This window comes from Catellatospora sp. NPDC049111 (genome assembly GCF_040648615.1).
GTDB classification, from domain to species: domain Bacteria; phylum Actinomycetota; class Actinomycetes; order Mycobacteriales; family Micromonosporaceae; genus Catellatospora; species Catellatospora aurea.
Map to the genome: position 1 here is coordinate 1 of NZ_JBEZEB010000031.1, position 92,916 is coordinate 92,916.

The window sequence follows — 92,916 nt, forward strand, 5'->3', positions numbered from 1 at the left end:
CACGCGGCAACGACCAGCGGCGCGCTGCGGTCGCCGCGTGCGGCGTCCGACACGTGATCACGGAGTGGCAGCGGCGGCTGGCTAGCAGGCTCGCGGTCAGGGCCAGCGCGAGGGTGAGCGGCTGCAGGTGGCGCACCTGTTCATGCTCGCAACGCAGCTGCACCGGAAATGTGCGTTTGGCGGTAACCGCCCGGTTGAAACCCGATATTGGAAAGATGAGCGGCGTGAGCGAGCGCAGCACCCATGTGGTCGTCATCGGCGGCGGGTTCGCCGGCGTCGCGTGCGCCAGGACCCTGACCGGCCAGCCCGACATCCGGGTGACCCTGCTGGACCGCAACGGCTACCACCAGTTCCAGCCGCTGCTGTACCAGGTCGCGACCGCCGAACTCGACCCCGCCGACGTGTCCTACGACCTCGCGGAGATGTTCGCCGACCACGACAACGTGCAGGTCCGCACCGCCGACGTCATCGCCGTCGACCCGCAGACCCACACCGTGTCGCTGGCCGACGGCGACACCGTCGCCGGCGACGTGCTGGTGCTGGCCGCGGGCGCGCAGGCCAACTTCTTCGGCGTGCCCGGCGCCGCCCAGCACACGTTCCCGCTGTACACCCTCGATGACGCCCTCCGGCTGCGCGAACGGCTGCGGTCGGTCTACCAGGAGGCGGCCGCCGAAGGACCGGCCAGCGCCGGCGAGATCACGTTCGTGGTCGTCGGGGGCGGCCCGACCGGTGTGGAGACGGCCGGGGCGCTGGCCGAACTCGTCGGCACGATCCTGCCCCGCCAGTTCGAGAAGCTCGCGCTGATCCGATCCCGGGTCGTGCTCGTCGACCACGGCCACGCCGTGCTGGGCCCGTTCGGCCCGGACGCGCAGGCCTACGCCGCGCAGCAGCTGCAACGCCGGGGCGTACGGCTGCGCCTGGGCGTCACCGCGACCGAGGTCGCCCCCGACCACGTCATCCTCGACGACGGCACCACCGTGCCGACAAGGGCCGTCATCTGGGGCGGCGGCGTGTCCGCGGCACCGCTGGTCGGCGAGTGCGGCATGGCCACCGGCCGCGGCGGGCGCATCGACGTACGCCCCGATCTGACCGTCGACGGCTACCCGGGTGTCTACGCCGCCGGTGACGCCGCGAACATCCCCGGCGCCGACGGGCTGCCGCTGCCGCAGCTCGCGTCGGTGGCGCAGCAGGCCGGCCGGGTCGTCGGGTTCAACATCATCGCCGAGGCGAACGGGCGGCCACGCAGCGCGTTCGCGTACCACGACAAGGGCATCATGGCGATGATCGGCCGGGACGCGGCCGTCGCCGAACTCGGCGCCCGCCACCACGAGCTGCACGGCAGGATCGCGTTCGCGGCATGGCTGGGCATCCACGCGTACCTGATGGCCGACGCGAAAGCCGAGACCAACGCCTTCATCACCTGGGCCGAGGAGTTCTACCTGCACCCCGGCCACTGCCCGGAGCGGCTGCTCGTCCCGCCCGTCACCGCATCTGCCGCCAGGAGCGCGTCATGACCTCACCCGCCACACCCGCGCCCGCCGACGTGTTCGTCATCTTCGGCATCACCGGCGACCTGGCCAAGGTGATGACGTTCCGGTCGCTGTACCGGCTGGACCGCCGCGGCCTGCTCGACTGCCCGATCATCGGCGTCGCCGGGCAGGACTGGACCGTCGAGCAGCTGCGCGACCACGCCCGCGAGTGCATCGCCGGCACCGGCGAACCCGTCGACGACGCGGTGTTCGCGCGGTTCGCGGCGCGGCTGTCGTACGTGTCGGGCGACTTCACCGACGCCGGCCTGTACCAGCGGGTCGCCGCGGCGGTCGGCGACGCCAAGGCCCCGGTGTCGTACCTGGAGATCCCGCCGTCGCTGTTCGCGGCCGTCGTCAAGGGCCTGTCCGAGGCCGGGCTGGTGCGCGGCGGGCGGGTCGTGGTCGAGAAGCCGTTCGGCCACGACCTGGCCTCGGCCCGGGAACTGGCCGACCAGCTGCACCAGTACCTCGACGAGTCGCAGCTGTTCCGCATCGACCATTTCCTCGGCAAGATGGGCACCGAGGAGCTGGTTTACCTGCGGTTCGCCAACACGATGCTGGAACCGGTGTGGAACCGCTCCTACGTCGACAGCGTGCAGATCACCATGGCCGAGAGCTTCGGCGTGGCCGACCGCGGCCACTTCTACGACCCGGTCGGCGCGCTGCGCGACGTCGTCGTCAACCACCTCATGCAGGTCCTGGCCGGCGGGGCGATGGAGCCACCGGCCGGACGGCGTCCCGACGCGGTCAAGAACGCCAGCAACGCGCTGTGGAGCGCCGTGCTCGACGCCGACCCAGCGAACTACGTGCGCGGCCAGTACGACGGCTACTCCGCCATCGACGGCGTGAAGCCCGGCTCGACGACCGAGACGTACGCCGCCCTGAAACTGGAGATCGACAACTGGCGCTGGTCCGGGGTGCCGTTCTTCATCCGCACCGGCAAGTGCCTGCCGGTGACCCAGACCGAGTTCCGGGTCGTGTTCAAGCGCCCGCCGCGCCTGGGCCTGCCCGCGCTGGCCGGGAAGATCCCCGAACCGGACCAGTTCGTCATCAAGCTCGACCCGACCACCGGGGCACGGCTGCGCTTGGACGCCCGCCGCGCCGATGCCGACGGGCCCGAGCCGATCACCCTGGACATGGAGTTCGCGGCTGAGGGCGGCGAAGGCCCTACGCCGTACGAGGTGCTGCTGCACGCCGCGCTGCTCGGCGACGCGAACCGGTTCACCCGCCAGGACGGCGTCGAGGAGTGCTGGCGTATTTTGCAGCCCCTGCTGGACAAGCCGTCGCCGATCGAACCCTACGCCCCTGGCAGCTGGGGCCCGGCCGGGGCGGACAAGCTCGTCGAAGGCCACGGCTGGCGCGGCCCGTGGATCGTCGACACGGACCCGCCCGGAAAGATGCCATGACCGCCCATGCCGGACCCGGTGTCGTCTCCTCGGCCGCCCCGTCGCCGTTCCCGCCGATCGAGGAGTACGCCTACCTGTCCGACTGCCACACCGGCGCGCTGGTGGCCCCCGACGGATCCGTCGACTGGCTGTGCGTGCCCCGCTTCGACTCGCCCAGCATCTTCGCCAGCCTGCTGGACCGCGAGAGCGGCATGTTCAAGTTCGGCCCGTACGGCATCGACCACCCCACCGCCCGCCACTACGTGCCCGGCACCAACGTGCTGGAGACCGCGTGGCGCACCAAGACCGGCTGGCTCGTCGTCCGCGACGCGCTCGTGCTCGGCCCCGCCGCACCCGACGACACCGTCAACCCGCACACCCGCCCACCGGTCGACGTCGACGCCACCCACATCCTGGTCCGCACCGCCGAGGTCGTCGCCGGCACCGTCGCCCTGCAGCTCATCTGCGAACCGGTGTTCGACTATGGGCGCGAACCCGCGACCTGGCAGCTGCTCGACGGCGGACGCCGCACCGCCGACGCGACCGGCGCCGGCCTGACCGTACGCCTGGCTACCGACCTGACCCTCGGCGTCGAAGGCGGCCGCGTCCGCGCCCGGCACACCCTGCAGGCCGGACAGCGCGCCTTCTGTGCCCTGTCCTGGGCCGACGGCCTGCTCACCCCCGCCGACCCCGATCAGGCCCGCGCCGCGATCGAGCAGACGTGCGAATTCTGGCGGCTGTGGCTGGCCCAGGCCCGCATCCCCGACCACCGGTGGCGCGACCCGCTGCAACGGTCCGCGCTGGCGATCAAGGGTCTCACCTACGTGCCGACCGGCGCGACCGTCGCCGCCGCCACCACCTCGCTGCCCGAGACTCCCGGCGGGTCGCGCAACTGGGACTACCGCTACACGTGGATGCGCGACAGCACCTTCACGCTGCGGGCCCTGCACCTGCTGAACCTCGACTGGGAGGCCGAGGAGTTCATGCAGTTCATCGCCGACGTGGAACCCACCGAGGACGGCTCCCTGCAGATCATGTACGGCATCGACGGCCGCCGCGAGCTGCCCGAGACCTCCGTCGACGAGCTGTCCGGCTACAACGGCGCCAGACCGGTGCGCGTCGGCAACGCCGCCTACCGGCAGCGGCAGAACGACGTCTACGGGGCCGTGCTCGACGCGATCCTGCTGCACAGCCGCCGCAGCCAGCGCCTGCCCCGTCGGCTGTGGCCGCTGGTCGTGTCGCAGGCCGACTGTGCCACGAAGGCCTGGACCGAACCCGACCAGGGCATCTGGGAGGCCCGCGGCGACCCGCAGCACTACGTGTCCAGCAAGCTCATGTGCTGGGTGGCGCTGGACCGCGCCGCGAAGCTCGCCGTGCTGCGCGGCGACGGCGAACGCGCCGCCGACTGGGCGCGGACCGCCGAGCAGATCCGCGCCGACATCCTCGCCAACGGCGTCACCGCCGACGGCGTCCTGCGCCAGCACTACGGCACCGACGCCCTCGACGCCTCCACCCTGCTCGCCGCCGTGTTCCGGTTCCTGCCCGGCGACGACCCCCGCCTGAAGGCGACCGTCGACGCCATCGCCACCGGGCTCACCGACAACGGATTCGTGCTGCGCTACCGCACCGACCAGACCGACGACGGGCAGACCGGCCGCGAAGGCACCTTTCTGATCTGCTCGTTCTGGCTGGTGTCCGCCCTGGCCATCGTCGGCGACCTGCAAAAAGCCCGGGACCTGATGGAACGGCTGCTGCGGGTGCGCTCGCCGCTGGGCCTGTACGCCGAGGAGTTCGACGCCCAGACCGGCAGGCACCTGGGCAACTTCCCCCAAGCCTTCTCACACCTGGCGCTCATCGGAGCCGCCGGGATGATCATTCTCGCGGAGCGGTTGGGAGAACTCTGATGGACGCATACGACGTGATCATCATCGGTACCGGCGCCGGCGGCGGCACCCTGGCCCGTTACCTCGCGCCGTCCGGCAAGCGCGTCCTGCTGCTCGAACGCGGCGACTGGCTGCCCCGCGAGCCGGAGAACTGGGACACCGCCGAAGTCTTCATCGACAACCGGTACATCTCCAAGGACACCTGGTACGACAAGCACGGCAACGGGTTCCAGCCGCAGGTCCACTACTACGTCGGCGGCGCGACCAAGCTCTACGGCGCGGCCCTGTACCGGCTGCGCCGCGAGGACTTCGGGCAGCTCAAGCACCACGACGGCATCTCCCCGGCCTGGCCCGTCTCCTACGAGGAGATGGAGCCGTATTACACGATGGCCGAGCAGCTGTACGAGGTGCACGGCAACCGCGGCGAGGACCCCACCGAACCCTTCGCGTCCGGGCCCTACCCGTACCCGGCCCTGCACCACGAGCCGCGCATCCAGCAGCTGTCCGACGACCTCGCGGCCGCCGGCTACCACCCGTTCCACGCCCCGGTCGGGGTGCGGCTCAACGAGCAGAACATGCCCTACAGCATCTGCGTGCGCTGCCAGCACTGCGACGGCTTCCCGTGCCCGCTGCACGCCAAGTCCGACGCCGAGACCCTGGCCGTGCGGCCCGCGCTGCAGGCGCCCAACGTCACCCTGCTCACCCACGCCCACGCCGTACGCCTGGAGACCAACCTCGCCGGCACCGCCGTCACCCAGGTCGTCGTGGACCACGAAGGCCACGAGGAGCGCTACGCCGCCGACATCGTCGTGGTGTCGGCAGGCGCGGCCAACTCCGCGAAGCTGCTGCTGATGTCGGCCAGCGACCTGCACCCGCACGGCCTGGCGAACTCGTCCGACCAGGTCGGGCGCAACTACATGTACCACCTGTCGCAGGCCGTGCTCGCCCTGTCGCGCGAACCCAACGAGACCAGGTTCCAGAAGACCCTGGGCCTCAACGACTTCTACTTCCGCGGCCCCGACTTCGACTACCCCATGGGCAACATCCAGATGATCGGCAAGTCCGAGCCCGACATGTACCGCGGCGAGAAGCCGCTGGCCACCAAACTCGCCCCGAGCTGGGCGCTGGCCGACGTCGCCCGGCACGCCGTCGACTTCTGGCTGTCCACCGAGGACCTGCCCCGGCCCGACAACCGGGTGACCGTCAGCCGCGACGGCCACATCACGCTCGACTACACCCCGAGCAACCCCACCGCCGCCAAACGGCTCTACCACCAGCTCAAGTCGATGCTGTCCACCATGCAGCTGCACGAGGATCACCTCGTGCACCGCTTCGCCTACATGAAGTCCGACATCCCGATCGCGGGCGTCGCGCACCAGGCCGGGACCTGCCGTTTCGGCACCGACCCGGCCACCAGCGTGCTCGACGCGCACTGCAAGGCCCACGAACTCGACAACCTGTACGTCGTCGACACCAGCTTCTTCCCCAGCATCGGCGCGGTCAACCCGGCCCTGACCGCCATGGCCAACGCCCTGCGTGTCGGCGAGCACATCGCCGGCCGCCTCGGCGTCAGCTACGCCGCACCCGCCACCACGGCCCCGGGAGCCCCGCGGTGACCGACCCCACCGCGGACTACTTTCACAGCCTCGGCGAGCACGGCCGCTACCCGCTGCTGCGCGCCACCTCCGGCACCATCCGCTTCGACCTGACCGGCGACGGCCACGCCGAGCACTGGCGCGTCGCCATCGACAAAGGCCACATCGAGGTCAGCCGCGGCGGCGAACACGCCGACTGCGTCGTGCACGTCGCCAAGAACCTGTTCGACGGCATGGTCACCGGCCAGGTCAACACGATGGCCGCGGTGCTGCGCGGCCAGATCGACGTGGAAGGCGAGCTGCACCTCATCGTCATGCTGCAACGGCTGTTCCCCGGGCGGCCACCGCTGCCCGCACCGGCGACCCGGAGGCACCAGAAATGACCACCACCGGCTCTGTCAGCACCCTCGACGGCAACACGTTCGTCGTCAGCGACACCGCCGGCGACATCGACGCCTCACCCACCGAACCCAACGGCCTGTTCTCCTGGGACACCCGCTACCTGTCCCGCTGGGTGCTCACCCTGGACGGGCACCGCCTCAACCCGCTGTCCACCGACGACCTGCACTACTTCGAGACCCGGTTCTTCCTCGTGCCCGGCACCGGCACCGTCTACGTCGACGCGACCCTGTCGATCATCCGCCGCCGCGAGGTCGTCGACGGCTTCCGCGAGGAACTCACCATCCTCAACCACAGCGCCACCCCCGTCACGCTGAGCCTGCGCCTGGACGCCGCCGCCGACTTCGCCGACCTGTTCGAGGTCAAGGACCACCTCAAGAAGAAGGGCAAGTACTACACCCGCATCGACGGCAACCTGCTGCTGCTCGGCTACGAACGCCAGACCTACCGCCGCGAGACCCTCATCAACACCGCCGTCTCCACCCACGTCGACGCCCACGGCCAGCCCACCGACGCCCCCGCCGCCGCCATCGACGAACACGGCATCACCTACACCGTGCACCTCGGCGGGCACAGCAGCTGGACCACCGACCTGCACGTGCGCTGCTCACTGTGGGGCTGGGCCGCCAACCAGCGCGTCACCGCCCGCACCGAGACCGGGCACACCCGCAAGGACATGGAGGAGGACCTCGACGAGTGGATCGCCGGAGCGCCGAAACTCGAATGCGACTGGGAGCCGCTCAAGCACACGTACCGGCGCAGCCTCACCGACCTGGCCGCCCTGCGCTTCGCGCCCATGACCTCCGGCGAACGCACCCTGCCCGCCGCGGGCCTGCCCTGGTTCATGACCATGTTCGGCCGCGACAGCATCCTCACCAGTCTGCAGGCCCTGCCCTACGCGCCGTCGCTGGCCGCCACGACACTGGCCGAACTCGGCGCCCGCCAGGGCAGCCGTATCGACGACTTCCGCGACGAAGACCCCGGCAAGATCCTCCACGAGATGCGGTACGGCGAGCTCACCGCCTTCGAGGAGCGGCCCCACTCCCCCTACTACGGCTCCGCCGACAGCACCGCGCTGTTCCTCATCCTGCTCGACGAGTACGAGCGCTGGAGCGGCGACACCAAACTCGTCCGCGACCTGGAATTCGAGGCCCGCGCCGCCCTCAACTGGATCGACCAGTACGCCGACCTGCGCGGCGACGGCTACGTCTGGTACCAGACCCGCAACCCCGACACCGGCCTGGAGAACCAGTGCTGGAAGGACTCCTGGGACTCCATCTCCTACTCCGACGGCCGCCTGCCCGGCTTCCCCCGCGCCACCTGCGAACTGCAGGGCTACGCCTACGACGCCAAGAAACGCGCCGCCCGCCTGGCCCGCACCGTCTGGCACGACCCCACCCTCGCCGACGCCCTCGACGAGCAGGCCGCCGACCTCAAACGCCGCTTCAACCGCGACTTCTGGATCGAGGACCGCAAGTACTACGCGCTCGCCCTCGACGCCGACGGCAGCCAGGTCGACACCCTGTCCTCCAACATCGGCCACCTGCTCTGGTCCGGCATCGTCGAACGCCGCCGCGCCCACCACATCGTCGAGCACCTGCTCGGACCCCGCCTCTACTCCGGCTGGGGCATCCGCACCCTGGCCGAGGGCGAGGAACGCTACAACCCCGTCGGCTACCACGTCGGCACCGTCTGGCCGTTCGACAACTCGTTCATCGCCTGGGGGCTGCGCCGCTACGGCTACAAGAACGAAGCCGCCCGCGTCGCCGCCGGCATCCTCGACGCCGCCGAGTTCTTCAACGGCCGCCTGCCCGAGGCCTTCTGCGGCTACGACCGCGCCGTCACCAAGTACCCCGTCCCGTATCCCACCGCGTGCAGCCCGCAAGCCTGGTCCACCGGCACTCCGCTGCTGCTGCTCGGCACCATGCTCGGTCTGCAGGCCGTCGACGAGCACCTCGTCGTCGACCCCGCCCTGCCCGTCGGCATCGGCCATCTCGCGCTGCTCGACGTGCCCGGCCGCTGGGGGCACCGCGACGCCTACGGCCGCGGCCGCGTCCAGGTCCGCGCCGACGACCGGCTGCGCAAACTCCGGCCCCAGCTGTCGACCCTGCAGACCCTCGTCAACCGGCGCGAATCCTGATGGCCACCCGCACCCAGACCACCGTCGTCGACGTCGCGGGGGTCGTCCAGGGCATCGTCCTGGTCACCATCCCCGCCGCCAGCACCATCCTCACCGACCCGGCCCATTACGGCCTGTCCAGCGCCCAGTACGGCGTGATGTTCGCCCCGCAGGTCGTCGCCGCCATCGCCGCCGCGCTTGCCGGCGCGGGCCTGGCCCGCCGCCACGGCACCCACGCCGTCTACCTGGCCGGGCTGGCCTGCTCCCTGGTCTCCATGGTGCTGCTACTTGCCAGCGCAGCCGTCATGCACCAGCAGAATCTCGCCTACCCGCTGCTGCTGGCCGCTACCGCGTTCCTCGGCGCGGGATTCGGCCTGGCCGTACCCGCGCTCAACTCCCTGGCCGCCGCGTTCCACCCCGGGGCCGTGGACCGGGCCGTGCTGATCCTCAACGCGCTGCTCGGACTCGGCACCGCGCTCGCGCCCGTGTTCGTCGCCCTCTTCGTCGGGCTCGGCTTCTGGTGGGGCCTGCCGGTGCTGTCCACCCTGCTGCTCGTCGGCCTGATCGCGGTCAGCCTCCGGCTGCCCATGCACACCGGCGCGCGCGCCGCCGCCACCGCCGCTCGCGGGCGCATCCCGGCCCGGTTCTGGCTCTACGCAGCCTTCGCGCTGCTGTACGGCATCTGCGAGACCATCAACGGCAACTGGGCCCAGCTCGACATGACCAGCAGCGTCGGGGCCGGCGCCACGACCGCCGCGCTCGCGCTCACCGCGTTCTGGGCCATGGTCACCCTCGGGAGGCTGCTGTTCGCCGCGATCACCCGGTGGCTGCCCGCCCGCGCCACCTTCCACCTGCTGCCGTTCGCCTTGGCCGGGGTCTTCGGCATCATCGCCACCCTGCCCCGCGGCCATGACGTCCAGGGCGTGCTCGCCTTCGGCGCGGCCGGGCTCTGCTGCTCCGCCCTGCTCCCGCTCACCATCAGCTTCGGCCAGGGCGAACTCACCGGTTTCACCACCGCCGTCGCCGGCGGCGTCATCGCCGCCTACCAGCTCGGTTACGGCATCGCCGCGTTCGGCGCAGGCCCGCTCGTCAACGCAGGCACCCCGTTGTCGCACCTGTACGGCATCGCCGTGTTCGTCGCGCTCGCCATGGGCCTGCTGTCCTTCGCCGTCGCCCACCGCCGACCATCGCCACCGGCCCTGCACCCCGCGCCGGCACCGGCGCACACCGCAAGCTGACCTGCCACGACCGGCCGACGCGGCTACGCCGCGCTCGCTCCGCGCTGCGGCACACCCCGGCCGCCCAGGGACTCCGACAACTCCGCCAGGGAACCCACCACCGGCCCCGGCCACACCCTCGACCGGTCCACGAACTCCACCGTACGCACCACCGACAGGCCGACCGCCGCCGCACCCGCGAGCTCGCCGTCCGCGCCGTCGCCGACGAAGACGCAGTCCTGCGGCGCGACCCCGAGTCTGTCCACGGCCGCCAGGTAGATGCCCGGCTCCGGCTTGGCGACCCCGACCACGCACGAGAACACCGCCACGTCGAACCGGCGCGCCAGCCCGCAGCTCGACCACGCCTCGGCGACCTCCGCGGTCGCGTTGCTGACCAGGCCCAGGCGCCATCCCGCCGCCCGCAGCCCGTCCAGCGTCACCAGGGTGCTCGACGGGGCCGAGTTCAGCAGCCACGAGGCCAGTTCCAGCCGCAGCGCGGCCGCGCGCCGCACCTGGTCCGGCGACGGCTTGCCGCCGAGCCGCCGGGCCAGCCGGCGTACCGTCTCCTCCGCCGACCAGCGCACCAGCCGCTCGCGCCAGGAGTCGTGATACGCGTAGACCATCGCGGTCGGATCCACGCCGACGATCTCGCCCATCCTGGCCACGACCCGGTCCCGCTGCGCGTCCGCGCCGTCGAGCAGCGTGTGGAAAAGGTCGAACAGAATGGTCCCGGGCACGGCCGAAGGCTACCAGCCCGACCGGCGAGCTCACCCAGCGTCATCACCGCCGCCACCAGGCGGGACACGGCCGGATCGCGCGGGCAGGTCCCCGGCTCCGCTGCGGTCGCCAGTCCAGGACCACCTGAAACAAGGGCAAATCGCCCACGTCCCGCGTGTCGGTCGGGCGAAGCCCGACGTCGTGAGCCGCGGTCGACGACGGGCAGCGGTCACCAGGGGCGGCGCAGTGTCAGCGACTGGAACGTGTACTCGCCGACGGCGACCGTGTGGAAATCCTCGACCTCGAAGGACGTCCGCGCGAAGGCCAGCAGGGCGTCGTCGGTGCGCCAGGCGAAGAAGCGCTGCGGCTCGTGCCGGTCGGCCACCAGCACGCCCTCGTGGTGCAGCCCGCCCCAGACGCCCAGGAAGAACAGACCGCCGGGCACCAGGACGCGGCGGATGTTGTCCAGCACGGCGGGCAGATCGGTGTCGGGCACGTGCAGCAGGCAGTTCAGCGCGTACACGGCATCGACGGACGCGTCCGGCAGGCCCAGGTCGAGGAAGTCGGCCACCCGGGCGTCCACGCCCTTGGCACGGCACCGGGCCACCATCTCGGGTGACAGGTCCACGGCGACGACCTCGAGTCCGGCGTCCATGAAGTGCCGGCTGTCCTGACCGGTTCCCGCTCCGAGTTCGAGCAGGGTGCGCCGCTGCTCGGCGTGCAGCCGGTCGGCGAACGCGGCCCGCTCGGCGACCTTCCAGGGCTCCTTGTCGTGGGTGTCGCGCTCGGCGGCGCCGCCGTTGTAAGCCTGTCGCAGGTCGGCGAGCACGTCGCCGTACCGGATGCTCATGGATCTCCCCCGCTGTCCGAATGCGGTTCAGCGTAGGGGCGCGCGGCCGGTGGTGCCGCCGCTACGCGCGCTGCGCATCCTAGGAGGCTGGTCCCCTGCCGTGTTCGACCGCCAGCGGCTACGCTGCGCAGTTGATGTCCACACCGCACTCCGAAGAGACGACCCGGCCCTGCGCGTACTGCGGCAAGCCGGTCACGCAACGTGCCGCCGCCGGGCGGCCGTTCCGCTACTGCCGTGACAACGACGGCGCCTGCCAGGCCGCCGCCCGTAACAGCCGGCTGCGCCACCGCAACTCCCCCGGCCTCGCCGGGCAGGTCGCCAAGGCGTACGAGGTCGTCGAGAAGCTCGAACAGGTCGCCGAGACGCTCGTCGAGGCGCTCGAGGCGGAGCTGTCCCCCACCGGTGTGGAGCGCCGGCTCGCCGAGGTCCGCGCCGAGGCCGCGCAGCAGGTCGCGGGTGCGCACACCGAACGCGACGAGGCCCGCCGCGACGCCGAACTCGCCGTACGCGCCGCCCGCGAGGCGACCGAGGCCGCCACCCGTGCCAAAGCCGACGCCGAACTCGCCGTACGCGAGGCCGCCGAACACGCCGAGACCAGCGTCCGCGAGGCCCGCGAGGCCGCCGAGGCTGCGGTGGCAGCAGCCGAGGCACGGGTCACCGAGCAGCGTGAACTCGCCGAACAGGCTGCGGCGGCCGCCGCCGAGTCCGCTCGCGTCACGGCTGCGGCGTTCGCTGAGCGTGACACCGCCCGGCGCGAGCACTCCGCCGCGGAGGCGCTGCGTGCCGAGGCCTACCGCGACCGCGACGCCACCCGGGCGGCCGCCGACCAGGTGCAGGCCGCGTTCGACCTGGCCCGCGCGGCCGCGGAGGAGGCCGGGCGGGAAGCCGAGGCGTCGAAGGCCGAACTGGTCCGAGCGCAGCAGCAGGCCGCGGCTGCCCAGGCCGAGACCGCTGCGGTACGGCAGGAGCAGGCGCAGCAGGTGACGGCGCTGCAGTCGGAGCTGGCCGCGGCACGGACGGCGGCCGCGACGACGGAGGCCGCCCGATCCGCGGCGGAGATCCTGGCGCAGCAGCGGCAGACCGACGTGACCGTGCTGACGGTGCAGCGCGATGCGGCCGTGGCCGAGGCGGCGGCACTGCGCGCCCGGGTCGACGAGCTGACCGGCCAGGTCGGACAGCTGGCGGGCACGCTCACCCAGCTCACCGCGAAACTGACCGTCCCCGCCCAGGCCTCGCCGACCGCCTGACGGACCCCCGGCTGCGGGTGGCTGCGACCGGTCGGGCCTCCTGCTGTCGGAGGAGGGGCGGCCGGTGGCAGGAGGGCGGTGCGGCCTCGCGGCAGGAGTCGCGGCGACGCCGTTTCCGCGAGCGTCGGGGGTATGAACCCTCTCTCGCGCACCACCTCCGGCCTGCGTACGGCGCTGCACGGCAGCCGTGCCCTCGCCTGGCTGGCCGCCCTGATGACGGCGCTGCTCGTGGTCGCCGTCGTCGGCCTGGTCGTCGACGGCCGCACCATCGGCGGCCAACCGGTGTGGCTGAAACCGGCCAAGTTCGCCGTCTCGTTCACGGTGTACGGGCTGACCCTGGCCTGGCTCATCGGCCACCTGCGGCGGGGCCGTCGGGTCGCCCGCTGGGCGGCGTACGTCATCGTGGTCACGGGCGTGCTGGAGGTCGGAATCATCGTGTTCCAGGCCGCGCGCGGCCGGGCCAGCCACTACAACGAGGCCACTGCGCTGGACGAGGCGCTGTGGCAGATCATGGGCCCGACCATCATGGTGCTGTGGATGGCGACCGTCGTGCTGACGGTGCTGCTGTGGCGCGACGGCATGCCGGACCGGGCGAGCACCTGGGCCGTCCGGCTGGGCATGGTCCTGCTGCTGCTCGGGCCGCTGCAGGGGTTCACGATGGTGGTGCCGACGGCCGAGCAGCTCGCACTCGACGAGCAGGGCGTGGGCACGCTGATGGGCGCACATGCGGTCGGGGTCAGCGATGGCGGCCCGGGTATGCCGCTGACGGGCTGGAGCACCACGGGCGGCGACCTGCGGATCGGGCACTTCGTCGGCATGCACGGGCTGCAGGCGTTGCTGCTGTTCGCGATGGTGTTGGCGGCGCTGGTCGCGGATGTGGGGCGGCGTGCCCGGCTGGTGGTCGTGTTCGCGCTCGCCTATGCCGGTCTGCTCGTGCTGGTGACCTGGCAGGCGCTGCGCGGCCAGCCGCTGTTCGCGCCGGACGCGCTGACGCTGGCGGCGGCGGGCGGTCTGCTCGCGGCCGCGGTGTTCGGAGCGGTCTTCGCGTGGCGGTCGCCGCGGCCGGTGTCCGGTTAGGATGGCGGCCATGCTGTGGGTGGGGCGGCTGTTCGAGGAGCGGTACACGGCGGTCCGCCTCACCCTCGTGGTCCTCAGCGGCGTCGGCTACCTGACGCTGACGCCTGAGGGCCGATCGGTGAGCACCGTCGACCTGATTCTCGCGATCGGCGTGCTGGCGTTCGCGTATGTCGGTGTGCGGTGGCCGTTCGCCTCGGTCGTCTGGGTGTCCCTCGTGCTGGGCCTTGGCTCCGTCGTCGGTGGCGACAACGACACCGTGCCGACGATAGGTCTGGCCTGGGCGGTTTTCGAGCTGGGCGCGCGCTGTGGCGGCTGGCGGGTGTGGACTGGCCTCGGGCTCGGACTGGCCGGTCACATCGCTTCCGATCTCGGCGAGTTCCTCGACGGCCCGCAGATCGTCGCGTACGGCGCGGCCGCCGCGGTGGCCGCGCCACTGCTGCTGGGCATGCACGTGCGGGCGCTGGGCGAGCTGAACCGCCAGGCCGCCACCCGTGCCGCGCAGGAGCAGACCCGGGTGCGCGCCGACGAGCGCACCAGCATCGCCCGCGAGCTGCACGATCTGGTGGCGCATCACGTCGCCTCGATCGTGCTGCGGGTGGCGGTCGCCCGCGATGTGCTGCCGCTGGACGATCCGCGGGTTCGCCGGGTGCTCGACGACGTGCACGCGACCGGTTCGAGCGCGCTGGCCGACCTGCGCAAGCTGGTCACGGTTCTGCGCGATCCGGGTACGGCGCAGCAGGTGCTGTTCGTGGATCCGGAGGGTCTGCCGGTGGCGCTGCGGGCCGCGGTGGAGCGCAGCGCCGGCATCGGCCTGAACGTGCAGGCCGACATCGACCCGGAGGTGGTCCGACTGGACGCGCGGACGGCGCTGGCACTGCTGCGCCTGACCCAGGAAGGTCTGGCGAACGTGGCCCGGCACGCGGGAACGGCGGCGCGGGCGCGGCTGTCCATCCGGCTCGGCGGCGAGCTGGTCGCGTTCGAGTTGCGCGACTTCGGCGGCACGGTGGCGCCGGGGCAGGCCGGTGGCGGGCACGGGCTGGTGGGCCTGCGGGAGCGGGTCGAGGTGCTCGGCGGCAGGTTGCAGGCCGGTCCGGCGGACGCGGGTTGGCTGCTGCGCGCGTCGCTGCCGGCGTCGGGGGCGGCCGCGTGATCCGGGTGCTGCTCGTGGACGACCAGCAGCTGGTGCGGGCGGGGCTGCGGATGCTGTGCGAGTCGGTGCCGGACATGCAGGTCGTGGGCGAGGCGGCGGACGGCGCTGCCGCGGTGCGGCTGGCCGAGCAGCTGCATCCCGACGTGGTGCTGATGGACCTGCGGATGCCGGGCGTCGACGGCACCGCGGCGACGGCGCGCATCCTGGCCCGGCGGCCGTCGGCGCGGGTGCTGGTGCTGACGACGTTCGACGACGACGAGCACCTGTATCCGGCGCTGGCGGCCGGAGCGTGCGGGTTCCTGGTCAAGGATGCGAGCCCGGACGAACTGCTGGACGGGGTGCGGCGTGCGGCGGCGGGTGACAGCCCGTTCAGCCCGGCGGTGCTGCGCCGCCTGGTCGAGCAGGCGGTGCGCCGTCGGCAGGCGCCGGTCGTGGCACCCGACCTGCCGGGTGTCACCGAACGCGAGCGCGAGGTGCTGGCCCTGGTCGGTCAGGGCCTGTCCAACCCGGAGATCGCGGCGCGCCTGCACCTGGGGGTGACGACGGTCAAGACGCACGTGGCCAACCTGATGACCAAGACCGGCAGCGCCAACCGGGTGCAGCTGGCCGTGCACGCCGCGAACGCGGGATCACGGTAGGCGGCGCTGGTCGAGGGCGTGGACGAGGCGGTCGGTGAACGCGGCGAAGGTGTCGAGTTCGGCCGGTGAGAGGGCGGCGAACCAGCCGGCGACCGCGGCGTGGTCGCCGTCGTCGCGGGCGGCCCAGTAGGCCCGGCTGGCCTCCGTGACCGCGAGCAGTCTGCGGCGGCCGTCGGCCGGGTCGTCGCGTACCTCCAGCAGGCCTTTGCGTTGCAGGGCCTGGACGAGCTGGGCGACGTTCTGGTGGGTGCTGCCCAAACCTGCGGCGGCCTGTTTCAGTGAGGGCGTGCCGAGCGCGCCGACCAGGGTCAGCAGTGCGGCCTGCTGGGTGGTCAGCCCGTCGGCGCGCAGCCGCTCGTCCATCAGGTATCGCAGCCGTTGGGCCAGGTAGAGAGTGGTGCGGAAGGCGCGCACGGGCGCGGTGAGGTCGTCGTCGAGGAACGGGGACTTGTCGCGTGTGGACATGCGCAATATATTACCCAACTATGGCCGAGGAACACCAGATCGTGCTGATGCCGCACTGCGGCTACCTCTCCGAGACCTCCCGGATGATCGAGATCCACCGGGCGCTGGCGCGACGCGGCGCGAGCGTGCGCATGGCCACCCACGGCGGCACCTACGAGACGCTGCTGCGCGAGGCTGGCATCGACTACGACATCGTCGGACCGCACATGAGCCCGGCGCGCTCGGCGGAGGTCGTCGCGAACGCCACCGGGCTGGGCGACCGGCGGCAGAGCATCTATCCCGACGACGAGCTGGAGACCTACGTGCGCGCCGAAGGGGCGTACTGGCGCGAGCACGGGGTGCGCACGGTCGTCACCGGATACACGCTGACCACGATGCTGTCCACCCGCCTGGCCGGCGCGGCGCTGGTCACCGAGCACGCCTGCTGCTGGGTGCCGCCCGCGTTCGAACGCGGCCTGGTGCCCGCGCCGACCTGGCGGTCCACCCGGCGCCTGCCCGGCTGGGCGGGCCGGGTGATCGCCAACCGGATCCTGCCCCGCACCCGCTTCTACTGCGACGGCTTCAACCGCGTCGCGGCTCGTCTCGGCGTCGAGGGCGTGCCCAGCCTCGGCGCACTGGTGCTGGGCGATCTGGCCCTGGTGCCCGAGGTCCCGGAGGTGTTCGGGGTGCCCGCCGCGGAGCTGGAGGCGTGGCGTCCGCGCGGACGCCGGCTGCGGCCGTCGACCCGGCTGCGCTACAGCGGGCCGCTGTTCGCCCACCTCGACGTGCCGCTGCCTGAGCACGTGGCCGAGTTCCTCGACCAGCCCGGCCCGACCGTGTACGTCGCGGTCACCTCGACCTCGCCGCGCTTCGTCCGGGGCGTCGTGCAGGCCCTGCGGCCGCTCGGGGTGCGGCTGCTCGTCGCGGGCACGGTGCACGATCTCGGCGACCTCGCCGACGAGCGGACCTGCGTCGGCGGCGTGCTGCCCAGCCATCTGGTGATGCCCCGGGTCGACCTCGCCGTCACCGCGGGCGGGCAGGGCAGCGTGCAGACCGCGATGGCCTGCGGCACGCCGCTGCTCGGCATCCCCCTGCACGCCGAGCAGGACCTCAACGTCGCGCTGGTCCAGGCACTCGGTGCGGCGACGGCGATCTCACCGCACCTGGCCGGCACGCCGCAGTCGGCCCGTGTCGCCGCACGTATGCTGGCCGACCCGTCGTATCGGGCGGCTGCCCAGCGCATCCGCGACGTGTACGCCACCGTGGACGGTCCCGGCAACGCCGCCGACGCGGTAATGGAACTGACCGCACGACGCTCGGCGGTCTAGGTTCCCGACATGACCGTCATCAGGAATCTCGCCCTCGCCGTGCCCCGCCGCGGCGACGACCTGCTCGTCTTCCGAGGCCACGACCACACCGACGGCCGCACCTTCTACCGTCCGCTCGGCGGCGGCATCGAATTCGGCGAGACCGCCGAGCAGGCGCTGCACCGGGAGATGCGCGAGGAACTGGCCGTCGAGCTGACCGGGGTGCGGCTGCTCGGCGTGCTGGAGAACCTGTTCCACGCGTTCGACCGGTACGGCCACGAGATCGTGTTCGTGTTCGCGTGCGACCTCGCCGACCGCACGCTGTACGAGCGCGACCATGTCGGGCAGATCCTCGACGATCCCGGCACGCCCGTTATGTGGCAGGCGCTGAGCAGCTTCGACGACACGACGCCGCTCTACCCGGCCGGCCTTTCCGACCTGCTCGCGAAGTGAACGGGGGCGCGCGGCGGCGGCGCCGGTCCCGTCAGGTGGTGCACACCACGTGGCGGGACCGGTCAGCCGCGCGGCAGCGTCGCGTCCATGGCGTGTACGAATTGGTCGACGTACCCGGCGAACTCGGCCTGCGCCATGGCGCGACCCGGCGCGAAGCGTGTCGCCAGCAGGAGATACTGACCGAAACGCGCCCGGTACATCCAGTAATGGCAGCCGTCGCCCCGCTCGACGACGCACCATCCCTCCTGCTCGTCTGCTCCGGCACGGACGCCAAGATCGGCTGAACGCGGTGAGGACTCGAAATCCTCGGCTGCCGCGGCGGTGGGGTCACCGAGGAGAAAGGTCCCGGCAGCCGCGTAGGCCGAGGAGAACCGGGCGACCTCGATGCTGACGCTGTCGTCCCCGTCCTCCCAGCTGACCCGTGCGTCCCCGCCGGCGAACACCACCGGTTCCGGCGACGATCGACGCCAACGCCCGGACGACATGTGCGAGCCGACCGCGACCGCCTCGACGAGCTCGGCGGCAGCCATCGTCTCCCGTGCCGATCCACCGGTTTGGTACACGCATCCACCGATGATGCCGACCAGCACGACCACGCAGGTGAGCACGACGGCTCGACGACGCCGGGAGGCCCGTCCCCTGATCCCGCTCGTCACCGACGATGCCCCTGGACCAGGCGCATCGTGTTCGCCCGGCAGACCGGCCGACGACATACGAACCCTCCCCATGATCGACCATGGGACGTTAGGGGTTCGGCCGCTGACCGGGCAAGCGCGTGCACACGGGTTCTCCACGATCGGGACCCGGGACGCTCGGCGCGCCTGCCCGCCGACCTCGCCTAGTCGAGCAGCCAGTTACGCAGTTGCGCGCCGTACGGCGTCAGCACGACCAGGGCCGTCGCCGCGGACAGCACCGTGCCGGTGAGCAGCCGCGCCGCCGCGCCCCGGGTCAGGTTGCCCCGCTGGCCGGCGAAATGGACGAACCCGATCAGCGCGCCGATGAAGCCCAGCACGACGATCAGCGAGGTCATGACGATCCAGCGGCAGATCTCGACGAGCCAGGCCAGCGGGTTCCAGGCCGAGTCCGGGCCCAGGGGCGGGTTCCAGTCCTTCGGGTCGCCGTAGCGCTCCAGCCCCGGGTCGGCCAGACCGGCCCAGTCGCCGGTGCCGGCCGCCGCCGCGAGCAGCAGTGACCCCGCCCCGAGCAGGAGAATCGCGACTACCGAGTACTGGAACCACACGATGAGGTGCCGCCCCTGCCGGGTCGGCTCGGGCTCCGTCGACTGCACGTCCATCCGCGCGAGGCTACGCCACCGGCCGCGCCCGTGCTGCCCGTGCCCCGGCACCGCGACCGACCCGTCAGTCGAAGTCGAAAATCGAGTTCTTGTCGTAGAAGTGCAGGATGTAGCGGCAGTTCTTGCAGATCAGCAGGGTCATCCGGTGCGAGGTGAAGCCCCACCGGCTGTCCAGGCGTCCCAGCTCCTGCTGGAAGTCACTACCCTTGCACAGCGGGCAGCGCAGCACGGGGATCTCGGAGGTCGTCATGGACCGGCACGATAGCCAGCACCGTCCAGCGGCCGGGTGCCGCCCCGGCGGGAACCACCGGCCGGATCGGACGGTCCAAGGCCCCATGACCCGTGCCCGTACCGCACTCGTCCTGGCCGCCGTCCTGGTCCTGGCCTCCTGCTCGGCCAGTCCGGCCCCGCCGTCGCCGGTCGGGTCGCCCGAGAGCGCATCGCAGTCGCCGGTCGGGCAGCGCGCGGGCACGGCGGCGGGCTGGCGGGAGCTGCCGGGCTCGCCGCTGAGCCCACGCGCCCTGGCCCTCGGGCTGTGGACGGGCCAGGAGGCGCTGCTGATCGGCGGCATCGACGAGCCCTGCCCACCGGGCGCGGACTGCGTGGGCGACCGCAGCCCGCTGCTGGCCGCGGCGGCGGTGAACCCGGACACCGGCCGCTGGCGGGTGCTGGCCGAACCGCCGGTGGCGCTGCTCTGGATGCAGGGCGCTGTCGTCGGCGGCGTCGCGTACATCCAGGGACACACCGTCGGCGACGGGATCGCGATGCTGGTGTACGACATCGCGGCCGACCGGTGGTCGCGCGGTTCGCTGCCCACCGCGCCCGGGCTGACCCTGGTGCGGGGCGGTGACCTGCTGTTCGCGGCGCGGGGCAGCGAGGAGACGGAACCGGGCCCTGACTATGTCTACCGGCCGGCCGAGCGCACCTGGACTGAGCTGCCCGCCGACCCGCTCGGCGCGGGCTTCGACCGGGCGATGGCGTGGACCGGCCGTGAACTGGTGCTGTTCGACCACAAGATCGTGCCGAACCCGGGCGCGGACGGGCCTTCGGTGACCCGCGCGGCAGCGTTCGACCCGGCGAGCGGCAGGTGGCGGCGGCTGCCCGACTCGTCAATGCTGGGCACCGGCCCGTGGTTGGCCGAGGGCGGCAAGCTGATCGCACCGGCGCTCGGCGGCGCGGACGGCGGCCAGGTCGGCAACTGGGGCCGCACGTACCCGTACGGCGGTGTGCTCGATCCGGTCGCCGGAACCTGGTCGGCGCTGCCCGGTGCTCCGGGCGCGGGGCCGGGCGGTGGGCACGGCAGCGCCTTCGGAGCGGTGTCGGCGGTGTACGCCGAGCGGCCCGGCCCGGTCCTGAACGCCGCCACCGGGCAGTGGGGCGCGATCCCGCCGCTGCCGCAGGCCGAGGTCAGCGACAGCACGGTCGTCGCGGCGGGCAACCGGATGCTCGTGTTCGGGGGTGCCCGCTGGCCCGAGGGCCGCAAGGCCGAACTGAGCGCGCGAACCTGGCTCTGGACGCCCCGGAGCTAACCGGCCAGTGCCTTGACCAGACTCGCGGTGTCGGTGATCTCGTTGGCGACGGTGGGCCCGTTGATCTCGTGGGCGGCGTGCATCGCCTCGAAGCTGAACGCCGCTGTCGCGTCGCGGACCAGCGTGATGTGGTAGCCGGCTTCCATGCCGAAGCGGGCCGTGGACTCGACGCACGTGTTGGCGATCAGGCCGATCAGGATCAGCTTGCTGACGCCGTGCTGCTTGAGCTGGACGTCCAGGTCGGTGTTGGCGAAGCCGCTCTGCGCCCAGTGCTCGTGCAGGATGACGTCACCGGTCTGCGGTTCGAAGTCGGGGTGCCACTGCCCGCCCCAGGTGCCCTTGGCGAACAGCTGGATCCCGGCCGCGCGCAGCAGGTACGGCGTGGCGTTCTTCCACTGCTCGTAGTCGCCGGGCCGCCAGCGCCGGTGCCGGGAGTAGAAGATCTGGATTCCGGCGGCCCGTGCCGCGGACATGAGCTGCCGCATGTTGTCGATCAGCCCGACCGCCTCGGCGACCTCCTTGAGTTGCGGCCACCGCTTGCCGCCCTCGCTGATGAAGTCGTTGTACGGGTCGGTGATGATCAGCCCGGTCGTTGCCGCGTCATAAGTGGCCATGCTCTCCCCCGAAAGCGCAGACCACCCGAGCGTACGCCGCCGCGCCGCCGCGTACGCCTGGTTCGTGGGCAGGTCAGCCGTGGTCGGGAACGGCCGCGATCGGGAACGGCGCGTCGCGCAGCAGGCTGGTCAGCAGAGGCCAGGCCGCGTCGCGTCGCCGGGCCGGTGTGCGCACGACGGCGAGGCCCGCCCGGGCGCTGTTCAGGCCGCCCCGGCCCTGGTGGCGTATCTCGACCGCCGGGTGGCGGTCCGCGGCCCGCACGACCGCCTCGGCGAACCCGCCGGTGGCCGGGCCGACGTCGCAGGCGAGCACGGGCACGCCCCGGGCCGACGCCTGCGCCATCGCGAACTCGGCGGCATCGCCCGGCGCGTCGACGCCCACGAGCAGCACGGCCGCGTCAGGCGCGGCGGTCTTGGCGGGCACGCTGAGCACCGGGCAGCCGGCTCTGCCCGCGAGCCGTGCAGTCGCGCCGGGACCGGTCGTGTCCCGGCCGGTCACCAGCATGGTCGCGGCCGGGGCCTCGCGCAGCAGTGCCCGCTGCAGCGAGCGTCCGGTGCCGTACAGGGTGACGTCGGTGTCCGGATGGTCGTGGCGCAGCTGCGCGACGGCCGCGCGGGCCGGTCCGGCGGCGGGTTCCTCGTCGTCGAAGGCGGCGGGCGGGCAGACACCCATCGCGAGGTGACTGGTCCACACGGGTATCGGCCGCGTGACGAGCACCCGCAGCCCCGTGTGGTGCGTGGCGGCCTGTTCGGCGGCCAGGCCGAGCGCGGCCAGGCCGGCGTTGCCGGTCTCGTATCCGGCGATCACCGGCCCGGCCCGCTGTGTGATGTCGGCGTCCCGGTCGTGTGGCGCTGTCATGGTGGCCCCTTTCGGCAGATGAGCCCTCCACGCTGCCCACCTGGGATTTCGGGCGGATCAACGGCCGGGAAAGGGTGGGCTAAGCCCGGTCACGCCCGGCACACGGGCCACGCCCGTGCCACGGGTCAGCCCATGGTGCGCTGGCCGTCGATGGTCTCGCGGATGATGTCGGCGTGCCCGGCGTGCTGGGACGTCTCGGCGATCAGGTGCAGCGCGACGCGGCGCACCGACCAGGCCGCGCCGGGCTCGAACCAGGGTGCCTCGGGCAGCGGGTGGGCGGTGTCGAGGTCGAGGGTGGTGAGCAGCTCGTCGGTGTGCCGGGCCACCTCCTCGTACGACTTGAGCAGGCTCTCGACCGTCTCACCGGCGGTCATCCTGAACCCGTCGGCCCAGTCGACCTCGCCACCGTCGCCCGCGCCCATGCCGGACGCGCCGCCGACCGCGAAGTTCATCCACTGCTTCTCGGTCGCGGTCACGTGCTTGATCAGCCCGCCGACGCTGAGCGCGCTGACGGTCGGGGTGGCGGCGGCCTGCTCGTCGCTGAGGCCCTGCGCGGTGTAGCGCAGGAAGTGGCGGTGCTTGCCGAGCGTCTGGAGCAGGTCGGCGCGCTCCCCGGTGACGGTCTTGGCGGATTCGGACATGAAACGACCCCCATCATTCGGTTGATACAACCTCACCCTATGGGCCGGGCCAGACAAACCCAGCGCGGTCGGTAATCCGAACGGGTGGCATTGTCACCATGCATGGACGGGATGCGCTCATGTTGCGGATCATGCTGGCGCAGCTGCGCCGCCGCGCGGCCCGGCTGTTCGCCGAGGAGTGATGTCCTGATTGCTGTGGGTAGAGGGGGTTTCGCACCGGCCGAGACCCCGCTACCCTCCTCCGAATGACTGTCTCGGTACGACGTTTGGCCGTACTCGTACACGCCCTTTTGGTTATCCCGCTGGTCGCGGTGTTCGTGGTGGTCGGCTCCGGGCAGCCCGGCGGTGTCACCACCGTGCTGCTGAGCATCCCGGTCCTGCTCGGCGGCGCGCCGTGGAGCATCCTCACCGCCCAGTTCACCGAGCACGCGTCACCGGGGGTTGCGAACAGCTCCCGGTTTTATCGACGGACGTAGTCAATTGTCGTCACGTGTGGTGCCGGTTTGAGGTCGAGGTGGGGTGGGTGACCGCTGCGGGTTCGGCCGCTGAATGTGGGGATGTAGCGACATGTATTGTCGGTATGTGGTGCTTCGCCTGTTGCCTGCCTGCGTTTGGCGGTCTTCACGTGGTGGGCGGGTTGTCGGGTGCGGGGGCCGGTGGGCGTGAAACGGTTCGAGCCGCGGGCTGGTTTCGTGGTGCAGGCGTACCGGTTCGCCCTGGACCCGAACGTGGGTCAGCAGGCCGCGTTGCGTTCGCATTGCGGTGCGGCGCGTGCGGCCTACAACTGGGCGGTGTCTTGGGTGACCGCGACGTGGTGGCAGCGCAGGGCCGAGCAGTCCTACGGCATCGCCGGGGAGCAGTTGACGCCATGGCGGCCCGACTCGCTGCCTGCGCTGCGGAAGGCGTTCAACGAGGTCAAGCACACCGATCCGCGGTTTGCCGGCTGGTGGGCCGACAATTCGAAGGAGTCCTACAGCACCGGGCTTGCCAACGCAGCGGCAGCGTTCGACAACTACCGCAAGTCGAAGCGGGGTGTGCGTGCGGGCCGCCGGATGGGCAGGCCGAGGCGCAAGTCCAAGCGTGGGGCGAGGTTGTCGTGCCGGTTCACCACCGGCGCGATCCGTGTGGAGGCGGACCGCAGGCATGTGACCCTGCCGCGGCTGGGCACGATCCGCACCCACGAGAACACCCGCAAACTCCAGCGCCGCCTCGCCGCGGGCACCGCCCGGATCCTGTCGGCGACCGTCACGTTCGCGCGTGGGCGGTGGTTCGTGTCGTTCCAGGTCGAGGTGATCCGCGACGCGCGCACCCCGACCCGACATCCGGACACCGTCGTCGGCGTCGACCTCGGCGTCAAACACCTGGCGGTGCTCGCCGACCACACCGGCAGGATCAGATATGTGCCCAACCCCGGGCACTACGACAACGCCCTGGCGAGGCTGCGTCGGCTGTCGCGGCGGGTGTCACGCCGCCGGGGACCGGACCGGCGTACCGGGCGTGCTGCGTCGCGGCGGTGGGGCAAGGCCGACGCCGAACGCAACCGGGTCCACCACCGGGTCGCGAACCTGCGCACCGACGCCCTGCACAAACTCACCACCGAGATCCGGGCCGAGCACCATACGGTGGTGGTCGAGGATCTCAACGTCGCCGGGATGCTGGCCAACCGGCGGCTGGCGCGCAAGGTCGCCGACGCCGGGTTCGGGCAGATCCGACGCCAGATCGAATACAAAGGCCAGTGGTCTGGCGGGGTGACGGTGAAAGCGAACCGCTGGTACCCGTCGTCGAAGATTTGCTCGGAGTGCGGTGCGGTGAAAGACAAGCTGCCGCTGCACGTCCGGGTGTTCGCCTGCGAGCAGTGCCCCCTGGTGATGGACCGTGACGCTAATGCGGCCCGTAACCTCGCCGCCTTGGCGGCGGCAGTCAAGGCTGGTACCGGAGTGGCCGGAGACCAGGACGCGATAGCGTCGAACCCCCGTGGAGCCGACCGTCAGACCCGCGCCACCACCCGACCGCGCAAGCGGCCGGGTGGGCGGGCAGGTGGCAAAATCCCGCACCAGCGGACAGAAACGGGGATCTTCGCCGAACCGAAGCGGTGACGCTCCGGTGAGGCAGGAACCTTTCCAACCGAAAGGCCGGGGTTGCTGATATCCGACTATGGAATCAGCAACGGTGTTCGAGTTCCTCGTCGCGTTCCCTGCGGTGCTCAACCTCGCCCTGCACGTCGGCATCGGCGAATACCTCGCCCGCAGACGCGCTGCCGTCGCCGCCTGATCCCGCACCGGGCCGGTCGGGCTCGCCCCCGACCGGCCCGGCCAAGACGGCTGAGCTGGTCGAAGGCTGGTGACCCAGCGGGGCTCTATGATGCCGCGGTGTCCGATCTGACGTCCGGCGCGGGCTGGGCCCCGCCGCAGCCACCGGCCTGCGACTGCGTGGAGCACGTCGAGGACGTCCTCGACGTCGTCATCGCGAGCAGGTATCCCGATCCACCGTCGATGACCGTGCGGGAGTTGATCGCCACCGGCGACTTTTCGGTGAAACCGATGAGCGAGCGGTGGCTGGGCGGCCATGACGAGGGCCCGCTGCACTGGAACCTGTGGGCCGGCGACGAGGCGCGCAGTCTGTACGACGACGACGCGCCGCTGCGGCTCGACAACTCCATCATGGAACGGCCCGGTATCGAGCGGGTCGAGTGGGTGGATCGCGAGATCCTGCTGATCGGCGCGCCGCGGCTGTGCGCGGACGGGGTGCTGGCAGCGGCGGCCCGCGCCCTGGAGGATCCGCGCGTGCGCTGAGCGGCGGCGCTTGACTAATCGGGCTGTTTCGATGACTCTGTCGGGAGAGCGCTCTCCAGCAGGTCCCGCCGACCCGTGGCCGTCCCCCACACCCGGCAGGGCCTGTCCCGTCCCGTCTCCATCAGGAGCAGCCCATGTCGCTCAGACCCACCCTCCGGCTGCCGTGGCGCAGCCGCGCGGGCCTGGCGGCGGCCGTCGCCGTCGCGCTCGCACTGCTCGCACAGTCCCTGACCGGCGTGCCCGCCCAGGCCGCCGGTCCGCTGATCTCCCAAGGCAAACCGGTGCTCGCTTCCTCGGTCGAGGGCGCGGGCACGCCCGCCGCCGCGGCCGTCGACGGCGATCCCGGCACCCGCTGGTCCAGCCAGTTCAGCGACCCGCAGTGGATCCGCGTCGACCTGGGCGCGACCGCCGCGATCGACCAGGTGCGGCTCGCCTGGGAGGCGGCGTACGCGACCACCTTCCAGATCCAGGTGTCGCCCGACGGCAGCACCTGGACGAACATCTACTCGACCACCACCGGCACCGGCGGCACGCAGACGCTCGCGGTCACCGGCACCGGCCGCTACGTGCGCGTGTACGGCACGGTCCGCGCCAACGGCTACGGCTACTCGCTGTGGGAGTTCCAGGTGTTCGGCACCATCGGCGGCCAGCCCAGCCCGAGCCCGAGCACCAGCCCCAGTCCCCCGCCCAACCCGGGCGGCGCCCCGATCTCGGAGTTCAAGAAGGTCGAGGCGTCGTCGTACGAGGGCGGCAACGCCCCCGCCGCCGCGCTCGACGGCCGCACCACCACCCGCTGGTCCAGCCAGTTCAGCGACCCGCAGTGGATCCGGATCGACTTCGGCGGCACGGCGACGATCTCGCGGGTCGTGCTCCACTGGGAGTCGGCGTTCGCCCGCGGCTACCGGATGGAGACGTCCAACGACGCGGCCACCTGGACCACGATCCACTCGACCACCACCGGCAACGGCGGCACCGAGACCCTGAACATCAGCGGCAGCGGCCGCTACCTGCGCCTCTACGGCACCGCACGGGCCACCGGCTACGGCTACTCGCTGTGGGAGCTGCAGGTGTTCGGCACCCTGAACACGTCGGCCACCACTCCGCCGCTGCTGTCCGGCCCGACCCGTCCGCCGGCGACCACCGGCCAGTTCGCACTGACCGGCCCCGCCGACGCGGCGATGGTCACCACCACCCGCCGTCCGGCGCTGAGCTGGAACGCTGTCGGCGGCGCGGCCCGCTACCAGGTCTGGATCAACATCAGCCGCACCGACTACGACTTCACCCAGCCCGGCAACCTCATCGACCTGTACACCAAGGTCGCCGAACCCACCGGCACCACCTACACGCCCACCTGGGACCTGCCGGACCGGTGGACCTACAAGTGGTATGTCGTGGCCGTGAACAGCTCCGGCGGCACGGTCCAGGTCTCCAACATCCGCCGGTTCAGCGTGTACCTGCCGGTGCTGGAGAACGTCGCCGACGGTGTCAACGTGCTCAACGGCAGTCGCGACCTGAACAAGAACGGCACGATCGAGCCGTACGAGGACTGGCGGCAGCCGGTCGAGACGCGGGTCAACGACCTCCTCGGGCGCATGACGCTGGAGGAGAAGGCGTACCAGATGTTCTACAACGCCCAGACCTTCAACAGGTCGGGCTGGCACTTCGGCCCGGCGGAAGGGCCGGACCTGCACAACTTCCTGACCTCGTCGGCGGCGACCCGGCTGGGCATCCCGTTCGTGTCGGCCGGTGACACCATCCACGGCTACAAGACCACCTACCCGACGCAGAGCGCGCTGGCCGCGACCAGGAACTACCCGCTGGCGTACCAGCTCGGCGACATGCAGCGGCGCGAGCAGCTGGAGGTCGGCACCCGGGGCGTGCTCGGGCCGCTGGCCGAGGTCGGCACGAAGGTGCTCTACCCGCGCATCCAGGAGGGCAACGGCGAGAACGCCGACGTCGCCGCCGCGCAGGTGCGGGCCCTGGTGGCCGGGCTGCAGGGCGGCCCGGAGCTGAACCCGGCGTCGGTGCTGGCCACCGTCAAGCACTGGCCGGGCGAGGGCGCGGGCGGCGAGGCGCTGATCGTGTACGACGCGGTCACGATCAAGTACCACATGATCCCGTTCCGGGCGGCGATGGAGGCCGGCGCGGTCAACATCATGCCGGGGTACGCGGGCAGCTCGCTGCTCGACCCGGGCGGCCCGGGAGCCGGTGACAGCGCGCCGATCCTGGCGTACCTGCGCAACAACCTCGGCTTCACCGGTCTGATCACGACCGACTGGCTGCCCTCGGGCTCCTGGGTCGGCGCGGCCAAGGCCGGTTCGGACGTGATGGGCGGGGCCGACCCGGGGGCTCCGGGCTACTCCATCGCCACGTTCACGGCCGGGGTCCCGGCGGCGCGCATCGACGACGCGGTGCGGCGCATCCTGCGGCTGAAGTTCCAGCTCGGCGTGTTCGAGGCGCCGTACGGAGACCCGGTCAACGGGCCGTACCGGATGCACCAGCCGTCCTACACCGCGCTGGCCAACCAGGCCTCGCGGGAGGCGATGACGCTGCTGAAGAACAACGGTGTGCTGCCGCTGCGGCTCAACGCGGGCGACAACATCGTGGTCGCCGGTCCTCGGGCCACCGACGCGCTCGCCTGCTGCATCTGGACCAGCTACTTCCACCAGGAGTACGGGTCGAAGAACATCATCGACGCGATCCGGGCCAGGGCCGCGACGGCCGGGGTGAACGTGTACCAGGACACCGGTCCCGCGCCGAAGGTGGCGGTCGTCGCCGTCGGCGAGGGCTCCTACACCCACGGCACGAACTGGGTGAAGGAGCAGCCGTACCTGCCCGCCGACCAGCTCGCGGTCATCCAGAACTTCCGCAACCAGAACATCCCGGTCGTGGTCGTGCTGGTGATGCCGAGGCCCTACGTCATCACCGAGTGGGACGGGCTGGCCGGGGCGACGGTGGTCACCTACCGCGGCGGCGAGGAGATGGGCCCGGCGCTGGCGTCGCTGCTGTTCGGCGACTACGCGCCGAGCGGGAAACTGCCGTGGCAGCTGCCCCGGGCGTTGACCGACGTGCTGCGGCCCGGTGGCAGCGACGTGCTCGCCGACGCCACCGAGGCGTGGGACCTGCCGTACGACCTGGGCGCGACGACGGCCCAGCGCAACGAGATCCGGGCCCGGATCGACGCGGGGCAGACGGTGCCGACGACGTACGGCAACCCGCTCTACCCGTACGGAGCCGGTAGAACCGGCTGGTGACAGTCTGATCCGGACGGTCGTCCCGTGACACGGGGCGGCCGTCCGGCCGTGTGCGCCCCCGGATCGGGCGAGAGTGAATCGGCCGCACGGCCGGGGTTCGGGACCGTCGCACGCGGTGTGCGATCAGGGCGGAAACGGCGTTGCTACAACGGGTCGCGACTTCACGTGAACACCCCGTCGCGCCCCGTTCACCGCGGGACGCGAGCACCACCGCCACCCCCACAGCGTCCTCTCCCGAGCGGGTGCCATGAACGAATCCGACCCCCGACCACCCCGCAACCCAGGCCTGCGCAACAAGATCTTCGCCGTTCTCGCGTCGCTGGTGGCGCTGTGGGCGTTCGCGGCGTACGTCACCGTGGGTCAGGGGCTCAGCCTGGTCTGGCTGGCCGCGCTGGAGCAGCAGGTCGCCAAGCCGACCGAGGCGCTCATCGCGGCGATCCAGGAAGAGCGCCGCGAGTCGGTCACGTTCGCCGCGTCGGGCACCGCCGGTGACCGCGACGCGCTGGCCGCCGCGCGGATCGGCACCGACCAGGCCGAGCGCCGGCTGCGCACCGCGTTGGAGGGCACGATCGCGCAGTGGTCGACCAGCGAGGCCAGCGACGCGCGGCTGGCGGACCTGCTCGCCGCGCTCGAAGGCCTGCCCGAGCGGCGCGACGAGCTGGACCGGGGCGGTCTGGACCGGGTGCGGGCCAGCGCCTACTTCACCGGCCTGGCGCAGCTCGGCTTCGACGTGTACGGCACGTACACGGCCTGGGACGACTCGGAGGTCATCTTCCACACCTCGACGCTGGTGCTGCTGACCCACTCCCAGGAGATGATCTCTCGGGAGGACGCGGTGCTGTCCGGCGTCATCGGCGAGAACCGCTTCACCGAGGCGGACCGGGCGGCGTTCACGGAGCTGGTCGGGGCGCAGAAGTACCTGTCGACGCAGGTCGCCGAGCGGCTGCCGCAGCCGGACAAGGGGCAGTACACGCGGCTGCTGAACAGTCCCGCGATGCTGGCGCTGCAGACGCTGGAGAACGAGGTGATGCGGGCCCCACCGGGCGCGGCTCCGCTGGCCGACGCGACGGCGTGGCGGGCCGCGGTCACCGGCGCGATCGACGCGGTGCGCACGCTGGTGCTCGACCTGGCCGACGCGACGGTGGTCCGGTTCCGCCCGGCGGCGGTCGGCATCATCGTGCAGCTGGTGCTGGCCGCCGGGCTCGGGCTCATCGCCGTGGTGCTGTCGATCCGGTTCACGATCAGGTCGCTGCGCTCTTTGCAGGCACAGCTGGCGCAGCTGCGCGCGGCGGCGCTGGATCTGGCGCACGTGCGGCTGCCACGGGTGGTGGAGCGACTGCGGGTCGGCGAGGACGTCGACGTGGGCAGGGCCGCGCCGCCGCTGGCCTTCGGCGACGACGACATCGGGCAGGTGGGCCGGGCGTTCGACGTGGTGCAGCAGACCGCGATCCAGGCCACCGTCGACCAGGCCGAGCTGCGCCGCGGCGTACGCGACGTGTTCCTGAGCCTGGCGCACCGCATCCAGACGCTGGTGCACCGCCAGCTGAAGCTGATCGACCTCATGGAACGGCAGGCCGCCACGGACGAGGAACTGGCCAAGCTGTTCCAGATCGACCATCTGGCCACCCGGATGCGGCGCAACGCGGAGAACCTGGTGGTGCTGTCCGGTGTGCCGGCCAGCCGCACCTACCGCACGGCGGTGCCCATGGTGGACGTGCTACGCGGCGCGCTGGCCGAGGTCGAGGACTACCCGCGGGTGCGGCTGCGAGCCGCGGAGCCGGCCGCGCTCGCGGGTCACGCCGCGGGTGACGTCATCCACCTGCTGGCGGAGCTGATGGAGAACGCGGTGACGTTCTCCCCGCCGAGCACAGACGTCGACGTGATCGGCCGGGCCGTGCCCGGCGGATACCTGGTGGAGATCAGCGACCGCGGCCTGGGCATGACCGACCTGGACCTGCAGGACGCGAACCGGCAGCTGGCCGATCCGCCGGAGTTCCAGCTGGCCGGGGCGGCGCGGCTGGGTTTCTACGTCGTCGGCCGGCTGGCACGGCGGCACCAGGTCGCGGTGCAGTTGCGTCGCTCGGCCCACGACGGGATCACCGCCGCCGTGGTGATCCCGGCCGAGCTGATCGCCCGGACCGCGCCCGAGGTCGGCGACCGGCCCCGCGAGCGGCTGCTGGCCACCGTCGCGGCCGCGGCCGCGCTCAACCCGAACGGCCGCCGCGCGGCCGGGCCAGCCGCCGGGACCCGTCCCGCGACGGGCGGAGCGCAGACCGCCGGCGAGGACAAACTGACCCCCGCCGGGTTGCCCTGGCGGGAGAAACGGCCCAAGCGGGTCGTGCCGCGCCCGCGTGACCTGGCCGAGGCCGAGCAGGCCCGCAACGACGGCCCCGCCTACCCGAACGGCCGCGAGCCGCGGGAGGTCGGCCGGTTCCTGGCGGCGTACGCCGACGGGGCGCGGCAGGGGCGCGAGCAAGCCGAACTGACCGGACCGTCCCCGACCGCAGCACATCCGGAAGGACTCCCATCGTGACGGAGAAGACCGCAGCGACCGTCGACCTCGCCTGGCTCGTGGACGACCTCGTCCACCGGGTCGTCGAGGCCAGGTACGCCATCATCCTGTCCACGGACGGGCTGCTCATCGCCACCTCGGCGGGGCTGGCCAAGGCCGACGCCGAGCACCTGGCGGCGGCCGCGGCCGGGCTGAGCAGCCTCGCGCGAGGCGCGGGGCGGCACTTCGGCGACAGCGTGGTGCGCCGCACCATGATCGAATTCGGGACGGGGTACCTGTTCGTCACGTCGGCGGGCAACGGCGCGTGCCTGGCCGTGGTGTGCGGCAGCGACATCGACGTGGGTGTGGCCGCGTACGAGATGGAGATGCTGGTGGTCCGGGTGGGCCAGTACATCACCACGCCCGTGCGCCAGCCCGCCGCGGCGCAGGGGTGACCTGATGGAGGCGCCACAGGAGCAGTGGCCCGACGCCGTGCCCGTGGTCCGGCCGTACGCGATGACGTCCGGCCGGACCACCCCGGTGCGCGGCGCGTTCGACCTCATCTCGATCGTGCTGGCCACCCGGCCGCCCGAACGCGACGACGGTCTGCACCCGGAGTCCGCGCAGATCATCCGGCACAGCCAGGAGCCCGTGTCCGTCGCCGAACTCGCCGCCGAGCTGGACCTGCCCGCCGGCACGGTCATGGTGCTGCTCGGCGACCTGCTGGCGCAGCGGCTCATCGTCACCCGTTCCCCTACCCCGGCCCGCGGTGTGGCGAGCCGACCTGTGATCGAGGCGGTCATCCATGGACTCAGTACGCTCTGACGCGGTGCCGGTCGTGCTGCCGACCGCGGTCAAGATCCTGATCGCGGGGCACTTCGGGGTCGGCAAGACCACGATGGTCGGCGCGGTCAGCGAGATCCGGCCGCTGCGCACCGAGGAGATGCTCACCGACGCCGGGATCGGCGTCGACGACCTGTCCGGGGTGGAGGCGAAGACCCACACCACCGTGGCGATGGACTTCGGGCGCATCACGATCAGCCGCGACCTGGTGCTGTACCTGTTCGGCACGCCGGGGCAGGACCGGTTCTCGTTCCTGTGGGACGAGCTGGCCGCCGGCGCGATCGGCGCGGTGGTGCTGGCCGACACCCGCCGGCTGAAGGAGAGCTTCGCCTGCATCGACTACTTCGAGGAGCGGGAGACGCCGTTCGTGGTGGCGGTGAACTGTTTCGACGGCGGCGATCGCTTCACCCCGGCGGACGTGCAGCTGGCGCTGAACCTCGACCCGGGAACGCCCGTGCTGCTGTGCGACGCCCGCGACCGCACCTCGTCCCGTGCGGTGCTGGTCGCCCTGCTCCAGCACGTGCTGTCGCTGCCGGTCTGAGCGAAGCGGGCTGCGCGGCAGGCGCTGTGCTCGTACGATCCGTGCCCATGCGCGCACAACGGATCTTCGGCATGGTCGGGGTGCTGGTCACCAGCATCCTGGTCGCGTACGGCGTCTACCAGACCTGGCCCGGGCGGCAGGTGCCGTCGGCCTCGGTGACCGCCCGTCCGTCGTTCGCCGAGCCGAGCGATCCCGGGCATCTGCGTGTCCGGCGGGAGCTGTGCCCCGCCATCGACCGGCCGGAGGTGCTGTCGGTCCTGGAGGACCCGCCGCACGCGCGGGGCACCGGCACGTCGTACGGCAGCGAACCGGACTACCTGCTGTGCCACGTGACCTTGGAGCATGCCGTGCTCCGGATCGAGACCGGCCCCACCCTCAGGATCGCGGGAATGCTGGCGATCAGTCCGGACGCGGTGCCGCTGACGGTGCTCGGCCGCCCGGCGTACTTCGAGGTCAGCCGATCCCGGCTCCATGTCGCGACGCTGGCCGTGGCCTGGCGCAGGGAGGACACCGGCGGGCACGCCACCATCGAAGTCATCACCACCGACCAGCCCGCCGCCGGCCAGGCCACCCTGGTCCGGCTCGCCGAACTGGCCCTGCCGCACGTGCCGGGCTGGCCCGCCTGAGCCGGCCGGGTGCCGGCGAGGTCAGGCGAACAGGGCGCTGACCGACTCGCCGTTGTGGATGCGGCGCACCGCCTCGGCCAGCGCCGGGGCGACCGAGAGCACCTTGAGTTTCGGCACGCGCTTGTCGGCCGCGATCGGCACGGTGTTGGTGCAGACGATCTCCAGGACGCCGTCCTGCTCGCTGAGGCGCTTGAGGGCGTTGTCGGTGAACAGGCCGTGGGTGCAGGCCAGCCGGATCGAGCGCACGTTGAGGCCGCGCAGGTGCTCCATCAGCTCGATCACGGTGCTGCCCTTGGCGATCTCGTCGTCGAGGACGATGACGTGCTTGTCGGCCACGTCGCCGATGACCGCGCTGATCTGCACCCGGTCGTCGCTGAAGCGCTGCTTCGCGCCCGCCGCCACGGGCGTGCCGAGCAGCCGGGCGAACGCCGCGGCCTCCTTGGCGTTGCCGAGGTCGGGTGAGACGACGACGGTGTCGGCCAGGTCGTACTGCTGGAAGTAGGTCGCCAGCTCGCGCAGCGCGTGCAGGTGGTCGACCGGCATGCTGAAGAAGCCGTGCATCTGCGGCGAGTGCAGCGTCATCGCCAGCACCCGGTCCGCGCCCGCGGTGCGCAGCAGGTCGGCGACCAGCCGCCCGCCGATGGAGATGCGCGGGGCGTCCTTCTTGTCCGAGCGGGCGTACGCGTAGTGCGGCATCACCACGGTGATCCGCCCGGCCGACGCGCCCCGGGCCGCGTCGAGCATCAGCAGCAGCTCGACCAGGTGCTCCTGCACCGGCGGCACCAGCGGCTGCACCAGGTAGACGTCCCGGTCGCGGCAGTTCGCGCCGAGCTGGACCTCGAGGCAGTCGTTGGCGAACCGCGACACCCGCACCGGATGCAAGGGCACCCCGAGGTGGGCGCAGATCTCTGCCGCGAGTTCGGGATGGGCACTACCGCTGAACACCGCGATGTCACGCACGCCGGAATGGTAACCAGCACCGGGCGGTCAACGGGGGCCAGGCCCGCCGCGCGCGGCGACGTCGTCCGATCGGGAATCCGACGCCCGCCTCGACTAGGGTCGAGCCGCGAGCGATGGAGGGGCGGCACGGATGGATCCGCAGGCGGAACTGCGCCGGGTGCTGGAGGGCCCGCTGCCCGGCGAGGTGAGCAAGGAGTTCCTGCAGCGGTTCACCTTCACCGCCGGCGACCCCCGTTCGGTGATCGCGCTGGCCCGTGACGTGCTCGCGACCGTCCTGGACGCCGGCCCGGTCTGGCCGGACCTCGCGCAGTGGCGCGACCGGCTGCCTGACCGCTTTGTGGCCGCGTGCGCCCCGGAGCGGGATGCGGCAGCCGCGCACGAGGACGCGGCCCGGCGGGGCGCGATGACGGCGGACGAACAGCGCGAGCACGCGGTCACCGACGCGTGGGAGCTGTCCGGTTGGCTGCACTGGTTCGACCCCGACGGGAATGGCGAGTCGCGGGGCTGGCAATGGTGGGACGCCGGACTAGTCGGGCCTGCCGGAGGCTGGGTCGACGTCCAGGTCGAGGGCCATCCATTCGCTTCGGGTTCACTGGAGTGGCTGCTGCGCGCCGCCGGAGCCCGCGACATCGACAGCTAGTCTGCTCGGTTATCCCGCTTACCGAGCAACCGACGCAGTGCGTCGCAATATCCGCAGAGCTGTCACTCGGAAGGGTGACTTGCTCGACTCGTCAACGGGGTTCTGGGGCGCGCAAGCTGGGAAGACTCCCTGCCGTCCTTCATCCCGACCGAAGATGAGCCTGCCGTGCTTGCGCGGCCGCTTGATACCTTTATCGCAGCTAGTGGCTCGTCCCACGGGGTTGGCCGTGTAATCCACTGATTCTGGCGATCGGTGCGGCAGGCTTTGCTGCGACTGTTTCTCAGGTTGCAGAGGTGGCTATGGCTCGTCCGCCGGAAGTGTTCGTACGCCCGATCACGATGGCCGAGGGACAACGGCTGCAGCGGATCGGCCGCACCGCCAAGGACCCGGTCAAGCTGCGCCGGTCGATCGTGGTGCTGATGTCGGCCCAGGGCCAGCCCGCGGCCGACATCGCCCACCTGATGCGGGTCAGCGCGGACTACGTCCGCGGCGTGATCCACGCGTTCAACGAGCGGGGGTTCGACGCGCTCGACCCAAAATGGGCTGGGGGCCCACCGAAGAAGATCAGTGACGTCGTCCGCGCGAAGATCGTCACGATCGCCTGGTGCGACCCCCGGTTCCTCAAACTGCCGTTCTCCACCTGGTCGCTGTCCAAGCTGCGCCAGCATGTGATCGACACCGGCCTGGTCGGGCAGGTCAGCCGTGAAACGCTGCGGCGGATCCTGCACGAGGGCGGGGTGTCCTGGCAGGCCACCAAGACCTGGAAGTCGTCCAACGACCCCGACTTCCAGGCCAAACTCCGCCGCATCCTCGACCTCTACGACCGGCCGCCCGCCGACGGGCGGGTGGTCTGCGTCGACGAGTTCGGGCCGCTCAACCTCCAGCCGCGGGCCGGGAAGGTCTGGCGGCCGGCCTGCCGGACCCGCCGGCTGCGCGCGACCTACACCCGCACCGAAGGAGTACGGCACATGCTGGCCGCCCTCGACCTGGCCAGCGGGAAGATGTTCTACCGGATCAAGAACCGCAAACGCGCCCGCGAGTTCCTCGGCCTGCTCAAAGCGCTGCGCGCCCGATGGCCCGGCGAGAAGCTCTACCTGATCTGCGACAACTTCTCCACCCACAAGCACGCCACCGTGAAGGCGTGGTGCGCGGCCAACCAGGTCGAACTGGTCTTCCTGCCGACCTACGCCTCATGGTTGAACTGGATCGAGTGCGAGTTCGCGGCACTGCGCTACTTCGCTCTCAACGGCACCGACCATCAGTCGCACGCCGAGCAGGACGCCGCGATCGGCGCCTATATCCGATGGCGCAACCATCGCGCCAAACCCAAGACCAACTTCGCACCCGGCTCACGCATTCGCGAGCCGGGTTACACCATCAAGGCCGCGTGACGGGGCACTAGTTAGAAGGACCCTTACCTCACAGGTAAGGGTCCTTCTTGTATCTGGAGGGAGGTGGAACATGAACAGCTCATTGCTCGGCTACCTCGCACGAGAGGTAGTGCGGACAGTCCGGGATGCTTTGGCGAGTACCGACCGGACTGTCCGCCTCTGCGTGCTGCTGATGACCGTGGTCATCGCAGTCACCATGCTGCTCTGGGCACAGCACACCTTTAGATAGGTGGCCTGCCAGTCAGCCGACACTCAGCTTAGCGCTGCTCGCCTCGCCAATCACGGGACGAGCGGCGCTAAGTGCCGCTTGGGCAACGCGGGAGTCGGAACATCTGCCGGAATGAGCTGCCGGCGGAAGTGGCACCTCGTCGAGTTTACAGAAGTGCACGAGTTGCCTCGCACATACGTTCGACAGGCTTGGTAGGGCGGTAACGCCAACCTCGTACACCTTGGTCCGCTAGATTATGTGAGTCCGATTTATGTACAAATACCGGGCGTGCACGCGGCGTGTCCGCAGGTAGGCGGCCCACGTCCCGCGCAGGAGCGCACGCGCCGGCAGACAGCGGATGTGGAGCTGTGCCATGGCCAAGGCAGTGGGTATCGACCTGGGAACCACGAACTCGGTGATCGCGGTGTTCGAGGGCGGCCAGCCGACCGTGATCCAGAACGCGGAGGGCGCGCGTACGACGCCGTCGGTGGTCGCGTTCACCGACGCGGGTGAGCGCCTGGTCGGGCAACTGGCCCGCAGACAGGCGATCCTGAACCCGAAAGGCACCATCTACTCCGCGAAACGGTTCATCGGGCGGCACTTCGACGAGATCAGCCAGGAGGCCAAGGCGGTCGCGTTCGACGTCGTGCCCGGCCCCGACGGCCTCGTGCGCTTCGACGTCAAGGGCAAGATGTACTCCCCCGAGGAGATCAGTGCCCAGGTGCTGCGCAAACTCGTCGACGACGCGTCGAAGTTCCTCGGTGAGAAGGTCACCCAGGCCGTCATCACGGTGCCCGCGTACTTCAACGACGCCCAGCGCACCGCGACCAAGGACGCCGGGCGCATCGCCGGGCTCGACGTGCTGCGCATCATCAACGAGCCGACCGCGGCCGCGCTGGCGTACGGCCTGGACAAGAAGGGCCACGAGACGGTCTTGGTGTTCGACCTGGGCGGCGGCACCTTCGACGTGAGCATCCTCGACGTCGGCGACGGTGTCGTCGAGGTTCGCGCCACCGCCGGCGACTCGCATCTCGGCGGCGACGACTTCGACCGGCGGCTGGTCGACCACCTGGCCGACGAGTTCAAGAACGAGAACGGCATCGACCTGCGCAGCGACCCGCAGGCCCTGCAACGGCTGTTCGAGGCCGCAGAGAAGGCCAAGGTCGAGCTGTCGTCGGTCACCCAGACGCAGGTCAGCCTGCCGTTCGTCACTGCCGACGCGTCCGGGCCGAAGCACCTGACCACGACGATCACCCGGTCGAAGTTCGAGGACCTGACCAAGGACCTGGTGCAGCGCTGCCTGGGCCCGGTCGAGCAGGCCATGGGCGACGCGAAGGTCACCGCCAACGACCTCGACGAGGTCATCCTCGTCGGCGGGTCCACCCGCATCCCGGCCGTCCAGGCCCTCGTACGCCGACTGACCGGGGGCAAGGACCCGAATATGAGCGTCAACCCCGACGAGGTCGTGGCGATGGGCGCGGCGATCCAGGCGGGCGTGCTCACCGGTGAGGGGCCCGACGTGCTGCTGCTTGACGTGATCCCGCTGTCGCTGGGCCTGGAGACCCTGGGCGGACGGATGACCAAGGTGATCGAGCGCAACACCACGATCCCCGCGCGGCGCTCCGAGACGTTCTCCACGGCCGAGGACAACCAGCCCGCCGTGGACATCCACGTCCTGCAGGGCGAGCGCGAGCTGGCCGCCGACAACCGCACGCTGGGCAAGTTCCGGCTGGAGAACATCCGGCCCGCGCCGCGCAACGTGCCGCAGATCGACGTCACCTTCGACGTCGACGCCAACGGCATCCTCAACGTCTCCGCCAAGGACAAGGAGACCAACGCCGAGCAGGCCATCACCATCACCGACAGCGGCAACCTCGACCGGTCCGACGTCGAGCGCATGGTCGCCGACGCCGAGGCCCACCGCGACGAGGACACCCGCACCCGCCAGCTCATCGACACCCGAAACGAGCTGGAATCGCTGACGTACCAGGTCGAGCAGCGGCTGGGCGAGCTGGGCGAGTCCGCACCCGCGCACGAGAGGGCCCGCGCGGAGCTGCTCGTCAGCGACGCCCGCCAGGCCATCAAGGAGGAGGCGCCGATCGACCGGCTGCGTTCGCTGATCGGCGACCTGCAGCAGCTCGCGCAGGGTCTGATGGCCCGGCCCAGCGCACCGCCGCCCGGCGACGCCGGACAGGGCGGACCGGCCGGACCGGCCGCGGGCGCGCGCACCGGCCAGGGCCAGGGCGACGACGACGTCATCGACGCCGAGTTCTCGCCGAGCTGAGGGCCGCGATGGCACACCACCCGCACAGCGGCACCGGCCGGCAGGCCGACACCGAACCGGAGGGCGAGGCGGTGCACGAGCACGTGCCCCGGCACGGCCTCGACCCGCCGGGCCCGGTCGCGATGGAATCCGACGAGGTCGCGGTGCACGATGGCCACGCCGGGGAGCCGTCGGCCGAGGCCCCGGACGTCGAGGCGCCGACCCCGAGCGGGCCGTCGGCGGTGGAGCTGGAGGGCCGGTTGCGGCGGGCGCTGGCCGACCTCGACAACATGCGCAAGCGGTACGAGCGCCAGCTCGCCGCCGAACGCGAGGCCGAACGGGTCCGTACGGCCGCGGTGTTCCTGCCCGTCATCGACAACCTGGACCTGGCCCTGGCGCACGCCGACAGCGACCCGGCCGCGGTCGTCGACGGCGTCCGGGCGGTCCGCGATCAGGCGGTGAACACGCTGTCCACGCTCGGCTTCCCGCGCCGTGAGGACACCGGGGTGCCGTTCGACCCGGTGTGGCACGAGGCGGTCAGTGTCGTCCCGAACACCGGCGAGCCCGACGGCACGGTGCTGCAGGTGATCCGGCCCGGCTACGGCCAGGTGGACAAGCAGCTGCGCCCGGCCACGGTCGTCGTCGCCGGCAACACCCAGGGGTGAGCCGTGGCCCGTGACTTCTACGACGTGCTCGGGGTGGCCCGCGGCGCGTCCGCGGACGAGATCCAGCAGGCGTTTCGCAAGCTGGCCCGCAAGTACCACCCCGACGTCAACAAGAGCCCGGACGCCGAGGAGAAGTTCAAGGAGATCAACGAGGCGTACCACGTGCTGCACGATCCGAAGCAGCGCGCCCGCTACGACCGCTTCGGCGAGGACTTCCGCAAGGTCCCCGAGGGCTACGAGGAGATGGCCGGCGCGGGAGCGGGCGGTTTCCGGGGTCGCGGGGCGGGCCGAGGCGGTTTCCCGGGCGGCGGGTTCCGGGGCGGGGACGGCGGCGAGCCGTTCTCGTGGTCGTACGAGGGCGGCGACGTCGACCTGGAGGACCTGCTCGGCGGCATGTTCCGCGGCGGCGGGCGGGCGGGGCGCGGCGCGGGCCCGATCCCGGGCGCGGACCAGGAGGCCGAGCTGCCGCTGTCGGTCGAGGACGCCTACCAGGGCGGCAAGCGGACCATCACGCTGTCCAGCGCACAGGGCCCGCGCAGCTACGACGTGAACATCCCGGCCGGGGTCACCGACGGCCAGCGCATCCGGCTGGCCGGGCAGGGCGGGCAGGGCCGCGGCAACGCCCCGGCCGGTGACCTGTACCTGGTGGTGCGCCTGGAACCGCACCACCGCTACCGGGTCGACGGCCGCCACATCCACGTGGCGCTGCCGGTGAGCCCGTCCGAGGCGGCGCTCGGCGCGACCGTGCCGCTGGTGACACCGGGCGGGGAGACCAAGGTGACGGTGCCGCCGGGCACCTCCAGCGGCAAGCGGCTGCGCCTGCGCGGGCAGGGCATGCCGCACCACCGCGGCGAGCACGGCGACCTGTACGCCGAGGTGCGCATCGTCGTACCGCGCAGCCTGAGCGACCGCGAACGCGAGCTGTACGAACAGCTGGCCGAGGCGTCCACGTTCGACCCGAGGAGCTCCCGGTGAAGGTGTACGCGCTCGCCGTCCCGACCCGGCTCAGCCTGGACCGCTTCGCCCGCCAGGCCGGCCTGCACCCGGTGCTGGTGCAGCGGTACGTCGCGCTGGGCCTGGTCGACGCCGACCGTGACGCGGTCGGCGGCCTGTGGTTCCGGCCCACCGAGCTGCACCGGGTGGCGCGGGTGCAGCGACTGCACGCCGACCTGTCCCTGAACTACACCGCGATCGGCCTGGTCATGGACCTGCTCGACCGCGTCGACGAGCTGCAGACCGCACTGCGAAGGAGCGAGCGCCGTGGACATGAACAAGCTGACGCAGAAGTCGCAGGAGGCGCTGCATGACGCGCAGACGATCGCGCTGCGGCTGGGCCAGACCGAGGTCGACGGCGAGCACCTGCTGCTGGCGCTGCTGGACCAGCCCGACGGGATCGTGCCGCGGCTGATCACCCAGACCGGGGCGGACCCGGCCCGGCTGCGCGGCGAGGTCGAGCAGGATCTGCAGCGTCGGCCGAAGGTCAGCGGGCCGGGCGCGCAGCCCGGTCAGGTGTTCGTCACCCAGCGCCTGTCGCGGCTGCTGGACACCGCCGAACGGGAGGCCAAGCGGCTCAAGGACGAGTACGTGTCCACCGAGCACCTGCTGCTGGCCCTTGCCGACGAGGGCTCGGCTACGGCCGCGGGGCGGCGGCTCAAGGAGAACGGCGTCACCCGGGAGGCGTTCCTGGCGGCGCTGACCCAGATCCGCGGCAACCAGCGGGTCACCTCGGCGATGCCCGAGGTCACCTACGAGGCGCTGGAGAAGTACGGGCAGGACCTGGTCGCCGACGCCCGAGCGAACCGCCTCGACCCGGTCATCGGCCGCGACGCCGAGATCCGCCGCGTGATCCAGATCCTGTCCCGCAAGACCAAGAACAACCCGGTGCTGATCGGCGACCCGGGTGTCGGCAAGACCGCGATCGTGGAGGGCCTGGCGCAGCGCATCGTGCGCGGTGACGTGCCCGAGGGGCTGCGCGACAAGACCGTGTTCGCGCTGGACATGGGGGCGCTGATCGCCGGGGCCAAGTACCGGGGCGAGTTCGAGGAGCGGCTCAAGGCCGTGCTCAACGAGGTCCGCGCGGCCGAGGGCCGCATCCTGCTGTTCGTCGACGAGCTGCACACCGTCGTCGGGGCGGGCGGCGGCGCGGAGGGCGCGATGGACGCGGGCAACATGCTCAAGCCGATGCTGGCCCGCGGCGAGCTGCACATGATCGGCGCGACGACCGTCGACGAGTACCGCAAGCACATCGAGAAGGACGCCGCGCTGGCCCGGCGCTTCCAGCAGGTGCTGGTGGACGAGCCGTCGGTCGAGGACACCATCTCCATCCTGCGCGGGCTGCGCGAGCGCCTGGAGGTGTTCCACGGCGTGAAGATCCAGGACTCGGCGCTGGTGGCGGCGGCAACGCTGTCGCACCGGTACATCACCGACCGGTTCCTGCCGGACAAGGCGATCGACCTGGTGGACGAGGCGTGCGCGCGGCTGCGCACCGAGATCGACTCGATGCCCGCGGAGCTGGACGAGATCACCCGCCGGGTCATGCGACTGGAGATCGAAGAAGCGGCGCTGTCGAAGGAGACCGACCCGGCCGGGCTGGCCCGCCTCGACCAGCTCCGGCGCGAACTGGCCGACCTGCGCGCCGAGGCCGACGCCAAACACGCCCAGTGGGAGAGCGAGCGCCAGGCCATCCGCCGGGTCCAGGACCTGCGCGAGGAGCTGGAGCGACTGCGCCACGAGGCCGAGGAGGCCGAGCGTGCGTACGACCTCAACCGGGCCGCCGAGCTGCGCTACGGGCGCATCGCCGACCTCGAACGACGGCTTGAGGCCGAGGAGCAGAAGCTCGCCGACCGGCAGCAGGGCCAGCCCGGCCTGCTGCGCGAGACCGTGACCGAGGACGAGATCGCCGAGATCGTGTCCGCGTGGACCGGCATCCCGGTGTCGCGGCTGCAGGAGGGCGAACGCCAGAAACTGCTGCGCCTCGACGAGATCCTGCACGAACGGGTCATCGGCCAGGACGAGGCCGTCCAGGTCGTCGCCGACGCCATCATCCGCGCCCGGTCCGGTATCAAGGACCCGCGCCGCCCGATCGGGTCGTTCATCTTCCTGGGCCCCACCGGCGTCGGCAAGACCGAGCTGGCCAAGGCCCTCGCCGCGGCGCTGTTCGACTCCGAGGACAACATCGTGCGCCTGGACATGAGCGAGTACCAGGAACGGCACACCGTCAGCCGGCTGGTCGGCGCGCCGCCCGGGTACGTCGGCTACGAGGAAGGCGGACAGCTCACCGAGGCGGTGCGGCGCAAGCCGTACTCGGTGGTGCTGTTCGACGAGATCGAGAAGGCGCACACCGACGTGTTCAACACGCTGCTGCAGGTCCTCGACGACGGCCGGATCACCGACTCGCAGGGCCGCACCGTCGACTTCCGCAACACCGTCATCATCATGACCTCCAACATCGGCGCGGAGTACCTGCTCGAAGGGTCCGATGCCGACATCTCCGAGCAGGCCCGCGCGAAGGTGCTGGCCGAGCTGCGCGGGCACTTCCGGCCCGAGTTCCTCAACCGGGTCGACGACATCGTGCTGTTCCACCGGCTGACGCTGCCGCAGATCGAGAAGATCGTCGACCTGCAGTTCGAGGACCTGCGCCAGCGGCTCGGCGAACGCCGGATCACCCTGGATTTGACCTCCGACGCCCGCAAACTCATCGCCGAGCACGGCTTCGACCCGGTGTACGGGGCGCGGCCGCTGCGTCGATACATCGCCCACGAAGTCGAGACCCGGATCGGACGTGCGATCATCGCCGGTGACCTCCGCGAGGACGCCGTGATCCACGTCGGGGTCCGCGACGGCGAATTGGCGGTAACCTTCGACGCGGCAACGGCTCCGCAGATGGCGGAGGCGGGCACGGGAACGGGAGTTTGACGATGGCACAGGCACCGCAGCAGGACACCAGGGCCGACCTGGTCACCTGCCCGCACTGCGGCAAGCGCAACCGGCTGCGGGCCGCCGCGGCCGGACTGGCCCGGTGCGGCAGCTGCCGCGGCATGCTGCCGTGGCTGACCGACGCCACCGACGACGACTTCGACGCCGTGGTGGTGCAGTCGTCGCTGCCGGTGCTGCTGGACCTGTGGGCGCCGTGGTGCGGGCCGTGCCGCATGGTCGCGCCCGGCGTGGAGCGGGCCGCGCTGGAGTACGCGGGCCGGCTGAAGGTCGTCAAGGTCAATGTGGACGTCTCGCCGGAGACGGCGATGCGCTACCGGGCCCAGTCGATCCCGCTGCTGCTCATGCTTAAGGGCGGCGAGGTGACGGCGCGGCAGCTCGGCGCGATCCCGCCGGGCCCGCTGCTGCAGTGGGTGGAGAGCGCGCTGCCACCGGCGAAGTGACCTCGCCACCGCCTTGCCTGCGGTGCCTACGCTGCGGCGATGCAGCCGTCTGAGCCGACCCCGACACCCCTGGGCCCGTGGACCCGGGAAAAGCGCCAGTGGACGGTTCTGTTCTGCTGGGGTCTGCTGGTGGGCAGCTCGACTCTGCTGTGGCGCGTCGCCAGGCAGGCGGCCACTGCGTCGAACGTGGACGTCGCCGAGGCCGCTTGGTACATGGTGTGTTTCCTGACCATGGCCTACGCGGGCTTTCACGGCCTGCTGGCGACCCTGCGCGGCGGCACCTGGCTGCACGGCTCGGTGCTGACCGTGCGAGGAGCGTTCCTCACCCGCTCCGTGGACCTCGCCGCAGCGACAGTTCGCGGCGAGATCGACGACCCTGCGGACGCGGGACGGATATCCCTGGTCGCCCACGACGCCGCGACTGGCCACCGGGTCTCGCTGAACCTGGGCAGCGCCAACCGGATCGAATTCACGACGCAGGAGCTGGACGCCCTCGCCGACGCGATCGACACCGCACGCAGCGGGCCGCCGGCGGACGAGGAGATCCTCCGGGTCGCCGCCCGGCTGCGCCTGTTCTACCGCCGCCCGTACCCGGTGGGCCGCTACCTCTGGGAGGATCCGCCCATCCCGCCGCTGCGTCGACTGGCAGAGGTTGACGAAATCGATTTCACGGACGATGCTGACCGACCATGAGCGTGGGTGTGGCGATCGCCACGCCCGGCAGTCGATCGCGGTGCTCGACTCGGGACGCCACTGCGCTTGCGCGGTCCCGATGGCGATGTCCCTTGCCGACGTCGAGGCGGTCCGCGCCGCCGCCCACGCCTCGGGGCGGGTGTACATGATGATGGAGACCTCCGTGTACGCCCGTGAGTACCACGCCGTCGAGGAACTCCACCGCAGCGGCGAATTGGGCACGGTCACGTTCTACCGGGGCTTCCACATCCAGAACCTCGACGGCTTCGCCCACTACTGGCAGGGCTACCCGCCGATGGCGTACGTGACGCACGCGCTGTCGCCGATCCTGGCGCTGCTCGACACGAGTGTGGCCAGCGTGCACTGCCTGGGTTCGGGGCGGCTCACCGGCGAACGCGAGGGCGCGTTCGGCAATCCGTACCCGCTGGAGACCGGGCTGTTCCGGTTGCGCGGCCACGACGCCGTCGCCGAGATTTCGCGGGTGCGCCGTCACCTCTTCTGCCGCACTGAACGAGGCGGCGCGGCCGCGCCGGTGATGAGCACCGGACTGCGACCACGCCGCCAATGCCGACCCGCGTCGGCTCAGACGACCTAGCGGGACAGCCAGTCGGTGACGATGGCGTCGACCTGTGCGGCGTGCGCGGTCTGCGGGGCGGCCTCGATGCCGGGCTCCTCGGCCAGGGCGTGGCCCATGCCGGGGATCGCGACCAGCGACGAGCCCTCCGGCAGTGCCGCCCACAACCGCTGCGCCGGGTCGCGGAAGCCGTCCCGGTCGTCCTCGTCGCCGACCACCATCAGCACCGGGCGCTCGATCTCCGCCGCGCGGGCGACGAAGTCGAGCCGGTCGGCCGCGGCACGGCTCTCGTCGGTCCACTGGTAGGGCATGCCGAACATCCGGGAATTCGCGTCCACCAGCGCCGACAACTGGACAGCGGGGCTGACCAGCGCCACCCGGTCCACCTCCACGGCCGTCTCGGTCAGCAGCCGCAGGGCCGTCATCGAGCCGATGGAACCGCCCAGCAGGCTGAGCGGACCGCGCGTGTCCAGCAGCGAGCGCAGTTCGGCCAGCGCGGGCGGGAATTCCGCCACCGCCTGCCGGGTCAGCGGCTCGAACAGGTTCAGCACCGCGTCCTCCATGACGAGCTTCATCAGCTCGTCGGGGCCGCCGGGCAGCATCCGGTCGCCGGTCATCGGCAGGCCCAGATACACCCGCCAGGCGTTCAGGCCGGACAGGGGCAGGGCCGCGGCCATGGCGATCTCGCTGCGCGGCGGGTCGAGCAGGTGCCAGGCCACGACCAGCGGGGTGTCGGGGGTCGGGTCGGCGGGCGGCAGGGCGATGTACGGCACTCCGGCCGCGTTTCCTCTGAGCGTCATGCCGACCAGTCAAGCCCGCCCGAGTGGGCGGCGTCGAACAACCATGCCGACCGATTGGACAACCGTTGGTTGTCGGACCAGGCTGTGCCCCGTGGATCTCGAACTCGCTCAGGTGCGGGCGTTCGTGCGCGCCGCCGACGAGCTGCACTTCGGACGGGCCGCCGCCGCGCTCTACCTGACCCAGCAGGCGCTGTCCAAACGTGTCCGCCGGCTGGAGGAGACGTTGGGGGCGGCCCTGTTCACGCGCGGGCGCGGGCCGGTCGAGTTGACCGTGGCCGGGGCGAGGTTCCTGCCGTACGCCCGGGAGCTGCTGGCGCTGGGCGCGGCGGCGGCCCGGTCGGTGCGCGGCGAGCAGCTGCCGCTGAAGGTGGACGTGTGGGGTCCGGTGCACCGGCCGCTGAGCCTGCTCGGCGAGCTGGTGTCGGCGTACCCGGACCTGCTGTTGGAGCTGAGCATGCGGCGCAGCCTCGGTTCGGCGCTGGACGCCGTCGCGAGCGGTGACCTCGACGTCGCCTGGGGCCGGGCGCACGACCTCGGCCGGCCGTGGCCCGACGGGGTGCGGCGGCGGCTGGTGTGCCTGGAACCGATCGCGGTCGGGGTGCTCGCCGGGCATCCGCTCGCCGACATGGCCTCGGTCGGGGCTGCCGAGCTGCGCGAGCACGGGCTGTGGATCCCGTTTGACGACCGGCCGCCGGAGCTGACCGGGCTGCTGCGCGCGTACGCCGCGGCGCTGGACGTGCCGATCACGGGGACCGCGCTCAACCTGGGGGTCGAGCACACGATCGCCGAGTTGCGGCGGCATCCGCACCGGGTCACGCCGCTGGGCGCGTGGTGGCAGCTGCCCGCCGACGTGGTGCGCCTCCCGCTGCGGCCGACACCGTATCTGCCGTGGTCGGTGGTGTGGCGCGCGGACAACACGCATCCGCTGCTCCCCCGGCTGCTCGCCCTGCTGCCGGGCCGGCACACGATCCGGTTCGACCCGGCCCGGGACTGGCTGCCCGAACCCGACCGCGCCGACCTGGCGCGCACGGCGCCGCGATAGCTGCCTTATACAGATTGACTGTATATACAGACCGTCTATATTGCTCGCATGACGATGCAGGAACCGACGTTCTTCATCCTGACCGCGCTCGTGCGGTCGCCATTGCACGGATACGGCGTCATGCAGGCCGTCGAGCAGCTGTCCGATGGGCGGGTCACGCTCAAGGCCGGCACGCTCTACGCAGCCCTGGACCGGCTCACCACGGCCGGGCTGGTCGCCGTCGAGCGCGAGGAGGCCGTGGCCGGACGTCTGCGCCGCTACTACGTGCTGTCCGACGACGGCCGTGCGGCGCTGGAGGCCGCGGTCGAGCGGATGCGGTCGGATGCGACCGTCGCCGCCGCGCGCCTGCGGGAGGCGTTCGGCTTCGTCGTGGGGGTGCGGCATGCCTGACCAGTCCGAACTCGAACGCTCCTACCGCCGCCTGCTGCTCGCCTACCCCCGGTTCTACCGCGACGAACGCGGGCTGGAGATCCTCACCACCCTGCTGGACGCGGCCAAGCCGGGACAGGTCAGGGCCACCCTCGGCGAGGCGACCCACCTGATCCTGTCCGGACTCCGGTTCCGCCTGGTGCCCCCAGGTGTCGCCGGCAGGATCGCAGCCGGTGTGGTGGCGCTGTGGACCGCGGCCGTGCTCGGCGGGGCCGGCGCGTACGTCGCCTGGGACTCGTCGTCGGCGACTCCGGCCGCGATCGACGACACCCAGGTAGCCGTGCTCGCCAACGCGCTGGTCGGCCAGCCGCCCGCCTGGGTCCATCACGGCGACGACGGACTGCTCGACATCGCGTACAGCCACAAGGCGTCGGCGGGGTTCCAGACGCTCGGGGTCGAGGATCTGCCCGGGGTGCGACCCATGCCGTCGGGCCACACCCGCATCTACGAGCAGGTCGACCCGGCCCGTGGCGTCCTCGACGCCGCCCACCGGCGCCTGCAGGCGGACGGATGGCAGACCGGAGCCGTCACCAGGCCGGAGGTCTGCGGCTGCGGCACGTTCTGGGCAAGCCGCGACGGCCTGCTGCTGCGGATGGCAGATCACCCCGCAACCGAGCAGCAGAAGATCGTCCTCGTGGACTTCTACCCGATCGAGCCGGACGGCGTGCTCGACGGCATGATCGTCGGCTTCGTCCTAGGGCTGATCCTGGCCTGGCCGACGGTCACCTGGCTGGCACACCGCTACGCGCGGACCCCGCGCGGAGACCAGATGCTTTTCCTGCTCTTCGCCGCGCCGGCCCTCTACGCCTGCCTGGCCAACACCGTCGACAACGTGCTGAGCATGGTGCCGGACCCGGACACCGACAGTGTGCTGCTCGCCATCGACCTGATGTACCCGCTGGCCAACCAGGTCACCAACCCGCTCGCCGTGAGCGTGATCGCGGTCGGCCTCGCCGCCTGCGCCGGCATCGTCGTCTTCACGCCGTGGCAGCGCAGGCACCCCGAGACGGACCCGGCACCCGACGCCACGGCGCTCACCGAGAGCTGAGCCGAACCCGGTGGCCGCCCACGTCCAGGGCGGCCACCGGGCCTCGGTGACTCAGCGGTTGCGGTCACCCGCCGATCAGCGCGGCGAGCAGACGGGCACGAACGCCGTCCGGGTCGGGACGGCCGGGGTACCAGGTGCAGGCGATGTCGATCGCGGCCACCCGCCCGGTGTCGAGCACTCGGCGCGCCGCGGCGAGCACCGCGTCGGCGCTGGGTCCGCCGGGAACCGGGAAGCGCAGGTCCGGCAGCTCGGCGGAGTCGATGACGTCGAGGTCGAGGTGCAGGACAAGCGGGCCGGGCGGCAGCGTCGCCGCGTCGAGTTCCTCGACGCCGCAGCGGCGTACGGCAGCGGTGGCGAGGTAGTCGGCCTCCGGCGGGTCCAGGTCGCGGGCGTCGACGAGCAGTGCCCGGTCCTCGGCCAGCGGTTGCAGCCCGAGCCGCTGCGAGATCAGCTCGGGCCGGTAGCCGACGAGGATCCGCAGCGGCATGCCGCCGACGTAGCCCGACGCGGTCGTCTCCAGGGTCTGCACGTCGCCGTGTGCGTCGAACCAGACGATGGCCGCGTCCACGCCCGCCTGCTGCAGGCCCGCCATGGTGCCCAGCGACACGGTGCAGTCCCCGGACACCACGACCGGGGTCTCGCCCGTCTGCGCGCAGTGGGCGACCTGCCAGGCCACCGGCTCGTAGAGGTGGCCGAGCCGGGCCCAGACGTCCCCGTCGGGCAGTTGCGCTTCCACCGTCCGAACGGCATGGCCGGACGGCAGCGGGAAGTCGTGATCGGGCAGTCGTTCGTCGAGGTGGTACGGCACGAAGATGATCGTCACGTGGCCACGTTACCGAACACCGCCACGAACGGGCCGGGGCCGAACCCGCGGTCCCGAACCGCGCGCCTGCCGTCGAGCGGGTCAACGGATCCCCATCTCAAGCAGAGCCGCCGAACAGGCGGTCGAGGTGGTACGTGAGGATCGCGAGCGCGGCGTCGCCGTCGCGCTGTCCGCCGAGCACGCTGGAGCCGAGGCCGTTGGTCAGCGCCAGCAGCCCCGCGGCGGCGGTCGGGGCGTCGAGGCCGGGATCGACCTGTCCTGCCTGCTGGGCGGTGCGCAGGTGCCCGGCCAGGAATCGTTCCAGCAGGTCGGGATAGGTCGCACCGTGCTCGGCGGCGAGCGCGGGCTCGGCCAGCACCAGGGTGTAGTACGCGGCGTAGGTCCTGGTCAGCCGGCGGCTCTCGTCGTCGGTCGGCAGGATGGCGGTGAGGGTGCCGTAGACGAGGCTGCGCGGGGTCGGCGGCATGCCCAGGGCGCGGATGTGCGCCTCCACCCGTGCGGAGAGCTGCTCGCCGAGGTAGCCGAGCGCGCCGAGCAGCAGTTCCTGCTTGGTGTGGAAGTAGTACTGGACCAGGCGCAGCGATACGCCCGCCTCGGTGGCCACCTCGCGCATGCTCGCCGCCTGCAGGCCCCGGGTGCTCGCGATGCGCAGCAAGGCCTCGCCGATCTGTCGGCGGCGCAGGTCGTGGTCCACGCGCTTGGGCACGGTGCTCCATCCGGTCGCACGGTCGTGTCGGGTCGATCACGTCGGCCTATCATGCAACACCCCGTTGATGATACGGTCGTATCACAAAAAGCGGCGATCGGAGACACCCATGACCGAGGCACGGCTCAGCGCGTTCACCGGGGACAAGGCGCGCGCCAGGTTCCTCGCGGCCTACGGGCGGGTCTTCGACACGGTCTGGCCCGCCGATCACCGACGCCTCGATGTGCCCACCTCGTTCGGCACCACCCGCGTCTACCGCGCCGGACGGCCCGACGGTGTCCCGTTCGTGCTGCTCCCGGGTGCGGGCGGCAACGCGCTGGGATGGCACCGGCATGTGGCACGCTGGGGCCAGGCACGCCCGGTCATCGCGATCGACCCTGTCGGCGAGCCCGGCTGCTCCACGCAGGACACACCCGTCACGGACGGCCGCGACCTGGCCCGCTGGCTCGACGAGGTGCTCGCCGGCCTGGACGTCGAGCGCGCGCATCTCGTCGGATGCTCGTACGGCGGCTGGGTCGCCCTGCAGCACGAGCTGCACGCGCCGGGCCGGGCCGCCTCGATCACGCTGCTGGACCCGGCGGGGTTCGGCCGGATCACCAAACGGTTCATCCTCTGGGTGGTCCTGGGCGGGCTGGCCGGGCTCACGCCCCGACCGCTGCGCCGCCGCGCTGCACGCTGGCTGCGCAACGCCACCCTGCTCGACGACGACCTCATGGGACTGGCGCTGGCCTCGACCGGCTTCCGGCGGCGGCTGCCCGTCCCGCCCCCGCTGACCGACGACGAGCTGCGCCAGATCACCATCCCCACCCTGGCCCTGCTCGGCGAGCGCAGCCAGATGTACGACGCTGCCCAGGTGGCGTCGCGCATCGAGGCGCTGATGCCGGCCGCTCGCGCCGAGGTCGTCGCCGACGCGGGGCACGACCTGCAGGTGCACAGCCCGGACCTGGTCACCGACCGGGCGGCCGAGTTCGCGGCCGAGACCTCGACCCGGGCAGCCGCCGACGGTCCCTCAGAACCGGCCTGACGTTCTCCCCCGCCGGCGCGAGCCGGTCGGCGGGCCGCCATGCCGGGCAACCTCAGCCGAGGACGGCCACCAGCCGCTCGCCGTCCGGCCAGGGGCCGTGGCCGCTGGCCGTCTCGACGTGGCCGACGTCACCCGCGTCGTACAGCTCCGCGCCCCAGGCGGCGGCGTACTGCTCGAACTGCGGGAACGTCGTGTACGGGTCGGTGCGGCTGGCCACCAGGACGGCACGGAACGGCAGCCGCTCACGGGGAACCGCGATGGATACGAAGTCGTTCACCTCACCCGGGCCCGGTGTCCATGCGGGGTCGAGGTACGGCGGCGTCACCAGCAGCGCGGCCTGTACCGGACCCGTGTGGCGGGCCGCCCACACGACCGTGGTGATGCACCCGGCGCTGTGCGCGATCAGCACGGCGGGCTCGTCGTCGGCCAGCACCGCCTCGTGCAGCGCGGCCACCCGCTCCTCCAGGGTGAACGGCGGCCCCGGCGGGTAGGGCGCCCACCGATACTCGGGATGCGCGTCGGCCCAGCGGCGTTGCCAGTGCTCCGGAAGGGGGACGCCGCGCCCCGGCACCAGCAGATGTCGCGTCATCGGCCGAGGGTAACCGTCCCGGCCCGGTCTCGCCGGACCGGAAGCCGACCGGCTCCGGCGGCATCTGGCCGGATCTGCCGGCACTCCCCCGGCCGACCAGGCCTGACCAGCGGCGAAGGCGATCACGAAACCGGCCGGCGCGGGCGTGAAACCGCGGCGAAGGCGTGGTGGAACCGGCCCGGCGGATGCTGTCTCCTGACCGGCCGACGCCGGTCGCGAGGGAGCGATGATGAAGCACATTCCCGCGGTACACGCGGAGGGCCTGGTGAAGTCGTTCGGTGACTTCCGTGCCGTCGACGGGGTCGACCTGCACGTCGACCAGGGTGAGATCTACGGCGTGCTGGGCCCCAACGGCGCCGGCAAGACCACCATGCTCAAGATGCTGGCCACGCTGCTGCCCATCGACGGCGGCCGGGCGGAGATCTTCGGCGTGGACGTGCGCCGCGATCCGCACCGCACCAGGCAGCTGCTCGGCGTCACCGGGCAGTACGCGTCGGTGGACGAGAACCTGACCGCCAACGAGAACCTGTGGCTGTTCGGCCGGCTGCAGGGGGTGTCCAGCCGCACCGCCCGCACCACCGCCGCCCAGCTGCTGGAGCAGTTCGGCCTGCAGGAGGCGGCGAACAAGCCGATCTCCCAGTTCAGCGGTGGTATGCGGCGGCGGCTCGACCTGGCCGCCAGCCTGATCACCCGGCCGCCGCTGATCTTCCTGGACGAGCCGACCACCGGTCTGGACCCGCGTACCCGGGGACAGATGTGGGACACCATCCGCGAACTGGTCGCCGGGGGCTGCACGGTCCTGCTGACCACGCAGTACCTGGACGAGGCCGACCAGCTCGCCGACCGGATCGCGGTCATCGACCGGGGCCGCAAGGTCGCCGAGGGCACTCCCGACGAGCTGAAGGCGTCGGTGGGCAACTCGACCCTGCGGCTGCGGCTGACCGACGCCGCCGACCAGGCTGCCGCCGCCGACGTCGTGCGGCGGCTGCTGGGCGAGGACCCGGTGCTCAGCCCGGAGTCGGGGCGGATGAACGTGGCCCTCGACGCCGCGGACCGGGCCGCCGACGTGCTCATCCGCCTGCGCGAGGCGGGCATCGGCATCACCTCGGTGAGCGTCGACGCGCCGACCCTCGACGAGGTGTTCCTGGCTCTCACCGGGCACGACACCGGCGACGGCTCCGATCCGTCCGCGACCGCGGACTCCCTCCAGCTGGAGATGGCCCGATGACCCTGCAGATGACCAAGCCCGCGGCGGCGATGCCGCGACGCCTGACGCCCGATGACATCGCCGCGCGTACGACCTCGCACAACAGCCTGCGCGAGACGATCGGCCAGACGATGTCGATGGCGTGGCGGGCGACGAAGAAGATGCGCCGCAACCCGGAGCAGTTCTTCGACGTCACCATCCAGCCGCTGCTGTTCACGGCGATGTTCGCGTACCTGCTGGGTGGTGGCCTGTCCGGCAGCGTGGAGGCCTACCTGCCGCTGGTGATCCCCGGCATCCTGGCGCAGACCGCGCTGACGGCCTGCATGGCCACCGGCGTTCAGCTGCGCGAGGACATGGAGAAGGGGGTGTTCGACCGGTTCAAGTCGCTGCCGATGGCCCGGATCGCGCCGCTGGCCGGTCCCATGATCGCCGACCTGCTGCGGTACGCGATCGCCTCGACGCTGACCTTCCTCACCGGTATCGCGATGGGTTACCGCCCCGGCGGCGGCACGGTCGGCGTGGTGCTGGCGATCGTGCTCACGATGATCGCCGGCTGGTCGCTGGCCTGGGTGTTCACCTGGGTCGGCACGCTGGCCCGCAGCGCGCAGAGCGTCCAGGGCATCTCCATGATGATCATGTTCCCGCTGACCTTCATGTCCAACGCGCTGGTCCCGGTGGAGACCCTGCCCGGCTGGCTCGCCGCGTTCGTGAAGGTCAACCCGGTCTCGTACGTGGTCACCGCCACCCGGGACCTGGCCAACGACGGCCAGGTCACCGCACACGTCGGGTGGGCGCTCGTCGCCTGCGCGGCAGTGATCGCGATCTTCGCGCCGCTGTCGGTGCGCAGCTACAAGCGCCACCTCTAGCGCTCAGGCCCCGATCCGCGCGACCAGGCTCCGTGCCTCGTCGAGCAGGTCGGGGCCACGGCGGTCGCCGAACTCGGCGGCCAGCTCGGCCAGCAGTCCGGGTGCCCGCGCCTCGGCCTGGACGGAGATCCGCTCCCAGGCCAGCGTGGGCATGCTCCGGTTGTACGCGAACCGGTCCGCGAGCGCGATCAGCCGCACCGCTTCCGGGACCGGCAGGGCGTCGCGCAGCAGTCCCCACGCGCCGAGCGCCAGCAGCACCAGCCCGCAGACCGGATAGTCCAGGTAGGGATGGTCCGGGTCGAGCACCTGCAACGTCTGCTCGGCGGCCCGGGAGAACAGCGCCGCGCCGATCGGGTCGCCGGGCGGGGCGTAGTACGCGTGGGCGGCCAGGCTCGTCGCCTCGGCCACCAGCACCCACGGCTCCAGCCCGGTCGGCGCGACGGCCGGGATCCGCAGTTCCCGCACCCGCACGCCGGCCGCACGGTAGCCCGCCAGCCCGGCCTCGACGTCGCCTCGGGCCAGCGCCAGCTCGGCCTTGCCGAGGTCGAAGGCGAGCCGGCCTGCCAGGGCCCCCTCGGCTTCGGTCGCGTCGTCGAGGTCGGCGAGCTGGGCGGCGGCGGCGTCGATGGCACCATCGGAGATCATGACCAGGGCGAGCAACGAGCGCAGCTGGATGGCGTCGTCGCGGGCGCCGAGCCGGTCCAGCACCGGCAATGCGGCGTGGGCGTGGACCGCGGCGTCCTTCGCGCGGCCGAGCTGCATCGCGAGCTGCGCGGCCATGGTGTGCATGATCGCCAGCGACCAGGGGCCGATCGTGTCGTCGGCGAGCAGCAGCCCGCGTTCGGCGGCGTCCATGGCCGCGTCCGGATCGCCCATGTTCTCCAGGGCCTGGCTCAGCCACGGCAGCGCCAGCGCGGCGATCTCGCGGTCAGCGGAGGCGGCGTGCGCCCGAAGCTGCTGGAGGAAGCCTTCGGGCGAACGCGGGTCGATGTCGGTCAGCATGGTGACCATCGCGGAGATCCACGGGTCCCGGGTGCCCGGCCCGAGCGCCCGTAGCGTGTCGCGCAGCCGGTCGGAGTGCGGCGAATTGGCGACCAGGGATCCGTTGAGGGTCATCGCGATCGCCATCCGGGTGGCGTCGGCGAGGTCCGGCGGGGGCGTCCAGCCGTCGACCACGTTCGCGGCCGCTTCGATCAGGACCAGCAGCCGGGGATGCTCGCCCAGGATTATCCAGTATCCGGCCAGCGCGGCGAGGATCTGCACCGCAGCCGCCGGGTCGGGGGTGGCGAAGGTCCGGCGCAGCACGTCGGAGAGGTTGGTCTCCTCGGGGCGGATCTCGTCGACGACGTCGAATTGCCTCGGGCTGAACAGGGCGCGGGCGTGCCGGGCGGAGAAGGCGACCGCCCAGGCGCGCTGGGCCTGCTCGGCCGCCCCGTCCTCACCGGCGTCGACCAGCTGCATCCGGCCGAACTCGCGTACGGTCTCCAGCATCCGGTAGCGCACGCCACCGGGTCCGGTCTCCACGACGGTCAGCAGGGACTGGTCGGCCAGGTCCTGGACCGCGGCGAGCGCGTCGTCGCCGAGCATCGCCTCCGCGGCGTCGAGGGTGAACCCGTCGTGGAACACCGACAGCCAGCGCAGGGCCCGGCGCTCGCGTTCGGCCAGCAGGTTCCACGACCAGTCGATGACGGCCAGCAGGGTCTGGTGCCGGTCGGGTGCGCTGCGGTCCCCGCCGCGCAGCAGCGCGAACCGGTTCTCCAGGCGGCGGGCGATGTCGGCGACGGACATCACGCGTACCTTCGCGGCCGCCAGTTCGATGGCGAGCGGTAGCCCGTCCAGCCGCTCGACGATCTCGGCCACCACCGCGTCGGCGCCGTCGAGGCGCACGTCCCGGCGCGCGGCGGTGGCCCGCTGCCGGAACAGCTCGGCCGCGTCGGCGGTGTCCAGTTCGGCCAGCGGGTAGACGTGTTCGGCGGCGATGGCCAGCGGGGCCCTGGTGGTGGTGAGCACCCGAGGTTCCCGGGTGGTGGCGGTGAGGTAGGCGACGAAGTCGGCGACAGCGGCGACGATGTGCTCGCAGTTGTCGAGGATCAGCAGGCTCGGGGCCTGGTCGAGGTAACCCGCGATGCGGGCGCGGACGTCGGCCCGCTGCTCCGGGGTGAGGGTGCGCCGGCCACTGACGGAGTCCCGTACGCCCAGCGCCGACCCGATCTCGCCGACGAGGTCGTCGGGTGCGGTGACGCCGACGAGTTCGACGAAGTGCACCACCGGGGCCGGGTGCTCGCGGCCGAGCACGTGGGCCAGCCTGGTCTTGCCCAGCCCGCCCGGCCCGACGATGGACACCACCCGGTACGCGGCCAGCAGCGCTTGCAGCCGGCGGATGTCGCCCGCGCGGCCGAGCAGCGCGGTCGCCTCGTAACGCAGGCCCGCCCGGACCGGGCTGTCCTGGACGAGCAGCTCACGGTGGACCCGGCGCAGGTCCGGGCCGGGGTCGGCGCCGATCCGGTCACGCAGGTCGGCGCGGTAGGTCTCGTACCGGCTCAGCGCGGCACCGGCGCCGCGTACCGCCGCCTCGCCGCGCAGCAGATCCGCGAGCAGGCCTTCATCGGCCGGATGGGCGGCCCACGCCTCGGTCAGGGTCGGCAGCGCGTCGGCGAACTCACCGAGCCGGACCTTGGCCCGGGCCGACAGCAGCCGGGCCTGGTCGAGGTCGCGTTCGGCCTCGTACCGCAGGGAGGCGAGCGGGCCGTGCCCGTCTCCGGCGGCGACGGGGCCGAGCGCGACGGCTTCGGCGGCCAGGCCGGCCGCGCGGGCCGGGTCGGACTCGAACACCGACCGGGCCGCGGCGAGCCGGTCGGCGAGCAGTTGGCTGTCCACCTGCGCCCGGTCGATGCCCAGGCGGTAGCCGTCGCCGTCGCGGACCACCGAGTCCGGCCCGTGTGCCGTCCGGGTCCGCGAGACCAGCACCTGCAGCGCCTTGAGCGGGTTGGCGGGGACGTCCTCGTCCCAGATGAGGTCGACGAGCCGGCTTGAGCCGACCGTCCGACCGGCGGCGGCGAGCGCGGCGAGAAGCGCCTGCGGTCGCTCGCCCAGCACCGGCTCGCCGTCCCAGCGCACCGTTTCCAGCAGGGACAGGATGATCGGCACCCGCCAAGTCTAAGCTCGCCGGAAAGTCGCCCACCTCGAACCGGGTCGCGCTGGCGCGCCCGTGCTGCGAGCCTCAGTGGCGCGAACCGGGGATGATCGCCGACCGGCCGATCCGGTCGGCGTGCCGGTCGTCCACCATAGTGGTCTGGCGCGGTTTACATCTTTTTTGATGTGGCCACATCAAAAAAGATGTAAACCGCGAAGCGCGACTGCTCGCGCCCCCGGTGCCGGTTCGAGGACACGGATGCGACCGAATCCCGTGGCTGCCGCAGTCGTCCCGGGGACTCAGGACCCGGTCTCGTCCCGGTGAGTGAGCGCGGCGCGCTCGACTCGCTCGCGGTAGGCGGCCCACCACTGCGGATCGGTCTCGGGCAGGTTGGAACCGCCTTCGGACAGGCCCGCGGCACCGTCGACCGACTCTCGGACGATGTCGGCCTGCCCGGCGTGCCGGTGGGTCTCGGCGATCACGTGGATCAGGATCTGGTGCAGCGTCACCTCGCGGTTGCCGGGCCGCCACCACGGCACCGTGCCCGGCGCGTCGAGGTCGAGCGCGTCGATCGTGGCGTCGGAGTGCGCCCAGACGCGCCGGTACAGCTCGATGTGGTGTTCGCGGGTCTCCTCGGCGGTGGCCCACATGTCGGCGTTGGCCTCGGCGTCGGCGGCGAGGTACGGAATCGGCTCCGGGAACGGCCGGCCGAACACCAGGCCCAGGTACTCCGACTCGACGGCGGCGGTGTGTTTCACCAGCCCGAGCAGGTTGGTCGCGGTCGGGGTGAGCGGGCGGCGGATGTCGTACTCGCCGAGCCCGCTGAGCTTCCAGAGCAGCGCGTCGCGCCCCTCCTGCAGGTACGCCTTCAGGGTGTTCTTCACCCGCGGGATGCTAACAAGATTCGGACACGCTGTTGACCCGCGACGACGGCGGTCACGTCCCTTCCGGCTGGGCTCTGGCGGGGGCGGTGCCGGAAAGGTAGAGCGCCATGCCGGTGGCGACCAGCAGCGCGCCGATCGGCGGGATCGCCGCCAGCCCCCACGCGTCCAGCGCGAACGCGCCGGTGAGCGCCCCGGCGGCGACCCCGACGTTGTACGCGCTGGCGTTGATGCCGGAGGCCTGCTCGGTGTGGTCGGGCGCGACCAGCAGCGTGGCCGCCTGCATGAAGATCGGCAGCAGGCCCATGCCGAATCCGAACACGATCACCGCCGTCACCGCCGCCCACGCCGCGGTGCCGTTCAGCCAGAGCAGCACCAGACCGCCGAGCAGCACGCCGACCGCCGCGACGATGCCGGTCCGCAGCCGCCGGTCGGCGACCCACCCGGCGACCGGCAGCATCAGCGTGCCGGCCAGCCCGTTGGCCAGCAGCACCGGCGCGATGCCGTCCTCGCTGATCCCGGCGCGCTGCAGCAGCGGCGCGGTGTACGTGATCATCATGTACGTGCCGAGCATGGTCACCGCGGTCATGGCGACGATCGGCGCGAAGTTGGGCACGCGCAGCACGTCGAGCATCCGGGCGCGCACCGCGGCGCTGCTGCCGGGCACCTCGGGCAGCAGCCACCATGCCAGCAGCGTCAGCACCACCGCCACGGCGGTCAGCCCGGCGAAGGTGGCCCGCCAGCCGACGGCGGTGCCGAGGCTGGTCCCGGCGGGTAGGCCGATCAGGACCGCCATGCTGCCGCCCGACGAGACGACGGTGACCGCCCGCCCGATCCGGTCGGGGGTGACCAGCCGCGCCGCGAACCCGGTGACCACCGCCCAGAACAGGCCGTGCGTGATCCCGCCGAGCAGCCGCGCGCCGAACGCCACCGGGTAGTTCGGGGCGACCACCATGACCGCGTTGCTGGCCGTGTACGCCGCCAGCGAGGCGACCAGCAGCGTCTTGCGCGGCATCCGGGCGGTCAGCGTGCCCAGCGGGGCCGCGAACAGCGCCACCATCAGCGCGTACCCGGTGACCAGCAGGCCCAGCTGGGACTCCGACACCGCGAGGTCGCGGCTCATGCCGAGCAGTAGGCCGGTCGGCGTGAGTTCGGTGGTCACCGAGATGAAGACGGCGGCGCTGAGCAGCAGGAGCGACGGCCACGGGCCGGGTTTGCGGATCACGTGCCGCATTTTGTATCGCCGGTGAACAAATGCGCAATCGAGATCACCGGTCGAATCGTCGGATGACCGGACGACGCCGATGGCCGGAACGGCGGTCAGAGCCAGCCGGACTCCGGCCAGAACGACCAGTGCGTGTTCGGCGCATGCGTCGGCCGGTAGGCGTGCACGTCGCCGGTGGCGAGCACCGCTGCCAGCTGCTGGAACGTCTCGGTCTGGCTGGGCAGCTGGTCGTGGCGGTCCGGGTCGCGGTGCCACCACTGCTCCAGCACCATGATCCGGGGCAGGTCGGCGGGCAGCCGGTGGCGCAGCTCGTCGTCGTCGGCCAGCAGCAGGTCCCGGTGCTCGGGCACGAGCCGGCGGAACACGTCCCACAGCGGCTCGCCCTCGGTCCCGTCGACGTCGAGGGCCTGTCCGCGGACCACGACCGACGGGTGGCCGCCGCGCAGCCGCGTGCTGTGCGCGTGGTCTTCGAGCTGGTGCATGTTGTCCACGCGGGCCAGGAAGTCGCCGTGGCCGTAGCCGGGCCCGCCCTCGGTGAGGCAGTTGCCGAAGCAGTGCAGCAGGTCGATGACGTTGCCGGCGCGCGGGTTGTAGCCGACGAGTTCGATCACCAGCGCCCAGCGCTGCTCGTCGCGGAACGCGTGCAGGCGGCCGTCGATCGCGTAGTAGTAGCCGTGCTCGGGGTCCGGGAAGTCGAACCCTTTCGCGGCGCGGTCGAGCTGCGCCAACACCTCGTCGGACGTGATCACGGGCGGAGACGGTACACGTGCGGGGGCGGGTCGCCCAGTCTGCCGCACGGCCTCGGAGTGTCGCCGTTCATGCGGGCGAGGTGCCGTGTTCGCGCCCGCAGGCGGTCAGCGCGAGCACGGCGTGCCCGGACACCGCTGTGGACGGGCCGAACGTGCTCGGGTCGACAGAGGTCTGTGCCGCGATCTCCGTGGCGTAGCACACCTCGGGCAGCGCGAGCCGTTCGTACAGCTCGGTCCGCCGCGCCATGACGGCTTCGAGGTCGGCCGGGTCGATCCCGTCGTACGCGTCGGCAGGCAGCCCTTCGTCGTCGTCGGGCAGGCGGTAGCCGTCCTCGGCGGGGTGTTCACCGAGGCGCTCCCCCGTCTCGACCTCGTAGTAGCGCCGCACCGTGCCGTCCTCGGCCAGGCACCACATGGTCCACGAGTCGCCGCAGCTCATCCCGTAGAGGTGTGCCGCGCCGAACCGGGCGCTGAGCCGCGCGCACAGTGCCTGCACGCGGCCCGCCCAGGCGCGGCGGTCGTCCGGGTCGGTGTGGGCGAGGTCGGGTGACGTGCCGAAGACCAGGGTCCAGCCGTCGATCACCGGGCTCACGTAGACCCGCCCGTGCGAGCGGTGGTCGCCGGAGGCGAGAGTCCGCGAGTGGTGGTCGCGGTTCCACGCGGCCTCGCCCTGGCGCATGGTGACCGGCTCCGGGTCGGACAGGTCGAGCGCGGCCAGCACCGCCGCCTGGTCGGTGGTCCGGATGGCGAGCCAGGTCCCGCACAGGTGGACGGGCCGCGCCTGCGGCGCGAGTGGGTGTCCGCCGGCATGGTGCGGTGGTGAGCTGCTCGGCGCGTGGCCGTCGCGGAGAGAGGGGGTCCGCATAGGACACCACGTTACGTCGCACGGCTGACAGATCTTCATCGCCGCAGGTGAGGACACAGCGGGCGCGGGCCGAGGGAGCGCCGTCTCCCCCGGCCCGCCCGGATCACAGGCCCGACGAGTGGAAGCCGCTGACCTCGGACGCGGTCAGCACCCGGCTGTAGACGCGGAACGAGTCCACCGCGCCGTCGAGGTACGGGTCGCTGTACTGCGAGCGGCCGATCCAGTTGTTGGTGGTGCTGCCCAGTGACGCCGGGGTGAGCGTCATCGCCGAGTTGCGGGCCACCTCGGCCCCGTTGACGTAGAGGATGCCGACGCCGCCGCCGACGGTCACCGCGACGTGCGTCCACACACCCGTGGGCAGCGCGGACGGGGCGTTGATGCGCTGCTCGCCGCCGGAGCCCGACGTCGTGATGGCGAACCGGGCCGTGCCGGAGCTGCTGCTGGGTACCAGGAACATGTTCGCGGACGTGCCGGTGCCGAAGTCGAACAGCCGCGCCCAGTTCGTCACCGCGTCCAGGCGCACCCACGTCGCGATGCTGAACGCGCTCGCCCCGGCGAGGATGCCCGAGGGCAGCGACACGTACTGCGAGCTGCCGCTGAGGTTGACCGCGTTGCCGGTGCGCCCGGCGACCCAGGTCGCTCCCCCGGCCAGGGTCGCGGTCTTGCCGTTGCCCGTGGCATCGGCCGCGGACGTGCCCGAGGTCTCGTTGAACAGGTAGTGCGCGACGAACGCGGGCAGCGGGTTGGTGGTGGTGACGTTCCAGTACACGGTGTAGCGCTGGCCGTGCATCTTGTAGAACGGCAGCAGGGTCACCGTGCCGGTGGAGGCGGTCGCGGTGAACTGCAGCGGCGTCGACGTGGCCGTGATCGACGACGCGGTGAGGGTGGGCAGGGCGGACAGGTTGGTGCTGCCGTACGCGCCGGCCAGCACGATCGGGCCGTACTTTACTGCCTGGGTGGTGGCGCTGTCCGGGGTGGCCTCGCGCACGAGCGCCATCGGCAGCGCGACGTCGACGACGTCGCCGGTGGCCCAGGTGCGGGTGATCACCGCGTACGACCCGGGGGTAACGCCGCTCTGCAGGGTGCCGTTGACGCGGATGGTCGCGCCGGTGGCCCACGCGGGCACCCGCACCCGCATCGCGAACGTGCCCGACCCGGCGGTGACGGTCAGCTTGCTGGACGGCGCCTCCGGGAACGTGGTGTCCTGCCGCACCGTGATCCCCTTGGCGGCCCAGTTGAGCTGCGAGGCGATGAACAGGTTGACGTAGAGGTTGTCGCCGGAGTGGAAGTAGATGGTGTCGCCGAGCTTGGTGTTGGTCTCCATGCCGGTGCCGTGGCAGCAGGTGAAGTTGTTGTAGTCGTTGCTGTAGGTCTTGATGCCGCCGGCCCGCAGCGGGACGTAGTAGCTGTGGAAGCCGTGCGAGGAGTTCGGGTCCTGCGCGGCGAGCAGGTGGTTGTAGAGCGCCTTCTCGTAGAAGTCCATGTAGTCGGCGCGGGCCGGGTTGGTGAAGAACAGCTGCCGGGACAGCTTGAGCATGTTGTAGGTGTTGCAGCATTCGGCGGTGCTGTCGGACAGCTCGCTGGCGATGCGGTTGGGGGCCTTGAAGTACTCGCCGTTGGAGTTGCCGCCGATGGCGTAGGTGTGCCGGCTGGTCACGATGTCCCAGAAGTTGCGCGCGATGTCGAGGTAACGCGTCGTGCCGGTGGCGTGATACTCCCGGATCGCGCCGATGACCTTCGGGATCTGCGTGTTGGCGTGGTAGTTGTTCAGCGCGTCGGTGTTGGCGGCGAGCGGGTCGAAGACCTCCGCGTGGTCGAAGTGCTGGGCGGCGGTGAGGTGGTTGGCGTTCTCGGTGAGCTGGTAGAGGTTGGTCAGCACCTCGTTCATGCCGCCGAACTCGGTGTCGAGCATGTTCTGCCGCTGGGTCTGGGTGAGCCGGTCGTTGCGGAACTTCACCCACGACGCCATCGCGGTCAGCACGGTCAGCGCCTGCGCGTTGCCCGCGAGCAGGTGCATGTCCAGCAGCCCGGCCATGATCTTGTGGAGGGTGTAGTAGGGCGCCCACACCGACTGACGGGCCTCGACCCGGTCGATGAAGCTCTCCGGGTACGCCGACAGGTAGCCGGTGTTGTAGCCGGCGGTCGTCGCGCGGGCCTGGCAGATCGCCAGCTGCGCGACGAGGTAGTCGCCCTTGGTCTTGAAGCCGGCGGTGCCGGTGCTGGCGTACGCCTGGGCCAGGCCGGTGAGTACGTGGCCCATGGAGTGCCCGCGCAGTTCGGTGGTAGGCGACTCCCAGCCGCCGCACGCGGTCGCCGAGGAGGACAGGCCGTAGTTGAGGCGGAACGTGTGCAGCAGGCGGTCGGCGTCGAGGAAGCTCAGGTAGCTCTGGGTGCGGCCGGTGTTGGCCAGGAACGGGCCGGACAGCAGGGTGACCGCGCCGAGCGGGAACGGGTGGACGGATACGCCGATGTCGGTGCGGGCGGCGTGGGCGGGCGCGGCGGGCAGGCCGCCGGCGACAGCCGCGGCCGCGGCGCCGACGGCGCCTGCGCGCAGCACGGTACGGCGGGACAGTGCGGACATCGATTCGCCTTTCTCAGGGACCGGGGCGGTGAGAGCGACGTGTCCGGCGCATCGACGATGTCCTACGAAAACCATTTCGGCAAGATGTCCGGCCGATTAACCTTTCCTTCGAAAAGTTTCGAAACTTCGGCTCACGGATCCGGCCCGATGCGGACAGGTCGGACGCCGGCCGTAGGATGAACGGCCCCGAATCCGAACGACCCCGCGAGCGCCACATGAGTTTCGATCTCTATCTCTGGCACGAGTCCGAGCCGATCAGCGCCGATGTGGCGCGGTCGATGCTGGAGCGGTGGAACGACGGCGAACGGGGTGTGTTCCAGGCCCATCCGGCAGTGCCCGCGCTGCGGGCCGCCCTGCTCGACCGATTCCCCGCGCTGGAGGACCTCGACCCGGCCGACGTCGACGATCGCGGCGTCTGGAGCATGACCCCCACCTCGGACGACGCGATCCTGGCCGTGTCCTGCGTCTGGTCGCGGGCCGACGAGGTCGGCCGGGCCGTGCTGGAACTCGCCGCCGCACACGGGCTGGTCTGCTATGAACCAGGTCATCACGTGCTCAACCCCAACGCCGCCGGGCACGTCCCCGCCTTCACCCTGACCGCCGCCGGGCAGCCCGATGTGCCCGACCCCGACGACGAGCGGCTCGACCGCACCGTACGGCGGCTCAGCCCGGTGGACTTCCACGCAGTGCTGGACCGGGCCGACGGCTGGTGGGCCCAGGTCGGTCACGGCCCGTCCGCGGGCGTCGCGCCGGGCACGTACGCGCTGGAGTTCCGCGAGGGTGCGCAGGGCGCGCACCTGCACACCAGCACCACCGACGTGGCCGAGGCCGTCCGCTTCCTGCAGGACTTCCTCGGTGGGCGCGACGACTGGCGGCAGCGCCACCGCTGGCAGCAGTGGTGACCGGTCACGCCCCGGTGAGGCGGGCCTCCCACATGCGGACGAACAGCCGGTAGGAGGCGTCGGTCGCCTGCGGGTCGGCGCCTGCCAGCAGTTCCAGCAGCAGGCCCCGGCAGGTGGCGATGCCCAGCCGGAGCTCGTCGCGGTCCACGGGCAGGCCGAGCCGTCGCGCCACCGCCTCGCTCTCGTCGAGCCACGGGCCGGTGAGGTTCGCCAGGAAGCCTCCGGTGCCGGGCGCGTCGTGCACGGCCACTCCGACAACCTCGAAGAACAGCCGCACGTACGGCCGCAGCTCCGGATCGGACACCCGCGCCCAGAGCAGCAGCATGAGCTCCCCCGCCTTGGTGCCTTCGGCGGGCGGCCCGCTGTTCGCGACCCGGTCGGCCAGCTCCCCGAGTAGGTCGCGTTGCTGCTGCTCGATGAGGCCGACGACGGCGGCGAGCAGGCCCTCCCGGGAGCCGAAGTGGTAGAGCAGCATGCGGTGGCTGGTGCCGACCCCGGTGGCGATCTCGCGCAGGCTGCGGCCGGTGATGCCCTCGGCCGCCGCGTACGCGACCACGCGGTCCAGCAGCTCCCGGGAGCTCGCACTGACGATCATGTACCAGATGGTACATTGGCGTGATGCGATGGGAAGACGCACTCGTGATCGACGCGCCGGCGGATGTGGTCTGGGCGCTGACCGCCGACGTCGAGCAGTGGCCCGCCACCACGCCGACGATGACCCGGGTCAAACGCCTGGACGAAGGGCCGCTGCGGGTCGGCAGCCAGGCCCGCATCAAGCAGCCGGGCCAGGCCGAGGCCGTGTGGACCGTCACCGCATACGACGAGGGTCGCGGGTTCACCTGGCAGACCACCCTCCTGGGCCTGACCATGATCGGCTCGCACCTGGTCGAGCCGGTCGGCGAGGGCTGCCGCAACACGCTGGGCATCGAGGTGCACGGCCGGGGCGCGGGGCTGTTCTGGGCTCTGCTGGGCTCGCTGCTGCGCCGCGCCGTACGTACCGAGAACCGCGGCTTCCGCGACACGGCGCAGCGCCTGCACGCCGCATCCTGAACCGGCGCGCCGAGAAGATCATCCGGACCGGTCGCTCGGACCCGGACGTCTACATTGTGCCGGTGATCCTGCTGCTGAAACTCCTGCTTGCTCCCGCGCTGGTCGTCGGCTCGTCGCTGGCCGGGCGGCGGTGGGGCGCACAGGTGACGGGCGTCCTGGTCACCCTGCCGATCGTGGCGGGGCCGATCCTGCTGATCACCTGCCTGGAGCATGGCACGGCCTTCGGGGCCGCCGCTGCGTCGTCCTCGCTGCTGGGCCTGGTGACACTCGCGCTGTTCGCGGTCGTGTTCGCCTGGTGCTCGCGACGTATGCGCTGGGCCGGCGCGCTGGCCACGGCATGGGCCGCCTGCCTGGTCGCGGACCTGGCCGTGGCGCAGGTGAGCCTGCCCACCTGGTGGGGCCTGCCGGTGACCCTCGCCGGGATCGCCGCCGCCTCCCGTGCACTGCCGCCGGTGGCGGCCGCGACCGGCGTACGCCCGTTGAGCGAGTGGCCGTGGTGGGACCTGCCCGGCCGGGCCGCCGCGACCGCGAGCCTGGTGGTGCTGGTGACCACGCTGTCCAGCGCGCTCGGGCCGCAGATGACCGGGGTGCTGGCCCCGTTACCGATCGCCACCAGCGTCGTCGCGGCCTTCGTGCTGGCCGGGCACGGTTCGGCGGAGGCGGTGCGCACCCTGCGCGGCGTGCTGACAGGGCTGGTCGGCTTCGCGGTGTTCTGCTTCGTCGTCGCCGTGCTGGTCGACCGGTGGGGTGTCGCGGTCGCGTTCGGCCTGGCGCTGACCGTGACGGTGGCCGGGCAGCTGGCCTGGCTGCGCTTGCGGCACACCGTCCGGCCGACAGCCGCGCCCGCGCGCTGAGCCCGCACTTCTGCTCCGGGTGCTCGCGGCCGAACCGCCCCGCCGGCGGCGCAGGGTGCGATCAGGCGCGCAGCCAGCGCCGCCACGAGGCGGGGGTGACCGGGGCCGCCGGGTTGTCCAGGGCCCAGCGCAGGTAGCCGGCCCGCAGCCGGACCAGTCCGTCGAGGCTCCGCTCGGCCGACTCGATGATCATGCGCACGGAGGGCCCGTGCAGCGTGCGGGCGATCTTGAGGTAGCCGAGGTCCTCGCAGCGGTGCTCGCGGCCGATCGCGGAGGCGACCAGTCCGAGCAGCTCGCCGTGGGTCTCCACGGTCGGGCCGTCGGCGGCGAGGGTGCGCAGCAGGTGCCGCTTGGCCGCCCAGCTGCGGGCGTGCTCGGCCCACTCCTGCGGGTAGTCGGTCTCCCAGCGCAGGTAGAGCACCGCGAACCGGGCGAACGGCGCGCGCTCCTCGGGTGTCGGCGCGTTCAGGTAGTGCCAGACCGGGGCGGCGAACATCCGGGCGTGCACGTCGCGCTTGGCGGCCTCGGTCTGGTCGTGCTCGGCGAGAAGGCGCGGATCGCCGGTCTCGCCTGAGCGGGGGCGCACGATGCGCGACCACGAGTGCAGGCGGGCCCAGTCGTCCTGGTAGCCCCTCTCCCGCTCGATCGCGGCGCGCCGCCGGTCGGGGTCCGGGTGTACGACGTCGAAGGCCCAGGTGAAGTCGGCCAGCTGCTCTGCCTGCACGGCGGCAAGGTTGCCAGCTCAGAGGGCCTGCCGCCAAGGAATCGGCCCGCACTGTGATCCGGAGGCGTCGAGCAGTAGACCTACGGGCACGTTCCGATTACTCTCCGTGCTCGTCGCCGTGGCCACGGACGGCCGACGGTGGCCGGCCATGCCGGGCGGCGAAGCACCGGGTCAGGTGCGCGTGGTCGGTGAACCCGCAGGCGGCCGCGATCTCGGCGAGCCCCAGATCGGTGCGCTGGACCAGGCCCCGGGCGAGGCCCAGCCGGGTGGCGGTCAGCAGTGCCCGGAAGCCTGTGCCCTGCTCGGCAAGGGTTCGCTGCAGGGTCCGCGTCGAGCAGCCCGCACGCGCCGCCGCCGCGTCCAGCCGCCACCGCCGCGCCGGGTCCGCGGCGATCAGGTCGCGTACGGCGGCCGCCGGCGACCCGGCGGCCCCCTGCGCTGTCGCAAGATCGAGCGTCCAGCCGTCGACCCGGCCTCGCCCGGTCAGGCTCCGCTCCCCCGGGCTGTCGCCGGACAGCGCACTGCCGTCCGCGAACCGCACGCTCACCACCGGTCGCCGACCTGTGCACGCCGCCACCAGCACGTCATGGATCGCGACCATGAACAGGCTCTCGGCCGGGTTCGGCGCACGGCCCAGCAAGGCCCGGTGCGTGACGGTCAGGCGTCCCGGGTCGAGCCGCAGGTCGGTGGTGTGGCCGACGTGATACCCCAACTGCAGCTCGGCCAGCCGCGCGGCCAGTTCGGGCAGCGAGCCGCGCTCGATCAGTTCCGCGATCTCGCCGCGGCGCGGGCGGTCCAGCAGGTGCTCGGCCGCGCCGCGCAGCGCCTGCCAGCCGTGGCCGGTCAGTTCCGCCAGCAGCGCGTGATGCAGGTGCTCCGGCACCGGCTCCGCCGCCGCGAGCAGGCGTGCCACCGCGTCGCCGGCCCGGCCGGGTCCGTGGCGGCGTATCCCGAGCAGCGCCGCCCGCGCCAGGCCCGGGTGCACGGTGCGCTCGTGCGCGGGAACCCGGACCTGCATGGCGGAATCGTACAAGCGCCCCGGCCCGGTCCCCGGCCACGCTTGCCGCATGAGTTTTCACCGCAGACGCGTCCTGGTCACCGGCGGCACCAGCGGCATCGGCGCGCACCTGGTCAGCCTGCTCGCCGAACAGGGCGCGCTCGTCGCCACGTGCGGCCGCGACCCCGACCGGCTCGCCGCGGCGACCCGGCACCCGGGCGTCACCGGCTGGGTCGCCGACCTGGCCGATCCCGGCCGCACCGCCGCGCTCGTCGCCGACGCCGCCGCCGCGCTGGGCGGACTCGACGTCGTCGTCGCCAACGCCGCCGTGCAGCACCGGCAGTCGTTCACCGGCGACTGGACCCCCGCCGACAGCGCGGCCGTGCTCGCCGAGGCGCACACCAACCTCGTCGGACCGATCGTGCTGGCCGGGGCGGCCTGGTCGCACCTGCGCCGCTCGCAGGGCGTGTTCACCGCCCTCACCTCCGCCCTGGCCTACTCCCCGAAGAAGACCGCGCCCGTGTACTGCGCGAGCAAGGCCGGGCTGGGCGTGTTCCTGCGAGCGCTGCGCTACCAGTGGGACGACGCCGACGCCGGGGTGACCGTGCAGGAGGCGCTGATGCCGCTGGTCGCCACGCCGATGACGGAAGGGCGCAATGACGGGGCGCTGCCCGCCGAGCAGGCCGCGCGGCAGATCCTGCACGGCATCGCCCGCCGGGTGCCGGTGATCGCGGTCGGCAAGGCCCGGCCGTTCCGGGTGATCCGCCGGGTCGCGCCGGGGGTCGCCGACGCGATGCTGCGCGACTCCTGACCGGGTTCACCGGCCGTGGTGTTCCGGTGCCGGCGTGCCCGTAGAGGTCCCCGTCGGCGCCCGGTGCCGTACACCCGGAACCGGATCTCAGCGGCCAGTGAACCCGGTCCGGTACGCCCAGACCACGGCCTGGGTGCGGTCGCGGGCGCCGACCTTGCCCAGCAGGCTTTTGACGTGGGTCTTCACGGTCTCCAGCGAGATGTACATGGCCTGGGCGATCTCGGCGTTCGACTTGCCGGCGGCCAGGGCCCGCAGCACCTCCGCCTCCCGGTCGGTGAGCCGGGCCGCCGCGACGGCTACCGGGTCGCCGGGCCCGCCCCGGGCGGCGGCCTGCAGCAGGCGACGAGTGACGGCCGGGGCGACCAGCGCGTCCCCGGCCGCGACCGTACGGATCCCGGCCACCAGCTGCTCGGGCGTGGCCCGCTTCAGCAGGAAGCCGTCCACCCCGGCGGCGATCGCGTCGTCCACGACCTCGTCGTGGTCAAACGTGGTGAGCACCAGCACCCGGGGCCGCGGCGGCGGCCAGGACACGATCTCCCGGCCGGCCGAGGTGCCGTCCCGCACCGGCATCCGGATGTCCATCACCACCACGTCGGGCCGTAACGCCCGCGCGGCGGCGACCGCGTCGCAGCCGTCGACGGCCTCGCCGACCACGGCGATTCCGGGCTCGGCGGCCAGTAGCGCCCGCAACCCGCCCCGTACCAGCGCGTCGTCGTCGGCGAGCAGGACCCGGATCACGGCCGCACCGCCACCGGCAGCGCGGCCCGCACCCGGAAACCGCCGTCGACCGGTCCCGCCTCGAACACGCCGCCTTCCAGCCTGGCTCGTTCACGCATGTTGACCAGGCCCCGGCCCGGGCTCGGTGCGGGCAGCGGCGGTGTCTCGTTGACGACCTCCAGCACCACGGTGTCGGCGGTCTGTCCGAGTTCGACGGTGATCCGTCCGCTGGCGGTGTGCCGCAGCGCGTTGGTGACGGCCTCCTGGGCGATGCGGAACAGCGCCCGCTCGCCGCTCGGTGACAGCGACACCTCCGCAGGGCTGAGCACCAGCTCGCGCCCGGCCGCCCGGACCCGGCCCGCCAGCTCGGCGAGGCCGGTCAGGGCCGGTGCGGCGGCGGGTTCGCCGTCGCGGTCGGGGTGCAGCACGCGCAGCAGCCGGTCCAGTTCACCGAGCGCGTCGCGGCCGACGGTCTCGATGTGCCCGAGGGCCTGCGCGGCGAACTCGGGGTTGTCGGCGAACACCCGCCGGCCGACCCCGGCCTGCATGACCATCACGTTGACGGCGTGCCCGAGGGCGTCGTGCAGTTCCCCGGCGAGGCGGCTGCGCTCCTGGGCGAGGATCCGGTCGGCGGCGTCGGCCTGCTCGCGGGCCGCGGCGAGCGTTCGCTGCCGCTCGGCCTCGGCGGCGATCCGGCGGCTACGCGCGGCGTCACCGGCGACCGTGGCGATGACGAAGCACATGGCGATGCCGAAGTAGTCCAGGGTGCCGACCGTGCCGCCGTCGGCCACCGCGAACCCGCCGACCGACAGGCCGGCAAGCGCGACCGCCGCGATGCGCCGCGGCCACTGCTCGCTGTGCGAGAAGCAGGTGAACAGCGCGATCCACGCCGCCCACTGCACGGTGGTGACCGCATACCCGAGTGCCGCGGTGAGCGGCACGAACGCGCCCGCGACGGCGAGCACGGTCAGCGGCGCACGGCGACGCCACAGCAGCGCCAGCGGGGCGAGCGCGCCCAGCGCGAGGCCGACCGCGTCGGCGGGCCGGTAGGGCGGGCCGACGGGCAGGAACAGTCCGGCCAGGACGGACAGCAGTGACAGTCCGAAGGCCGGCCCGACATCGGTGATCGCAAAGCGTCTGGCGGGGGTGGTGGCCATGGCGGCCATCCTGCCGGATCCGTTGCGGCGCGGGCAGGCTGCGGCTCCGAAACCCCTCGCGGGAGGGAGGCGAGATCACTGCCGCGAGGGGCGTGGGACGCCCGTCGGCGAACCTACGCTCAGCCGGACCGATCCGTTGAGCGACAGGGAGTGGCGATGGTGACGACCGGCCTGACCGCCGGCCGCCGTGCTGGGCGTGTGCTGGGTTTCTGGTGGTTCGCGCTGAGCGGCGCGGCCGTCGCCGCGTTCGCCGTGGCGCCGTATCTGACTGTTTCGCTGCGGCAGCTCGCCGAGCAGGACGCGGGGCTGGCAGCGGCGTACGCGGGACGCCCGGCCTGGGTGCAGGCGGTGTTCTATGCGCACATCGCCGGTGGCGGGATCGCTTTGGCGGTGTCGCCGCTGCAGTTCGCGGCTCGGGTCCGGGCGCGCCTGCCCCGGGTGCACCGGGCCGTCGGGCGGGTCGCGGTGGCGGCGATGCTGGTGGGCGGGGTGGCCGGGCTGGTGATCGCGCCGATGAACCAGGCCGGACCGGTCGGGACCGCCGGGTTCGGCGCGCTGGCGGTGCTGTGGCTCTGGTTCGCGGTCGCGGCGCTGCGGGCGGCCCGGCGGCGGGACTTCTCCGCGCACCGGCGCTGGGCGGTGCGCGCGTTCGCGATGACGTACGCGGGGGTGATGCTGCGGCTGTGGCTGCTCCCGCTGATGTTCGCGGCGATCGGCTGGTTCGGCGTCGCCCCGCAGGACGCGTTCGCGGTCGCGTACGCCTACGTACCGTTCCTGTGCTGGGTGCCGAACCTGCTGGTGGCGGAGTTCATGCTGCGTCGCGGGTCCTGATCGCCGCTGAGGGGCGGCGGACTGCCCGATGCCGCAGCCCCTCGGCTCGCTCAGGCCATGGGGCGGCGCCGTCGGGCCAGGCGGAACAGGCCCGCGCCGAGCGCCAGCACCAGGAAACCGGCCGCGACGATCATGGTGCCCTCCGCGTCGGCGGCGGGCAGGCCCCCGGCCCCGCAGCCGGGCGGGAACATAGTGCCGGCGCTGACGGCGGAGATCTCCGCCGATGCGATGTCGGCGGCCTGCGTGGGGCCGGCGAGCAGGAGCGCCGCGGCGAGTCCGGCGGCGCCGGCTCCCGCGATCGCCCGGGTGGCGAAGGACATGAGCGCTCCCAACCGAGGGTGGACGTGGTCTTGGTACCGAGTACGGCTGACCGGTGGGAGTAGACCGGGACAACGTCCGGGGAACAGCCGCCGACCGCTACCCGGGTACGGCCTGCGGATGGCTCCCGGGTATGACGACCGCCGCCCCGACCGCGCCGTAGGCTTCCGGCGGTGGAGAACGTGAAACGGCCGGGTGGCCTCGGTGACCTGCGGCGGCTGCTGATCGGTGCGGACTACCCGCCCGTCCGGTCGGCGGGCCGACGGTGGCGACGGGTCCGGGCGTTCGCCGTCCCAGTGCTGCTGCTGGCACTGGTAGGGCTGGCCGGCGCCTCCTACGAGTACCTCACCGACACCCGGCACCTGGCCGCCAACACCGCGATCCTGCTGGCCGCGGTCGGGACCGCGCCCGCGGCGCTGGCCGTCCTGGCCTCGCACCTGCCGCTGATGGCCTGGCGGATCGCCCTGGTCGGGCTGTTCCTCGGGGTGGCCGGTCATGCCCCGCCGGAGCCGTGGCCGTGGAACCCGGTGCAGATCCTGGCGTTCCTGGCGGTGCTCTGGTTCGTCGCGGTGCGCGCCGACGTCGGGGTGAGCGCCTGGTGCCTGGCGCTCAGCCTGCTGCCGGTGTGGATGTACGTGCCCAACCGCGGCAACGCCTGGGGCGTGACCGTGCTGCTGACCGCGATCGTGCTGGTCGGCGACCAGGTGCGCAGGCGGCGCAGCAGCCAGCGGGCGCTGGCCGAGCAGGCCGAACTCAACCAGTTGGAGCAGGCCCGCCGTACCGTGCTGCAGGAACGCACCCGCATCGCCCGGGAGATGCACGACGTGGTCGCGCACTCGATGTCGATGATCGCCGTCCGGGCCGAGACCGCCCCGTATCGCGTCGCCGACCTGACCGGACCGGCCAAGGACGAGTTCACCGAGATCGCCGCGTCGGCGCGTACGGCGCTGGACGACATGCGACGGCTGCTGTCGGTGCTGCGCCAGGCCGACGATCCGGCGCTCACCGCGCCCCAGCCGGGCCTGGCCGAACTGGGCCCGCTGGTCGACGACGCGCGCGCGTCGGGCGTCGACGTGCACCTGGCCATGGAGCTGCCGCTGCGCCCGGTCGGCGAGGCATCGGCGCTGACGGCGTACCGGATCGTGCAGGAGGCGCTGGCCAACGCGGCCCGCTACGCGCCCGGCGCGCGGGTGGACGTGTCCCTGGCCTCCGGCGGGCAGGGCCTGCGGGTCGAGGTGCGCAACGGGCGGCCGACCGGCCGGCCCGCACGCCCCGAGGGACCAGGCCACGGCCTGGTCGGGATGCGGGAACGAGTGGCCATCCTGGACGGCGAGCTGACCGCGGAGCCGAGCGGCGACGGCGGGTTCGCGGTGACGGCGCTGCTGCCGGACGGAGGAGTTCATTGATCAAGGTCCTGATCGTCGACGACCAGGCCATGGTGCGGCAGGGTTTCGGGGCGCTGCTGGCCGCGCAGCCCGACCTGGTCGTGCTCGGCGACGCCGCCGACGGGGCCGAGGGGGTGGCCGCGGCCCGCCGCCTGGACCCCGACGTGGTGCTGATGGACGTGCGCATGCCGGTGATGGACGGGCTGGAGGCCACCCGGCGGCTGGCCGGGGGCGACCGCCCCAAGGTCATCATCCTGACCACGTTCGACCTCGACGACTACGTGTACGAGGCGCTGCGGGCCGGGGCCAGCGGCTTCCTGCTCAAGGACGCCCCGGCCGCCGACCTGATCCACGCGGTACGGGTGGTGGCGGGCGGTGAGGCGCTGCTCGCCCCGTCGGTGACGCGGCGGCTGATCGCCGAGTTCGCGTCCCGGCCTCGGGCCGACCGGCCCCGGCCGGTGGCGCTCAACGGGCTGACCCCGCGCGAGACCGAGGTGCTGCGCCTGATCGCCCGCGGCATGTCCAATCAGGAGATCGCCGAGCTGCTGGTGCTCGCCGAGCAGACGGTCAAGACGCATGTCAGCCGGGTGCTCGGCAAGCTCGGGCTGCGGGACCGGGCGCAGGCGGTGGTGCTGGCGTACGAGTCCGGTCTGGTCGCCGCCGGGGAGTAGTACGGCCGTAGGGGCCCGGGAATGGCTCCGCAGCGGGACGCCTGCGCGGTGGCCTGCCGCGGACGGTGGCGCTCATGCGATCCCGTCTCCTTTCCGTCGGCACGGTCAGCGCGCTCGCGCTCGGACTGGTAGCCGCGCCCGCGACCGTGCCGCTGCCGGTCTCCGTCGACTACGCGCAGGCCGCCGCGGCGATGACCGCCGCTGGTGAGCCGTATGCCGGATGGGCGGCCGCCGGTCGCCGCTTCCTGCTGTTCGACCCGTCCGGCGACGGCTTCGCCGCCGAGGTGCTGGGTGACCTGTCCAGCGCGGAACGGGTCGCGGTGCTGGTGCCGGGTGTCGGCACGACCCTGGCCGACTTCGACCGCGGCCTCGGCGGCGTCGCCCGGCGTGCCCCGGCGGTGCAGGCCCGGCAGCTGTACGCGGAACTGCGACGCCGGTCGCCGCCCGCCCGTGTCGCGGTGGTGGCCTGGCTGGGCTACGACCCGCCCGACGGCTGGGGCCTCGACATCGTCACCGAGTCCAGTGCCGCGGCCGGGGCGGCGGCACTGACCCGGTTCGTCGGGCGGCTGGTGCGCGAGCGTCCGGCGGTCGCGATCACGCTGGTCGGGCACAGCTACGGCTCGACAGTGCTGGGCCTGGCCGCGAGCGCGCTGCCCACGCAGGTCGGCGACCTGGTCGCGATCGGCAGCCCCGGCATGGGCCACGACGACGTCGCCGATCTGGGCACCGGTGCGCGGGTGTGGGCCGCGGAGGCTCCGACCGACTGGATCCGCCGCGTGCCCGGGGTGCGCGTGCTCGGCCTGGGCCACGGCCGACGCCCCGGCAACGCCGAGTTCGGCGCGCGCCTGCTGCCGACCGACGGCGTAAGCGGCCACGACGGCTACCTGGAGACAGGTAGCGCCACCCTCGCCGCGCTGGCCGAAGTCGTTCTCGGCACCGCCGTCGTGTCCGGCGAGGACTGACGCGGTCAGCGCGGGCTCGCGCCGTCGCACAGGCTCGGCGGCCGAGGCCGCCCCGATCCGGGCCGGCCTCGGGAACGGGAGCGCCACGCTCAACGGCCCGTTCACGCCGATTCGGAGCCGTTGACCGATTCGGTGGGGGTCGCCCTTGGCACGCGTTCGGATTTGGACCGCGATGCAGCCTGCGGGCAGCACAAACCTGCAAGCATGGTGAGTGGCGAGCCGGATTCGGGAACTCGACAGAGGAGACGGCCATGGGCTTCATGCGAAACATGGGCGTGCTGGCCGCGACGCTGGCCGTCGGACTGCTCACCACGGCGGGGCCGGTCACCGCTGCCCCTGCCGCCACCCGCGCACCGGTGGACAACGCCTACCTGATCGCCGCGCACCAGGCGAACCTCACCGAGATCGCGATCAGCAACCTGGCGGCGACCCACGAGGGCGCCTCGCCGATCGTGGTGCGGCTCGGCGCGGAATTCAAGGCCGATCACCAGAAGCTCGACGACGCGCTGATGTCCGTGGCCCAGCAGCAGGGGGTCGCGCTGCCGAACATGCCCAACTCGGAGCAGCAGGTCGTGATCCAGCAGCTGGAGCAGCTCGACGGCGCACTGTTCGACCAGGCCTGGGTGCCGGTGCAGCTCAAGGCCCACGCGGCGGCGATGGCCGCCACGCAGGCCGAGATCGCGAAGGGTCAGGACCCGGCGGTCGTACAGCTCGCCAAGGACGCGCTGCCGGTCATCACCAAGCACCACGAGCAGCTGCTCGACGCGGCCCCACGACTCAACATCCAGATCCCCGTCACGCCCGCAGGTACTGCTCCCAGGTGACCTTCGGCTCGACCGCGGGCCCGTCGTCGGGTCCGCGGTTGGCCAGGCCGTTGAGGCCGAGGTAGTAGTCGCCCGCTTGGTTGCGGGCGGGGGTGGACTGGTCGGTGTCGGCCAGCGCGATCGCGTGGATGTGGTACGGCCAGTCGCCCTGGGACGGGGTGCGCAGCCAGGCGGCGAAACCGACCTGGCGCAGCCGCCGCACGGCCGTGGTGCGCTGCGCCGAGGTCATGGCGTCCACGGCGAGGTCGAGCGCGCCGCCGCCGTCGTGGGTGCCCGCCGACGTCGGGTCCTCCCCCGGGCTGTACGAGCCCTGCGTGATGGCGAACTGCCGCCCGAGCAGCAGTTCGGCTTCCAGCAGCATCGCCTTGGTACGGGCGTTGACCGGCATACCCCGGAAGGTGCTCTGCGCACCGGGCGACAGCGGCCGCACGACGGTGAAGCGCCGCTCGCCGAGCTTGGTGAGCGAGGTCGGGCCGGGCAGGCCGGTGGCGTCGAGGCCGGTGTAACCCAGCGAGCGCTGCCAGGCCGCGTACGCGTCGATGGTCTTGGTGCCGAAGTGCCCGTCGACGTATGAGGCCGCGAGCAGCCCCTTGGCCTGCAATGCGCTCTCCACGAGCAGAACGCTGTCGCGGCTGCCGGGCGTGATCGCCGAGTCGGCGCGGCGCGGGTCGATCTGCGCGGCCTTCACGACCGCCTCCATGTCGACCGTCGGCAGCGCGGCCGACGCCTGCCCCGCCCACACCGCGACCGGTGCGGCCAACACGCCCGCGAGCGTGCCGCCCATCAGCCGTCTCCTGGTGACCATTCGGGCCCTCCCCACTGTGCGGCGAGCCCGGACACCCGGGCCGGCCTGATTTGATCTCCGTGGGCGAGGCTAGGCAGCGCCGCTACATCGGCGGTACACAGTCTCTACAGGTCACCGGCGGTGCCGGAGGGCGGGCACGCCGGCGGCACGGCGTCCGGGCCGTCGTCGGGCAGCGGGAACCACCGGATCGGCTCGAAGGCGCAGCCGTCCCCGGCCCGCGGGCGGGGCAGGCTCGCCGCGGCGAAGATCCCCCTGGCGGCCGCCAGCTGCCCGGCCAGCACCCGGTCGAGGCGGTCGGGGCGCGGGCGCGGGGCGGTGATGGCGGACAGGGCCTCGGTAAGCAGCACCGGCGGCTCGGCAGGAGCCCGGTGGTGCGCCCACAGGCCGGTGACCGGGTCGAAGGTGTACTGCGGCAGCAGCCGCCAGGCGTGTTCGGCGAGCAGGCGGACCGCCTGCACCAGGTAGTGGACGACGGCGTCGTCGGCGAAGTAGGGGAAGCCGATGCGGGTGAACGACAGTTTCGCGCCCATGCGACCGTCGAGGATCTCCTGCTCCATGCGCCGCGACCAGCGCTCGCCGATCGGGAAGTCGCGGTGCAGGTAGGGCCCCGCGCAGAAGCAGCCGCTGCGCGCCTGGATGCCGAACAGGTCGTTGAGCAGCGCGGCGACGAAGTTGCCGTGCAGCAGGCCCGATCGGTGGCGCAGGCCGAACGACACGATCGCCAGCCGGGGCGCGGTGCGGTTGCCGAGGATCTCGATGCGGGGGTCCTCGTTCCAGGAGGCGAGCGCGCGGCGCAGGTGGCGGGCCTCGCGGCGGGCGATCTCGGCGGTGCCGACGGCGTCCTTGACGGTGAAGGCCAGCCCGGCCCGGACCGCGCCGACGATGGCCGGGGTGCCGCCCTCCTCTCGGATCGACGGGTCCGGGTGGTAGGACACGGTCGTCGGGCTGACGAACAGGATCGTCCCGCCGGCGGGCACGGCCGGAACCGGGTTGGCGAACAGCGCCCGCTTGGCGACCAGCACCCCGGGGGTGTCGGGGCCGCCGACGAACTTGTGCGGCGAGAGGAACACCGCGTCCTTGGCTGCGGCCGGGTCGCCGGGCGGGTTCATGTCGATCGGCAGGTACGGCCCTGCCGAGGCGTAGTCCCAGCAGGCCAGGGCCCCGTGGGAGTGCAGGGTGGCGGTGACCGCGTCGACGTCGGTCAGGATGCCGGTCACGTTGGACGCCGCCGAGAAGCTGCCGATCCGCAGCGGGCGGTCCGCGTACGCGTGCAACTGGGCGGCCAGGTCGTCGAGATCGACTCCCCCGGTCGCCGCCTCGCGGATGGTGACCAGGTCGGCGTCCGACTCCCGCCACGGCAGCTCGTTGGAGTGGTGCTCGTACGGGCCGACGAACACGACCGGCCGACGCGCCGGATCGGCGGTGCGCGGCCCGCCCGGGACCAGGCCGAGCACCCGGATCAGGCGGTCGACCGCGCCGGTGACCCCGGTGCCGCAGAACACGACCGCATCGTGCTCGCCGCCGTTGACCGACCGGTGGATCGTGCGGCGCGCCTGCTCGCGCAGCGCGGTGGTGCGCCGCCCGGTGGCCGTCGCCTCGGTGTGCGTGTTCGCGTAGGTCGGCAGTACGCGGTGGCGGATGAAGTCCTCGACGAACGACAGCGCCCGCCCGGAGGCGGTGTAGTCGGCGTAGACGAGCCGTCGCGGCCCGAAGGGGCCGGGCACGACCAGGTCGTCGCCGATGACGCCGCGGCGGATGCGTTCCAGCAGCGCTTCGGTGTCGCCGGCGCGGCGCGGCGGGCGTCTTCCCAGGCGTCCAAAGGCGGGCATCGTCCCTCCCGTGACTCGGGATTCCACGGCTCGGGCCGCGGGATGGCCCTGACGGTAGGTCCACCGGAAGCGGTGTTCCACATCGCGGGAGTCGGATCACGGGCAGCGGCGATGTCCGCTTGCCGATAACGGTGCGGCCCGTTGCCAGGTTTCGTCCAGCCGGTTCTGATCGAATGGCTTCCGGCGGAGAGGAGCGGGTATGGCCGGGAGCGTGCTGCTCGGGTTGGGCGTGGCGGCGGTGCTGGTGGTGGCCGCGTACGCGGTCGTGTGCGCGGTGCGGCCGGGGGCGGCGTACCTCGCCGGGCGGCGCTGGACGCAGGCCTCGGACAGGCACGGGCGGGCCGCGTTCACCTGGCTGACCGCCCGGGTCGCCGCCGAGGTCGTGCTGCTGGTCATCGGGGCCGCGCTGGTGTTCACGCTGGCGTCGGTGTTCGTGGAGGTGCTCGACGCGGTCGTCGACTCCGACGACCTGACCGTCATCGACCGGCCCGCCGTGCAATGGCTGGCCGGGCACCGCACCCTGGGCCTGACCCGGCTGCAGATCGCGATCACCGACCTGGGCGGCGCGGTCGCGCTCACGCTGGCCGCCGTGGTCGCCGTCGCGGTCGTGGCCTGGCGCAAACGCTCCTGGTATCCGCTGGTCCTGGCGCTGCTGTCGCTGGGGGCGCTGCAGCTGATCGTGTACGCCATCAAGGAGATCATCGGCCGGGACCGGCCCAACCCGCCCGACCAGGTGGTGACCGCGGCCGGGTACTCGTTCCCGTCCGGGCACAGCGCCAGTTCGCTGGTCGGGTTCGCGCTGCTGGCGTGGCTGGTGTGCATGCTGACGAGCAACCGGACGGTGTGGGCGACGGTCTGGGTCGCCGCCGCGGCGGGCACCGTCCTGGTCGGGCTGTCGCGGGTCTACCTCGGCGTGCACTACCCGAGCGATGTGCTCGGCGGCTGGGCGCTCGGCCTGACCTGGCTGGCGGTGGTCGCGGTGGCGACCCGGGTCTGGCAGATGCGGGTCGCCGCCAAACCTGGCCCATGACGATCGGCGGCCCGCTCAGTCCACGATGGCGGCGGGCGCGGGCGGGTCCTCGTACCGGCTGGCGAGTTGCGCCACGACGGACACGGGCACGAACGCCAGGGCGTACAGCAGGGCCGCCTGTCCGGGGCTCGCATGCCCGGAGGTCGCCAGCAGGAGCGTGGTGGCGAACGTCGCCAGCCACAGGACGTCGGCCACCGCGTCCACGAACCGCACCCAGCGCGGGGCGAAGCTCCGCCAGCCCGGCTCGTACCACATCGCGTCGCGCCGCTTGAGCCGCTGCGCCCAGCCGATCACGGCGGCGACCACCGCGGTCGCCAGCCACACGGCCACGATGAACCGCCCATCCCACCGGACCGGCGTGCCCTCGCCGAGCAGCGCGACGATGCCCCTACCGACCAGGTGCATCACCGCCACCGCGGCGCAGACCTCCGCCGCCACGGACCACCAGCCCATGCGCTTGCGCAGTCGGCTCAGCACGGCATCACCACTCGGGCACCAAGAACGATCATGTGGCGGAGTTTAGGCACCGCATGCCGCCGGCGGCAGAGCCGTTCCGGCAGGACTCCGCCGGACGGGCCTTGCCCGCCCGGCCCTACCGGAAACCCGGACCGGGTGCCGAATCAGGTGTTGGCGCCGCGCGCGGCGACCGGCCAGCGGTCGACGGCCGTGCCGCCGGAGACGACGACCAGCTCGTCGGCGAGGTTCACCGTGGCGCACACGTGGTTCGGCAGCACCCGCAGGGTCGTGCCGCGTTCGGGCAGCTCCGCGCCCGGTGGCAGGGTCACCGTCGCGTGGTGTTCGGACAGTGCGGTGATCCGCGCGTCGGGCAGGTCGGGCAGCCGCCCGTGCCCGGTCGCCCACGCGGACCGGTCCGCGCCGAGCACCTTGCCGCCCGCGTCGAGGATCACGTGGTCGGCGGACCGGCTGACCACGGTCGCGACCACGCTCAGGGATACGTCGTCGAAGTCGCAGACGCCGAGTTCGACCTGCTGGGCGTCGTTGAAGACGTACACGCCGGGCCGGATCTCGTTGAGTGCCTCGACGTGGCTCCAGGCCGCGGTGGGCGTCGACCCGCCGCTGACCACGTCGGGTTCGAACCCGGCCTTGCGCAGCGCGTCGGCGGCGTCCACCAGCGCCACGGCCTCCTCGGCGGCGACGCCCTCGGCCAGCGACGGGCCGTAGCCGTGGCCGGGGAAGGTGAACACGCCGCGTACCCGCAGGCCGGCCTTGTCGGCCGCCAGGGCGACCACGCCCGCGTCGGCGGGCCGTACGCCGCTGCGGTGGTGGCCGCTGTCGACCTCCACCATCACCTCGACGTCGCGACCGGCGTACCGGGCCAGGGCCTGCGCGCCCTCCGCCGAGTCCACGCCGACCCGCACCGCGGCCCGCGCCGCGACCGCCCGCAGCCGCGCCCCGCGCGCCTGGTCCACCCACAGCGGGTACGCGATGAACAGGTCCTCGCAGCCGGCCTCGACGAAGATCTCGGCCTCGGCGACCGTCGCCACGGTCAGGCCGACCGCGCCCCCCGCGAGCTGCCGCCGCGCGATCTCCAGGCACTTGTGCGTCTTGGCGTGCGGGCGCAGCGCCAGGTCGCGTTCGCGGGTGAACGACGCCATCCGGGCGATGTTGCGGTCCAGCACGTCGACATCGACCGACACGTAAGGGGTGGGCAGCTGCGTCATGCCCATCATGCTGCCATTGCCCGGGGCCGTTGCCGCACGACGCCGGTGAACACGCGAGCGGGGAGCGTTCCGCGGCGGGCGGTGTAGGCGTATCCCCGCCCGGGTATCGGCTGATCATGAGAGCACGCACCGTCCTGGCCGGACTGACCTTGACCCTGCTGGCGACCGGGTGCGCCCCCTGGCCCGACGGTGACGAGGGGCGCGACGGGCTCGGCCGGGCGCATGCCGTCTCCGCCGCACGGGGCGACCTCGACGCGGCGGCGTTGACCGTCGTCAGCGGCGCCACCACGCTGGCCGTGCGCGCGGCGGACCTCGACGGAGACCTGTACCGGATCAGCACCCCGGACGACTCGCGCATCGCGCCCGACGTCGTGGAGTCCGGTGGCCGGTACCAGCTTCATCTGCGCGACACCGGCGAGCGGGGTCCGGCGGCGGTGGAGGTCCTGCTCGACCAACGGGTGCGCTGGGACCTGCGGTTCTCCGGCGGCGCGAACGAGACGCTGGTGGACCTGGGCGGCGGGCGGGTGGCGGGCCTGGACTTCACCGCCGGCTCGGCGCGGATCGAGACGGTCCTGCCCCGACCGCAGGGGCCGGTGACGGTGCGGATGGCCGGCGGGTCCAGCGACTTCGTGGTACGCGCCCCCGACGGCGTGCCGGTGCGCGTCACCGCCGGCGGTGGCGCGGCCAACGTGACCGTCGACGGCGCTCGCCGTTCGGGCATCGCCGGTGGCACCGTGTTCGCTCCGGCGGGCTGGGACACCGCAACCGACCGGTACGACGTGGACGCCGTGGCCGGGGTGTCCAGTCTGACCGTGACCCGCCGCTGATTTCGGCCTCCACCGCGGCAAGTCCTCGGGGCGAGCGCGAAGCGGAGCTGTTCCGCACCGGTGATCCGGTGCGGAACAGCTCCGATGCGTCATTCGGTGCGCAGGCCCTCGGCGCGCATGAGCCGCCACAGCACCGGCAGGCTGAGCGCGGTGACCAGCAGGATGACGGCTCCGGCCAGCGCGGACACCACGCCGATGCCCGCCCAGTCGATCGCCACCGGCGCGTCGATGATGCGCAGCAGGACCGCGCCCAGGCCCACTCCCGCGGCGCAGGCCAGCACGAGCCCGAGCACCACCGGCACCGCGGTCTGCCACAGGATCGCCCAGCTCATGGTGCGCCGCCGGGTGCCGAACGCGACCAGCACGGCCAGCAGCCTGCGGCGGTCTCGCAGCTGCTCCAGCACGACCACGAGCAGGCTCGCGCCGATCAGCAGCAGCGTCGCCGCGGCTCCGACGAACAGTCCTCGCCTGACCTGGGCGAACTTGTTGTCGACGATCGTCGAGCGCAGTTCCCAGGTCGTGCCGAGCGGGTCGAGTTCCCAGCGGGTGTTGGTCACCCGGTCGGCCATGTCGGCTGCGGCAGGGTCGACGGTGATGAGTGCCTGCAGCAGCAGGGGCCGGTCGCGCAGCGCCGCCGACAGCGCCGCGGGCGTCGCGAGCACGCCCACGGTGTCCCCGTTCATCGGGTCGTTCAGGCCCCGTACCGGCCGCGCGCCCGCCGGGACCGTCCAGGAGCCTTGCTCGCCGTCCTCGTTCAGCGTGACCGTGCTGCCTGGCGCGGGGACCGGCACGTCGGGGTTCTGCACGAGGTACGTGGCGCCGTCGGCGCAGTCGCCGATCTCGGCGAGCTTGCGCAGCGCGGCGCAGTCGCCGATGGTCAGCGGCGTGGACGGCTGCTCGCCGCTGGGCAGGACGGGCAGGTTCAGGCTGACGATGCTGCGGGGCAGCACCGAGGTGACGCCCGGTGTCGCCGCGAGGCGGGCGGTGAACCCGGCCGCGTCCGACCAGCCGTTGGGCATCCGGACGGCGGCCGAGATCTGGGCGCGCGTCGCGTCCTGGCCGCTGAAGCGCTGGTAGTTGGCCTCGACGGCGGCGAACATCATCTGCAGGCCGATCGCCCCGGCGACCGCGACGGCGACGCCGGTGACGGCGCGGGCCGACATGCTGCCGTCGAGCTGGAGCCGCCGGACGGCGAGCTGCCAGGCGACGGGTCCGCCGTGGATGCGCCGGACGACCGACTGCACCAGCCAGGGCAGCAGGGTGGCCACGCCGAGCAGGATGAAGCACACCCCGCCGATGACCTGCCACTCGCTGAAGCCCTCGCCCTCCTTGCTGACGCTGCCGACCAGCGGCAGCAGCAGGAGCACGCCGAGCACGGGCATGAGCAGCCGCCACCAGAGCCGGCGCCGGGTGTCGCCGCCGCGGCGTACCACGCCCAGGGGTTCGATCATGACGCGGCGCAGGGACAGCACGGTGACGACGACCGCGGCGGCGGGCACGGCGAACACGATCAGGGCCCCGAGCACCGGGTCGGGCTGGACGTCGGACGGGAACACGCTGATGCCCAGCAGCTCGACCGAGCCCACGAACGAGCGCCCGGCCAGGAACATCACCGCGCCGGCCGCGAGGCCGAGCAGCGCGCTGAGCATGGCCTCGCCGGCGGCGATGCGCCGGGCCATGCCGGTGTCCGCGCCGACCAGGCGCACCCCGGCCAGGCGGCGGTCGCGGCTGTCGCCGCCGAAGCGGATCGCCGACGCGACGAACATCGCGACCGGCAGCAGCAGCACCACGAAGATGATCACGACGAGGAGCAGCAGCACCGGGTCCAGGCCCTCGGAGGTGTTCACGTCGCCGAAGCCGTTGCGGCGGCCCACGCCCGGGGTGTCCGCGGTCAGCTTGTCCGTGCCCAGGTAGAAGGCCAGCTCGCCCGGACCTTGCAGGCCCTCGTCGGCGATGAAGCCGGTCACCGGGTAGTGCAGGCGCTCACGCAGCAGTGCGCCTTCCGGGGTGACCAGCAGCCGGGCCAGCGCCGGGGACACGATCATCTCGCCCGGGCGGGGCAGCGCGGTCAGGCCGGGCGGGACCACCGGCCGGGAGCCCTCCGGCTGGACCAGGCGGCCGCGGACGGGGGTGTCGCGGTACTCGGTCTCGGCGGTGCCGACCAGGGTGCTGCGGTCGGTGCGTTCCACCTGCATGCCGTAGTTCTGGTCGGCGCGGGACGCGCCGCGGTCGCCGCGGGCCTGCATCATGTGCGGGATGCTGACGGCGGTGAGCAGCATCGCCACGCCGAGTCCGACGCCGACGGCGGTCAGCGCGGCGCGGGCCAGCCCGGAGCGGCCGCCGGCCAGCGCCATGCGCGCGCCGAGCAGCAGCTCGCGCAGCCAGGACGGGCTCACGCGACACGCTCCAGGTCCAGCGAGGCGCCGTCGCGGACCACGACTTCCCGGTCGGCGTACGCGGCGACCCGGGGCTCGTGCGTGACCAGCACGACGGCCGCGCCGGTGTCGCGGGCGGCCTGGCCGAGCAGCTGCATGACCTTTTCGCCGTTGAGGGAGTCCAGGGCCCCGGTGGGCTCGTCGGCGAAGACCACCTTGGGCTCGGTGACCAGGGCACGGGCCACGGCGACGCGCTGGCCCTGGCCGCCGGAGATCTGCCCCGGCAGCTTCGCGGCCACGTCGCCGACCTCCAGCCGGTCGAGCCAGACCCGGGCGCGGCGTTCGGCCTCCTTGCGGCGCACCCCGTCCAGCCGCAGCGGCAGGGCGACGTTCTCGACGCACGTCAGCTCGGGCACGAGCTGGCCGAACTGGAAGACGAAGCCGAAGTCGCGGCGGCGCAGGGCGCTGCGCTCGACGTCGGACATCGCGGAGATCTGGCGGCCGGCGTACACGACGGTGCCGTCGTCGGGGCGCACGATGCCGGCCAGGCAGTGCAGCAGCGTCGACTTGCCGGAGCCGGAGGAGCCCATCACCGCGACGATCTCCCCGGCGCGGACGGTGAGGGAGGAGCCGCGCAGGGCGGGGGTGGTGCCGTACATCTTGAACAGGTCGGTGCCGACCAGCAAGGGCTCGGTCATGGGGTGGTTCTCCTTGCGGGGGTGGTCCGGGGTCACGGGCGGACTCGGGCGGCCAGCTCGTTGAGCCGGGCGGCGGTCAGTTCGAGCCAGCGCAGGTCGGCTTCGAGGTGGAACAGGGCGTGGTCGCAGATGAGCTGCTCGGCGAGGTCGCCGCCGGTCTTGCGGCGGGTCACCTCGCGCATCAGGCGCAGGTGCTCGGTGCGCTGCACGTCGAGGATCTCGTCGGCGGGGCGGCCGGTCATCAGCGCGAGGACGACCTTGGTGTAGAGGACGCTCTGCAGGTAGGGCTCGGGCTTCTCGGGCTGGCTGAGCCACGTCTGCACGTCGGTGATGCCGGCGTCGGTGACCGCGTAGCGCTTGCGCTCGGGACCCTCCCCCGGCTCCAGGCCGTCGACGACGACCAGGCCGTTCTTGAGCAGGCGGGACAGCGTGGCGTAGACCTGGCCGTGGTGCAGGGGGCGGCCGGGTGAGAAGCGCTCGTCGTAGGCGCGTTTGAGGTCGTACCCGTGTCGGGGCTTGCCCTCGAGCAGGCCGAGGAATGAGTGACCGATCGACATGCCGAGGACTGTACACCACACGTATACATCGTGTGTATACGTGTGGTGCCTACAGCAGCTTACGTCGTTGACGCCGCATCTGCCCAGGTCAACGCACTACCGGCGGAGCGCGTGCTCCAGCTGGGCCTTGGTCATCGAGGAGCGGCCCTTGATGTTGCGCCGCCGCGCCTCCTCGTAGAGCTCGTCGCGGCTGAGCTCACCGGAGACCGGCACGGGCGGCATGGACAGCATCCGGCCGGAGTTGATCTCCTTCTTCGCGCGGGCCCTGGCCCGCTTGGCCTCCATCGCCAGGATCTCTTCGGTGCCCGGCACCCGGGTCGCCTTCGCCTCCGCCTCGCCGATCCTGCGCTCCCGGTCGCGGACCGCCGAGGTCACGTGCTTGCGCCGGCGGTTGCGTTTCTCGTCCGGGTCCTGCGGCATGACGTTCCCCTTCCGCACGGGCCACCGGCGTCGGGCCGGGGCCGAGGCACTCACCTCGACCATCGTCGCGCGAACCGCGGCCGCCGTGGCCGCGAACGCCGCTACTGAGGCCCGCCGGACGCGCTCCATTCGATCCACGCCAAGACGGTGACGGCCAGCACCGGCCCCGGTGGCGGCTGTGTCGCGTACTGCGGATAACGCTCCGTCAGCAGGGCGAGCGCCACCGCGGACTCGGGGTCGTCGGGGGTCAGCACGCGGGCGGTCCCGTCGGCACGGACCCACCACAGCGCCGACCAGTCGTCGTCGTAGTGGTCGGCGAGCAGGCACACCCGCGGGTCGGCGGCGATGTTCGCCAGCCTGCGCAGGGCGAGGGTGCGTTTGGGCTTGCGGTCCACGGCGCTGTACACGGTGTCGCCGACCAGCGCGAACACCACCGGCACCAGGTGCGGCGCGCCGGACGGGCCGACTGTCGCGAGCCGGGCGACCCGCGCGGTCGCGAATCGCTCCCGGGCGGTGCTCACCCCTTGGTGTACGTGCCGACCGCGCGCTCCCACTCCTCCAGCCCGCGCTGGACTACCCCCTCCGGGCCTGACGGCAGCCAGTGCATGGCCCGGTGCACCCCGGCCTCGGCCAGCCGCTCCAGCACGGCCGGGTCGGCGGGCACGGACATCAGCTGCACCTGGACCGGCCGCTCGGCGCGGGCGCGCAGTTCGGCGACGCGCTCCAGCACGTCGGCGTCCTCGCCCCAGTTCGGCATCCAGCCGTCGGCGAAGGCCAGCACCCGGTCGAGCACCGTCGGCCCGGTGCCGCCGACCAGGATCGGCGGGTGCGGCCACTGCGCGGGTTTCGGGTACGACCAGATCCGGTCGAAGTTCACGTACTCGCCGGAGTAGCTGGCCTCGTGCCGGGCCCAGATCTCCTTCATCGCCTCGACCCGCTCGGCCAGGACCGCCATGCGTTTCTTCGGGTCGGTGCCGTGGTTGCGCATCTCCTCGCGGTTCCAGCCCGCCCCCACCCCGAACTCGAACCGGCCGCCGGACAGGTGGTCGACGCTGGCCACGGCCTTCGCCGTGTGAATCGGGTCGCGCTGGATGACCAGGCAGATGCCGCTGCCCACGCGCAGCCGCGAGGTCGCCGCGGCGGCCGCCGTCAACGCCACGAACAGGTCGTAGCAGTGCCAGTACTTGGGCGGCATCTCACCGCCCGGGTACGGGCTCTCCCGGCTCGCGGGGATGTGGCTGTGCTCGGCGAAGAACAGCGCGTTCTGGCCGCGGTCCTCGACGAGCCGGGCCACCTCGCCCGGGCTCATGCCGTCATGGGTCGGGAAGTAACCGACGCCGAACTCCATATCGTGCCCCCGTCCGTGCCGCCGCCCCGCCAGCATATGCACTTATATGGGAGGTATCCGGTATATCGAGCGTCCACCATCGCACCGGGCGCGTCGGGGACTCCGGCGCGTCCGCGCACCTGTGCGAGGTGCGCGGCGTGATCGCGATGTCGACGGCGGCCGCCGAGGGCCGCAAGGTTCGGCATGGCCGTCATGGCTGCTGCGGTCCCCGGCGCCGCTGAGGGACGCACCAGGGTGTTCATCATCGCCTACGTGATCGTGCGGCTGCTCGGCTCGCAGGCCTGGACCCGGACCGGCCGCCGCTGCTGTTCCTCACCGCGGCCGGCATCACGGCGGTGGCCGCGGCGCTGGGCCTGCTCGCGACGCTGACCGAGGGCGAGCACCACTAGGTTCCGGCGGGAGTCAGGGTCATGCTCTGCCTCGGTGTCGCGGCCTACTACGTCTCGGCCGTGGTCGGCGAGGCGCTGCGCGGCACCCGCGACGGGTCCTGGCTGCGCCGGTTGCGGCTGGGGGACCATCGATCCGGTCGGCGACGAGGATCCGGCGCCCGGTGCGGACCCGAGGCTGCCGGCCTAGGCGTCCGCCGGCAGCGTCGCCAGCCACTGCTCCGTCGGCAGCGACGCCGGCGGCCGCCCCTCGCGGGCGAACAGGTTCGCCCAGCGGCGTGCGTTCTCGTTGTACGGCGCGGTGAGCCCGTGCAGGCGGGCCACCAGCACGATCTCGCCGCTGAGGTAGTCGGCCTCGATGTGGCCGGTGCCCCGGGCCAGGCTCTGCCACGACGAGCCGCCGCCGCGCGAGTCGGCGACCGCGGCCTTGAGGATGCCGGCCCGGCGCTCGTTGTCCTCGCCCTCGGGGGTGTACGCGATCCCGGCCGCGTCCAGCACCGCCTCCGCCTCGGCCCGGATCCGCCCGACGATCTCCCGCACACCGTCGGCCCGCCCGCACACGGCGTCGACCGCGTTGCCGACATTGCGCAGCAGCTTGCCGTATTTCCAGCGCATGATGTCCGGGCGCGGCACGCTCTCGTATCCGGCCTTGCGCAATGCCGCGGCGATCGACTCCGCGGTCGCGTCGACGCCGGACGGGAAGCGGCCGACGTCGAGCAGGCCCGGGACGGGGTGGCAGTCGGCGCGGACCACGCCGGGCGTCAGGTGGGTCGTCGGCGACATGACGCAGATGCCGTACACGTGCTCGAAGGCGCGCAGCGCCTGCCGCTCGTTGTCGACGCCGTTCTGCAGGCACACGACGGGTGTGGCGGCGGGCGCGTACACGGCCAGTTCGCGCAGCGCCGCCTCGGTGTCCTGGCCCTTCACGCCGAGCAGCACGACGTCGCCGTCGCGCCACTCGATCTCCCGCGGCCCCGCGACGGCCGGCACGGCCATGGTGCGCGAGCCGGTGGCGTCCTCGAGGGTCAGCCCGCGCTCGCGGATCGCGGTCAGATGAGCGCCCCGGGCGATGAGGACCACCTGCTGGCCGGAGAGATGAAGGTACGCGCCGAGCACGCCGCCGACCGCGCCTGCCCCGTAAACGATGAACCGCATCCGGCCAACCTACCCAGGTGGCACCGGCTCGCGGCTCTCACCCTGCGCGTCGAGGCCGCGATCCGGCAGAACCAGTCCTGGTGGCTGCCAGACGACAACTTGCTGCGCCGGTTTACATCTTTTTTGATGTGGCCACATCAAAAAAGATGTAAACCGGCGCAGGCACACACGTCCTGGCGGCTCACTCCGCTGGGTGACCGCCGTCGCCTTCGACGATGATGTCCATCTCGCCGTCCTGGGTGAGGTCGACCATGGTGACGTCAGGCTGCCCGTCGCCGTTGGTGTCCGACTGGAACAGGTCGGCCTTGCCGTCGCCGTCGGTGTCGATCGCCCACAGGTCGGGCTGCCCGTCGCCGTTGGTGTCGAGCGCGAGGATCTCGTCGTGGCCGTCGCCGCGGGTCTGCACAGTCTCACTCATGCCGGCCCCGATACCCCGACATGGCCCCGTTATGCCTGGCGATCCTGCGAGCGGTCTCGGGAAAGTTCCCGGGTATGCGGCCCCACCTTCGCGGGGGGCAAGGCGTCAAAGTCTAGGGGTGCCCGGATCGCGCACCCGGACCCGACGGCGGGGGCGACATGATCACAGACGACAGGACCGTGCTGGTGATCGGGGCGACCGGGCAGCAGGGCGGCGCGGCGGCCAGGGCTCTGCTGGCGCGCGGCTGGAACGTGCGGGCCTTCGTCCGAGATCCGGGCACTCCCGCGGCTCGCAGGCTGGCGGCGGCCGGGGCCAGGCTCGTCGTGGGCGACCTCGACGAGCCGGTGTCGGTGGGGGCGGCGATGACCGGGGCGGACGGCGCCTTCCTCGCGCTGCCGATGATGGACGGGCCGCTGGTCACCGCCGAGGGCATGGCCGCGGAGCGGCGGCGGGGCCGCTCGGCGGTCGAGCAGGCGGACCGGGCCGGGATCGGGCACCTGGTGTACAGCTCGGTGTTCGGGGCCGACAGCGGCACCGACGTCTCGTTCTACGACAGCAAGGCGGCGATCGAGGCCCGCATCCGCGAAGTGGGGGTGCCCGCGACGGTGCTGCGGCCGGTGACCTTCATGGAGACCTTCACGACGCTGACGCGCCCGGCGATCGCGGGGGGCGAGGTGATCCTGCCGCTGGCACTGCATCCGCAGACCCCCTTGCCATTGATCGCGGCTCGCGACGTCGGGGAGTTCGCGGCGATCGCGTTCGAAGACCCGTACCGTCAGCTTGGCGCGATCTTGGAGATCGCCGGGGACGTGCGCACCGGGCCGGAGATGGCGGCCGCGTTCGGTCGGGCCGCGGGCCTGCCCGGCCGATTCGCCCGGCTGCCTGCCGAGAACCTGCGCGCCTTCGACCCGGAGCTGGCCAGGATGTTCGCCTGGATCGACTCCCGGCCGGCAGTGCCCAAGCCCGACGCGCTGTTCGACCTGCACCCGGACCTGATGACCCTGGAGACGTGGATCGGCACGACCACCGCGTGGCGCGGCGGCCACCTGCCGTTCGGCGGCTGGGTGGCCTGACCCGCCGCCGAAGAACATGGCAGGTCAGTGGCCGCTCAAGCCGTCCCCGCCATGCACACTCGAGTCACCGAAGTTGTTGCCGGAGCCCTTCCCCCGCAGGCCCGAACGCCCGAGCCGGCTGCTCTCGCGGGACGCCGCACGCACCGCCCGGCGCGCGGCCTCCATCGGCGTACGCGGTCGGCGCCGACGCGACACCACGAACACGGCGGCCACGGCGACGCACACCGGCACCGCGATGGCGATCAGCACAAGAATCCCCCGGTCCATGACGGCACCGTAGGAGGACGGCGCAAACTACCAGTCGGCCGCGCCGGTGAACGACGTCGGCCCGGGGCGGTAGCCGAGCGCCTCGCGGGCGGCGGTGATGTCCAGCGTGCGCTCGACGGCGAGGTGGCTGATCGCGTACCGGGTCAGGCGTGGTGGGCGTGGGGAACGGGCCAGCCGGTAGAGCCCTTCCACGACGGTGGCCAGTGGCCACACGGCCGCGAGCGGCAGGTACACCGGTCGGGCGGTGATGGCGCGGGCGGCGAGGATGGCGCGCAACGCGTCGTCGAGGACGACGGGTGCGGCGTCGGTGACGTTGAAGACGCCCCGGTCCACCGGCCCGCGGGCGGCGAGCGAGCACGCCTGTACGAGGTTGCCGATCGAGGTGAGGCTGATCGGCTGCCGCCCGTCGCCGACCGCGGGCAGCCGTCGGCCGCGTACCGCGGCCAGGACCCGGGGCAGCAGAGTGGTGTCGCCGGGTCCGTAGACGGCGTGCGGCCGCAGCACGATCGCGGGGCGGTTCGTCACAGCGGCGAGCACGACCCGCTCGGCCTGCGCCTTGGACTCGCCGTAGGCGTTGAGGTACCGGCCCGCCGGGGCCTGGTCCTCGGTCGCCATGACCGTCGGCCGCCGAGGGTCGTACACGCTGGCGGTGCTGACGTGCACGAACCGCGCGTCGGGCCAGGTGGCGAGGGCATTGCTGGTCCCGTCGACGTTGACGGCGAAGAACTCCCGGCGCGGTCCCCAGTCGGAGACGGTGCCCGCGCAGTGCACCACCGCGTCGGCGTCGGGCGGGTCGGCCAGCGGCCCGCCGGTCAGGTCCCACTGCCGGTAGGCGGCCGCGCCGAGGTGGCCGGGCGCGAGTGCGAGGCGGCGGCCGAAGCCGACGACGTCATGGCCGGCGGCGGACAGCGCGCGGCAGACCGCGCCGCCGACGAAGCCGGACGCGCCGGTCACCGCGATCCTCACCGCGTCACCGGGTCCGGCGTGGTCACCAGGTCGCGCAGCGCCGCCCGGTCGATCTTGTGGGCGCGGCCGGTGCGGGGCAGGCGCGGCAGCACGACGATGTCGTCGGGCAGCGCTTCGTGGTCGACGATCCCGCGCAGCTCGCGGCGCAGCCGGGCGGGCAGCGCGGCGGCCTGGTCCGGGCGGTCGGCGACGATGGCGAGCACCACCCGCTCGTCGCCGTGCTCAGGATCCGGCACGCCGACGTACGCGGCCTCGGCGACGCCGGGCAGGGCCGATACCGCCGGTTCGTAGAGTCCTGGATAGAGGTTGAACGAGCCGCGGATGAGCATGTCCTTCTTGCGGCCGAGCAGCACCAGGCGGCCTGCGGCGTCGAGGCGGGCCAGGTCGCCGGTCGGCAGCCAGGGCGACGGCGGCTCGCCGAGGTAGCCGGGGCTGCGGTTCGGCCCGGCCAGCAGCAGTTCGCCGTCGGCGGCCAGCGCGGTCCGGACGCCGGGCAGGGGTGTGCCGAGCAGATCGCCGGGGTGTCCGTGCTCGACGTGGGCGATCTTGTCGGCGGCCGTGGCGACGGCGACGGGCAGCATCTCGGTCATCGCGTACACCGACAGCACCTCGGCGTGCGGGGCGGCAGCGACCGCCCGGCGCAGCACCCCGGCGGGCGCGGGCGCGGAGCCGAGCAGGATGTGCCGCAGGCCCGGCGGCAGCGGTCCCGGGTCGGTGTCGAGGACCTCGGCCAGCCGCACCGGCACGCAGTAGGTGTGGGTCGCCTGCCGCTGCCGCAGGTGCTCGCGGAACAGGGCCGCCGAGCCCGTCAGCGGCGGCAGCGACCAGCGCGCCCCCGAGGCGAGCGTGGGCAGGCCGAGCATCAGCTGGTCGGTGTGCACGACGTCGCCGGGGCCGAGCGGCACCCGCTCGCGCAGCAGCCCGAGCGCCGCCGACAGCGACGCCCCGGTGTGCACCACGGCCCGAGGGTGGGCGGTGGTGCCCGAGGTGAAGATGACTGCGGCCGGAGCATCGGGGTCGGTGGGCGCATCCGGCTCAGCCGGCAGTGCGGTGAGCAGCTTGTTCAGCGCGAGCGCACCGGGCGGCACGCCGGGCAGCCATCGTCCGGTGTAGACGTGGTCGGCCACGTCCAGCGCGGACAGGTTCGGCAAGAGCAGGCCCCGGCGGCGGGCGTAGGCGCGCACCGGGCCGAGCCGGCTCGCCGCGTACAGCAGCGATTCGGCGGCCGACCAGCGTGGGCGGGCCAGCCGCATGCGGGCGGTGAACATCTCCGGTCCCGCGCCCGGGTCGGCGAAGATCACGCAGCCGCCGGCGGCGACCACGGCGATGGCCAGGACCAGCGACTCCGGCGACGGGCGCACCGAGAACAGCACCCCGTCGCCGAGGCGCAGGCCGTGCTCGCGCAGGCCGTGGCGCGCCGACAGCACCTGCCGGCGCAACTCGCCGTAGGTGAGTTCCGCGCCGTCGCCCGCGACCAGCGCCACCGCCGACGGGGTCCGCCATGCCTGCCCCAACACCTCCTCGACCAGGCTCACCCGTTCACCGCCGAGGCTCCGAGGCCGCTGCGCAGTTTCGGGGCAACAGCAGCCAACGGACCCGGCCATGCGGGAGGTTACCCCAAAAAGCAGGGGGGGGTTGGCGAGAG

The 92,916-nt window shown here is 72.5% G+C and carries 92 protein-coding genes; 51 read left to right on the forward strand and 41 right to left on the reverse strand.

Annotated elements, in window-relative coordinates; genetic code table 11:
* The first annotated feature begins 215 nt into the window (after nucleotides 1-215).
* From AB0B66_RS30750 to AB0B66_RS30780, 7 genes are read left to right on the forward strand one after another with little or no spacing between them, the layout of a single operon-like run.
* Nucleotides 216-1,514 (forward strand): NAD(P)/FAD-dependent oxidoreductase, encoded by a 1,299-nt coding sequence (locus tag AB0B66_RS30750; RefSeq protein ID WP_360536525.1) that lies wholly within the window; start codon nucleotides 216-218, stop codon nucleotides 1,512-1,514.
* Entirely contained in the window at nucleotides 1,511-2,935 is a 1,425-nt protein-coding gene (locus AB0B66_RS30755) for a glucose-6-phosphate dehydrogenase (RefSeq protein WP_360536527.1), read from the forward strand. Before AB0B66_RS30750 ends, AB0B66_RS30755 begins: the two co-directional genes overlap by 4 nt.
* The gene (locus AB0B66_RS30760; protein ID WP_360536529.1) at nucleotides 2,932-4,818 is read left to right on the forward strand and encodes a glycoside hydrolase family 15 protein; all 1,887 of its coding nucleotides are present in this window, start codon (nucleotides 2,932-2,934) and stop codon (nucleotides 4,816-4,818) included. Before AB0B66_RS30755 ends, AB0B66_RS30760 begins: the two co-directional genes overlap by 4 nt.
* Nucleotides 4,818-6,413, forward strand: a complete 1,596-nt coding sequence (locus AB0B66_RS30765; protein WP_360536531.1) for a GMC family oxidoreductase — start codon at nucleotides 4,818-4,820, stop codon at nucleotides 6,411-6,413. The genes AB0B66_RS30760 and AB0B66_RS30765 overlap by 1 nt, the downstream gene beginning before the upstream one ends.
* On the forward strand, nucleotides 6,410-6,775 hold the full coding sequence (locus AB0B66_RS30770) for an SCP2 sterol-binding domain-containing protein (protein WP_360536533.1): 366 nt from the start codon (nucleotides 6,410-6,412) through the stop codon (nucleotides 6,773-6,775). The genes AB0B66_RS30765 and AB0B66_RS30770 overlap by 4 nt, the downstream gene beginning before the upstream one ends.
* Nucleotides 6,772-8,931: a glycogen debranching N-terminal domain-containing protein gene (locus tag AB0B66_RS30775; protein ID WP_360536535.1), complete on the forward strand. Its 2,160-nt coding sequence runs from the start codon at nucleotides 6,772-6,774 to the stop codon at nucleotides 8,929-8,931. Before AB0B66_RS30770 ends, AB0B66_RS30775 begins: the two co-directional genes overlap by 4 nt.
* Nucleotides 8,931-10,148 (forward strand): MFS transporter, encoded by a 1,218-nt coding sequence (locus AB0B66_RS30780; protein ID WP_360536537.1) that lies wholly within the window; start codon nucleotides 8,931-8,933, stop codon nucleotides 10,146-10,148. The genes AB0B66_RS30775 and AB0B66_RS30780 overlap by 1 nt, the downstream gene beginning before the upstream one ends.
* 23 nt (nucleotides 10,149-10,171) lie before the next feature.
* On the opposite strand, the gene AB0B66_RS30785 is transcribed toward AB0B66_RS30780, so the two are convergent.
* Both AB0B66_RS30785 and AB0B66_RS30790 read right to left on the reverse strand, forming a co-directional pair.
* On the reverse strand, nucleotides 10,172-10,864 hold the full coding sequence (locus tag AB0B66_RS30785) for an HAD-IA family hydrolase (protein ID WP_360536539.1): 693 nt from the start codon (nucleotides 10,862-10,864) through the stop codon (nucleotides 10,172-10,174).
* 209 nt (nucleotides 10,865-11,073) lie between these two features.
* Nucleotides 11,074-11,694 (reverse strand): class I SAM-dependent methyltransferase, encoded by a 621-nt coding sequence (locus AB0B66_RS30790; RefSeq protein ID WP_360536541.1) that lies wholly within the window; start codon nucleotides 11,692-11,694, stop codon nucleotides 11,074-11,076.
* 134 nt (nucleotides 11,695-11,828) lie between these two features.
* Between AB0B66_RS30790 and AB0B66_RS30795 the strand changes: the two genes are divergently transcribed.
* From AB0B66_RS30795 to AB0B66_RS30810, 4 genes are all read left to right on the forward strand, one after another.
* Nucleotides 11,829-12,941 (forward strand): serine/threonine protein kinase, encoded by a 1,113-nt coding sequence (locus tag AB0B66_RS30795; RefSeq protein WP_360536543.1) that lies wholly within the window; start codon nucleotides 11,829-11,831, stop codon nucleotides 12,939-12,941.
* A gap of 132 nt (nucleotides 12,942-13,073) precedes the next feature.
* Nucleotides 13,074-14,018, forward strand: a complete 945-nt coding sequence (locus AB0B66_RS30800) for a hypothetical protein (protein ID WP_360536545.1) — start codon at nucleotides 13,074-13,076, stop codon at nucleotides 14,016-14,018.
* Nucleotides 14,019-14,028: 10 nt separating this feature from the next.
* The gene (locus tag AB0B66_RS30805; RefSeq protein ID WP_360536547.1) at nucleotides 14,029-15,168 is read left to right on the forward strand and encodes a histidine kinase; all 1,140 of its coding nucleotides are present in this window, start codon (nucleotides 14,029-14,031) and stop codon (nucleotides 15,166-15,168) included.
* Complete coding sequence (locus AB0B66_RS30810) at nucleotides 15,165-15,806, forward strand: response regulator transcription factor (RefSeq protein WP_360536549.1); 642 nt, start codon at nucleotides 15,165-15,167, stop codon at nucleotides 15,804-15,806. The genes AB0B66_RS30805 and AB0B66_RS30810 overlap by 4 nt, the downstream gene beginning before the upstream one ends.
* Here AB0B66_RS30810 and AB0B66_RS30815 read toward each other — a convergent pair.
* The gene (locus AB0B66_RS30815) at nucleotides 15,798-16,271 is read right to left on the reverse strand and encodes a MarR family transcriptional regulator (RefSeq protein WP_360536551.1); all 474 of its coding nucleotides are present in this window, start codon (nucleotides 16,269-16,271) and stop codon (nucleotides 15,798-15,800) included. The genes AB0B66_RS30810 and AB0B66_RS30815 overlap by 9 nt on opposite strands.
* Before the next feature lie 20 nt (nucleotides 16,272-16,291).
* Between AB0B66_RS30815 and AB0B66_RS30820 the strand changes: the two genes are divergently transcribed.
* Both AB0B66_RS30820 and AB0B66_RS30825 read left to right on the forward strand, forming a co-directional pair.
* Nucleotides 16,292-17,578, forward strand: coding sequence for a glycosyltransferase (locus AB0B66_RS30820; RefSeq protein WP_360536553.1), 1,287 nt, complete (start codon nucleotides 16,292-16,294; stop codon nucleotides 17,576-17,578).
* A gap of 9 nt (nucleotides 17,579-17,587) precedes the next feature.
* Entirely contained in the window at nucleotides 17,588-18,010 is a 423-nt protein-coding gene (locus tag AB0B66_RS30825) for an NUDIX domain-containing protein (protein ID WP_360536555.1), read from the forward strand.
* Between the two features lie 62 nt (nucleotides 18,011-18,072).
* Here AB0B66_RS30825 and AB0B66_RS30830 read toward each other — a convergent pair whose 3' ends face one another.
* The 3 genes from AB0B66_RS30830 to AB0B66_RS30840 form a co-directional block, all read right to left on the reverse strand.
* Complete coding sequence (locus AB0B66_RS30830) at nucleotides 18,073-18,606, reverse strand: hypothetical protein (RefSeq protein WP_360536557.1); 534 nt, start codon at nucleotides 18,604-18,606, stop codon at nucleotides 18,073-18,075.
* A gap of 242 nt (nucleotides 18,607-18,848) precedes the next feature.
* Nucleotides 18,849-19,304: a hypothetical protein gene (locus AB0B66_RS30835; protein WP_360536559.1), complete on the reverse strand. Its 456-nt coding sequence runs from the start codon at nucleotides 19,302-19,304 to the stop codon at nucleotides 18,849-18,851.
* Between the two features lie 64 nt (nucleotides 19,305-19,368).
* Nucleotides 19,369-19,554, reverse strand: a complete 186-nt coding sequence (locus AB0B66_RS30840; RefSeq protein ID WP_360536561.1) for a hypothetical protein — start codon at nucleotides 19,552-19,554, stop codon at nucleotides 19,369-19,371.
* Nucleotides 19,555-19,639: 85 nt separating this feature from the next.
* Here AB0B66_RS30840 and AB0B66_RS30845 point away from each other — a divergent pair, with 85 nt between their 5' ends.
* A complete protein-coding gene (locus AB0B66_RS30845; protein WP_360536563.1) occupies nucleotides 19,640-20,833 on the forward strand; it encodes a hypothetical protein in 1,194 nt (397 codons plus the stop codon).
* Here the strand turns inward: AB0B66_RS30845 and AB0B66_RS30850 are convergent.
* The 3 genes from AB0B66_RS30850 to AB0B66_RS30860 all read right to left on the reverse strand — a co-directional run bounded on the left by AB0B66_RS30850 (nucleotide 20,830) and on the right by AB0B66_RS30860 (nucleotide 22,947).
* Entirely contained in the window at nucleotides 20,830-21,447 is a 618-nt protein-coding gene (locus AB0B66_RS30850; protein ID WP_360536565.1) for an isochorismatase family cysteine hydrolase, read from the reverse strand. The two genes, AB0B66_RS30845 and AB0B66_RS30850, sit on opposite strands and share 4 nt — an antisense overlap.
* Before the next feature lie 73 nt (nucleotides 21,448-21,520).
* Nucleotides 21,521-22,306 (reverse strand): hypothetical protein, encoded by a 786-nt coding sequence (locus AB0B66_RS30855; RefSeq protein WP_360536567.1) that lies wholly within the window; start codon nucleotides 22,304-22,306, stop codon nucleotides 21,521-21,523.
* Nucleotides 22,307-22,431: 125 nt separating this feature from the next.
* Nucleotides 22,432-22,947, reverse strand: a complete 516-nt coding sequence (locus AB0B66_RS30860) for a DinB family protein (RefSeq protein WP_360536569.1) — start codon at nucleotides 22,945-22,947, stop codon at nucleotides 22,432-22,434.
* 245 nt (nucleotides 22,948-23,192) lie between these two features.
* On the opposite strand from AB0B66_RS30860, the gene AB0B66_RS30865 reads away from it, so the two are divergent.
* The 9 genes from AB0B66_RS30865 (at nucleotide 23,193) to AB0B66_RS30905 (ending at nucleotide 33,494) form a co-directional block, all read left to right on the forward strand.
* On the forward strand, nucleotides 23,193-23,423 hold the full coding sequence (locus tag AB0B66_RS30865; protein WP_360536571.1) for a hypothetical protein: 231 nt from the start codon (nucleotides 23,193-23,195) through the stop codon (nucleotides 23,421-23,423).
* Between the two features lie 180 nt (nucleotides 23,424-23,603).
* Entirely contained in the window at nucleotides 23,604-25,043 is a 1,440-nt protein-coding gene (tnpB, locus tag AB0B66_RS30870) for an IS607 family element RNA-guided endonuclease TnpB (RefSeq protein WP_360536573.1), read from the forward strand.
* 273 nt (nucleotides 25,044-25,316) lie between these two features.
* On the forward strand, nucleotides 25,317-25,739 hold the full coding sequence (locus tag AB0B66_RS30875) for a hypothetical protein (protein WP_360536575.1): 423 nt from the start codon (nucleotides 25,317-25,319) through the stop codon (nucleotides 25,737-25,739).
* Nucleotides 25,740-25,873: 134 nt separating this feature from the next.
* Nucleotides 25,874-28,993, forward strand: a complete 3,120-nt coding sequence (locus AB0B66_RS30880; protein ID WP_360536577.1) for a discoidin domain-containing protein — start codon at nucleotides 25,874-25,876, stop codon at nucleotides 28,991-28,993.
* 247 nt (nucleotides 28,994-29,240) lie between these two features.
* The gene (locus tag AB0B66_RS30885; RefSeq protein ID WP_360536579.1) at nucleotides 29,241-31,526 is read left to right on the forward strand and encodes an ATP-binding protein; all 2,286 of its coding nucleotides are present in this window, start codon (nucleotides 29,241-29,243) and stop codon (nucleotides 31,524-31,526) included.
* Entirely contained in the window at nucleotides 31,523-31,939 is a 417-nt protein-coding gene (locus AB0B66_RS30890; protein ID WP_360536581.1) for a roadblock/LC7 domain-containing protein, read from the forward strand. Before AB0B66_RS30885 ends, AB0B66_RS30890 begins: the two co-directional genes overlap by 4 nt.
* Nucleotides 31,940-31,943: 4 nt before the next feature.
* Nucleotides 31,944-32,309: a DUF742 domain-containing protein gene (locus AB0B66_RS30895; protein WP_203693153.1), complete on the forward strand. Its 366-nt coding sequence runs from the start codon at nucleotides 31,944-31,946 to the stop codon at nucleotides 32,307-32,309.
* The gene (locus AB0B66_RS30900; RefSeq protein WP_360536583.1) at nucleotides 32,290-32,868 is read left to right on the forward strand and encodes an ATP/GTP-binding protein; all 579 of its coding nucleotides are present in this window, start codon (nucleotides 32,290-32,292) and stop codon (nucleotides 32,866-32,868) included. The genes AB0B66_RS30895 and AB0B66_RS30900 overlap by 20 nt, the downstream gene beginning before the upstream one ends.
* Nucleotides 32,869-32,915: 47 nt before the next feature.
* Nucleotides 32,916-33,494, forward strand: coding sequence for a hypothetical protein (locus AB0B66_RS30905; protein WP_360536585.1), 579 nt, complete (start codon nucleotides 32,916-32,918; stop codon nucleotides 33,492-33,494).
* Between the two features lie 21 nt (nucleotides 33,495-33,515).
* On the opposite strand, the gene AB0B66_RS30910 is transcribed toward AB0B66_RS30905, so the two are convergent.
* The gene (locus AB0B66_RS30910) at nucleotides 33,516-34,454 is read right to left on the reverse strand and encodes a ribose-phosphate pyrophosphokinase (RefSeq protein WP_360536587.1); all 939 of its coding nucleotides are present in this window, start codon (nucleotides 34,452-34,454) and stop codon (nucleotides 33,516-33,518) included.
* Nucleotides 34,455-34,584: 130 nt separating this feature from the next.
* Between AB0B66_RS30910 and AB0B66_RS30915 the strand changes: the two genes are divergently transcribed.
* The 10 genes from AB0B66_RS30915 (at nucleotide 34,585) to AB0B66_RS30960 (ending at nucleotide 45,285) form a co-directional block, all read left to right on the forward strand.
* Nucleotides 34,585-35,094, forward strand: coding sequence for a hypothetical protein (locus AB0B66_RS30915; protein ID WP_360536589.1), 510 nt, complete (start codon nucleotides 34,585-34,587; stop codon nucleotides 35,092-35,094).
* 299 nt (nucleotides 35,095-35,393) lie between these two features.
* Nucleotides 35,394-36,485, forward strand: a complete 1,092-nt coding sequence (locus tag AB0B66_RS30920; RefSeq protein ID WP_360536700.1) for an IS630 family transposase — start codon at nucleotides 35,394-35,396, stop codon at nucleotides 36,483-36,485.
* 581 nt (nucleotides 36,486-37,066) lie between these two features.
* The gene (gene dnaK / locus AB0B66_RS30925) at nucleotides 37,067-38,977 is read left to right on the forward strand and encodes a molecular chaperone DnaK (RefSeq protein ID WP_360536591.1); all 1,911 of its coding nucleotides are present in this window, start codon (nucleotides 37,067-37,069) and stop codon (nucleotides 38,975-38,977) included.
* Between the two features lie 8 nt (nucleotides 38,978-38,985).
* Nucleotides 38,986-39,621 (forward strand): nucleotide exchange factor GrpE, encoded by a 636-nt coding sequence (locus AB0B66_RS30930; protein ID WP_360536593.1) that lies wholly within the window; start codon nucleotides 38,986-38,988, stop codon nucleotides 39,619-39,621.
* Nucleotides 39,622-39,624: 3 nt separating this feature from the next.
* Nucleotides 39,625-40,596, forward strand: a complete 972-nt coding sequence (locus tag AB0B66_RS30935; protein WP_360536595.1) for a J domain-containing protein — start codon at nucleotides 39,625-39,627, stop codon at nucleotides 40,594-40,596.
* Nucleotides 40,593-40,928, forward strand: coding sequence for a chaperone modulator CbpM (locus AB0B66_RS30940; protein WP_360536597.1), 336 nt, complete (start codon nucleotides 40,593-40,595; stop codon nucleotides 40,926-40,928). Before AB0B66_RS30935 ends, AB0B66_RS30940 begins: the two co-directional genes overlap by 4 nt.
* Nucleotides 40,882-43,536, forward strand: coding sequence for an ATP-dependent chaperone ClpB (gene clpB, locus AB0B66_RS30945; protein WP_360536599.1), 2,655 nt, complete (start codon nucleotides 40,882-40,884; stop codon nucleotides 43,534-43,536). Before AB0B66_RS30940 ends, clpB begins: the two co-directional genes overlap by 47 nt.
* A gap of 2 nt (nucleotides 43,537-43,538) precedes the next feature.
* Nucleotides 43,539-43,997 (forward strand): thioredoxin, encoded by a 459-nt coding sequence (gene trxA, locus AB0B66_RS30950; RefSeq protein ID WP_360536601.1) that lies wholly within the window; start codon nucleotides 43,539-43,541, stop codon nucleotides 43,995-43,997.
* A 39-nt stretch (nucleotides 43,998-44,036) separates the two neighbouring features.
* On the forward strand, nucleotides 44,037-44,690 hold the full coding sequence (locus tag AB0B66_RS30955) for a hypothetical protein (protein ID WP_360536603.1): 654 nt from the start codon (nucleotides 44,037-44,039) through the stop codon (nucleotides 44,688-44,690).
* Between the two features lie 79 nt (nucleotides 44,691-44,769).
* Nucleotides 44,770-45,285 carry a hypothetical protein gene (locus AB0B66_RS30960; RefSeq protein ID WP_360536605.1) on the forward strand — a complete coding sequence of 172 codons (516 nt, stop codon included), beginning with the start codon at nucleotides 44,770-44,772 and terminating at the stop codon, nucleotides 45,283-45,285.
* On the opposite strand, the gene AB0B66_RS30965 is transcribed toward AB0B66_RS30960, so the two are convergent.
* Entirely contained in the window at nucleotides 45,282-46,064 is a 783-nt protein-coding gene (locus AB0B66_RS30965) for an alpha/beta hydrolase (protein WP_360536607.1), read from the reverse strand. The two genes, AB0B66_RS30960 and AB0B66_RS30965, sit on opposite strands and share 4 nt — an antisense overlap.
* A 91-nt stretch (nucleotides 46,065-46,155) precedes the next feature.
* Here AB0B66_RS30965 and AB0B66_RS30970 point away from each other — a divergent pair, with 91 nt between their 5' ends.
* From AB0B66_RS30970 to AB0B66_RS30980, 3 genes are read left to right on the forward strand one after another with little or no spacing between them, the layout of a single operon-like run.
* Nucleotides 46,156-47,106, forward strand: a complete 951-nt coding sequence (locus tag AB0B66_RS30970; protein WP_360536609.1) for a LysR family transcriptional regulator — start codon at nucleotides 46,156-46,158, stop codon at nucleotides 47,104-47,106.
* A 54-nt stretch (nucleotides 47,107-47,160) separates the two neighbouring features.
* Entirely contained in the window at nucleotides 47,161-47,496 is a 336-nt protein-coding gene (locus tag AB0B66_RS30975; RefSeq protein ID WP_360536702.1) for a PadR family transcriptional regulator, read from the forward strand.
* Complete coding sequence (locus AB0B66_RS30980; RefSeq protein ID WP_360536611.1) at nucleotides 47,489-48,583, forward strand: hypothetical protein; 1,095 nt, start codon at nucleotides 47,489-47,491, stop codon at nucleotides 48,581-48,583. Before AB0B66_RS30975 ends, AB0B66_RS30980 begins: the two co-directional genes overlap by 8 nt.
* Before the next feature lie 64 nt (nucleotides 48,584-48,647).
* Here the strand turns inward: AB0B66_RS30980 and AB0B66_RS30985 are convergent, their stop codons facing one another.
* Nucleotides 48,648-49,406, reverse strand: a complete 759-nt coding sequence (locus AB0B66_RS30985) for an arginase family protein (protein WP_360536613.1) — start codon at nucleotides 49,404-49,406, stop codon at nucleotides 48,648-48,650.
* A gap of 97 nt (nucleotides 49,407-49,503) precedes the next feature.
* On the reverse strand, nucleotides 49,504-50,112 hold the full coding sequence (locus AB0B66_RS30990) for a TetR family transcriptional regulator C-terminal domain-containing protein (protein WP_360536615.1): 609 nt from the start codon (nucleotides 50,110-50,112) through the stop codon (nucleotides 49,504-49,506).
* A gap of 109 nt (nucleotides 50,113-50,221) precedes the next feature.
* On the opposite strand from AB0B66_RS30990, the gene AB0B66_RS30995 reads away from it, so the two are divergent.
* Nucleotides 50,222-51,136, forward strand: coding sequence for an alpha/beta hydrolase (locus AB0B66_RS30995; protein ID WP_360536617.1), 915 nt, complete (start codon nucleotides 50,222-50,224; stop codon nucleotides 51,134-51,136).
* A gap of 52 nt (nucleotides 51,137-51,188) precedes the next feature.
* Here AB0B66_RS30995 and AB0B66_RS31000 read toward each other — a convergent pair whose 3' ends face one another.
* Nucleotides 51,189-51,725 (reverse strand): alpha/beta hydrolase, encoded by a 537-nt coding sequence (locus AB0B66_RS31000; protein WP_360536619.1) that lies wholly within the window; start codon nucleotides 51,723-51,725, stop codon nucleotides 51,189-51,191.
* 229 nt (nucleotides 51,726-51,954) lie between these two features.
* Here AB0B66_RS31000 and AB0B66_RS31005 point away from each other — a divergent pair, with 229 nt between their 5' ends.
* Nucleotides 51,955-52,953, forward strand: coding sequence for an ATP-binding cassette domain-containing protein (locus AB0B66_RS31005; protein WP_360536621.1), 999 nt, complete (start codon nucleotides 51,955-51,957; stop codon nucleotides 52,951-52,953).
* Nucleotides 52,950-53,798 (forward strand): ABC transporter permease, encoded by an 849-nt coding sequence (locus tag AB0B66_RS31010; RefSeq protein ID WP_360536623.1) that lies wholly within the window; start codon nucleotides 52,950-52,952, stop codon nucleotides 53,796-53,798. Before AB0B66_RS31005 ends, AB0B66_RS31010 begins: the two co-directional genes overlap by 4 nt.
* 3 nt (nucleotides 53,799-53,801) lie before the next feature.
* Here the strand turns inward: AB0B66_RS31010 and AB0B66_RS31015 are convergent, their stop codons facing one another.
* The 6 genes from AB0B66_RS31015 to AB0B66_RS31040 form a co-directional block, all read right to left on the reverse strand.
* Entirely contained in the window at nucleotides 53,802-56,945 is a 3,144-nt protein-coding gene (locus tag AB0B66_RS31015; protein WP_360536625.1) for a BTAD domain-containing putative transcriptional regulator, read from the reverse strand.
* Between the two features lie 285 nt (nucleotides 56,946-57,230).
* Nucleotides 57,231-57,815, reverse strand: coding sequence for a DinB family protein (locus tag AB0B66_RS31020; protein WP_360536627.1), 585 nt, complete (start codon nucleotides 57,813-57,815; stop codon nucleotides 57,231-57,233).
* 52 nt (nucleotides 57,816-57,867) lie between these two features.
* Complete coding sequence (locus AB0B66_RS31025; RefSeq protein WP_360536629.1) at nucleotides 57,868-59,037, reverse strand: MFS transporter; 1,170 nt, start codon at nucleotides 59,035-59,037, stop codon at nucleotides 57,868-57,870.
* Between the two features lie 95 nt (nucleotides 59,038-59,132).
* Complete coding sequence (locus AB0B66_RS31030; protein ID WP_360536631.1) at nucleotides 59,133-59,786, reverse strand: hypothetical protein; 654 nt, start codon at nucleotides 59,784-59,786, stop codon at nucleotides 59,133-59,135.
* Nucleotides 59,787-59,853: 67 nt separating this feature from the next.
* Nucleotides 59,854-60,651, reverse strand: coding sequence for a hypothetical protein (locus AB0B66_RS31035; RefSeq protein WP_360536633.1), 798 nt, complete (start codon nucleotides 60,649-60,651; stop codon nucleotides 59,854-59,856).
* Nucleotides 60,652-60,754: 103 nt separating this feature from the next.
* Entirely contained in the window at nucleotides 60,755-63,232 is a 2,478-nt protein-coding gene (locus tag AB0B66_RS31040) for a beta-L-arabinofuranosidase domain-containing protein (protein WP_360536635.1), read from the reverse strand.
* Nucleotides 63,233-63,447: 215 nt separating this feature from the next.
* On the opposite strand from AB0B66_RS31040, the gene AB0B66_RS31045 reads away from it, so the two are divergent.
* Nucleotides 63,448-64,134, forward strand: coding sequence for a hypothetical protein (locus AB0B66_RS31045; RefSeq protein WP_360536637.1), 687 nt, complete (start codon nucleotides 63,448-63,450; stop codon nucleotides 64,132-64,134).
* Between the two features lie 4 nt (nucleotides 64,135-64,138).
* On the opposite strand, the gene AB0B66_RS31050 is transcribed toward AB0B66_RS31045, so the two are convergent.
* The gene (locus AB0B66_RS31050; protein WP_360536639.1) at nucleotides 64,139-64,729 is read right to left on the reverse strand and encodes a TetR/AcrR family transcriptional regulator; all 591 of its coding nucleotides are present in this window, start codon (nucleotides 64,727-64,729) and stop codon (nucleotides 64,139-64,141) included.
* A 23-nt stretch (nucleotides 64,730-64,752) separates the two neighbouring features.
* Between AB0B66_RS31050 and AB0B66_RS31055 the strand changes: the two genes are divergently transcribed.
* Both AB0B66_RS31055 and AB0B66_RS31060 read left to right on the forward strand, forming a co-directional pair.
* Nucleotides 64,753-65,184 carry an SRPBCC family protein gene (locus AB0B66_RS31055; RefSeq protein WP_360536641.1) on the forward strand — a complete coding sequence of 144 codons (432 nt, stop codon included), beginning with the start codon at nucleotides 64,753-64,755 and terminating at the stop codon, nucleotides 65,182-65,184.
* 62 nt (nucleotides 65,185-65,246) lie between these two features.
* Entirely contained in the window at nucleotides 65,247-66,038 is a 792-nt protein-coding gene (locus AB0B66_RS31060; RefSeq protein ID WP_360536643.1) for a hypothetical protein, read from the forward strand.
* Nucleotides 66,039-66,099: 61 nt separating this feature from the next.
* On the opposite strand, the gene AB0B66_RS31065 is transcribed toward AB0B66_RS31060, so the two are convergent.
* Together AB0B66_RS31065 and AB0B66_RS31070 are read right to left on the reverse strand one after the other, a co-directional pair.
* A complete protein-coding gene (locus AB0B66_RS31065) occupies nucleotides 66,100-66,762 on the reverse strand; it encodes a hypothetical protein (protein ID WP_360536645.1) in 663 nt (220 codons plus the stop codon).
* A 97-nt stretch (nucleotides 66,763-66,859) separates the two neighbouring features.
* The gene (locus AB0B66_RS31070; RefSeq protein WP_360536647.1) at nucleotides 66,860-67,780 is read right to left on the reverse strand and encodes an AraC family transcriptional regulator; all 921 of its coding nucleotides are present in this window, start codon (nucleotides 67,778-67,780) and stop codon (nucleotides 66,860-66,862) included.
* 49 nt (nucleotides 67,781-67,829) lie between these two features.
* Between AB0B66_RS31070 and AB0B66_RS31075 the strand changes: the two genes are divergently transcribed.
* Nucleotides 67,830-68,570, forward strand: coding sequence for an SDR family NAD(P)-dependent oxidoreductase (locus tag AB0B66_RS31075; protein ID WP_360536649.1), 741 nt, complete (start codon nucleotides 67,830-67,832; stop codon nucleotides 68,568-68,570).
* Nucleotides 68,571-68,657: 87 nt separating this feature from the next.
* Here AB0B66_RS31075 and AB0B66_RS31080 read toward each other — a convergent pair whose 3' ends face one another.
* Both AB0B66_RS31080 and AB0B66_RS31085 read right to left on the reverse strand, forming a co-directional pair.
* Complete coding sequence (locus tag AB0B66_RS31080) at nucleotides 68,658-69,308, reverse strand: response regulator transcription factor (protein ID WP_360536651.1); 651 nt, start codon at nucleotides 69,306-69,308, stop codon at nucleotides 68,658-68,660.
* Nucleotides 69,305-70,444 (reverse strand): histidine kinase, encoded by a 1,140-nt coding sequence (locus tag AB0B66_RS31085; protein WP_360536653.1) that lies wholly within the window; start codon nucleotides 70,442-70,444, stop codon nucleotides 69,305-69,307. The genes AB0B66_RS31080 and AB0B66_RS31085 overlap by 4 nt, the downstream gene beginning before the upstream one ends.
* Nucleotides 70,445-70,600: 156 nt before the next feature.
* On the opposite strand from AB0B66_RS31085, the gene AB0B66_RS31090 reads away from it, so the two are divergent.
* Complete coding sequence (locus AB0B66_RS31090) at nucleotides 70,601-71,275, forward strand: DUF2306 domain-containing protein (RefSeq protein WP_360536655.1); 675 nt, start codon at nucleotides 70,601-70,603, stop codon at nucleotides 71,273-71,275.
* 50 nt (nucleotides 71,276-71,325) lie between these two features.
* On the opposite strand, the gene AB0B66_RS31095 is transcribed toward AB0B66_RS31090, so the two are convergent.
* The gene (locus tag AB0B66_RS31095; protein ID WP_360536657.1) at nucleotides 71,326-71,595 is read right to left on the reverse strand and encodes a hypothetical protein; all 270 of its coding nucleotides are present in this window, start codon (nucleotides 71,593-71,595) and stop codon (nucleotides 71,326-71,328) included.
* A gap of 171 nt (nucleotides 71,596-71,766) precedes the next feature.
* Here AB0B66_RS31095 and AB0B66_RS31100 point away from each other — a divergent pair, with 171 nt between their 5' ends.
* The 4 genes from AB0B66_RS31100 to AB0B66_RS31115 all read left to right on the forward strand — a co-directional run bounded on the left by AB0B66_RS31100 (nucleotide 71,767) and on the right by AB0B66_RS31115 (nucleotide 75,435).
* Nucleotides 71,767-72,999, forward strand: a complete 1,233-nt coding sequence (locus AB0B66_RS31100; protein ID WP_360536659.1) for a histidine kinase — start codon at nucleotides 71,767-71,769, stop codon at nucleotides 72,997-72,999.
* Nucleotides 72,996-73,649 (forward strand): response regulator transcription factor, encoded by a 654-nt coding sequence (locus AB0B66_RS31105; protein ID WP_360536661.1) that lies wholly within the window; start codon nucleotides 72,996-72,998, stop codon nucleotides 73,647-73,649. The genes AB0B66_RS31100 and AB0B66_RS31105 overlap by 4 nt, the downstream gene beginning before the upstream one ends.
* A 74-nt stretch (nucleotides 73,650-73,723) precedes the next feature.
* A complete protein-coding gene (locus AB0B66_RS31110) occupies nucleotides 73,724-74,611 on the forward strand; it encodes an alpha/beta hydrolase (protein WP_360536663.1) in 888 nt (295 codons plus the stop codon).
* A 251-nt stretch (nucleotides 74,612-74,862) separates the two neighbouring features.
* Nucleotides 74,863-75,435, forward strand: a complete 573-nt coding sequence (locus tag AB0B66_RS31115; RefSeq protein WP_360536665.1) for a DUF4142 domain-containing protein — start codon at nucleotides 74,863-74,865, stop codon at nucleotides 75,433-75,435.
* Here AB0B66_RS31115 and AB0B66_RS31120 read toward each other — a convergent pair.
* Nucleotides 75,407-76,240 (reverse strand): peptidoglycan-binding protein, encoded by an 834-nt coding sequence (locus AB0B66_RS31120; RefSeq protein WP_360536667.1) that lies wholly within the window; start codon nucleotides 76,238-76,240, stop codon nucleotides 75,407-75,409. The genes AB0B66_RS31115 and AB0B66_RS31120 overlap by 29 nt on opposite strands.
* Before the next feature lie 104 nt (nucleotides 76,241-76,344).
* Nucleotides 76,345-78,069: an aminotransferase class V-fold PLP-dependent enzyme gene (locus tag AB0B66_RS31125; RefSeq protein WP_360536669.1), complete on the reverse strand. Its 1,725-nt coding sequence runs from the start codon at nucleotides 78,067-78,069 to the stop codon at nucleotides 76,345-76,347.
* Between the two features lie 199 nt (nucleotides 78,070-78,268).
* Here AB0B66_RS31125 and AB0B66_RS31130 point away from each other — a divergent pair, with 199 nt between their 5' ends.
* The gene (locus tag AB0B66_RS31130; protein ID WP_360536671.1) at nucleotides 78,269-79,099 is read left to right on the forward strand and encodes a phosphatase PAP2 family protein; all 831 of its coding nucleotides are present in this window, start codon (nucleotides 78,269-78,271) and stop codon (nucleotides 79,097-79,099) included.
* 15 nt (nucleotides 79,100-79,114) lie between these two features.
* Here AB0B66_RS31130 and AB0B66_RS31135 read toward each other — a convergent pair whose 3' ends face one another.
* Nucleotides 79,115-79,576, reverse strand: coding sequence for a hypothetical protein (locus tag AB0B66_RS31135; protein ID WP_360536673.1), 462 nt, complete (start codon nucleotides 79,574-79,576; stop codon nucleotides 79,115-79,117).
* Between the two features lie 143 nt (nucleotides 79,577-79,719).
* Entirely contained in the window at nucleotides 79,720-80,781 is a 1,062-nt protein-coding gene (locus AB0B66_RS31140; protein WP_360536675.1) for an alanine racemase, read from the reverse strand.
* Between the two features lie 116 nt (nucleotides 80,782-80,897).
* On the opposite strand from AB0B66_RS31140, the gene AB0B66_RS31145 reads away from it, so the two are divergent.
* Nucleotides 80,898-81,608, forward strand: coding sequence for a hypothetical protein (locus AB0B66_RS31145; protein WP_360536677.1), 711 nt, complete (start codon nucleotides 80,898-80,900; stop codon nucleotides 81,606-81,608).
* 89 nt (nucleotides 81,609-81,697) lie between these two features.
* Here AB0B66_RS31145 and AB0B66_RS31150 read toward each other — a convergent pair whose 3' ends face one another.
* The 8 genes from AB0B66_RS31150 to AB0B66_RS31185 all read right to left on the reverse strand — a co-directional run bounded on the left by AB0B66_RS31150 (nucleotide 81,698) and on the right by AB0B66_RS31185 (nucleotide 88,965).
* Nucleotides 81,698-84,004: an ABC transporter permease gene (locus AB0B66_RS31150; protein WP_360536679.1), complete on the reverse strand. Its 2,307-nt coding sequence runs from the start codon at nucleotides 84,002-84,004 to the stop codon at nucleotides 81,698-81,700.
* A complete protein-coding gene (locus tag AB0B66_RS31155; protein WP_360536681.1) occupies nucleotides 84,001-84,681 on the reverse strand; it encodes an ABC transporter ATP-binding protein in 681 nt (226 codons plus the stop codon). Before AB0B66_RS31155 ends, AB0B66_RS31150 begins: the two co-directional genes overlap by 4 nt.
* Nucleotides 84,682-84,713: 32 nt before the next feature.
* Nucleotides 84,714-85,238, reverse strand: coding sequence for a PadR family transcriptional regulator (locus AB0B66_RS31160; protein WP_155385145.1), 525 nt, complete (start codon nucleotides 85,236-85,238; stop codon nucleotides 84,714-84,716).
* A gap of 96 nt (nucleotides 85,239-85,334) precedes the next feature.
* Nucleotides 85,335-85,658: a plasmid stabilization protein gene (locus tag AB0B66_RS31165; RefSeq protein WP_360536684.1), complete on the reverse strand. Its 324-nt coding sequence runs from the start codon at nucleotides 85,656-85,658 to the stop codon at nucleotides 85,335-85,337.
* A gap of 101 nt (nucleotides 85,659-85,759) precedes the next feature.
* Nucleotides 85,760-86,179, reverse strand: a complete 420-nt coding sequence (locus AB0B66_RS31170) for a TIGR03668 family PPOX class F420-dependent oxidoreductase (protein WP_360536686.1) — start codon at nucleotides 86,177-86,179, stop codon at nucleotides 85,760-85,762.
* Nucleotides 86,176-87,006, reverse strand: a complete 831-nt coding sequence (locus AB0B66_RS31175; RefSeq protein ID WP_360536688.1) for an LLM class F420-dependent oxidoreductase — start codon at nucleotides 87,004-87,006, stop codon at nucleotides 86,176-86,178. The genes AB0B66_RS31170 and AB0B66_RS31175 overlap by 4 nt, the downstream gene beginning before the upstream one ends.
* A 572-nt stretch (nucleotides 87,007-87,578) precedes the next feature.
* Complete coding sequence (locus AB0B66_RS31180) at nucleotides 87,579-88,547, reverse strand: 2-dehydropantoate 2-reductase N-terminal domain-containing protein (protein ID WP_360536690.1); 969 nt, start codon at nucleotides 88,545-88,547, stop codon at nucleotides 87,579-87,581.
* A 181-nt stretch (nucleotides 88,548-88,728) separates the two neighbouring features.
* A complete protein-coding gene (locus AB0B66_RS31185) occupies nucleotides 88,729-88,965 on the reverse strand; it encodes a hypothetical protein (protein ID WP_203693740.1) in 237 nt (78 codons plus the stop codon).
* 158 nt (nucleotides 88,966-89,123) lie between these two features.
* Here AB0B66_RS31185 and AB0B66_RS31190 point away from each other — a divergent pair, with 158 nt between their 5' ends.
* Nucleotides 89,124-90,038, forward strand: coding sequence for an NmrA family NAD(P)-binding protein (locus AB0B66_RS31190; protein WP_360536692.1), 915 nt, complete (start codon nucleotides 89,124-89,126; stop codon nucleotides 90,036-90,038).
* A gap of 24 nt (nucleotides 90,039-90,062) precedes the next feature.
* On the opposite strand, the gene AB0B66_RS31195 is transcribed toward AB0B66_RS31190, so the two are convergent.
* From AB0B66_RS31195 to AB0B66_RS31205, 3 genes are read right to left on the reverse strand one after another with little or no spacing between them, the layout of a single operon-like run.
* Complete coding sequence (locus tag AB0B66_RS31195; protein ID WP_360536694.1) at nucleotides 90,063-90,305, reverse strand: hypothetical protein; 243 nt, start codon at nucleotides 90,303-90,305, stop codon at nucleotides 90,063-90,065.
* A gap of 27 nt (nucleotides 90,306-90,332) precedes the next feature.
* Entirely contained in the window at nucleotides 90,333-91,271 is a 939-nt protein-coding gene (locus tag AB0B66_RS31200) for an NAD(P)-dependent oxidoreductase (protein WP_360536696.1), read from the reverse strand.
* Nucleotides 91,268-92,806: a class I adenylate-forming enzyme family protein gene (locus AB0B66_RS31205; protein WP_360536698.1), complete on the reverse strand. Its 1,539-nt coding sequence runs from the start codon at nucleotides 92,804-92,806 to the stop codon at nucleotides 91,268-91,270. The genes AB0B66_RS31200 and AB0B66_RS31205 overlap by 4 nt, the downstream gene beginning before the upstream one ends.
* Nucleotides 92,807-92,916 lie beyond the last annotated feature (110 nt).

Coding starts and splice junctions, on each gene's coding strand:
- AB0B66_RS30825 (WP_360536555.1), top strand. CDS start 17,588: ATGACCGTCATCAGGAATCTCGCCCTCGCCGTGCCCCGCCGCGGCGAC.
- AB0B66_RS31120 (WP_360536667.1), bottom strand. CDS start 76,240: ATGGTCACCAGGAGACGGCTGATGGGCGGCACGCTCGCGGGCGTGTTG.
- AB0B66_RS30855 (WP_360536567.1), bottom strand. CDS start 22,306: ATGACAGCGCCACACGACCGGGACGCCGACATCACACAGCGGGCCGGG.
- AB0B66_RS30755 (WP_360536527.1), top strand. CDS start 1,511: ATGACCTCACCCGCCACACCCGCGCCCGCCGACGTGTTCGTCATCTTC.
- AB0B66_RS31180 (WP_360536690.1), bottom strand. CDS start 88,547: ATGCGGTTCATCGTTTACGGGGCAGGCGCGGTCGGCGGCGTGCTCGGC.
- AB0B66_RS31125 (WP_360536669.1), bottom strand. CDS start 78,069: ATGCCCGCCTTTGGACGCCTGGGAAGACGCCCGCCGCGCCGCGCCGGC.
- AB0B66_RS31175 (WP_360536688.1), bottom strand. CDS start 87,006: ATGGAGTTCGGCGTCGGTTACTTCCCGACCCATGACGGCATGAGCCCG.
- AB0B66_RS31085 (WP_360536653.1), bottom strand. CDS start 70,444: ATGGCCACCACCCCCGCCAGACGCTTTGCGATCACCGATGTCGGGCCG.
- AB0B66_RS31035 (WP_360536633.1), bottom strand. CDS start 60,651: ATGCGGACCCCCTCTCTCCGCGACGGCCACGCGCCGAGCAGCTCACCA.
- AB0B66_RS31115 (WP_360536665.1), top strand. CDS start 74,863: ATGGGCTTCATGCGAAACATGGGCGTGCTGGCCGCGACGCTGGCCGTC.
- AB0B66_RS30775 (WP_360536535.1), top strand. CDS start 6,772: ATGACCACCACCGGCTCTGTCAGCACCCTCGACGGCAACACGTTCGTC.
- AB0B66_RS31050 (WP_360536639.1), bottom strand. CDS start 64,729: ATGATCGTCAGTGCGAGCTCCCGGGAGCTGCTGGACCGCGTGGTCGCG.
- AB0B66_RS30835 (WP_360536559.1), bottom strand. CDS start 19,304: ATGGACGTGCAGTCGACGGAGCCCGAGCCGACCCGGCAGGGGCGGCAC.
- AB0B66_RS30900 (WP_360536583.1), top strand. CDS start 32,290: ATGGACTCAGTACGCTCTGACGCGGTGCCGGTCGTGCTGCCGACCGCG.
- AB0B66_RS31185 (WP_203693740.1), bottom strand. CDS start 88,965: ATGAGTGAGACTGTGCAGACCCGCGGCGACGGCCACGACGAGATCCTC.
- AB0B66_RS31055 (WP_360536641.1), top strand. CDS start 64,753: ATGCGATGGGAAGACGCACTCGTGATCGACGCGCCGGCGGATGTGGTC.
- AB0B66_RS30965 (WP_360536607.1), bottom strand. CDS start 46,064: ATGACGCTCAGAGGAAACGCGGCCGGAGTGCCGTACATCGCCCTGCCG.
- AB0B66_RS31095 (WP_360536657.1), bottom strand. CDS start 71,595: ATGTCCTTCGCCACCCGGGCGATCGCGGGAGCCGGCGCCGCCGGACTC.
- AB0B66_RS31075 (WP_360536649.1), top strand. CDS start 67,830: ATGAGTTTTCACCGCAGACGCGTCCTGGTCACCGGCGGCACCAGCGGC.
- AB0B66_RS31045 (WP_360536637.1), top strand. CDS start 63,448: ATGAGTTTCGATCTCTATCTCTGGCACGAGTCCGAGCCGATCAGCGCC.
- AB0B66_RS30930 (WP_360536593.1), top strand. CDS start 38,986: ATGGCACACCACCCGCACAGCGGCACCGGCCGGCAGGCCGACACCGAA.
- AB0B66_RS30780 (WP_360536537.1), top strand. CDS start 8,931: ATGGCCACCCGCACCCAGACCACCGTCGTCGACGTCGCGGGGGTCGTC.
- AB0B66_RS31165 (WP_360536684.1), bottom strand. CDS start 85,658: ATGCCGCAGGACCCGGACGAGAAACGCAACCGCCGGCGCAAGCACGTG.
- AB0B66_RS31160 (WP_155385145.1), bottom strand. CDS start 85,238: ATGTCGATCGGTCACTCATTCCTCGGCCTGCTCGAGGGCAAGCCCCGA.
- AB0B66_RS30915 (WP_360536589.1), top strand. CDS start 34,585: ATGGATCCGCAGGCGGAACTGCGCCGGGTGCTGGAGGGCCCGCTGCCC.
- AB0B66_RS31000 (WP_360536619.1), bottom strand. CDS start 51,725: ATGACGCGACATCTGCTGGTGCCGGGGCGCGGCGTCCCCCTTCCGGAG.
- AB0B66_RS30865 (WP_360536571.1), top strand. CDS start 23,193: ATGACTGTCTCGGTACGACGTTTGGCCGTACTCGTACACGCCCTTTTG.
- AB0B66_RS31190 (WP_360536692.1), top strand. CDS start 89,124: ATGATCACAGACGACAGGACCGTGCTGGTGATCGGGGCGACCGGGCAG.
- AB0B66_RS30920 (WP_360536700.1), top strand. CDS start 35,394: ATGGCTCGTCCGCCGGAAGTGTTCGTACGCCCGATCACGATGGCCGAG.
- AB0B66_RS31155 (WP_360536681.1), bottom strand. CDS start 84,681: ATGACCGAGCCCTTGCTGGTCGGCACCGACCTGTTCAAGATGTACGGC.
- AB0B66_RS30765 (WP_360536531.1), top strand. CDS start 4,818: ATGGACGCATACGACGTGATCATCATCGGTACCGGCGCCGGCGGCGGC.
- AB0B66_RS30805 (WP_360536547.1), top strand. CDS start 14,029: ATGCTGTGGGTGGGGCGGCTGTTCGAGGAGCGGTACACGGCGGTCCGC.
- AB0B66_RS30960 (WP_360536605.1), top strand. CDS start 44,770: ATGGCGATGTCCCTTGCCGACGTCGAGGCGGTCCGCGCCGCCGCCCAC.
- AB0B66_RS31005 (WP_360536621.1), top strand. CDS start 51,955: ATGAAGCACATTCCCGCGGTACACGCGGAGGGCCTGGTGAAGTCGTTC.
- AB0B66_RS30995 (WP_360536617.1), top strand. CDS start 50,222: ATGACCGAGGCACGGCTCAGCGCGTTCACCGGGGACAAGGCGCGCGCC.
- AB0B66_RS31010 (WP_360536623.1), top strand. CDS start 52,950: ATGACCCTGCAGATGACCAAGCCCGCGGCGGCGATGCCGCGACGCCTG.
- AB0B66_RS30790 (WP_360536541.1), bottom strand. CDS start 11,694: ATGAGCATCCGGTACGGCGACGTGCTCGCCGACCTGCGACAGGCTTAC.
- AB0B66_RS30840 (WP_360536561.1), bottom strand. CDS start 19,554: ATGACGACCTCCGAGATCCCCGTGCTGCGCTGCCCGCTGTGCAAGGGT.
- dnaK (WP_360536591.1), top strand. CDS start 37,067: ATGGCCAAGGCAGTGGGTATCGACCTGGGAACCACGAACTCGGTGATC.
- AB0B66_RS30845 (WP_360536563.1), top strand. CDS start 19,640: ATGACCCGTGCCCGTACCGCACTCGTCCTGGCCGCCGTCCTGGTCCTG.
- AB0B66_RS30795 (WP_360536543.1), top strand. CDS start 11,829: ATGTCCACACCGCACTCCGAAGAGACGACCCGGCCCTGCGCGTACTGC.
- AB0B66_RS30815 (WP_360536551.1), bottom strand. CDS start 16,271: ATGTCCACACGCGACAAGTCCCCGTTCCTCGACGACGACCTCACCGCG.
- AB0B66_RS30750 (WP_360536525.1), top strand. CDS start 216: ATGAGCGGCGTGAGCGAGCGCAGCACCCATGTGGTCGTCATCGGCGGC.
- AB0B66_RS31140 (WP_360536675.1), bottom strand. CDS start 80,781: ATGACGCAGCTGCCCACCCCTTACGTGTCGGTCGATGTCGACGTGCTG.
- AB0B66_RS30885 (WP_360536579.1), top strand. CDS start 29,241: ATGAACGAATCCGACCCCCGACCACCCCGCAACCCAGGCCTGCGCAAC.
- AB0B66_RS30820 (WP_360536553.1), top strand. CDS start 16,292: ATGGCCGAGGAACACCAGATCGTGCTGATGCCGCACTGCGGCTACCTC.
- AB0B66_RS31195 (WP_360536694.1), bottom strand. CDS start 90,305: ATGGACCGGGGGATTCTTGTGCTGATCGCCATCGCGGTGCCGGTGTGC.
- trxA (WP_360536601.1), top strand. CDS start 43,539: ATGGCACAGGCACCGCAGCAGGACACCAGGGCCGACCTGGTCACCTGC.
- AB0B66_RS30955 (WP_360536603.1), top strand. CDS start 44,037: ATGCAGCCGTCTGAGCCGACCCCGACACCCCTGGGCCCGTGGACCCGG.
- AB0B66_RS30860 (WP_360536569.1), bottom strand. CDS start 22,947: ATGTCCGAATCCGCCAAGACCGTCACCGGGGAGCGCGCCGACCTGCTC.
- AB0B66_RS31145 (WP_360536677.1), top strand. CDS start 80,898: ATGAGAGCACGCACCGTCCTGGCCGGACTGACCTTGACCCTGCTGGCG.
- AB0B66_RS31070 (WP_360536647.1), bottom strand. CDS start 67,780: ATGCAGGTCCGGGTTCCCGCGCACGAGCGCACCGTGCACCCGGGCCTG.
- AB0B66_RS30975 (WP_360536702.1), top strand. CDS start 47,161: ATGCAGGAACCGACGTTCTTCATCCTGACCGCGCTCGTGCGGTCGCCA.
- AB0B66_RS30895 (WP_203693153.1), top strand. CDS start 31,944: ATGGAGGCGCCACAGGAGCAGTGGCCCGACGCCGTGCCCGTGGTCCGG.
- AB0B66_RS30980 (WP_360536611.1), top strand. CDS start 47,489: ATGCCTGACCAGTCCGAACTCGAACGCTCCTACCGCCGCCTGCTGCTC.
- AB0B66_RS31130 (WP_360536671.1), top strand. CDS start 78,269: ATGGCCGGGAGCGTGCTGCTCGGGTTGGGCGTGGCGGCGGTGCTGGTG.
- AB0B66_RS30880 (WP_360536577.1), top strand. CDS start 25,874: ATGTCGCTCAGACCCACCCTCCGGCTGCCGTGGCGCAGCCGCGCGGGC.
- AB0B66_RS30850 (WP_360536565.1), bottom strand. CDS start 21,447: ATGGCCACTTATGACGCGGCAACGACCGGGCTGATCATCACCGACCCG.
- AB0B66_RS30905 (WP_360536585.1), top strand. CDS start 32,916: ATGCGCGCACAACGGATCTTCGGCATGGTCGGGGTGCTGGTCACCAGC.
- AB0B66_RS31090 (WP_360536655.1), top strand. CDS start 70,601: ATGGTGACGACCGGCCTGACCGCCGGCCGCCGTGCTGGGCGTGTGCTG.
- AB0B66_RS30800 (WP_360536545.1), top strand. CDS start 13,074: ATGAACCCTCTCTCGCGCACCACCTCCGGCCTGCGTACGGCGCTGCAC.
- AB0B66_RS31040 (WP_360536635.1), bottom strand. CDS start 63,232: ATGTCCGCACTGTCCCGCCGTACCGTGCTGCGCGCAGGCGCCGTCGGC.
- AB0B66_RS30760 (WP_360536529.1), top strand. CDS start 2,932: ATGACCGCCCATGCCGGACCCGGTGTCGTCTCCTCGGCCGCCCCGTCG.
- AB0B66_RS31110 (WP_360536663.1), top strand. CDS start 73,724: ATGCGATCCCGTCTCCTTTCCGTCGGCACGGTCAGCGCGCTCGCGCTC.